Source organism: Oribacterium sp. P6A1 (assembly GCF_000702885.1).
Lineage (GTDB): Bacteria > Bacillota > Clostridia > Lachnospirales > Lachnospiraceae > Oribacterium.
This window is the reverse complement of the sequence record NZ_JNKO01000003.1, coordinates 57672-173014: the sequence shown is the minus strand read 5'-3', so window position 1 is coordinate 173014 and position 115343 is coordinate 57672. Positions and strand designations below refer to the sequence as shown.

Below are 115343 nucleotides of genomic sequence, written 5' to 3'. Positions count from 1 at the left end.
TGACACCATCGCAAGAAAGATAATGTTTAACTATGACAGTATCCACTATGTGGATATGATAGAGCATACCGGTGCCATCATCGCCAGCAATATCCCGACGGAAAAGGTGGGGGATGTTATAGAGGATACCGGCTCCTACTACTCAGAGCACGTTATGCAGTACATTCATCCGAATGAGCATGAAAGATGGAAAGAGTTCGTTTCTATCGGAAATATACGAAACCTTTTAAAGAACAACCGCCGGGGCAATTTCTCGGCACTGTTCCGGATGCGGCAGATAGACGGAAGCTTTGAGTGGACAGAATTTACAGTCACCTCCTTCCGCGGAACAAATTCCCATAAGCTTCTTGTCAGCAGCAAACCTGCCATAATAAATGACCCTTCGGTTTTGAAGGTAATAGAGAACCTTGTAGGAAACAATCCCGGAAATACAGAACCCCATCATGTGGTAACAGAGAACATCTGGGATGTTCTCATTAACAAGAGCGACGTCAAGTTCTTCTGGAAGGACCGTAATCTCCGTTTCCTCGGAGCAAGTAAGGCATTTTACGAATACTACGGTCTTACTGCCGAACAGGTAGTCGGCAAAACAAGCGAAGAGCTGGGATGGCACATAGATAATTCCATCTCCAGAAAAACCGATGAAGCCATAATCAACAAGGGTGAAACTGTTCAGGAAGCCTTAAGACAAAATATAGTAAATGGTGTGTCCCATCGTATAGCCGTAACCAAGTATCCACTGTATAATAAAGGTAAGATACAAGGTCTCATGGGATTCTTTGTGGATACCGAGCAGAACTCTGCTGATTCAGGTGTCTTTAACTTCACGGATCCTGTCACAGGACTTATGAACGGGCGCGGTCTTATGGTGGCTTCCCTTGAGCTTCATGATAACTATCATAAGAATCGTGAAAATTACATACATGTGGTACTGGATATTCCTGAGTACACAGACATCCAGGAGGATTATGGTGATACTGCATCTCAGGAACTTCTCTGTAAGGTTGCAGACATACTGAGAAGCATTTTCAAAACGAGCTTCATACTCGCGAGAGCCAGCGGTGCACAGTTCTCAATCTGTAAAGCAACCACCGGCTTTAATGACCTGATGGATCTCGTACAAAAAGCCCAGACGGAAATCCATAAAATCCATTCACTGAACGGTTTCAACTGTACTGTGCATGCTGATTACGGCATAGCCAGAGCTTCGGAAGCGAACACCGTTCAGGAAGTAGTGAGCCTTGCATTTTCAAGAATGAGAAAGAGTAGAGAACAGAATTTTTAGGCTCAATGCAGCGGAATGGAGATTATTATGAGAAAACGCATTTCGGCTGCCATGATAGCCATGGCAGCTCTTGCTGTGTCCGGATGTTCAGGCAATAAGACGGCTGCAGCACCTGAAACCACAACTGTAAGTCCTGAAACAACAGCTCCCGTAAAGGAGAGTGAAGCTGAAAAGAAAGAAGCACCGGAGGAAAAGACAGAAGAAACCAAAGCTTCCGTTGCTCCCATAAAGCTTCCTGATTTCAATTACACCAAAGAAAACTTCCCACGTATGGATGGTTCAACAGCTACCGTACCTTTGGGAAAGGCTATCGCAAGCACCTTCCTTAACACTACTCCCGAGGATGTGGAGGATCTTTGTCACTTCAACAGAACCACCCAGTCCTTCCGAAACCTCCTTGCGGGAGATGCAGACATCCTTATAGTGGGAGAACCTAATGCAAAGGTCTTCTCCGAAATGGAAGAAGCGGGCTTCAAGTACAGAATCGAGAATTTTGCAACAGATGCCCTTATTTTCGTTGTCAATGAAGACAATCCTGTGGATTCCCTGACCACCGATCAGATCAGAGACATTTACTCGGGAAAGATAACAAACTGGAAGGAAGTTGGAGGAAACGATGCCGAGATCGTTCCTTTCCAGCGTAATGAAGGTGCCGGTTCACAGGCCCTGATTCTCAAGCACGTCATGAAGGATACCCCTATGATGGAAGCTCCGAAGGGGCTTGTTGCCACGGAAATGGGCGAACTCATGACTGCGGTAAAATCCTATGATAACTCTGCCAATGCCATCGGCTATTCGGTTTACTACTACGCCAACGATATGAAAATGGCAAATGGCCTGAAGATCATCGCCGTTGACGGAGTTTCACCGAATCCGAAAACTATCCGAAACGAGGAGTATCCTCATCGTAACGCATACTACAGTGTCATCCCGGAGGATGCGGATGTGACGGATGAACGTGTAAAGGGTGCACGAGTGCTCTATGACTGGCTGGTTTCCGAAGACGGTCAGCGCCTTGTATCCTCAATGGGATATGTATCTGTAATGGATGTTTCCTCCTTTGGGGATGAAGCTTCAGGCAAAGGACATAAACATCAGGACAATTTCATCCGCCTTGATAATGGCACCCTTACAGAAGTTTCCCCGCGTGATGATTACGGCCTGTTGATGCCCTATGACGGAGCATCCCTTTACGTAAGCTACGGATACAACGCAACCGGAGAAGATGAGGATGGCTACTCCTACCTTGCAGGATATATGAACGGATTCCTCGATACAAAAGGCCGGCTCGTTACAGACCCTGTTTACAATTCAATCAATGTCATCGATTACTACGATTCTCTGGAACGAAATGAAATCAGTCTTCCTTTCTACAGAGCGGTAAAATATGATCTGCCCTATGATTCGGCAGCATTTAACAATGAGGATGTGACACTGCCGAACGAAAACATTCACCAGAGGTTCATATCAAAGGACGGAAGCTTCGTCTCTCCGGAATACGGATATATCTCCGGAATGAGAGATCATGTGATGTGTAAGGCTTCTGATGAAACAAATGATTTCGTTATCTATGACCTTGATACCAATGTTGTAATGACCTACGACGAGCTTGACAAGGCAAACGATGGAATCGTTTCTCAAAAACTAAATCAGGGGGACTATCTCTATGACGTAAACTATAGTGACGGCTACTTTGTTTTCGATTTTAATGACGGCTACTATTATGTTGATGAAAACTCAAAAAAGATAGTTCTCGGACCTTACAGCTATGCCGAGCCTTTTAAGTACGGACGTGCCTTTGTACGTGACGGAAACTATGCCTCTGTTATCGATGAAACCGGAAAAGAGTACATAGGAAGCGGATATGAAATGGCGGAGATCCTTAATAACGGATATGTCGTTGCAAAAAATGATGCAGGAACCGACATTTACGACAAAACCGGAAAACTGATCCATACTCTTCCTGTCTGCAGCAGCATCGGAGTATACGACTGGGGATTCTACCTTAGCTTCTATTCAGATTCCGGCTGGTACTATACATACTATGACAACGAAGGCAATGAGCTTCTCAATGATGAAGAGAACATCTGGAACTTCGGAGATAAGATACCTATCGCCTATGCAAACGGTACAAAGGCCAGCCCGAAAAACGTCAGCCAGAATGAAAGTGAAGGCGTATGGCTCATGAACATCATAACCGGCAAGAGCATATTCATCGATGGCGCATCCTATGCTTATCCTTTCTATACCATAGAGGGAACTGCCGATGTTCCTTACATAAAGGTCAGCACTTACACGGATGAAAACACGGATACAAGGGAATGTGTATATGATGAAGATCTCAAGGAAGTCTTCCATGCAGATAACGGCTACATCAATATATCATCCGATAAATTGACCAACGAATGGCTTTTCGTCTGTGATGACTCTAAGGGAGATCATTACCAACTGTTTGATAAGAACTTCAAACTTCTGGTTGAGACTGAGAGTTATCCTGAAGTCTATGATCACTATATCGTGTATACCTGTGACAATGCTTCCATCGGACTTGATCCTCAGGGTAAAGAAATCTTCTGCTATGAGATGAAGGGCTCATACGGGAACGAGTAAATAAATCAAGTGATCGAATCGAAACTGCAACGGGATCGCACCGGCCCACTCGATTGAAAGTACATCCTGTTTGTCCTGTTCGTACCGGATGCACTCAGGTGCATCCGGAAACGTACAGTCCTGCACAGTCTGTTCTTTCAACTCGCAAGCCTTGGTGCATATCCCGATGCAGTTTCTGTTATTACATGATATAAGTGAGAGCGCAAAGTGCGAAACGATTCGATATCGAATTTTGACACTCACGTCATTGTATTAATAAAAAAACGGTTCCGGCATAAAGCCGGAACCGTTTTTCTTTATGATTTCAGTACTCTGAGAACATTGTCTACTGATGAAACCGAACCGTTTGTAAGAAGAACCTGCAGGGCAGTGGTGAGGATGCTCTTATCAACATCGTACACTATGAAAATCATAGGAACTGTTCCTCCTGAGTTGTCACCTGCACGCTGCATCATGGTCTTGATGCCGATGCCGTATACACCGAGAGTGGATGCGATCTGACCAAGAACACCGGGATGATCAACAGCATGGCAATGGATGTAATAGTGATGAGCTCCTTCACCGGCAAATTCAAGATCTGCATCATATCGAAGATGTGGAAGAAGGTCATAGGCTGCTCCCTTTTCGATCTTACGGGCAACACTGACAACATCTCCTATAACCGCGCTACCTGTGGGAAGAGGCCCTGCACCACGTCCGTAAAACATGAGATTGTCCACTGCGTTTCCTGTGATGTAGACTGCATTGAACTCGTTGTTGACATTGGCAAGAGGATGGTTCTCCGATACAAGGGAGGGCTCAACATTGCAGGTTACCTTACCGTTCTCGTTATGAGCTGTTGCAAGAAGCTTTATCTTGTAGCCGAATTCCTTGGCAAAGGCAATGTCTTCGCTGGTAACTGTTGTGATTCCCTTGGTGGGGATATCACCGGGCTTAATGCCTATACCGAAAAGAAGAGAGATGAGGATGGACAGCTTGTTCGCTGCATCGATTCCCTCAACATCGGCAGTGGGGTCAGCCTCGGCAAAGCCCTTCGCCTGAGCATCCTTGAGCACCTCTTCATAAGGTGTACCGTTCTCTGTCATCTTGGTAAGGATATAGTTGGTGGTTCCGTTAAGGATTCCCTGAACCTGACTGAACTCATTGGAGATAAGGGCACTGGAGATAGCATTGAGAATAGGGATACCTCCGGCTACACTTGCTTCAAAGCGGAGCATAAGCTGGTTTTTGTAAGCAAGCTCCTGAAGCATCTGTCCGTTTGCGGCAATAGCGGCCTTGTTGGCAGTAACCACATGCTTGCCTGCCTTCAGGGCATCTGCCATAAAGGTTGTGGCAGGCTCTATACCTCCGATAAGTTCCACAACTATATCTATATCAGGATCGTTAATGATGTCATAGGCATCGGTCACATATTTCTCTTTTGGTATGTCGATTCCTCTGTCGATCTCAGGATGACGATTAAGGATCTTCACGATTTCCAGGGACATACCTGTAGACTGCTCTATCTTTGAACGGCTCATCTCAAGGGTCTGATAGGTTCCCTTACCGATATTTCCTATGCCAAGCATACCAATGTTTATCTTTTTCATGATTTCTCCGATTTCAGATTATTTAAAGCCGATGTTACTACAAATGATTTATCGGCAGATTTTGGAAAAATATCCATCTTGTTATTTTAGCATATTTTATGAGGGCCGGACAATTTCGTTTAGGAATATCAATGATTACTATGGATGATTTATTTTGTTTAATACAGAAAATGCAAGGGCGGGTGCCGGCTCACTCAATTGATTTCACATCCCGCTTGCAGTGTTCGCCCCGTTCGCACTTACGTGCGCCCGGATACGAACACTTCTACGCGGTATGTGCTCTCAATTCGCAAGCCTTGGCACCCATCCCTTGCATTTTCTTCCGCTACTATACGAGTATAGTGTTATGACATTTCTATACCCGGTTAATTCGTTTCTACTCAATATCCAAGCAATCAAGAATTTTATGTCTATTTCATTAACATATGACGACTTTATAAAGATTTCACAACTTTAGCCTTATATATATATATATATTGACGAAATTTTAAACATAGTTGAGCGTGATGCTGTGGGGTGAGTATGAGAAAAAATATGCTACATAGTGCATAAAAGAAACACGTTTTTCTCAAGCATACCATATACAGCAATTTTAAATTCCGGCACTGACTAAATTCAAAACCAAGAGGGATCTGTTTTATTGGTTATGTGCCTCACAATCAGAAAGGTTAAAGGTATGAAAAGAAACTTTAAGAAGACAGTTACTATGCTTACAGCCCTGACAATCACTGTAGGACAGTGTCAGGTACCGGCTATGGCGGCAACAGGAAGTATAACAATTGATGATTCTGAGGGTGGTTATGTTACAGTAACACATGGCGAATCTGGCGAATCAGGTAATGTAAACAGCTCAGGAACTACAGTTTATGTTGAATCAAAGGGAAAAGCCAATACCGAGTATGGCGGTGATATAAAGACTAACCGAGGAGAAGTAGACCATAACGGCGATAACAGTAAAAATACTACTTCAAATCCTGATAATGATTACATTGAAACTATCAACTCTAACAGTGGACATGTAGGTACCAACAACACCGATGGTACTATAGTTACCAACGAAAAAACAGGTACCGTCGATACCAACCTGGGAACTATTCAGACCAACAATGGTACAGTTAAAAATAACGATAGTCCTAAGAATGAAGAAGGCGAAATTAATGTAGGTACAATTGAAGGAGGCGCAATTGTAGGTACAATTGATGAGGCAAGCTGGGGAGAAGCACCTAGTCTGATTGAAACCAACTACGGAACTGTTGTTAATAACAATGAAAACGGTACTATTGTGGAAAACAACGGTAAAATCGGCACCAACTATGGTAAAGTAAATGATAACCTCTCCGGTGGAACCATTGAAACAAACCTTGGTGCTGTTGGTGTTAATATTGGCACCATTGGTGCCAATAAGGGTACTGTTGGTTCCAATAAAGGTACCATTGATACCAATAAGGGTACTGTTGGTTTAGATGAAAAAAATAATACTCATAATTCAGGAACTATCAATTATAATGAGGCTAATCTTGATTATAATGGTGGTAAAGAGTATCCTAACGCTACCATTAATTACAATGGCTCTACTGTTGGCACTAACTATGGCATAATCAACCAGAACAGCAATGAAAAAGGCACGAAGGGCACTGTAAAAAACAATGAAGGCACCATCTATGATAATACAGGCACAGTAACCACGAATAATAAATATATTGATGAAAATAATAATAAAGTCGGAACAAACAATGGTTCAATCAATATAAACGATGGTACCGTTCAGGATAACGAATTGACTATCACAACTAACAATGGAACCGTGGGAGAGAATAACGGTACTATAACCACTAATAATGGGACTATTGAATACAACTATGACACAGTCAACAATAACCTGAATACCATCGACTGGAATAAAGCAGATGGATATGTTGAAACAAACTATAGTCAGATTAATAATAATTATGGCAAAATTTATCAGAATGGAGTAAGTTCAGACGAAGTCGAAGTTGAGAATACCGAGACCGCTGCTGTCGTTACGACAAATAACAGCATTATCACTATAAATAATGCTGTTATTGAGACCAATACACAGTCGGGAAAAGTTGACAAGAACAACGGCTTCCTTACTACTAACGAAGGAACAGTTTATCAAAACAATGGTCTGGTAACTGATAACAATTTCATTGTTGAAGTAAATGCCGGTGACGTTGTTAATAACGAAAATATCATCAAGGATAACCAGGGTGTCGTTTGGCAGAATAAGGGTGTAGTAAATAAGAACACCGGTGAAGTTTATAATTATGGTGGTACCGTAAAGGACAAGTCTACCGGTACTGAGTACTTCACAATCGCTATATCTCAGGGTCAGTATCTGTCAACAAGTGGTCTTGATGGTACAACTGCATACGATGATAAGACATGGTTAGGACAGCAGGGTACTGAGACTTCTTATACAACTATGCTCATCACACCTAACGATAATTATTACATCTCATCAATTGATGTTCCTGCCGGTGTTACAGCTACAAGGAATACTGATGGAACATGGACACTTACCATCGCATCCGGAACTCATATCGAACTTACCATTCCTGACGCAAAGTACATTGGTTCATCCGGAAGCTCAGGATCCGGTTCAGATAGTGATTCAGGTTCAGGCGGCGGATCAGGAACATCCGGTGGCTCAGGTAATACAGTTTCGGTCAATATGACACCTACAGCTACATTAACATTTAACTCAAGAACACCTGATATCCTCCAGTCTCAGGGTTCAGTTGTTCCTATGGTTATGGACGCTTCTTTCAATTTAGTGCCTGTTGATCTTTCAAGAGTAGTTGGTTACACAGATGATATGACAACCATCGCCAACACATTTACAGCAACCAATGGCACTGTAGCTCCTCAGAATACATTTGGTGCAGGATTCATTAACCCTGCTGATCTGTTCTTATCTTCAGCAGCAACAGGATTCTATGTTCCTGTTACTGCCAATGTTCAGCATGGTGTAACATACACAGTTGTTTACAGTAATGGAGAAACTTATACCGTTACATGTAATACAGACGGAACTTTGGATCTTCCTGTATTCAGGGGCACAGATGGAAATGCATTTACATTCGTAATCATAGCTAACCAGGCAGGACCCGGTTCTCTGACTGTATGATAGTTTAAACTCCAGAACCAAATTAAAATATGGTTGAAAAAAGCCGGTCGCAAATCATCTGCGATCGGCTTTTATTTACTTTTATGTTGATCAAATAATAATCGTTTTTAATGAGCCGTTTAGATTGACATCAGTGTATCAGATATAAACGACCAAAAACATACATTTATAGATGAGGGTTTAACTTACATAAATTACTCTACAGTCTGAATAAGAGCAAGTATCTCTTCCTTCAGGCGTTTATTGACGGAAAGTGCCTTTTCTCTTGAGTCCTGAACGGAGTAGATGTAGAACTTGATCTTTGGCTCGGTACCGCTTGGTCTGATGGCAAACCAGGAACCGTTTTCAAGGAAGAACTTGATGGCGTTCTGTGCGGGAATATCCTCGTAGCCGTCCTTGTAGTCGATGACCTTTACTACCTTTGAACCTGCAAGTTCTGTGGGATGGTTCTCACGGATCCAGCTCATCATACGCTTGATGCGCTGTGCTCCCGGTATTCCTTCCAGAACGAGGTTTGGCTCATCCTCTGCGAAGTATCCGTACTTTGCGTAAATCTCCTGAAGAACATCCCAAAGGGTCTTTCCCTGTTTTCTGTAGTAGGCAGCGGCTTCAGCTACAAGCATTCCTGCTGAGATACCGTCCTTGTCGCGGATTTCCTCGCATGCTGCGTAACCAACCGACTCCTCATAACCAAAGAGGTAAGTGTAGCCGTTCTCATGGAGATAAGGTATCTTTCCGCAGATGTTCTTGAAACCTGTAAGGGTCTCAAACATCTCAACGCCGTAAGCCTTCGCGATGATATCCGAGAGAGTGGAAGTTACGATGGACTTGATCATAGCTCCCTTCTTAGGAAGAGTGCCTGCTGTCTTATGTCCCTCAAGGATGTAATTTACAAGAAGATATCCTGTCTGGTTTCCGTTAAGAGGAATGTAGTTGCCCTCTGCATCACGAATCTCGATAGCAAATCTGTCTGAATCAGGGTCTGTTGCCATGAGAAGCTCGGCACCGAATTCACGGCCGTACTGTTCACTGAGTTTAAATGCCTTTGGATCTTCAGGATTCGGATATCCCACAGTCTTGAAGTCAGGATCCGGCATTTCCTGCTCGGGAACTATTTTCCAGTTCTTAAATCCGCGCTTCTTGAGCATCTCTCTGAAAGGTATGGAACCGCAGCCGTTAAGAGGTGTATATACGAATGGAATGTCCAGATCGATCTCATCACCGTCATGAATCTTCAAACTCAGAACCTTATCAAGGTACTCTTTGTCATACTCTTCACCGAGAACGGTTATGGCTCCTGTCTTTACGCCTTCCTCATAGTCTGATTTCTTAATGCCGTTCCAGATATCAACAGCCTGTATCTTCTCAAGCATGCCGTCGGCAACTTCGCTTGATACCTGACAGCCATCCTCCCAGTATGCCTTATATCCGTTATATTCCTTAGGATTGTGGGATGCTGTGATATTGATACCTGCTATGGTCCCGAGACGTCTTACCATGAAGGCAAGCTCCGGAGTAGGACGGAGAGAAGGAAAGGTGTATGCCTTTATTCCGTTGGCAGCAAGTATGCCTGCCGTAAGCTCCGAAAATTCTCTGGAAAAATGTCTCGGATCATGGGCTATAACAACGCCCTTTTCCATGGCCTCCTTACCGTGAGCCACTATATAGTCTGCAATGCCCTGGGTAGCCTTACCTACAGTATAGAAGTTCATGCGGTTTGTGCCGGCACCGACCTTGCCTCTGAGACCGGCAGTGCCAAAAGAAAGATCCTGATAGAAACGATCCTCCTTTTCTGTTTCATCATCCTTTATGGAAAGAAGATCCTGCTTTAAAGGATCTGTATCATCAAGCCTATCAAGCCATTCATTGTATCTGTTACGATAATCCATGTTTTCCTCCTGTAATATCCAAATATTCCTTTTGATTATAACTGATATACAGTCATCTAGCCACAGGGAAACGCTTTAATCAGTGTTTCCCTATATTATTCTTGATTCTGATAATAGCTATTTAATTCTTTTATATTTTTTCGTTAAAACGCCGACAAAATAGAATGGAGTGGTGGGAATATAAGAGAGATGGATCATGAAAAAGTACAATTATCATTCTGAAGAGTTGAACTTAATCGAAAAAAGCAGTGTGCCGGTAGCAGTTTATCAATTCATAAATAAGCGTGTAGTGACCATAGCCTTATCAGACGGGTTCCGTGAAATGATAGGATTGGATTCTTTAGAAGAAGCCTATCATCTTATGGATAACAACATGTACAGAGATGTTCACCCGGATGATATAGCTGAAATCGCTGATGCCGCTGTACACTTTGCAACAGAGAACGACGAGTACAATGTTATATACCGTTCCAAAGTTCAGGAAGAGTACATTATCATTCATGCCATAGGAAAACATATATATAAAGAAAACGGTATCAGGCTTGCAGTCATAAACTATGTAAACGAGGGCATATATGAGGCTGACCACAGCACTTCAGCCCCCGGCTTTAAAACCGGTCACAACAGGTATTTTCATAATAAAAAAGCCGGCTCAAATCTGAACTATGACCACCTTACAGGTCTTCCCAATATGAATTATTTTTTTGAACTGGCAGACGCATATCATACGGAAGCCATAAATGAAGGCCGAAAACTGGTGATGTTATTTCTTAATCTCAGTGGCATGAAAGCTTACAATCAGCGATACGGTTACTCTGAGGGTGATCTGCTTATAAAAGAAACCGCAAGACTTCTGGCAAAAACATTCGGAAATTATAATTGCTGCAGAACCACTGCCGACCATTTCGCAGTCTATACCGATAAAGAAGGAATTGAAGAGAAGCTTAACATCCTTATCAGGGATTTTATGCTTATTAACGGTGGCAAAAATCTCCCTGTAAGGATAGGTATCTATGACACCGAGCATGGTGAAGTGGACCCGGCAACCGCTACCGACAGAGCCAAGATCGCCTGCGACAGTTGCGGTACTATTCTTGAGTCCAAAGCTGTTCACTTTGACAATCAGATGCTGAAGGACTTTGAATACAGACGATATATTTTTGAAAATCTGGATACCGCTATGAAAGAAGGCTGGTTAAAGGTGCATTACCAGCCTATAGTCCGTACTTCCAACGGTAAGGTCTGTAATGAAGAAGCTCTTGTAAGATGGGACGATCCACAAAAAGGACTTATGTATCCAAGTGTGTTTATCCCCATTCTCGAAGATGCGAAAATAGCCTACAGACTGGATCTCTTTGTCACAGAGCAGGTCATAGAAAAACTAAAAAAACAGGCCGATGCAGGTATCAGTATCGTACCCAATTCCATCAATCTTTCCCGGACAGATTTTTATTCCTGCGACATAGTTGAAGAGATCAGAAAACGTGTCGATGATGCCGGAATTGACAGAAGTATGATCATAATCGAACTAACGGAAAGTATTATTATTTCTGACACGGATTTTATGATGACTCAGGTTAAACGCTTCAGAGACCTGGGGTTTAAAATATGGCTGGATGATTTCGGAAGAGGTTACTCTACTCCTGATCTCTTACAAAAAATTCATTTTGATGTGATAAAGCTGGATAAATCATATATCGATCAGCTTGAAACAAACGAGGATAGCAGGATCATAGTTTCTGAACTGGTCAGACTTGCCAATGGTCTGGGCAGTGAAACTGTTGCGGAGGGTATCGAGAATGCCAATTCAATCGACTTCCTGAGTGAAATCGGATGTACAAAGCTTCAGGGATTCTATTACAGCAAAGCGCTTCCGTTTTCCGCGCTCCTCGACAGATATGATGCAGGAACACAAATCGGCTTTGAAAATCCGAATGAGGCTGATTATTACTCTACCATAGGAAATATGAATCTCTACGATATTTCTTTTTCTTCCGATGAAGAAATGGACAGATTGAATGATTATTTCGATACCATGCCCATGTTTATCGTTGAGGTTAAGGGCAACGAAATACGACATATAAAAGGTAATGTTTCATATAAAAAGTTCATGAAAAAACATTATCCTTCTTTTGTTGCCATAAATAACAGCTATGCAAGCAGTTCACATGACACTAATTTCTTTACTGCCATTTTACAATGTAAAGAAAACGGCAAGCCTGTTCTCACTGATATGAAAGGTCCTCATAATGAGTTATTTCACCTTCTGATCAGAAAACTTGCAACGAATTCCGAAAGCGGTGCTGTGGCGCTGTCAATTGTTATCCTTGGTTATCTTGACAATGATGCAGAGTTAAGACACAAAGAAGAGCTGAAAAGAATAAGGCAGGAAAGACAGATCTACTCAAGAATAACTTCTCTCACCGGTGATTTTATTACTTTATACACCGTTGACCTGAACAGCGATCATTTTATCCGCTATGTCCTGGCAGATAATTACAAATATCTGGGACTTTCCAATGAAGGTGAAGACTTCTACGGTAAATTCAGGAAAAAGGCTCTGAAAAATGTTTATGCAGATGATATTGACCAGTTTCTTTCCATATTCACAAAGGATAATATCATTAATGCGATCCGTGACAATGGAGTATTTTCCATCAATATCCGGTTAATGTATGAGGGTAAACCGAGATATTCCTGTATAAAAGCCACTATTCTTGAAGAGGAGCCCGGTCCTCATGTTGTCATCGGTATTATCGATACAGATTCGCAAGTCAGAAAAGAACAGAACTACTATAATACCATGGCAGAAATGAACAAAATTGCAAATAATGACCCTCTTACAGGAGTCAAAAATAAACATGCTTATATCGATGCGGAAGCAAAACTGAACAATCTGATCCAGGAAAACAGAGCACCTGCTTTCGCTATAATAGTGTTTGATCTGAATGGACTGAAAATAATAAATGATACCTTGGGTCATCAGGCAGGAGATCAATTTATAAAAGACGGATGCTCACTCATTTGTGATCGCTTCCACCACAGCCCCGTATATCGCATAGGCGGTGATGAGTTTGTTGTTATCGCTCAGAATCGTGATTACCTGCAGCTTGATGAAATACTGAATTCCTTCAGACATACTATCCTTGAAAACCTGCATGCCGGAAAGATAGTGATAGCATCCGGGTCCGCAGTTTATAACGGTGACAAAAATGTGGCTGCAGTTTTTGACAGAGCAGATAAAGAAATGTATGAAGATAAGAGTCAGTTGAAAAAGTCAACCCCTGTGATGGTATAATGTTTACTGCGTGTCAACCTTTTGAATCCAAAAGGTTGACATTTCCTTTTCAGAAGTTTATATTTAGTCTCGTTCGAAAAATCATAATTCAAAGGGGATACATCATGAGAAGCACAAAAACATTGGACCTCTGCCTCATAGCACTTTTTACGGCAGTGATAGCAGTAGTAAGTCAGTTCAACATTCCACTCCCGGGTGGAGTACCGATGACACTGCAGACCTTTATCATACCGGTAGCGGGAATCGTTCTCGGCAGTAAACGCGGACTCACATCCACACTCATCTATGTGATACTGGGAGCAATAGGCATTCCTGTTTTTACAGGACTCACCGGAGGACTCGGGAAAATCATCGGTGTCACCGGAGGTTTCATTATTTCCTTCCCTTTCATTGCACTTTCCGCAGGACTCTTTGATGAACTTGGACTGAGAGTTTCAGGAAGCCAGGATGGTACTAAGAAAAATATAAGCTATTATGCTTTAGTGCTTACAGGAGTACTCATCGGAAATCTTTTCAACTACGGTATCGGAACACTCTGGTACGTTGCCATGACACACAATACAATTGCCGCAGCTCTTTCAAGCTGTGTTATCCCGTTCATACCTACAACAATTCTGAAGGACATACTTATCGTTGTTCTGGGACCGGCACTTAAGCACACTTTGTATCAGGCGCGGCTCATGAGAACAGCCAATGCAGTCTGATAGCTGATAACAGTATAGAATAGTATAAAACCCCCGGTGTATGTGAGATGCATGCACCGGGATTTTTATATTAATGACAGATATGATGATAACCTCGGGGAAACATACAATCAAAAAGGTCATCAAAGATTAACCTTTGAAATGTAAAATATTTTTTTACATTGTGTTGGATTATCAATCTAGCCGGATTATAATAGAGATACAAAATGAAGGGAGGTCATCACAATGCGTTTTGATGAATTGTTTGAACAAAGAAGTCTGGTGGCTTCTAAACTTAAGAACTGTATCAGAGACAAGGGTTATACTAAGATTTCTTTTGCTTGTAAAGCTGATATATCTCGTCCAACTTTAGATAAACTGCTGGAAGGTGCTGTTGACAGCAAAACTACTTTTGACCGTCATATGCAGAAAGTGCTTAATGTGCTTGGTATGACACCGGATGAATTGGTACTGTATCGTCCTACATCATCTAAAATGGTAACAGCGGTTTATTCAGAAAATGCACCATCAGGGCATGAGATGAGTGATCTTGCCAAGAAACAGTACAGCCTGCTTATGGATGTGGTTGATCTATGTGCAATTTACTATTGATGGAGGCTGGAAATGAGTGAACTGATAACTGCTTCTAACATAGAAAAAGTTGTAAAAATAAACGGCGAAATATCAGAAGAAGTATCCGCTCAGGTCAATCAGTTATTACAAAATGATTCCCTGATGAAAGTTGCCTCAATACCCCAGCTTGCTTTGCAGATCCTCAGAGGTTATGGGCTTATTCAGATGCCAATAGATGATAAGTATTTAAGCGGAGCCATTTATGTAAAGAATGGGAAGATTGTTCCTGTTTTAAATACAGCTTTGCCACGAGCTAACCAGTATTTTGCCGCGTGGCATGAGATATATCATCTTATGTTTGACAGGGTTTCATTCGATCATTTTATTGAGACGGACAATACTCTTGAAGAAAGAAAAGCGGAATATTTTGCTGCATCTATGCTTCTGAATGGAGTAGACAGATTTTTTACGAATCTCTCGGAAATGGATTTTCTTTCAAAGGTATTCTGCTGTATGGCGGCGTTCCAGTCACCATATAAAGCGGTACTCGTTTCTTTATACGAATATGCTGCCAGATTCGGTGATGATAAATTGAAAAAACAGATTATGAATGTGTTTGATCTACAGATTAATGATATGCCTGAAAGATTCAGATCACTGGGACTTGATGACAGCCTTGTGATGCCCTCAAATGTGATCAACACATCTTTTCTTCATGAAAGAATAGAGGAAAGTAAAGATGCTAATCCGGAACTGGATTATCATGAAGACAATGCAGAATTTTTAAAAAATGTCTTACTAGAGACAGAAATGATTTCCAGGAAAGGCGAATAATGAATATTACCCCAGTTACAGAAATAGATAATGAGCATATTGCCATTTTGGATACTTCATCAATCTCTTTCATGCAGGGGCTGAGTGACAAGGGAATATCAATGGATACGATTCTAAAAGATTATGACCTGATACTCATACCGGGATGGGTGATAACAGAGGTTGTCGATTCAAAAGGCAGAGCAGCTTTTCTTCAAGAACTCATTGATAAAGGATAGTGATGTATTCGAATTTCAGCGTAATGCCGAAAATATTCTAAGAGATGTTTTAGCCAGAAAGACTCCTGTACCCGTGTCATACAAAAGCAACGATGCCATCATATGTCAGTTATTCCGTTCAGGAATGATCAAGTCAGACGAGATAAGCCATTATAGAAAAGATGAGCGAAAGATAAAATATATCAGAGAGCAGAGCGATCACTCAGTTGTTTTAGTCACAGAGCGCGTTGCTAATGAAGATTTCATTAATCTTATTAAAGATAACACCGTACATATAATTTTCTGACATAATAGTTTATTTCAAGGGTAGGTCTTTTTATTTTTTCCTAAAATACGCCGATATATGACTTAGTTGAACAGGGGTAGTGTGCGCTTTTATATGACAGATTTTAAAACAATTTTAGAGATGGCCGGAACATTTGCACCATAAAATATCTATAGTGGGCATGCCGAAGGAACGGCAGGAAAGGAGCTTAGGATGAGCTTAAATGTTTCTTTTTTTACGGGTTACGGTAAGATAGGAGACTATGCCAAAACCCAGACAATGAAACAAAAGTGGAAGAACAGAAAAGCCACCAATGATTTCAGTTCAAAGGAAGACAAGACCGTAAAATACGACACCAGAAGTACCTCTGATATAGTGCGTGATAAGATTCAGGACGAAGCAAACAAAATAAAGGAAAGCTATGATGAGCTGCTTAAAAAGGATGATGACTCCGGAAGCAGAATGACGGAAATCCGAAACAAGTACATGGCCGGAGGAAAGCTTTCTGCAGACGAAATGGAATACGTCAGCAAGAAAGATCCTAAATTCTATCAGGAGATCAAAGCCGAAGAGCGGGAATTAAAGAGCTTCGAAAAAGAACTTCGCTCTGCAAAGACAAAGGAAGAAGCCCAGCGTGTAATTCAGGAAGAAGCAAATTCTGCCCTAAGCAGAGTTAATTCCGTAATCAACAATCCTCACATTTCCGAAGGGGATAAGATGGCTGTCTGCGTGGCGGAATACAGAAAGCTTGTAAAAAAGCAGGAGATATTTGCGAAGTTCGCAGAAAAGGGAGAGTATAACAAGCTTCCAACGGAGGCCGAGAAACAAAAAGCCGAGGAGGAAATCAGGGAGGCCAGGGAAGAAGAACTCCGACAGGCAGGCAGAAAAGAAAACGATATCGAAGGAGAGGAAAAATCATCAGGAAACAGGATTGAGCCTTCAACTTCAGAAAGAGAAGATATTTCATCAAAGGAAACGGCAGGGGATAACTCCGGTCAGGGAAATGATGAGGGAAAGGCAGAGACATTGGCAGGAAAAGACGTATTTAAGAAGCCTTTTTATGAGACTTCTCGTCGTTCCGGAGACGCCGGCATCTCAGGAGAAAAAACTGTATCGGCGGATGGAACCAAAAAGGTCTATAAGAGCAGTGTTCAGGCTGAAAACACACCTGAGGCCCTCAAAGTGAAACGCTCCAGGCACAATTCAGGCCGCAGCAGGCTGTACCATCAGGATGAAGAAAGTTCAGGTGTAGGTTCACATGTTTGGAATGCATGAAAGCGATAAAAAAGTCATAGTCACAAAAAACGGAACCATAACACCCACCCGGAATCTTTCACGGATTCCGGGTTTTTCTGTGTTAATGTATAGCTCAGGGTTCTGTGACACTATTGTGATATATATATATATATATACTAGCCGCATGTGAAGGAGCACAGGGTAGAATCCCGAAGATGCTCAAAAGTCGTGAAAATTTAGACATAGGATATGTCGGAAAGTGAGATGTTATGAGAAAACGATTTTTGAAGACAGCGGCAGCCATGATGGCGATAGGTTTAGCGGTTAGTACATGCAGTGTGACGGCGTTGGCGGATGGTTCAGATTCCGTTGGCTCTGATGTGTTTAATGTAGGTAATGGACTCGCTAGTTTAGAAATCATTGGAAGCTCTAATACAAATAACTTGCCTGATAATGATCAGGAAAAAACGAAAAATGACGATAACTATAACAAAAATACCGCCGATATTACAACCAACAACGGAAACATCAATGATAATAGCGGTCATATAGGGACCAACAATGGAGAAATCAAAGAAAATAACTCTTATATAGGGACCAACAACGGAGAAATCAAAGAAAACAACAAAGAGGTAGGAAACAACAATGGCAAAATCGGAGATAACAGTGGTACTGTATCAAATAACTATGGTGACATCAAAGATAATAAAGCAGCTGATCCCAATGAATATAGTAAAGGCGGTTATGTAGAGTATAATGCCGGTAACATAGAAAAAAATGAAGGTAACGTATCCACAAATGCCAAAGATGGAACTATAGGTACAAATGAAGGTAACGTCTGGACTAATTCCGAAAATGGAACTATAACGAAAAATTCCGGAGATGGATATGTATGGAAAAACAATGGTACCATAAAAGAGAATTCAGCAAATGACGACACCGGCGACCAGCAGCATAGTGCTAAGAATGTTGGTGTTCAGAATAATAACGGCACCATAGAAGATAACAGCGGTTTTGTTGCGAATAATAACGGCACCATAGAAGATAACAGCGGTTTTGTTGAAAAAAATGGTGTGACTGACAGTTACAAAGATTCTGTATCAGATTCAGATTCAGATATCGGAAACCTGCTTTCGAACAATTCTGTTACTGAGCCTATTGCCACCATCGGAAACAATACCGGTACAGTTCAATATAATGGGGCCCCAAATTATAGTGAGGACCCCGGAGCCTTCGATGAAAATGCTCTTGTTATAAACATGGATGGCGGACTTGTTTATATGAATAACGGTATCGTCGAAAATCACACCGGAGGAGAAGTTACCTTTAACAACGGTGTAGTATATAATTACGGCGGCGAAGTTACCGGAATGAAGTCTAGTATTCCAGACTCAGACTCCATGGAATATGGTATAGGAACCGAGTATTTCTCCGTTTCTGTAAGTACTAAAAACGGTTCACAGGTTTACGGACAGGGCTTTAAAGACTATGATGAAAAGAAATGGCTGGGACAGAGTTATAACGAAAAAGATTCCACCTGGACTACTTCTTCCTCGGAAGTCACCATAACTCCTACCTCAGGTTATGAGATTGCTTCGCTTAATATCCCTGATAAATACAGTGAGTATGTCAGCGCCACAAAGAACAGTGACGGTACATGGACCCTCAGTGTCAAATCAGGATACAATATAAGTCTTACACCTACAGCTACACTTATAGCTACTTCAACTTTAGATAATTCTGGAAACTCAGGAATTCCCGGAACATCAGGAAATCAGGGAACCACAGCAGTTTCTGTTGAAGTATCCGTATCTTCAGACAGCGACAGTGGCAGCAATGATTCTGGAAACAAACCTGCACAGAATAGTAACAATGATTTCCAGGTTTCTCCTCCGGGCAGCATGATGAATCAGATGATGATTAATTCTGTTGACTTCATAGGTCAGGGACTTTCCGCTCCGTTATCAGAAGTACTTCAGAAGATCGATAACATCACAGCTATAAATAATTTCCAGGCAATGGGAAGAGTTATTCCTTCAAACGAGAACATCATGGCCTGCGGCGTTGTTGACTTTAAGAATGCTTTCGTTAATGCTGCAACCGGTAATGTAGATGTTCCGGTAGAAGCTACTGTAATAGCAGGAAATACATACACCGTAGCTCTCAGCGACGGAACTATAATCGAGGTTCAGTGCACAACAAACGGAATCCTCAATATTCCATTTGCAGCGAATGCGCAAAACCTTACATTCATAATTTACGGCGTTCAGTCTAATCCGTTTACAGCTTCACTGGAATGATAGTACGCTCCTGAAGCCGCAGGATATATATCTTACATTTAAATCTTCATAATATAATCACATATTAAGGTTTTCCCGGTTGGTCAACTCCAGCCGGGATTTTTTTTCATTACTTTTGATTCAAAAAAATCCGGGATTATTCTCCTTACCGAAAATCATTGCAGAAACGAGAAAATTACTTTTTATTACTTATAATAGGTGATAAAATTTTATCAAGTATGAACAAATAGTATAAATCTCCATTGTGAAAATATGTGCTCATAAATCAGGGTTTTTATCTCACATATTCTCCGGGTGAAGGATTTATACGCTTAAATTTTAGGAGGAAGTATGAGAAAAACAGGAAAGATGCTGGCTTGTGCATTGCCCATCTGCATGCTTGTGGCATGTTCTCAGACCACAGATGTGCCACCTGCAGAAACAACTGCACAGGCAACAGAAGCAGCCACCGAAGCTGCCGCAACCGAGTCAGCAACAGAAGCCGCAACTGAAGCGGCAAAGGAATCCGCTGATGGCTATAAGGCGGGAACTTACAGCGCGACAAACAGCGGATTCGGCGGTGATGTTACAGTCACCATGACATTTGACGACTCTAAGATCACCGAGGTAAAGATCACAGGCGACAAGGAAACAGACGGAGTAGGAAGCAAGGCTATAGAAAGCCTTCCCGATGCCATCCTTGCAGCACAGAGTGCGGAGGTTGACGGAGTTTCCGGCGCAACCTTCACAAGTAAGGCCATCCTTCTGTCCGTTCAGGACTGTATCAATCAGGCGAAGGGTGTTTCAAACGAAGTTACCGTAAGCATGAAGCCGGGCGAATATGAAGGACAGGGTATAGGCTTCAGAATCAGTGAGCCGGTTTCAGTAAAGGTTAAGGTATCAGAGGATAAGATCGAGTCCATAACCGTAGATCAGGAAAATATTTCCGATACAAAGGCTATGGTACAGACAGTTGTGGATACTCTTATTCCACGTATGCTTGAGTATCAGTCCGTATCCATCGACGGAGTATCAGGTGCAACCACCACAAGTAACGCTGTAAAGCAGGCTGTGGAAAAGGCTGTTACAGAGGCTATCAAGGCAGGCGGCGGAGATGAAAAGGACATAAAGGCCTTTTATAAGTCAATCCCGAAGAGCACCGAAACAGAGGAGATCGACACTGATGTTCTGGTAGTCGGTATGGGTGGCTCAGGTATGGCAGCAGCTCTCAGCTCTGCAGAAGAAGGACTTCAGGTTCTCGCCATCGATAAGGCAGCCAAGTGGGGCGGAAACGCAGTTCTCACCAGCGGTCCTATGGCTATCAATGTTCCAAGCCAGGTTGAAGCCGAGATTCCAGAGTGGAATGATCCTATCAAGAAGGAGAAGGTTACCAAGAAGGCAGGTGAGGATCTCATAGATAAGGATGCTCTCTATAAGGCATGGCTTGAGTACACAGAAAACGACAAGGGCGAGCAGCAGGCAAAGCCTGAGATGGTAAAGCTCTTCCTTGACGAAAGCGGCTACACAGATGACTGGCTCACACAGTACGGATTCCAGTTTGACCCGGCTCAGGGCTTCGTTGGAAATCAGTGGGCAGCATACACACCTATCTCCGGCGGCAAGAAGCTGACAGAAGACTTCTTCGCTCATACTGTTGAGAACTTCGAAAAGAAGGGCGGCAAGTATATGCTTGAGACCGAAGCCTATGAGCTCACCGTTGAAGACGGAAAGATCACCGGAGCCAAGGCCCGCAGCATGGTTGACGGCAAGGAATATGTAATTCATGCCAAGGCTGTAGTCCTTGCAACAGGCGGATATGCAGGAAGCGGTAAGATGGAAGAGAAGTATCTCAGTGATGAATACTTCCCTCTGAAGGGTGAATGGAAGCTCTTCGGACAGCATCAGAATGATGGTAAGATGATCGAGTCTGCCATAGAGAACGGTGCAGGCACCTACAACATCGGCGTTGCTCCTATGGTTCATGTAGGTGGTGTTGATGGTTTCCTTCCGGGATTCGAAACAGTTCCTATCGAAGGAAAGATGGGCGTTGCCACAGGCCGTCCTGCAGTATGGTCACAGGGTGATATCCCTCTCAATATGGCCATCTCTTCAGATACCCTTGCAGTTGGAAAGGATGCAAAGCGTTTCACTTCAGAGACAGCTCTTTCTATGTTTAATCCATGGATCTCAGGTCCTCACTTCTACAGCATTTACGGCAGAGATCAGGTAGAAAAGCTTATAAAGGAAGGCTTCGATGAAGAGCCTGCAGGACCTTCAACAAGCTACCTTGGTTACGGCTCCAGCATCCCGGCGGGCGTTCCTATGGATAAGACCGATGAGGTTCTCAAGGCTGCAATAGATGCAGGTTATGTTTTTGAGGCTGATTCCATCGAGGAGCTTGCAGACAAGATGGGGCTTGATGCGAAGACTCTTGCAGCAACAGTAGAAACTTACAATGCTGACTGTGAGAAGGGTGAGGATTCCGAATTCGGAAAGGATCCTAAGTACTTAAAGCCGGTTACCGGTGACAAATACTACGGAATCATCGGTTCCTCATGGTGCTACTCAACCTGCGGCGGTCTCAACGTAAATGAGAAATTCCAGGTTCTCAGTGCAAAGGATGAGAAACCTATGGAAGGTCTCTATGCAGTCGGTACAGACAGTATGGGTGTTCTCTTCTCAGAGACAAAGGCATACGTAACCTACGGCGGAGCAGCCATGGGATATGCCTTCACCAGCGGACGTCTTGTAGGTGCTGATATTGCTGAAGCTTTAAAAAAATGACCTGAGTGTCAAAAGTATTTGCCACTCACAGACAGCGCCACCGCACATATTCGTGTGCAATGTGCCGTATGAAATAAAAGCGAGTCAATTAAGGTGTATGAATGAGACATTAGAGACGAAAAGTGCTGTTAAAAACGGTGTAAGCAGGATGGTGTTTGCCATCATTTCCATACTTATAGAGGTCGGGATCATCATTCTGCTGAACTATTATCTATTCGAAAAATGGCTGCTGTTTTCTGCCGTCTTCAGAATCATCGGTGTGATGTCTGTGCTCTATTTGTACGGTCGTAATTACTCCTCTTCGCTGAAGATGCCCTGGATGATGCTCATAATGGCTGTTCCGGTGGCAGGTCTAGTGTTCTATCTTTTGGCCGGACTCAACAGCAGTACTCACAAAATGAGAAAACGCTACGAGGATATAGACAAACTACTGCTTCCTAAGCTTCCTGAGGGAAATGATGCTCAGAACAAGCTTCAGGAAGCAAATCCTTACATAGCCAATATCACACATTATCTGAAAAAATACTCCGGGTATCCGGTATATCACGGAAGCAAGATCACGTACTACGATGATGCATTGAAAGGATTAAAGGCACAAAAGGAGGCATTAAAATCCGCTAAGCATTTTATCTTCATGGAGTATCATGCCATAGAGGACGGAACCGCATGGAATGAACTGGAGACTATTCTTGAAATGAAGGTAAAGGAAGGTCTCGATGTAAGGGTATTCTATGACGATATGGGGAGTATAGGCTTTATCAATACAGACTTTGTGAAGAAGCTGGAGAATAAAGGTATAGCCTGCAGGGTATTTAACCCCTTCGCTCCGGGGCTTAATCTGTTCCTTAATAACAGAGATCACCGAAAGATCACGGTAATTGACGGTGATGTCGGATTCACCGGAGGCTACAATCTTGCAGATGAGTATTTTCATCTCAGAGAGCCCTTCGGATTCTGGAAGGATACGGGAATAAAAATAGAAGGTGAAGCTGTGAAAAATCTTACAGTCACCTTCCTTGAAATGTGGAATGCTGTCAATGAAAATGATACGGACGATAGGGATTATGACAGATTCCTGAATTGTGAGTTCAAAAGCTTTTCCGATGAGGACTTTGCAGTTCCTTATGCCGACAGTCCTATGGATGACGAGCAGGTGGGAGAGGAAGTGTATATATCCATAGCGGAAGGTGCAAAAGACTACGCATGGTTCGTTACACCTTATCTCATCATCACAGACGAAATGATACATACCTTATCACTGGCTGCCAAAAGGGGAGTGGATGTACGGATCATAACTCCGGGAATACCGGACAAAAAGATCGTCTACAGTGTCACAAGATCCTATTACAGTGCCCTGGTCAAAAACGGTGTCAGGATCTTTGAATATACTCCGGGCTTTTGTCATTGCAAGATGTCGGTAAGTGACGATGTGATAGCAACCTGCGGAACCATAAACATGGATTACAGAAGCTTTTATCATCATTTTGAAAACGGATGTCTGTATGCCGACTGTAAAGCCGTAATTGATACCAAAAAAGACTTTGAAGAGATGTTTAAGGTCAGCACCGAGGTGACAGAGTACTACCGGACGGGACAGGGGGCCTTCCTGAAATTCGGTCAGCTGATCCTCAGATTGTTCGCACCTCTCATGTAAATATAAAAGAAAAAGTACGCTCATATTTCACGATTCTTCATCTGTTAAGCAGTCCTGATAAACAGGTCTCCAACGCAAATTGTTTAAAACTGAAACAAAAATGAATTTAGTTAAATTGAATTTTGAAATTGCTTAAAAGATAATTATCTACAGTAGTTCAAAAATGAAAGGGTATCACCCTGCAGCTTAAATTCAGGCTTAATAATCAAAATGATATCCACGTAAGGAGGTTTTAAACATGTCGTTGGAAAAGTATAGTCTTAAATTGCCGAAAGCAGTTTACTCGGGAAAAAATTCCCTGGAGAACATTCAGGACATCCTCAAATCCCGAGGGGCCGCAAAGGTTGCAGCCTTTACGGATAAGGGAATACGGAAGCTGGGACTTTTTGATCTGGTTGAAGAAGAGCTGAAAAAAGCAAATATAGAATATGACATCTATGATGATTTTCCTGTGGAGCCCGGCTATCAGGAAGTGCAGCATGTCATTGATCAGTTTAAGGGCAAAGGCTATGATTTTGTAGTTGCATGCGGCGGCGGATCTGTTCTTGATACAGCTAAACTTGCATCTGTACTTGTTACTGATGAGTATGGGGTAAAGGAATTGCTGGATGATCCGAAACGCGCAAAAAAGTGCCTTGAGATACTGTCCATCCCTACAACAGCCGGTACCGGTGCCGAGTGTACACCAAACGCTATAGTAGGTGTACCGGAGAAAGAGGTCAAAATAGGCATCGTCAATGATAATATGATGTCTGATTATGTAATACTTGATGCAAGACTTATTGAGAATCTGCCGAGAGCGATTGCCGCAACCACAGGTGTTGATGCCATGTGTCATTGTATCGAGTGCTATACCTCCAACAAAGCCAATGCTTTTTCCGATACTTTTGCACTTCGCGGATTTGATATAATAATGAACAATATCGAAAAGGCATGTAATGATAAGGATGCCCTTACCGAAAAAAATAATATGCAGATTGCTGCTTTTTACGGCGGTGTCGCAATCACCGCCTCCGGAACCACCGCAGTACATGCTCTCAGCTATCCCCTGGGAGGCAAATATCATATACCTCACGGTACAGCCAATGCCATGCTGCTTATTTCAGTAATGAAGTTTAATGCAGGAGATGCGGATTTTCGCAGAAGACTGGCTGAGGCCTGGGACACCGCATACCATGGAGAAAGAAGATTAGAGACTATTGATGAAAAGTCAGCTGCACTTATAAGCTGGATGGAAGAAATAGTAAAGAATCTGAATATACCTTCTGATCTTAAGGAGTTCGGTGTCAGAGCAGAGGACCTTGAGGGGCTTGTTGCATCAGGCTTACAGCAGAAAAGACTTTTGGTTAATAATATGCGGGAAGTAACAGCAGAGGATGCACGCAGAATATACCTTGAAGTTATTTAAATAATGGTGTTTACAATTTATACACGTCTCAAAGAGCTGTTTCTTTGAGACGTTTTTTATTTCGAAAATAATGCAGATTGTTTCAGAACTGAACGATATATGAAGTCTGAGAATATTTAACAGCTATTTTGCCTCTGATATCATAATTATGACGAGTTCATTAAATGTTAATTTAAACGGCCTGAAATTAATAATTCAATTAACATGATGATGTATTGTTACTTTGAGGAGGAAGCTATGGCTGACATTAGACCAATCGTAGGTATTTCCATGGGAGATCCATTCGGAAACGGTCCTGAAATTACTGTTAAAGCGCTTAAAGATAAAACCCTTTATGACCGCTGCAGGCCCCTTATAGTCGGAGACAGGACATCAATGGAGTATGCCCTGAAAGTATCGGAAAAGATTGATGGAATAAAGCTTGAACTTAATGTTGTAAGAGACCCGCTGGAAGGTAAATATGAGTACGGAACCATAGATCTGATAGATTTAGGTATAGTTCCTGCGGATAAAATCCCTGACACACTGGATGATATAAACGGACCTCAGCCTTTTAAAATCGGAGCCTGTGCACTTGGGGGTGAAGCAGCTTTTCAGTATGTTGTCCATGTTATACAGCTTGCAATGGCAGACAAAGTTGACGCTACGGTCACAAATGCTCTGTCAAAGGAAGCTATAAATATGGCAGGGCATCACTATTCAGGCCACACCGAGATATACGCAGATTATACAGGAACCAAAAAGTATGCGATGATGCTTGCTCACGAGGATTTAAGAGTAGTGCATGTGTCAACCCATGTGTCTCTGAGGGAGGCTTGTAACCGGGTAAAGAAGGACAGGGTGCTGGACTGCATACATATGGCAAACGAGGCATGCAAAGCACTGGGCATCCGCAATCCAAAAATCGGAGTTGCAGGTCTTAATCCCCATTGCGGAGAGGAGGGTATGTTTGGCCGGGAGGAAATCGAGGAAATACAGCCGGCAATAAATGCGGCACTGGCAGAAGGCATAAATATCCCCGAGAAGAAACCCACACCGCCGGATACGGTTTTCTCAAAAGCACTGGGAGGAATCTATGACATTGTTGTGGTCATGTACCACGATCAGGGACATATCCCTCTTAAGGTAAAGGGATTTGTTTATAATAAGCGTGAACAGCACTGGGAGGCAGTTGCCGGCATTAACATGACATTGGGTCTTCCCATAATCCGTGTTTCCGTAGATCACGGAACCGGCTTTGGTCATGCAGGTAACGGAAGAGCAAACGAGTTGTCACTGGTTAATGCTATCGACGCGGCACTTATGATGGCTTCCTACAGAAACAATAAGGAAATAAGATTGCAGGCTGTTTAACCGATTGAAGGCTGTACAGCTGCTTGCAGACCGTATAGCCGGTTACAGGCTGTAAAGTCATGCACTCAGTCTTATCTTAAAGGAGCATGAATACTCCCGGAGCGATCAGTATTTAAGGAACAGAACTATGATTATCGATGATTTTAAGAATATAGAATTATATACATCCATGCTGCCGAATTTAAAGCAGGGCCTTGCTGCCATTAAAGAAACCCAGGAAAAGGGCAGCTTAGAGGAAGGCACTTATACTTTTCAAGGCGGTTTTTTCAAGGTGCAAAAGGGGGTTACAAAAGCCTTTACCGAAGGAACCTTCGAAGCTCACAGAAAGTATATAGATGTGCAGATACTTCTGGATGGCTCTGAAGAAATAGCCTGGAAGGAGCTTTCGGATCTGACTGAAGCCATACCTTATGATGAGGAAAAGGATGCCGCAAGATACAGGGGAACTTTTGAACACAGCATGATGATAAATAAAGGTATGTTCTGGGCTGCCTTTCCACATGACGGTCATAAGGCCATATCTCACTTTGTGACGCAGCATGATTTCACCAAAATCATCCTGAAACTTCCTGCAGAAAGCAGTTAAAAAATCACCAAACCTCCATTAAATCCAAGCAGTACGTTCTTTTTGAACGTGCTGCTTTTTTTCGTCATAATCCCGGTCAGGTTTTTGCGTATCTCCATACAGTTGTACGTGAGATGCCCAGCCGTTTTGAAGCAAGGGTCTGATTTCCGTCACATTCCTTCAGTACTCTCAGTACGATCTCGGCATTCATCTCATCCAGAGTGCGGTTCATATCAAAAACCTCCGGACCGTTGATGCCGGGAGCTGTTGTAGGTGTCAGCTTTTCTCTGGCAAGGACCTTTTCTACATCCTGAGCCCTGATGAGCGGCTGATCTGTTATGCTTACAAGCTCCTCCATTATACGCCGGAATTGAGCGTAGTTGTGGGGCCAGGAAAATTCCTGCATCATTCCTATGCCTTCTGTTTCCATTCCCAAAATCTCAGCATCACTGAATTGCATAGACTGACTGAGATAGAGATTTATCAGTTTAGGAATCTGATTCCTGATGGAGTTAAGTGATGATAGAGTCAGCACGGTACATCCGAGTTTGTTGGTGAAGGTCTCTGCAACCTTTGAAACAGCTCCGCCTTCCACCGGAAATGATAATATTACATGATTTCTGGAGCATACCTCCATATCCATGATCACAGACAACAGCTCCAGCGGGTCATATTTTATATGACTGAGTCCGGATATATAAATGGTATTTCCCGAGTCGGCAAAAGGAGAGTGGTGGTTGCTCTGCAGAAAATCAATTGATTTATCATTTAACAGTTCACAGGTGATCACTATAAAGGGATGGTTGCCGTTGGAACTTTTGTTATAGATCATGTTTGCAGCAGATTCTTTGCCGGTTCCCTCTTCACCGAATATCATTACCGGCCGTTTAAATTTTGAAGCCCGTTCCAGATCTTCAGCATTGCCCAGAATATCACTAATGTTTACAAAGAAGCTGTTGTAGAAGGCTTCATGTGCCTCTGACTGGGTATAGTATTTTAAGCCTGATTGTCCGCTCAGGAAGGGGGCACGGCTGCGTTCAATGTAAAACACAGTGTAAAGATGGCCGTCAGAATCAAGCTTCAGGGCCTTTATATGATACAGGTTACGGTTCAGATATTTAATGATACGGCTTGATTTATTGGCAGGAACATTGGGAATCTCTTTCTTGAGAATGTTTTGCAGTTCCTCCCGCTTATCAAAAGTCATATTCGAAAATATAATGTTATCATTTTCGTCGAATATGACGGTATCGTTAGCCTGTCTGTCAATGATCTGCCGCAGAAATGCATTTTCTGATTTGAGGACCCTCATTGAGTCAACCAGATCTATGGCATTTGTAAATGCTTTTCGTATACCGTTCTGTCCTGAAGTCAGAAGTACGCAATTTAAACCATGTCTTTTTGCAGTTGCCGCAGATGCTGCATCACAAAGCACAATTTCATATCCCTGTTCATGAACATGGCTCATGGTCTGATCAAGCTGTCCCGCACTGTCTATGGTGAAAACCTGTAATTTTTTCTTGATAAGCTTAGATATGCTTTGTATAGGCTCTGTAATGTTGGAAAATCCTACGACAGCTATATCGCTTGATATGTTATCCGCAAGTCTTAGAGCGCGGAGTATATCATAATCCGTAAGTTCGATCTCCACAACAGGCACAGGGACCTGGGTCCTTAGCATTCGCGCCGTACCGCCTCTTGATACTATAACATCAAAATCACCATGAAAGTTATTGCGCGCAGCCAAAACACCTTCCTGCAGATCACCATCCAGAACCTCTATATCCAGTTCTCCTTTAAAATCTTCTGCCACCTTCAGCATAAGTGTTTTCATACCGGCATACGGAGCAATGCCGAGAACACGTATCTTATTGTTCATTACTCCCTCCACTAAAGTAAAACTGCACAAATCCCATTCGGCTTCCGATGTATCTATATGCACTAAGCCGGAATGTGATTGCTGTTTTAACAAAACACATTGTGACGCAGCACAATGTGCATACCCTATGTTTAATATTTAAACAGCATTTTGCTTAAAATGCAATTGAATGAAGCTTTTTTTATAGGTAATATCAACATATAAATATTTGAATCATGAATTTATTAAACAGTATGCAACTTGATTCAAACAGGTCGTTTAAATTTTAAACATTATTTAAATTGGAGGAAGTAATAATGAGAAAAAGATTATTCTCGAAATTGATGGCAAGTGCATTGGCATTTTCTATGGCAGCGGGACTTGCAGGATGCGGCAGTTCCGGATCATCTGCACCGACAGCAACCACCACAGCAGCTCAGGATAAGGCTGCAGCTGCAGAAACAACAGCTGCCCCTGAAATAGAAGGCACAAAGACAGAGGGTATCGCCGATATGAGCGGTACAACGCTTAACTTCTGGTCAGATAAGGTTGGTTCCGGTTCTTATAATATGATCGTGGCCATGTCCAAGGTTCTTGAGGAAGATGCCGGATTCCAGGCAGTAAATGTTGATCCCTCATATCCCGGTGGCATGGGCGCACCATATATTTTCAAAGAGAATGGTGTGGATCTTTCATTTGTAAACGGTGCTCCGGCAAAGTGGGCTATGGAAACAGGTACTCTCGAGCGTGAACCGACAAGTGGATATGCAGCAGTTATCGGCGGACTGACCCAGGTTGCATATATTAACTGTATTTCCAACAAGTTCCTTGAAGAAAACCATGTCTCAACTATTGAAGAAGTATTTGAAAAGAAGCTTCCCCTCAGAATCGGCTGTTCATCCAAGGGATCAATGGATGCTGAGGGAGCATATCTTCTCCTTGAGTACTTTGGAGTTACGGAAGATGAGCTGAACAGCTGGGGCGGCGGAATCACCAATCAGGGTGGTGACCAGAATGCAGAAGCATTGGCAGACGGACAGATAGATTTCTATATCGACCATACATCCTCAGCATCATCAACCATGGCACAGATCGCTACAACCTGTGATGTCACTTTCCTTCAGTGGGGTGATGATCTCGTTAACTGGTTTGTAAATGAAAAAGGCTATGACAAGATAACCATTCCCGCAAATTCCTTCAAGGGTCAGGATACCGAGCTTGTTCTTCCCGGTTCTCCGGATTGCCTTTTTGCAAATGAGAATCTCTCAGAGGATGTTGTTTATGCGATCACCAAGTGTCTCTCAGAAAACAGAGATGCACTTGTAAAGGAATATGCATCACTTTCCGGATGGGATCCTGCTACTGCATGGGAGTCTCAGAAGATCGGTGGATGCCCGCTTCATCCGGGTGCCGAGAAGTACTACAGGGAAATGGGATACATCAAGTGATAAAACCTATCTCAGTTCTTAAAGTTCTTTAACAGGATTGTTTTGAGATAGCTCCGGAGCCGGGATCCTTTTCGGGAGGAGTCCGGTTCCGGATATTTTTAACCATAACATCTGGTTTATCGTGTTCGGACGAATCATAAAGTCACAAATCAATGTTCAAACGCATGATTTGATACTTTTAACCATTACATCCTGACATTTCAGATCGTTTGATTTCATTGTGGAGTATGGAGGATACAACAATGAGTGAAAATATAAAAGCAGAAGCCGTTCAGGACCAGGCGGTAAAGCCCAAGCTTTCCAAAGCTGATGAATTGGGAAGAAAGCTGGCAAAGGAAGATGGTGATGAAACGAAGATCGCCAAAATAATGAAGGCCGCTCCTGCATGGCGTAAAGCAGTTATCATAGGACTTTCGGTTTTCTGGGTAAGCTTCCAGCTATATATCAAACTGGTTAAGCCTTTGGATCCATGGCTTCAGCTGCCTTTACATATGTGCCTTGCTCTTGTAATGGTATGGCTCATGAATCCTATGCAGGAAAAGTCAAAGAACCACAGTAAGCTCTGGTGGATATATGATGCATTGCTTCTTGCCGGAGCCTGTTATGTATTTTTCTATTATGCATCACATGCAAAAACTCTTGATTACAGACTTTACTCTGTGGACAAAATGAATTTTGATGATGTACTGGCCGGTACTATCCTGATCATCGAATGCATGGAAGCCGTAAGAAGAGTGGTTTCATTATCTCTTTTCTGGGTTATTGCCTTCTTTATGGCATATGCATGGTTTGGACAGTTTATACCGGGTATTTTCCATTATGATGGAATCAGCTATCCGAGATTTATCGAAACTCTTTCCCTTGGCGAAAACGGAATATTCGGATCACCTCTCGGAACTTCACTCAATACCCTGTTCTACTTCCTCATGTTTGGCTGCTTTTTTGCAAATTGCGGAGGCGGATCGGTACTTACGGATGCAGGTCTTTCACTGTCGGATAAGACTGTAGGCGGTCCTGCCAAGGCAGCAGTCATATCCTCAGGACTTATGGGTATGATTTCAGGTTCTGCAGTTGCCAATGTTACAGGCACAGGTGTTTTCACCATACCTTTGATGAAAAAAACCGGATATTCTTCGGAAGAAGCCGGTGCCGTTGAATCTGTTGCTTCAACAGGCGGACAGATCATGCCTCCCATTATGGGTGCCGGAGCCTTTGTCATGGCAGAGATCATCGGTATCCAGTACGTAAAGATCGCTGCGGCAGCTATAATTCCTGCAATAGCATATTTCGTAGCGGCACTCATGGTAGTACATCTTATCGCCCGTAAGAGGCATATCGGCAAGAATCCCAACGTGCACTATACAGGCAATCCTATCCTTCCAAGAGTTTACAGACTTCTTCCCATCATAGTTCTGGTATTTATGATCGTAAGAGGCATGTCACTTCCAAGAGCAGGTATCATCTGTACGGTGCTTGCCATAATCATAAGCTTTATTTCTCAGGATACACGAATGTCTCCGAAGAAGTTCCTTTATACAGTTCTTGACGGTATACGCCAGGCAGCAAATATCGCTATACCAACCGCCTCCTGCGGTATCATGATCGGTATCGTGGTACGTTCGGGTATAGCAGTTAAGATCGCAAAGATAATAGACAAGACAGGTAATAACTCCTTATTCCTGGCGCTGGTAGTAGCATCCCTGGGATGTATCATACTGGGCATGGCCCTTCCGACAGTAGCGGCTTATCTGATTGCCAACACTCTTTTTATTTCAGCAATTCAGGGACTTGGAATTTCAGCTCTTACAGCCAACATGTTCATATTCTACTTTGGCGTAGTAGCACAGATAACACCACCTGTATGTCTTGCTTCCTTTACAGCCGCAGGCATTGCCGGCGGATCCGCATGGAAAACGGGCTGGAAGGCCTTCTCCTTTGCTATAACAGGATTTATCGTTCCGTTTATGTTTGTTTACAGACCGGCACTTCTCCTGGACGGAACAGCACTTGAGATCATCCAGTCAGGTCTCATGCTTGCATTTGCCACCTTCTGTCTTGCAGGCTGTGTATCAAGCTACATGTTTGGAGACCTGAAGACCTGGGAAAGGATAGTGTTTGCTGTTATAGCATTTATGTTCATACTTCCGTCAGGTATGTCTGATGTTATAGGTCTTTTGGCAGGTGCTGTATTTATGGGCTATAGAGTGTTAAGAGGAAAAAAAGAAGGCGCTCTAAGCCATACTGATACTAAGGCTGCCGTAAATGTATAAAAATAAAAAAGATAGGGTGACTGCGCTATGGTAAAACTTTTGATCATTGCTGATGACTTTACAGGCGCGTTGGATACAAGCATTCAGTTTGCCAAACGAGGGGCACTCACTGTAGTGCGTACAAAAAGAAATGTAGATTATGGGGCACTGGAACCGGATATCAGTGTTGTAGTAGTTGATTCTGAAACCAGACATGTAACGGCGGAGGAAGCCTACAAGGTTGTTTCGGAAATCGTGGATAGTGCTGTTAAAGCCAAAGTACCTTACATATATAAGAAAACCGATTCTGTCCTGAGAGGGAATGTCGGCGCAGAGCTTGCTGCTCTTTGTGACAGGGGCTTGGGAATGGTACATTTCGCTCCTGCCTTTCCCGACATGGGAAGAACAACCTGCAATGGAATACAGTATGTGGACGGACTTCCGATAGCAAAAAGTGTATTCGGAAATGATCCTTTTGAGCCGGTCATGACATCAAGTATTCCTGAGCTGATTAAGGCTGAGACGGATACCCCTGTGCATCTTATCTCAAAGGGAGAGGAGGTAAATATATCCGGAAAGGGCATATATCTTTATGATGCGGAAAAAGCTTCTGATCTATGGTCTATAGCCACTAACCTGAAGAAAAACCATCAGCTTATGACACTGGCCGGATGTGCCGGTTTTGCAGACTCTCTGGCAGGTGTAATGCATATTTCAGACAGGCCGGATAAGACATTAAACATTCCAAAAGGCTTATGTATCGTATGCGGAAGTGTCAATCCGGTAACAGTCAGGCAAATGGACATTGCAGAAAAAATAGGTATTTCAAGGGTTCATATTGATAGAACTATGTGCCTTAATGACAGCTGGATCAATTCAGGAGAAGCCGTAAATCTGGTTCACACATGGATAAGTACTGTTGATAACGAAGGCGCTGTATTACTTGATGTCAATTCCGGATCTGATGTACCTTTGAGTGATATGAAAATCAATCCTGATGACAGAGGAAAGGTGTCTGAAAATCTGGGAAAAATCGTCAAATGTATGATAGACGGCGGCCTTAATGCGACTTTGTTCCTTACCGGCGGAGATACGCTTTTAGGAGCCATGAATGCACTTAATGTATATGCATTGACACCCATCACAGAAGTGATGCCGGGTGTTGTGGTATCGTCATTTAACTATGGAGAAAAGGATATATACTGCATTTCAAAATCCGGCGGCTTCGGAGGAGAAAATCTGATACCGGAGCTTTGCGAAATTCTCGGATCGGATGTTGAAATAAATAAGGGCATACCGGTATAAAAAGGTATAAAGAAGATCTAAAGAGGATATAGTTTGAAAGTGAACCTTCAAACTTAAATTAAAGGGTCATATACGGATCCGGGTCAACCCGATTCGTGCATGACCCATGGAGGTAATAATGAAACAGGCAGATATAAAGGGCATCATAGTCCCTATAATCACACCCATGTATGAAGATGAGTCCATCAACACTGATGTGCTGAAGGAACAATGCGACAGAATGATCGAGGCGGGAATACATGCCATTTTCTGTTTTGGTACAAACGGTGAAGGATACATACTTAACGGCAAGGAAAAGGAGCTCGTGCTTTCGACAGTTGTAAAACATGTAAACGGCAGAGTTCCGGTTTACGCAGGAACCGGCTGTATATCAACAAAAGAGACCATTGAACAGTCGAAGATGGCAGAAGCCTGCGGCGCAGACGTACTGTCCATAATTACACCATCCTTTGCAGCAGCATCACAGGATGAGATACAGAGACATTATGAGACAGTGGCAGCCTCGGTGCCCGAGATGCCCATCGTTCTTTATAACATACCTGCGCGCACCGGAAACAAAATAGATCCAAAGACTGTGGGTAAGCTCGCTCAGGTGGATAATATCGTGGGAGCCAAGGATTCAGGCGGAGATTTCAAAAACATACTTGCTTATATCGAGGCCGGCAAATCCAAGAAAAACGGAAAATTCGCTGTACTGTCGGGCAATGACCAGCTTATACTCTGGACCCTTCAGGCAGGCGGAACCGGAGGGATCTCAGGCTGTGCCAATGCTTATCCCCACAACATGGCCATGATATACAACGAATTCGCAGCCGGACACTGGGATGAAGCAAAGAAGTACCAGGATGCCATAGGACCCTTCAGAGAGAATTTTGCGGGAGCAAATCCCAACACCGTTGTGAAAACAGCAGTAAGACTTATGGGCTATGATGTAGGACTTTGCCGCGCACCGTTCAACATGATACCGGAAGCAAAAATCGAAGCAATCAAGAAAAATCTCGCCGAAAATAAAGCAAAAAATATGACATAAGTTTCATAAAACTATCCTCCGATTGTGCCTGCACAAAAGTGGCTTATAGTTTTCATGACAGATGGAAGATTCTCTAAAACCTCTTAAGCTTTTTAGCCTGAGAGGTTTTTTATGTTACTAAATGTTGCACCCGCAACGCCTTTCTTTCATTTTTCATATATGCTTTATCGTGTTCACAAAACCGATAAACATAAGGCACTGCCAATCAATTTCATCAAAGGAGTCATACTATGAGCGCATTTTTAGGTCCCATACATCAGCTGATGTATCAAAAAATCCTGACCAGAGAAAAACTCATAAAACGAATAATCAAAACCGCAGAAGAGAATCATTGGGAGCCCGTAATTAACGGAAAGCCTATTGACAGTTTCCAAAAAGAAACATTTCCACCCATTGAGGAGGTCATAGATCTCTCAAATATTCACTCTTCACTTTCAAATCTGGTCTCAAGTGCAGAGGACCGATTTGCTGAATTGATCATTGGCCTGATACATAAAGATGAAAAACGCCTTGATATCATCACCCAAACCGTTCGGGAGTTCGGACAGGATAACAGCATTCCGGCCGGATCTACTGTTCAGGAGGCATTCCGGGGGCTCCATGATACTCTTCTGGATGGTATGCCCTGTGACCGCGCCCTGAACATCACCGGGAATTCCGATGACAAAATAAGCTTTGAGCAGACCCTTGATCTTCATTCAGAATACTGGAAGAAGCACCGGGGAGACGGGGATGATTTTTACGTGCTTCGGAATGCTCTTATTTCAGGTATGCTGGAGGGCTCAGGACACCGCCTGGTCACTGTAGGCGACCGGATGTATGAACTTTACTGACGTTTTTCATCACTATAAAGCAGTACTGCTTCACTGAACCGGCACAATACCACAGATACAAGGAAAACGCTGTAGTATATCCTTTTGCAGAAAGGCAGCTTTCCTCCGAAGTCATAGAGATAGTCGACAAAAAAGTTTCTGATTATGAAACAGAGACCGCATTGGCACTACGGCAGGTCTGGGCTTTTGTACGGGCGCAACACACGTGCCAGCCTTATCGTGAAAAATAAAGCGCTCATTGACCGTTATGATCAATGGGCGCTTTAGCTTATATAAAAATATCTTCAACTATTCTGTTTTCCACCCGAATCTTTTCAGATCCACTTTTCCCTCATTTACCTCCACACCTTCCGCTTCAAGAAGTTTTGCCTGTTCTCCGGCACCGCCGAAAGCAAATTCTCCTGCCAGTTCACCCTTTGAGTTTACTACACGGAAACAGGGGATATTCCCGGGATCCGGATTTCTGTGGAGAGCATTGCCGACTGCTCTTGCCATCTTTCTGTCACCGGCAGCCTCGGCAACCTGAGCATAGGTCGCAACACAACCATAAGGAATCTTTTTTACAGCTTCGTAGATTCTTTTTGCGGGACTGTCAGATATAAGAAGATAGCTCTCGTTTATCATCTGCTTTATCTCATCCTCAGGGATACTTCCATCAAGAATGATGGTGCTCCAATGCTTCTTGTCCTGATGATACCCCGGTATCACCGACTCATACATATCCCTCCAGAAAAAAGCCTTTTCCGGATCCATCTTTACGTTCAGATTTATGTATCCGTTCCGTTCGTAGGTCCATAGAAATGCTTTATCATTACCCTTGTATCTAACAAGCTGCCAATTTGGATCATGAAAGGGGGCATCCTGAAAGGTATCAGGAAAAGACAGCCCGAATGCCAATGCTTCTTCTCTCGATTTCATCACAGCTGACTCCTGTCCGAAAAAAATGAATGATACAGAAAAAATTTAACTCAACTTTTGATGCTGAAATCATACCACAAAATGATATAAGTGTCATAAATCTTCTCTCACTTGTACCTGCACTAAAGCCGAAGATAGATTTCATTACACCCAGATAACAGTTTTCGACACCAGCCTCAGGATATTTTCCAATCCGGAGCAGAATGTTGCACCCGCAACATTCAATTTTCGTTTTTCGTATATTCTTTAGCATGTCCATAAAATGATGAAACATAAAGTCCAGCTAAACAATTACACAAAGGAGTCACACAAAGAAAAGGAGAAAAAACTATGATCACAAAAGATATGATTATGAGCGAAATCGTAAATACTTATGAAGGAGCATCAGCTGCTCTTATGAATCTTGGTATGGGATGCATTTCCTGCCCTGCAGCACTCAGTGAGTCTCTTGACAATGCAGCCCTGGTTCATGGCATGAACGGCGATGAAGTTGCCGATTACCTTAACAAGCAGCTTGATTTAAAGTGATTTACAGGAGAACACTATGTATTGTACAGATATAATGATCAAAGAGCACGACAACATCCTTCAGTTCCTTAAAGTTGTCCGAAGCATGTGCTGCACCGTTCTGGAGGGCGGAGAACTTGTTTCCTCAGATTTCAGAAACATCGTAGATTTCGCAAGAAACTATTCAGATCTCCATCACCACGGAAAGGAAGAGAAGTTCCTTTTCAATGAAATGGAAAGCCGTCTCGGTCCGATAGGTGAAAACCTCATCCGCCATGGAATGCTGGTTGAACACGAAATGTGCCGCGCCCATATTCTGGACCTGGAAAACGCACTTAACCTTTGGGAAAAGAAGCAGGAGCCAATATATAAAATGGACATCCTTGAAGGCGCCATGGGATATGCAACTCTTTTGACCAGACACATCACAAAGGAAAATGCTGTAGTATATCCATTTGCCGAAAGACAGCTGTCTTCTGATGTAGTGGAAACAGTTGACAAAAAGGTTTCTGATTTTGAGGCGGAAACTGAGGCACGCGGCGTACAGAAGCATTATCTCGACATGATAGCTTCCATGCGTGAGAAGTACGGTGAAGTAGAAGACCAGCACGACATCTTACAGTGATTGAGTTCCGAAAAGCCTAAAATTCCCTTAAAAAACTCTGAACACTCATGGTTTTTATTATTTTAGTAGTATGATATGAATTGTACCGCGTGTAACGTTCCTAAATCGACATTTGACTCTAAAACCATTTTATGAGTGAGGGACAGAGTATGGAAAAATTATTATATCTAAATGCAGTTTTACCTTATGTCTATTTGATATCCTTTTATGTGTGCAGCAAAATCTCAGATACTCTGGGGCCCCTTTATCTTCCCTACGAGACAGCGATGCTGATACAGATAGTGGGAACATTGATCATATCTCTGAATTCCCATGACAAGAAAAAGCTTGCAGATATTAATCTGAAGGTTAAGCTGATACAGATACCATATTACATAGCCTTCTTTATCTTTGCGGTACTTTCTTTCATGGTACTGATGGGACTAATGGGTATAGGTATTTTCTTCCTGCCCATATTTATAGCCATAGATGCAGTTATATTCGCAACAACAGTTATTCCTGCTGAAATATGTGCCATAAAGCTTAAACGCTTAAACAAGATTTCCTTCGGAAGGCTGCTTTTATATCTCATTTTCAATACATGGTATGTCATCGACATATTTATTGCTTTCATGATAAAAAAGGATTTCAAAACACCGGAGCAGTTCCCATTAACAGAGGGTAATATAACCTCACAGATTGGCTGATATAGTCCAGCAGTTATAGTGCTTTAAAGTGTTGAAGATTTCCGTTGACATTATCTTAAAGCGATTTTACAATACTGATTAATTTAATAAATAAACCGTTGAAGCGGAGATAAAACGAAATATGATCTCACAGAGAGCCGGCGATGGTGTGAATCCGGCAGAAATACAGTTTCGCAAATGGACCGCCAAGGGCACAATGAAAGGCAATGACATTTTCCCTGTCAGAGTACTTATGAGTGGATGTTTGATTTGTAACGATTCCGGTCGTGCAGATTCCATTAAAACACTCATAGTCTGTCATCTAAAATAAAGCCGTCTTGCCAAGTATCCTGTGACGTGAGGCTTACGTTAGTAGTCGGAGATATGTTGGTATCTCGCAAAGCGCACATAATATGTGAAACAGGGTGGCACCGCGATGATTATTCGTCCCTGGCAGAATCAAAATGATTCTGCCGGGGACTTTTTTAGTGTATAAGTCCAGTATCAGGCGACAATGTATATAGCAAGCTTGCTTGCGAATATACATTGGCATCTGATGCCCCCCATTTTAAGCGCAGCGGGATCTTTGAAAGGAGATTTCTCACATGACCATTCCATCTTTTGAAACAGTGAAGCAGTACCAGAATGATACACATTACAAGTATATCCCAATTGCCAAAGAGATACTGTCGGATTTCCTCACACCTATTTCAGCTCTCAGGATCCTTAAAAATGTGTCCGACCATGTTTTCATGCTTGAGTCCGTCGAGGACAGAGAGAAGTGGGGCAGATACACCTTTATCGGTTTCAATCCAAAGATGGAGATAACCTGCATGAACGGGGAGTTCAAAGCAGGCGGACTAAGGCTGCAGACTGATCGTCCTTTTGACTATATAAGACAGATTCTTGATGAATACAGAATGCCGGGGATACCGGGGCTTCCATCCTTTACCGGAGGCCTCGTTGGATACTTTTCCTATGATTATCTCAAATATTATGAGCCGACACTCAATCTCGATGCAGAGGATACAGAGCATTTCAAAGACATTGACCTGATGCTCTTTGACAAGGTCATAGCTTTTGATAATCTGAAGCAGAAGATCATCGTCATAGTGGATATGGAGCTTTCCGGCGGAGAAAGTGCATATAGAAACGCAGAGATGGAGATAGAGAACCTCATAAAGCTTTTAAAAACCGGAGCTCCGAAGAAGGAAGAACCTGGAAAGGTACTCAGTGAAGTGAGACCGTTTTTCGATAAAGAACATTTCTGCGATATGGTTGAAAAGGCAAAGCATTACATTCATGAAGGAGACATTTTCCAGATAGTCCTTTCAAACAGACTGGAGGCAGATTATCAGGGTTCTCTGTTAAATATGTACAGGATCCTGAGAACACTAAATCCATCCCCCTATATGTTCTACTTTTCAAGTGCTGATCTGGAGGTAGCCGGGGCTTCGCCGGAAACTCTGGTTAAACTTCAGGACGGAGTGCTCCATACCTTCCCTCTGGCAGGCACAAGACCCAGAGGAAAAACCCCTGAGGAGGATAAGCGGCTTGAAGAGGAGCTTCTTCAGGATGAGAAGGAACTTAGTGAGCATAATATGCTGGTGGATCTCGGTAGAAATGATATAGGCCGCATCAGTAAATTCGGTTCTGTTAAGGTTGAAAAGTATCATGAAATCGAACGCTACAGTCATGTAATGCATATTGGTTCAACTGTCCGAGGCGAAATACGAGATGACTGCGATGCTCTTGACGCAGTTGGTTCCATCCTTCCGGCTGGAACTCTGTCGGGTGCCCCCAAGATCCGGGCCTGCCAGCTCATAAATGATCTTGAAAACAACAAGCGCGGAATCTACGGCGGTGGAATCGGATATATCGACTTCACAGGAAATCTTGATCTCTGCATCGCAATCAGAATCGCTTACAAGAAGAACGGAAAAGTATTTGTACGAAGCGGAGCGGGAATCGTAGCTGATTCGGTTCCGGAAAAAGAATATCAGGAGTGTATAAATAAAGCGGCAGCTGTGATGACGGCCCTTAAACAGTCGGAAGAACCGGAATGAAAATGTCATATTTTCCAAAGCTGAATTTTCGAAATCTTGAGCCGATAATATGGGCATCTGTATGTCAGAAATAAAGGCTAAAATCTTGCATTTATAGAGGAGGTACAAATTCATGATCTTATTGCTCGACAACTATGACAGCTTTACATACAACTTATTTCAGATGGTTGGCAGCATCGAACCTGACCTTAAGGTGGTTCGAAACGATGCACTGACTGTTGATGAAATCAGGAATCTGAGCCCTGAAGGAATCATTATCTCGCCGGGCCCCGGGCGTTCCGAGGATGCAGGAATCTGCCCTGATGTGATCCGGGAGTTACGGGGAGAATTTCCGATTCTCGGTGTCTGCCTCGGCGAGCAGGCTATCTGCATGGTCTACGGTGCTACCGTAAGCTATGCAAAACAGCTTATGCACGGAAAACAGTCCGACACAAAAATCGACACCACATGCCCTCTTTTTAAAGGACTTCCCGATGTTATCAAGGTGGCGAGGTATCATTCACTTGCAGTGGTGGAAGAGACATTGAAGGACACCGAACTGAAAGTCTCCGGAGTCACTACTGACGGAGAAGTCATGGCCGTAGAGGACAGTAAAAATAATGTCTACGGCCTGCAGTTCCACCCAGAGTCCATCATGACACCGGAGGGAGAAAAGATACTGAGGAATTTCATTGAGCTGACGAAAAACTGCAGATAATTAACCTGAATTATTCAGGTGATAATGGTAGATTTGACAGATTTCAGTTCTGACAGGGTATTGAGATAGAAAAAAGCTATGTAGAACCTATTGAAATAACATATGACTTGATTTACTATAAAGACATAAGAAGTGCTTGCCGTAGACGGTTAGCCCTGAAACTTATTTAGTTAAATAACCGTTCAGTTGTCGAGGCTGGGGCGGTTATTTTTTTCGCGATAAAGTCGGCATGCGGACGAGACGCTTGTGTCATCGGACATATGCCGACCAACGCGAAATCGAGCAGGGATTTTTCCCTGCTCGATTTCATCTTATAAACAAGACCGATGATAGCTACTATCAAAATTCCAAACTGGAATAAATCAGAATACGTTACCATAGGACCCTCCTTTCTGGAGGGCTATACACAAATCCCTCCGTATAGAAGGGCTAACCGCCTACCGCAAGGGCAAGCACCGTTGTAAGTGTAACATGCTAAATCTAATTATACTATTGTCTATTTTCAGACTATATATAAAGCTATTGTCTTATTTAGAAATCTTCTCATATTCTCTCATGACTTGACGAATAAGTTAGATGACCTATCCATTTATAAATCTTCCTTGGTACACCGGTAATAAGTTTTTCTTAACACCTGTATAAAAAAGCTATTTTTTTGTATCTTGTGAGCACCCGGTATTTCTATTATAATTTGTGTGTAGCAATGGGAGTATTTAGGAGGAAATCATGAAAAAGATTTTATCATCCATGCTTGCCTGCGCACTTGCAGTGTCTGTTTCTGCTTGTGGAACCACATCCACACCTGAAGCTACAACTGCAGCACAGACTGAAGCAGCAGAAGAAACCACCAAAGCTGCCGCAGAAGGTGCAAAGTACACAGCAGGTACTTACACCGGAAAGTCTGCCGGAAAGAATGGTGACGTAACTGTAGAAGTAACCGTATCAGATGATGCCATCACAGACGTAAAAGTTACTGAGCATCAGGAGACGCCAGGAATTTCAGATCCTGCCATCTCTGAAATTCCCGAGGCTATCGTAAAGAATCAGTCTCTCGGTATCGATGCCGTATCCGGTGCAACCATCACAAGCGATGCAATTCTTGCCGCAGTTGAGGCTGCTCTTACAGAGGCCGGAGCAGACATTGACGCTCTTAAGAACGTAAAGGTTGAAGCAAAAGAAGCCGGTGAAGATATCGAAGAAACTGCCGATGTGGTAGTTGTAGGTGCCGGCGGAGCAGGTCTTGCCGCAGCTGCAGCAGCAGAGCAGGCAGGTGCATCTGTTATCGTACTTGAGAAGATGCCTACAATCGGCGGAAACAGTGCTCTTGGAGAGGGTACTTACAATGTTGCCGACCCTGAGATGCTTGCATCAACCGGTGCCAAGACAACACCTGATCTTGAGAAGGAGATCGAGGATGCTCTTAAAGAGACACCAAAGAATGATGATCACAAGGCTCTTATAGAAAAGGTTAAGAAGGATTACGAGGAGTGGAAAGCATCCGGAACAGAAACATTATTTGACTCCGCAAACTGGCACGCATTACAGACATACCTTGGAGGCGGTGAAATCGGAGATATCCCTCTTATAGAGACATACGCTACAGGCGCTGTTGATGCCTATAAGTGGCTGACAGAGGACATAGGCGTTCCTTTTAAAACTGATTATATCTTCATGGCAGTAGGCGGAAAGTGGCAGAGAGGTCATCAGATCGATCTCGAGAAGGCTGAAGGTAAGGAAGGCGATAACGGCGGACGTATCTACACCAATATGCTTCAGGAAACTGCAGAGAAGCTTGGCGCAAAGATCTACACAGACGCAGATGTTAAGGAAATCCTTACAGACGACTCAGGCCGCGCAGCAGGCGCTGTAGCCGAGAGAAGCGACGGTTCAAAGATTACAGTACACGCAACCAAGGGCGTGGTTCTTGCAACCGGAGGTTTCGCAGCAAACTCAGATCTCGTTAAGAAGTATTCCAACGGTGTTATCACAACAACAAGAACATCCTGTGCAGCAAGCTCCACAGGTGACGGTATCGCTCTTGCTGAGGCACTTGGCGCAAACTTCGTAGATCTCGATCAGATCCAGGTTCATCCTCTCGGAGATCCTGTTGACGGCTGCGTTGCAGAGTTCGTAGGAAACTGGCTCGGTGCTCAGTACTATGTATATGTAAACAAGGAAGGCAAGCGTTTCGTAAAGGAAGATGGTACACGTTACGAGATGTCCATGGCTGAGCTTCAGCAGACAGACGGAGAGATGTATCTCATCGTTGACAGCTCTCAGATCACTGATGACCGTCAGGAACAGATCAACAGCCTCATCGAGAAGGGCAGAACTGTCAAGGCAGATACCATCGAAGAGCTTGCTGAGAAGATCAACGTTGATCCTGCAGCTCTCAAGGAAACTATAGAGAAGTACAATGATGGCATGAAGAACGGTAAGGACGAGTTCGGCAAGGCTACAAGCGCTGAGTCAACTATCGAGAAGGCTCCTTTCTATGCTTCCATCCGTACAACAACCGTACATCACACAATGGGAGGCGTTCAGATCGACTCTGACGCACACGTACTTAACAAGGATGGAGACATTATCCCGGGTCTCTATGCGGCAGGTGAGTTCACCGGAGGTATCCATGGAAACAACCGTCTCGGCGGTAATGCTTACCCTGATATCATAACTTTCGGAAGAATCGCAGGAACAAATGTTGCAGCAGAATAAGTAATATCTCTTATCTGCCAGCGCTTCGTTCATAAATATTAAGGACTATATTTAAGGTTTTAAAACCAAAATTTTACTAAGTGTATATCGGTATCCCATTGTACATAAACTGTCACGTCACAGACGTGGCAGTTTTTTATTTGCTTGAGATATAGATACAGTCTATAAATGACTATAAAATGAAAGAATTATGTATAGCTGCCTTCTTCAGGCTATTATCGTTATATCAAAAAACAGAGAGACATTACTCAGAAACATGATGAGATGATATTGCAAATGTCTAATAACGGAGCCGATTAGATCTTGAGTTGTATGTCAGAGATAAACGGCAAAAACATGCGTTTATAGTAGGAGGTTACAGTTATGAGCAAGTACAGATTTGAGACACTTCAGTTACACGTAGGACAGGAGCAGCCGGATCCGGCTACAGATTCAAGAGCGGTACCTACCGGACCATGCACTTTATGAGAAGTATTTCCCTAACGGCGGAGCTTCAATCTTCACTTTTGAGATTAATGGTGGCAAAGAGGAGGCGTGGAAGTTCATCGATAACCTTGAGATCTTTTCACTTCTTGCTAATGTCGCCGACGTAAAGAGTCTGGTTATCCATCCTGCTACAACAACACATTCTCAGCTTTCTGACGCAGAGCTTCAGGATCAGGGAATCACCCAGAGCACCATCAGACTCTCAATCGGAACCGAGCATATCGATGATATAATTGCAGACCTGGAAAAGGGATTTGCAGCAGTATAAATTAGACAAAAGCCTCGACCACATGACTTCTGCACTATGTGGTCGGGGCTCTTTTTTTTTGAGGACAAGTCAGAGAATTAAAAATACCTGATACACCCGCATAGGTTTTAAGTTTCGTTTAAGGAAAATGTTGTAACATGTGCATCACGGAAAACAAAAACTGCTGCGTGATCAGCAGAATACAATATAAGATATGAGGAGAAATGAAATGTTCAAAAAACCTTTAACACTGTTACTTGCTTCATCCATGATCTGCACTTTGGCAGCTTGTGGAAACCAGACCACTGTTGACAAAGCGCCTTCCACCCAGTCAGCAGAAGAAAAGAATACAGAGGATCAGGAAACAGATAAGAAAGAAGAAACATCAGTTGCAGCGAAGGAATCACAGGCTGATGCTGAAAAGAGTGATATCACAGAAGCAGGACTTGGCGCAGTAGCGAACACCCTCGCTGAAGATGAGGAGAGTCTGGTATCGACTTACGCAGGTAAGTTCGAGCAGAAGACATTTACAGATGAGGAGACAGGACTTTCCATAACATATAATTTATATCTTCCTGAAGGATATGATGAAAATGCTTCATATCCTATGGTGGTTTTCATAGGTGACTCAACCTGCGCAGGTGACGATCCCACTTATTCATTAACACAGGGACGAGGTGCTCTTGTCTGGGCTACCGATGAATGGCAGAGTGTAAATCCTACCATAGTTGCTGTTCCTACATATCCGGAGACGATTCTTGATGATCATGATGGATACACCACTACAGAATATGTTGAACTTACAAAACGATACATTGACTATATGTGCGAGGAGTATGCAGTTGATGCTGAGAGGATCTACGGTACCGGTCAGTCAATGGGATGCATGACTACATTGATCCTGGCATCAGAATATCCGGATCTTTACGCAGCATGTATGTTTGTAGATGGACAGTGGGATGTAAATGCTCTTTCAGGACTTGAAGATCAGACATTTGTTTACTTTGCTGCAGAGGATGATACAAGTGCCTGGAGCGGAGCGCAGGAAGTGATGGAAATGTTTGATTCAGACAATGTTTCCTATGAGTATGTACAGTGGGATGGCACATGGTCTGTGGATGAACTCAGTTCTGCGGCAAATGATCTGTTTAGTGCAGACGAAAATCAGTACTTTATCTCATGGAAGACAGGTACAATCGATGCCGGCAGTTTTATGATGGGAGGATCAGAAGGCTCTGGTAACGGGCAGAAACCTGAGGGCAATCAGCCGCCAATGAATGGACAGGCCCCTGACGGCAATCAGCAACCTATGGATGGCCAGGCACCGGACAACAATCAGCCTTCAATGAGCGAACAGACATCAGCTGATGGTCAGGAGAAATCCGGAGAAGACGGGCAGCAGGGTGGCAACAGCCCTATGGGTGGCGCAGGATATCATATGGCATCCTTCGACTATGCCTATAATTGTGCAGCTGTTATGGAATGGTTGTTTACACAGAAGTGAGGAATATACTTACCTTACTGTGAGGCCAAAAAGAACGGTACTGAACTTCCTCAGCTTGCGCCGAAGTGGGTTCTGGATATGATGAAGTCATCTGTTTCATAGCCCTGAAGGATACTAAATCCTTTATTGACGGTTCTGTTGACTACTTTACAAAAGCAGTCAACAGAACCGTCTGCAGATTTGTTATTTCACAACCGATTGCTTTTTCTGTATTCGGTAGGTGTCATACCGGTTTCTTTCCGGAACAGTTTCACAAAGTAATTGCTGTCCGGGATACCAACATCTTCACTTATCTCCATGATATTTTTGCCTGTACCCGAAAGAAGGGTGCAGGCTTTTTTTATCCTGATGGACCGGAGATAGTTCATGGGACTTGTACCGGTTTCTTCCTTGAAAACAGACATGAAATGACTTTTGGATACAGCGAGTTCCCGGGTGAGGTCATCTATACTCAGGTTTTCTTTGAAATTACTGTTCAGGAAGAAAATGGCATTTGTAACCACAGCACTGTGAGCCTCAGAATGGTGCTCCTTTATCGCATTGCAGAAATTCACGACCATTTTTTCTTTGCTCGCAAGTATTTTCTCCAGGTGCCGTTCCCGGAAAACTTCTCTTGTGTTTTGCCCTGATATTTTATCGATGATATAAGCCGGGAGGCCTGTCTTCATGGCGGTTATTCTGAGAGTGGTTCTGGTGATGGCGCAGCCTATGCGCTCATTTTCGATGGTAGAACCGAGTTCCTTCATGTATCTTACATCGCTCTGCATCCTGTCGAGATATCTGAGAGCAGAGCTGCTGTCACCATTTTCCACACTTCTGATAAACTCTTTTTCATTGGCATATCGAAGCTGCAGAAGATCGATCCCGGTCTTTTGTTCTTCCGCACGATCTTCGTATACCTTTTCCATGGCAAATGTTTCCGGATCCCTCAGAGTGTAGTTTTCTTCATGCCCGTATACGGTGTCCAGAAAACATCTCACTATGTGTTCAGCCCGTTCCTTACTTATGTTAGGAAAATGCTCACGATATCTGAGATAATCTTCAGTCTGCAGGTTCTTGATTCCATGTGTATTTATGATATGTACCGCATGTTTCTTTGTATGGATAAGTGATGTGAAAGGTCCGAAAAGCATGAAGTTGTCTTCCAGCATAAAGACTATGATCGAAATCTGAAAAAGATCCGTCAGAAGATAAAGGGTATGAGATTCCGCACCGGAACGCATCGTCATGAGTGCATCCGGTGATAGAATAAGCTGTAAGTCACTAAGCAAATTTTCGCAGCTGAATGCTTCTGCCTCAGAGAAATCATTAATAGTATAGAATCTGACCTGAAAAAGTTTTTGTATGAGTTTCATACACGTTTCCATAGAAGCAGTTTGGGGTGAAGTTATCTCAGTTGAAGATGCCTCAGATGAAGCTATTGCTGATGAAGTTGTTTTAATTGTATGTGAATTATTTGTCATATTTTTCATAAAAAGTAATATCGTTCTAAAATAAGGACTATAGTTCTATATTCATTATACGACTGATGGTATTATGATGCCAACATTGAAAATGTTGAACTTCAAATGATAAAGAAGTGAGCAATATACAGAGATAGAGTGGGAAAATGATCAATAATCATAAGCAGGAATAAAGTTGGTTCATTTTTTCCTCCCATCACTGTAGACCTCATCATCATTCAGTAAATTCAGGAGGGTCTATGGAAGCGGCAATGCGGAAAGAATCGGAGATTGGCATGAAGGAAGGGGCTGTAGAGACTATGTCACAGGACAAGTACCAAAAATATATAAAGGAAAATGGCATTCACAACGTTCCTGTATGGAGAATCGTTGGTTTTTCCGGAGCAAACATGGCAGTAAATCTGTACATGGGACTAACTATGATCATGTCATTTTACCTAAACGGTTATGTAGGTATGGCAGTTATACTTGCATCAAGTTTTTCAACCATAACAAGACTTTGGGACGGAGTTACCGACCCTATCGTAGGATTTTTTGTAGACAGATTCAAAGAAAAGGAAAACTTCGGAAAGACAAGACTGTGTCTCACCATGGGAGGTCTGCTCCTTTTCATTAACAGCTTTCTCATGTTTAATGTGACCGACAGACTTCCGGAAGGAGCATTGAGACCGGCTTTCTTTATATTTTTTACAGCGATTTACTATATAGGATACACATTCTTAAACATCTCAAACCATGTTGGTAATATCTGCCTCACCAATGACCCGGCACAGAGACCTATACTCTCCATCGTTGGTACAGTTCTTGTTCGTGTCATGAGAGCTGTGATGCAGATGGTAGTTGCAGGACTTGCAGTAAAGTATGGCTCCATGAAGAGTGCTGAGCTTTTTCATGAGTACTGGCTGATAGTTGCAATCATCGCCACAATCGGAATCGTTGCTGCGTATATTTCCATCGCACCAAAGGATGTACCTGCTTTTTCTGAGACCAATTCTTCCGGAAAGAAAAATATCAGGTTTTCAGATTATTTTGATGTTCTCAAAAACAACAAACCACTTCAGATGCTTATCGTTGCAAGAGCCACAGATCAGTTCTCCAACACCTGTAAGACAAGTGCCATATTGCTTGTACTTTACGGTATTGTAGTCGGTAACTATGAGCTTTCAGGAGGCTGGACCCTCTACACAACCATCGTAGGACTTCTGATGATGGCACTTGGTATAGGTGCAATCGGCTCAAAGCTTGGTCTCAAGAAAGCCATGCAGATAGGTTCCTGGGGCGTAATCTTTTTCGATTCGATCGCCATACTTATATGGATGGTTATGGATCCGAAAACCCTCAGTCTTCCGGGATTTGTCAATGGCTATGGCGAAGCATTCAGCGGCTTCACAGCATTTACTGTGGCACTTTTCCTCGTAACAGTAATAGGCGGAGGATTCCAGATGATCACAAGCTCTATCATTCCTCCGATGATAGCGGATGTTAATGATTACGAGGCATCAAGAACAGGAAAGTATATACCGGGCATGGTGGGAACTGTTTTCTCATTTATGGATAAACTGATCTCATCCTTCGGTCCGACATTTGTAGGTATCGGTTTTGCGATAATTGGATTTAAGGAAGCATTTCCTGATCTTAATACACCATATAGCCGCAGCCTTCTGCTGATCGCTATCGTTTTCTACTATGGACTCGAGCTTTTAGGTGCTGTGTTTAATGTCATAGCCATGAAATATTATGATCTCACACCGGAGAAGATGAGAGCGGTAGAAGCCAGAATTGATGAAATGAGGAAAGAGAATGCATAAGATAAATATTAATGAAGGCTGGCAGTTCAAGAAGATCCCTGATGGAAACATCAGGGATTTAGCTGGTTTGACAGGGCCTTCCCTTAAAGGTGCTGACAGGGATGCCGCTTCGGCTGATAGTGCTGACATGAATGATTCAGAGGTAATTGACTCAGGTAAAAATGCCGGTATCGGGGAAAGAGAAAACGAAGCATTAGCGGACATCAACGGAGCAGAGAGCTTTGTAACGGTGGCGCTTCCTCACACATGGTACAGGGATGATGACCCTTACAGGGGACTTGTGCTGTATCAAAAGACTATACAGTCTGATCCTGACTGGAAACATGTATTTCTGGACATTCCGGGGGCAGATCAGCATGCGGTTGTTCTGGCAGACGACCGTAAGATAGGAGAGCACAGAGGTGCTTATGGAGCATTTCACTGCGAGATACCTGAGGAGCTGCTCAGTCATGGAGAAGTAGAATTAAAGATATTTCTGACAAATGTTTTTGACGATAGTATCTCACCTTTGACCGGAGACTTTACTGTATTTGGAGGACTCTACAGAGGCGTTAACCTTTTAGTGACAGAATACGAAAGTTTTTTTGATCCGACCTATTATGGCACAAGTGGTGTGATATTAAGGACCGGCATCGATGGAAATACAGGCGTTTTGAGGGCTGAAATCCATGCACATATGGAGCCGGGTGTGGAGATTAAGGCAGAAATCACAGATCCCCTGGGGAGATTGACAAATGCATTGATTTCTGAAGAACAATATGAAAAAACTGATATATCCGGAATCCATTATGATAAAGCAAAAATGTCTTGTGAGACAGTGGCATCTGTTAAAGTAAATACGGATTTTGAAGAGCTTGTTTCCGAAAAAGATGTTTCTGAAAAAAAAGGTACGGCTGCCATTACAAAAACTATGATTTGTCGTGTACCTGAGGTGGTTCTCTGGAACGGAAAAGCTGCCCCAAATCTATACAAGGTAAAGCTGAAGCTTGTGCGTGAGGGAGAAACGATAGATGAGGTGGAGCTTGAGACCGGATTCAGAGATATTAATATGACTGCGGACAGGGGATTGTTCCTGAACGGTGAGCATATAAAGATAAACGGTGTCGCAAAGCATCAGGATTTTAAAGGTTGTTTTAATGCTGTAAGCCGGGAGAATATACAGAAGGATTTCGAGCTTATAGACGAAATAGGTGCAAACTCTGTAAGACTGTCACATTATCAGCATCCACAATATACCTATGAGCTTGCTGACAAAAAGGGATATCTCGTATGGGCAGAGATTCCTATGCTCAAAATGACGGACAGTGAGGAACTTAAAACCAATGCTGAGGAACAGCTCAGAGAACTGATACTTCAGAACATCCATCATCCCTCCATCTACTGCTGGGGGATACAAAATGAAATCGGTATGTTTAAAGACACGGATTTCATGCATGAGGAGCTTAGGAAAATGGAGCAGCTTTCCCATGAACTGGATCCGTCAAGACTTGTTACGGCTGCAAATCTTTATACAGTAAAGTTCAGAAGTAAGCTTAATTCCGTCACAGATATGATCGGTTACAATATTTACTTCGGATGGTACTATGGGGAAATGCAGGATTATCGGGACTATCTCGACAGATTCCATAGTGAGCGGCCAGAAATGCCTCTCGGTGTAAGTGAGTATGGTGTTGATGCAAACATCAGGCTGCACAGCGAGGTGCCGATGGTCAGAGATTACTCAGAGGAGTATCAGGCACTCTATCATGAGACCGTTTATCCTATTTTCGAGAGCCGGGATTACCTGTACGGAAGTTACGTCTGGAATATGTTTGACTTCCACAGCGGACTCAGAAAAGAAGGCGGGCAGGAAAATATCAATGCCAAGGGGCTTGTGAGCTACGATAGAAATATCAGAAAGGATGCTTTCTACTACTATAAGGCGAAGTGGTCTCAGGAAAAGTTTATCCATATATGTTCCGGGAGATTTGTGAACAGGGTAAAAGAGAGGATTGATATAAAGGTCTATACCAATCTTATGGATGCTGAACTTTTTGTAGATGGCATAAATTTCGGACATGGCAGAAATGACGGTAACGGCCGGATCATATTTTCTGATGTACCGCTTCACGAAGGAGAAAACCGGATAAAGGCTTCAGCTCAAGGGCTGGAGGATGAATGTGTTTTTGTACGTACGGATTCAGAGGATGAAAGCTATCGTTTGCCGGACAGTAATGCCGGACAGGCTGTTAAAAACTGGTTCCTCTCAGATGATGATGTGGTAAGGGAAGGTTATTTTTCCATAAAAGATACTGCCAATGATATCCTTGAAAATCCTGATGCGCGGGCAGTACTTGAAAAATATCGACCTAAACTTGTGAAGTTTATGGTTGAGAAGGATTTGATTCCATTAGGACTTTCTATGGAGAGAATACTGGAAAGAAATGCTCCCAACAGTCCTGATATAAAGGAACTGAACAGAGAGCTGAATCAGATAAAAAATGAGTTTTAATTGAGCCGGTTAGATGTGCAGAAGAGGCTTATGATATCCTCATCAAGCACGGATTTACAAATACCCGTGGAGACAAGACCCTGGATACCAAGAGTTCAACTGTCGCTACCATGGTTTCACCATCAGGCTTCCGTATCGCTCTGGTACAGCATATTAAAAAGTAAGATATCAACTTTTACACTCGCATCATAGTATGTAAGACGACCACCTATTCTGAAAGGTGGTCGTTTTTTACGCAACTTAATTCATGATCTTCTCATGATTGAATTTACGATGGAATTTGATTAATCTATCCCTATAGAATTATTGACAGGAAGGGAAGTATCATCAAATGAAAATCTGGATAGCGAGACACGGACAGACAAGGTACAACAAAAGGCGGCTTATGCAGGGACGTACAGACGAACCTCTTAATGAGACAGGAATTGCACAGGCAAAGGCAGCACGGAAAAAGATAGGGGATATCAAATTTGATGCAGTTTACGCAAGCCCACTTAAACGAGCTGTAGTGACAGGTTCCATCATCGGTAATGTCGATAAATCGGAAATCATCATCGATGACAGACTTATAGAAGCTGATTTCGGGAAGTATGAGCTTAAGAACTATTACCTTTTAGGTCCTGCCATGATGCTTTACTGGTATTTACCGGAGTTCTTTCCTGCACCAAAATCCGTAGAGAAGCTGTCAGAAATGATCGAACGGAGCCATTCTTTTCTGAAAGAACTGGAGCAGAAGAACTATGAAAATGTCCTCATCGCCTGTCACGGCGGCATCATGCGCCCGCTTTCCGGATACCTAATGGACAGACCAAACGGCATTTACTGGAGACCGAAGCCAAAAAACTGTGAAATAAGAGTTTTTGAATCGCTTGACGGAAAACATAGAATGATAGATGATATTCTTTAATAAAGAAGCAGCAGTGCAGCTGTCAGAGAAGTTTTCTCCGGCATCTGCACTTATTATTTTTTTACAGACTGTAGAGTTCCATGATATTGACGGATGATTCTGCCTTGTAATGATGAGAAGAAACTAATGCGGAACAACGTATCAAGCATCTCAAATATGCATAAATCTACACTCAAAAACCAGTTTTATGCATCGTGATTTGCATATTATTCACATTTTTCATGTTTTATGAATAATAATACTTGATTTATTCCGGATAAGGTATATAATCTAAAAACATAGTAAGCAAGGTGAAGTTATACAACATTTTTTCACCATAACCATATCGAATGAATCTCGATTTGAGGAGGATATTATGAAGAAGACTTTCAGCGTACTTATGGCAACAGTACTTGCCGCAGCTACACTTGCAGCATGCGGTTCATCAAAGGCTCCTGAGACAGCAGCTGCTACAACAGCCCAGGGAGCAGAAGCTACAACTGAGGCAGCTTCAGAAGCTGCCAAGGACACAACTGAAGCTGCTACAGAGGCAGCAGCAGAGTTCACAACCATCACACCGGGTAAGCTCACCATCGGAACATCACCTGATTTCGCACCTTATGAGTTCTATCACATCAACAACGGAAATCCTGAACTCGTTGGTTTCGATATCGCACTTGCTCAGAAGATCGCTGATGAGATGGGTCTTGAGCTTCAGGTTGTTCCTATCGACTTCGACGGTATCCTCATGGAGCTTCAGAACGGAAACATTGACCTCGGTATCTCAGGTTTCTCACCAAGCCCTGAGCGTGCACAGACCTTTGATTTCTCTGACATCTACTATTCAGGCGGACAGGCTTTCGTTATCCGTAAGGCAGATAGCGACAAGTACAAGGATTATTCAGCATTTGACAAGCTTCCTGTAGGTGCACAGACAGGTTCCATCCAGATGGGTCTTGCAGAGAAGAACACTCCTAATGCAAACATCATCGGTCTTGCCAAGGTTACAGATATCATCTCAGAGATGGTTTCAGGAAAGCTTGAAGGCGCATTCATCGAGAAGGCAGTAGCAGAGCAGTACATCAAGAACTACCCTGAGCTCCAGATCGCATGGGATGTAGAGTACGACACAGAAGGTTCAGCTATCGCTCTTAAGAAGGGAAGCGACCTTGCACCTGTTGTAAACAAAGTTATCAGTGAAGTTCTTGCAGATGGAACCATGGATGAGTACATCGCTACAGCTCAGGAGCTTGCATCTGATTCTGAGAATGTTTACGAGGGCCAGCTTGATGCAAACGGTCAGGTAGCTTCAAACTGACATTAACACGAAAGTGTGTTATTATTTCTCCGGGATATGGTCCCGGAGATTTTTGAGTTTTTTTTGAAAGGCAGGAATATTTTTTATGACCATCAGTTGGGGTAATATTGAAAAGATACTCACCTATGGCAACATGTTCCAGCAGGGCCTTATAGTTACTGTCCTGTTGGCGCTTTGCACAGTTTTCTTCGGTTTCTTCTTGGCTTTCGGACTTGCACTTATGCTTCTGTCCGATGTGAGACCTTTCAGATATCTTGAGAAGGTAAAGACCGATGACATTAAAAAGAAAAAGAGAAACGACTTTATCGCGAAGTTCAACCCGGTTAAGCTCATCGCAAACTGCTACGTGCAGTTCGTAAGATGTACGCCTATGCTGGTTCAGATATTCCTTGTCTACTATATAGTATTCGGATTTATCACTCTTCCCAAGTTTACTTTCCTTGGATTTATCCAGTTTGAGAGATTTTTCCCGGCAGCAGTTGCCCTTGCACTTAATTCCGGTGGATATATGAGTGCGGTTATCAGAGGCGGTATCGAAGGTGTAGACAACGGACAGACCGAGGCTGCAAGATCCCTTGGCATGAGCAAGGCTCAGACCATGTATCACATCATCCTTCCTCAGGCCATCAAGAACATCCTTCCTGCAGTTGCCAACGAGTTCGTTACCATCATCAAGGAGTCTTCAATCTGCTATACCATCGGTGTACAGGACATCATGTTCAATGTTAAGAGCGTCCAGTCAGCGACCTTCATCATCGCAGAACCTCTTCTCATGGCAACATTCCTTTACTTCTGCCTGTGCTTCCCGACATCAAAGATCATCGAGTATGTAGAGAGGAGGATGCGTCAAAGTGACAACAGATAATACAGCACTCATCAAGGTCAGAGACCTTAAGAAACATTATAATTACGGGGCCATCAAGGCTCTGGACGGTGTAAATATCGACATCAACAAGGGAGACGTAATGGTGGTCATCGGACCATCAGGCTCCGGTAAGTCAACCTTCCTCCGCAGTCTTAACCTTTTGGAAGAGCCTACAGACGGAAGCATCATCTTCGATGGCAAGGACATCGTAAATGAAAAAATAAATCTGGATGAGTTCCGTGAGAGAATGGGCATGGTGTTCCAGCACTTCAACCTGTTCCCTCATAAGACCATACTTGAGAACCTGACTCTTGCCCCACAGATCGTAAAGGGTAAGAGCAAAGAAGAAGCCGAGAAGAAAGCTCTTGAGCTTTTGGACAGAGTAGGTCTCAAGGACAGGGCCCAGGCTTATCCCGTTCAGCTTTCCGGAGGACAGAAGCAGAGAGTCGCCATCGTAAGAGCTCTTTGCATGGATCCTGAGGTTATGCTTTTCGATGAGCCTACATCAGCTCTTGACCCTGAGATGGTTGGAGAAGTTCTTGAAGTTATGAAGGAGCTTGCAAAGGAAGGCATGACAATGGTATGCGTAACCCACGAAATGGGCTTCGCAAGGGAAGTGGGAAACCGTGTTGTATTCATGGCTGACGGAAACATCATCGAAGAGGGTACACCGGAACAGATCTTTGATCATCCCGAAAGCCCGAGACTTAAAGATTTCCTGGGCAAGGTACTTGAAGCATAAATAGACAAAGAGGCCAGGGCCTCTGTAAACCCGAGATGCATAAACATGTATCTCGGGTTTTGTTAAAAACAGCACCAGCCATTCACGTAGAAACTTTCAATGGGCTGACGTTCAACGCAGTGCAAAACGCCCAGCATTTCTGTATCGGCTTTTGACGCTGACATCACTATATTAAATTGGTCTGACTACGGCCGGAAAGAAGGACATCATGACTGAACTTAAGAAACAGACAGTAAACTTCATTGAGCATAACAAGGAGATCTTTACAAAATTATCGGATGAGATCTGGGCGAATCCCGAACTCAGTCTCAAGGAATATAAATCAGCAGCTCTTTATGAAAAGGTGCTGGAAGAGAACGGCTTCAGGGTAGAGAAGAATTTCGACAACATTGAGACAGCTTTTACAGGCACCTTCGGTTCCGGACACCCTGTTATCGGAATCCTCGGAGAGTTCGATGCTCTTTCCGGTCTTAGCCAGGAACGAAACGCTCTTTCACATACACCACTGGTAGAGGGCGGTGCAGGTCATGGCTGCGGTCACAACATGCTGGGCACCGGAGCTCTCGCAGCTGCCTTCGGTATCAAGCATTATCTGGAAACAAGCGGTCATGAAGGAACCGTTATCTTCTACGGCTGCCCGGGGGAAGAGGGTGGCGCCGCAAAGGCCTTTATGGCAAGAGACGGTGTCTGGAAGGATCTTGACGCAGCTCTAACCTGGCATCCTGAGGATGTTAATGAAGTAAAGACCGGAACCAACAACTCCACTATTCAGATACTTTATGATTTCCACGGAGTTTCAGCCCATGCCGCAGGTGACCCTGAGCACGGAAGGTCGGCTCTCGACGCAGTGGAACTCATGAATACCGGTGTTCAATACCTGAGGGAGCACATGACATCTGACTGCCGTGTGCATTATGCCATAACAAATGCAGGAGGTGTTTCACCCAATGTAGTACAGGACCATGCCTCTGTTCTTTATATGGTACGTGCAGGAAAAGTAAAAAATTGTGTTGAACTTTTAAAACGCGTCGATAAAATAGCTGAGGGTGCTTCCCTCATGACCGAGACAAGCTTCGACAGAACCTTCATCGACGGAACTGCAGACCTTGTCCCAAATTTCACATTGGAAAAGGTGCTTTACGAGAACTTCAGGGAACTTGGAGTTCCCACATACACAGAAGAGGAATTTGAGTTCGCAAGAAAACTCAGTGCCACCTGCCCGGAGAATCCTGCTCCCGGCTTCGCATCAAAGCATGATGACGAAATCAGGGAATACACAGAAAAACAGAGTCAGCACGGAACGACAGGAATCAACAACTTCCTGATTCCTCTCTATCACAGCACTGCTTTTCAGGCAGGCTCAACTGATGTTGGCGACGTTTCCTGGGAGACCCCTACCGGTCAGATTCATGTTGCAGGTTTTGTAAACGGAGCACCGGGTCACAGCTGGCAGAATGTTTCCTGCGGAGGCTCAAGCATAGGTCACAAAGCTCTTATCCATGCCGGAAAGGTGCTGGCTTGTGCTGCATTGGACCTCTACGAGAAGCCTGATATACTGAAGGAAGCAAGAGAAGAATTTGAAAAACGAACAGCTTCAGGCTATGTTTGTCCTATAGAGAAGGACGCAAAGCCCATAGCTTTGTAAAATGAATTGAGGATTATATGAGAAATGCCTATTAAACAGGCTCCTCGCCGTCCGGGCAATATCCTCAATTCTAAAGAATTGAGGATTATATGTACGAAGGTTTTTTACCCATAAATAAAGAAGATATGCTGGAGAGAGGCTGGACACAGCCTGACTTTGTCTACGTTTCCGGAGACGCATACGTGGATCATTCAAGTTTCGGTCCCGCCATCATTTCGAGAGTGCTGGAGGCTCATGGTTACAAGGTAGCCATGCTGCCGCAGCCTGACTGGAACAACCCGGAATCGGTTACGGAATTCGGTGAACCGAGACTTGGTTTCCTTGTTTCTTCAGGCAACATGGACTCCATGGTGAATCACTATACCGTTGCAAAAAAGCATCGTAAGACAGATGCCTATACTCCGGGAGGCGTTATGGGTAAGCGTCCCGACAGAGCAACAACGGTATACTGCAACTTAATCCGTAAAACCTATAAGCATACCCCCATAATCATCGGCGGCATCGAAGCCAGTCTCAGACGACTTTCTCACTATGATTACTGGTCCGACAGCATTCGCCGATCTGTGCTTCTTGACAGCGGTGCGGATCTCATTTCCTATGGAATGGGAGAACACAGTATCGTAGAGATAGCAGATGCCCTTAACTCAGGTCTCGCAGTGAAGGATATCACCTGGATTCCGGGCACTGTTTATAAGACCCGTTCCGAGGATGATATCTATGATGCGGTAAGACTTCCGGATTTTCTGGAGATAAAGGAAAGTAAGAAAAAATACGCCGAAAGCTTCGCCATCCAGTACAGAAACACCGATCCCATAAGCGCAAAGAGAGTATATGAATGTTATGACGGCGCCATGTTCGTGGTACAGAACCCGCCTTCACTCCCTCTTACAGAGATGGAAATGGATGATGTTTATGCCCTGCCTTTCATGAGAGCATGGCATCCGATCTACGATAAGGATGGTGGAATTCCGGCCTTTGGGGAGATCAAGGAAAGTATCACACAGGCAAGAGGCTGCTTCGGAGAATGCAATTTCTGCGCCATAACCATGCATCAGGGGCGTATAGTTCAGGCCCGTTCCCATGAAAGCGTCCTTAAGGAAGCAAAGGATATCACTTCGGATCCTGAGTTCAAGGGATACATCTTTGACATCGGTGGACCTACTGCAGAATTCAGAGGCCCTGCCTGCGGAAAACAGCTTAGTAAGGGTGCCTGCGTCAATAAAAAATGTCTCTGGCCGGAGCCCTGCAAGAACCTGAAGGTGGACCACTCCGATTATGTCAAGATGCTTCGTGAAGTGCGCTCACTTCCTGGAGTGAAAAAGGTATTTGTACGTTCCGGTTTCCGTTTTGATTATCTCATGGCAGACCCAAATAAGGAATTCCTGAGAGAAATCTGCAAGTACCATGTTTCCGGACAGATGCGCGTTGCCCCGGAGCATGTTTCAGACAATGTCCTGAAGGAAATGGGTAAGCCGGGAGTTTCGGTTTACAACTCCTTTGTTAAGGAATTTGAGAAGATAAACAAGGAACTTGGTCTTAATCAGTATATAGTTCCTTACCTTATGTCCAGTCATCCCGGCTCCAGGCTTAAGGATGCCATCACTCTTGCGGAGTATATAAGGGATATGGGTTACATTCCCGAGCAGGTGCAGGATTTCTACCCGACCCCCGGAACAGTATCCACTGCCATGTACTACACAGGTTTGAATCCTCTCACCATGGAAGAGGTATATGTTCCGAAAAATCCTCATGAGAAGGCCATGCAGCGTGCCCTCATACAATATAGAAAACCCGAAAACTATGAGCTGGTAAAAGAGGCACTGCTGAAAGAACATCGTGAAGACCTTATAGGATTCGGACCGGAATGCCTCATACGACCAAGGAAACCTCAGGAGGATGCATCAGGCGGAAGACGCCCTGAAAAAAAGCACGAGGTAACAGGCAGGAAAGGACAGGGAAGATCCGATGTCCGCCATGACTCCCATCGTTCAGGGAATCTTAATTCAGAAAGAGCTGATACCCGTAAGACCTCACGGGGCGGAAACAAGAAAAAAATCATAAGATGACGTGAGTGTCAAAAAGAGCACGACAACCTCGTGCTCTTTTTTTCGTGATAAGTTTTTCAAGCGGACGCTGTGCCTGCACGTGCGGACATTTGAAAACCAACGCGAAATCCGGCAGGACGCTTTTTCCTGCCCGGGATGGTGATAATTTTTCAAGCGGACGCCTGACCGATTTTGACCTTCAAATCGAAATGATTTGTTAAGGTATGAAGTGCCATTAACATGCTAAAATGTAGACACTTATGATGGGATGAATCCGGGGTTCAAAAATATAAAAACAGAATTCTTTTCATCAACATACTTTTAAAGAGAGGATATAAGCCGATACCGGCCCGGATGCCGGTATGACGCTTTATTGGATTATGAAAAACTATAACAAATTTATCAAACGTGCCGCTGCTGAAATTCTCATAGCGGTTATAGCCACTGTCAATGTCTCCACCGTTACTCTGGCGGACACAAAATCCATAACCGTGGAAATTTCAGATAACGGTCCTGTAGGAGCTTCCGAAAGCACCGCCGACAGCAGTTCACAGCTTACTCCCGAAACCACCGCTCCAGCTGTTACGGAAAACTCCGGTGCAGGAAGTTCGAAATCTGCTGCAGGTACAACCCAGTCAACTGCAGTTACTGAATCATCACCTTCGGTACCAACAGGGACATCTGCTTCAGAAACCGTAACATCTGCCGTAACAGAAACATCTGCCGCTGCAGAAACTTCAACTGCTGAATCATCAGGCTCAGCAGCTACAGCCGCTGCTGCATCAGGAGTTAAAAATTTCCTTAAAACAGACCTCACGGAAACACCTGAAGTTAATGCCAACTTTATGATCCTTGTAGATTCCGATTCAAACCTTATTGTTGCGGACAAAAACGGAGAAACCAGAATGAATCCGGCATCCATGACCAAGGTCATGACACTTCTTGTTGCCTGCGAGCATCTTTCTGATCTCTCTGAAAAGGTGGAGATAACACAGGATATCGTCGATTATGTCCAGAAAGAAGGAGCTTCCAACTGCGGATTTAAAGCAGGTGAAAAGGTGACTGTTCAGGATCTTCTTTACGGTCTCATTCTTCCTTCCGGCGCTGACGCGGCTCTTGCACTTGTACGCTATATCGCGGGTTCTGAAGAACAATTTGTAAATCTTATGAACCAGAAGGCTCAGGAGCTTGGTATTTCCGCGACAACACATTATACTAATTGTACGGGACTTTATGGTTCTGATCATTATACCACTGCCAAAGATATGGCACTCGTCATGAAATACGCTGCAGCTGATCCATACGCAAGTGCAGTTCTTTCCACAAGAAGCTACACAACCAAGGCCAGCAACAAACACAGCAAGGGATTAACATTTTCAAATCTCTTTTTGAAGCGAATTGATGGACAGGAGACCGGCGGTGAAGCTATGATGGCAAAGACAGGTTATGTGTCAAAGGCCGGCAACTGTGCGGTATCCTATTTTACAGCTGCCAGCGGAAAACATTATATCTGTGTAACAGGAAAAACTTCGGGTGCATGGAATGTAGTCTATGCGCATACCGATCTTTATAAAAAATACGGAAAATAAGTGAACACCGGCATAAAAGCGCTGCAGGTCATACGTAAACCTTCATGCTCTTTAACAATACAGGCCGATGTTTCCACTTATGGAGGAAAAGATGGCTGGAATTTTGGGCGAGCTGATGGGACCTGCAAAACTGGTGGCTATCACTATCGGGGAGATTCCCGAACAGTTCAAAGTTGATGGTGAACTGAAAATCGGCCGGCGGCGTTTCTTTAAATTTAAGAATGAAACCAAAATATATCTGGAATATCCTCTCCTTTCAAAGGATCAGGGAAGGCTGATCCACCTGTTGGGAGAGTGGCACTATATAAACCTTACTGACGAGAACACAACCACCATAGATGATGAGGAACTCCCTCTGAAGGGCGACAGGATCCTGAAAAACGGAGATATCATAAGGATAAAAAGAGGCGGAGACATGCTGATTTTTGTATTTCTTATGAAGTTCTCCGGAGAACTTGAGTGGAAGCGTGTCTTTCTGGACAGGGAACAGCAGGTCTATCACATCTACAGTCATGTGAGCGAATTCAATAAGGATACGGAAAACTCCGATACCCCGGATACAGAGCCATCAGAAGACTCTGTCGCTCCATCCGCACCGGAAGAAAATACCGGAACTTCCAATCCCGAATCTCATCATGCCATACTGAGATACACAGACGGATACTGGAGGGTTGAAGACGTAAACACTAAACGAGGGGTCTACGTCAATCAGAACAGGATAGAGGGTTATAAGCTTCTGAATCTTTATGACATCATAAACATCGGAAACACACACTTCGTATTCTACGGAGATTACATAGCATATAATCTGGAGACCTTCAGGGACAATGATCTGGAGATACACATCAAGGAAAGATCCGTAAGGGGATTTTTCAAGAGGCAGGTACTTCTTAAGGATATAAACCTCAGGATAGAACCGGGAAATATGGTGCTCATCCTGGGTGGTTCCGGCGCCGGAAAGACAACCTTTATCAATGCAGTTACCGGCTATGAAAAGGCCAAGGCCGCCATCCGTCAGGGTGATGTGGATGTTTATGATGATTATGAAAAAATGAAATACAGAATAGGCATGGTTCCGCAGCAGGATCTTTTAAGAGGTGATGACACTGTCATCATGACCCTTAGAAACGCTGCGGAAATGCGTATGCCTGCCACCACGGAAGCCTCTGAACGAAAAGAAAGAGTAAACGAACTGCTCCGGCTATTCGGTCTTGAAAATGTCAGAGGAGAACTGGTGGACAAGCTTTCCGGCGGTCAGCGTAAACGTCTGTCCATAGCCACAGAGTTCGTTGCAAATCCCAGCATCTTTATTCTGGATGAGCCGGATTCCGGTCTCGACGGAGTTATGGCAAGAGATCTGATGAAGCAGCTTCGTGACATAGCTGACCAGGATAAGATAGTCATGGTCATCACGCATACTCCGGACAGAGTCATTGACCTTTTCGACAAGGTCATAGTCCTTGCAAAGGACAGCAACCAGACAGGACAGCTGGCTTTCTACGGTACTGTGGATGAGGCAAGAAAGTTTTTCAACAGAACCACCATGGAAGACATCATACTGACAGTCAACAGCGAAGGCGAGGGCGGTGAAGGCCAGGCTGACATATACATCAGAAAATTTGCCCGTCTCAGGGAGGAAGTTCCTTTTACTCCACCGGATATCATGGAGAATGGGGTGGGAGTCATGACCTCTGAGGGGACCGTCCTTGAAGCTGAAACCATAAAGGAAGATCCGATATTCGCAGAGAATGACGAAAAGCCAAGCTCCGAAGACATAAAGAATGGCGATCTTCTTTCCAATGAGACTGTAGAGGTAGCTCTGAACGACTGAATTCAGAGAGACCGTCAGGCAGTAAAATCATTTTAGCAGCAATCATCCTCCGGTAATACACGGGAAGCAGTGAGGAAGCATTATCATGGGAGACATACGTAGTAATCTTTATACAGGACGATGGACCCAGTCCAGGATCTATTTCGGCAAGCTCTGGCGTATATTTATGAATGAGCGGGACTGGAAGGGACTTCCTTTGTCTGCAGCCATCGCTTTGCTTGTGGCATTTGTCATGGGCAAGAGCCTCTTTACCAATATGGAAAGACTCAAGGCCGGTTCATTTGCCATGGTATGCGTATGTATATGGAACGGTTTCTTTAATTCCATCCAGATGGTGTGCCGGGAACGGGCCATAATAAAGAGAGAGCACCGTGCGGGACTTCATATAACCGCTTATATCGGGGCTCACATGATGTATCAGTCCATAATATGTCTTCTGCAGGTAGTCATTTCCATAGCCATATACAAATGGTACGGAATCACATTTCCTTCCGAAAGCATCGTCACAGGAAACTTTGTTTTGGATTTCGGAATAACACTCTGGGTTATCACCTATGCTGCGGATATGATGGCTTTGATGATTTCATGTATCGTAAAGACCACAACAGCCGCCATGACAGTGATGCCTTTCATGCTCATAATTCAGCTTATATTTGCGGGAATCATTTTCTCCTTCTCGGAAGGTCCCGCAGTGATCCTTGAAAAGATCACCATAAGTCACTGGGGAACGGTAGCCATATGTTCCATAGCTGATTACAACGATCTCACATCCCATGCGCTGTTCTCTGCCATATATCAGTTCAGAAGTGTCCCTGAAATACAGTCCATAGTTGACTATATACAGCGGACAGACATCCGCTACAAAATGGATGTACTGGCAGCAAGGTCCATGCAGAACTCTCTGTATGCAGGAACCATATCAAATGTACTGCAATGCTGGGGAGTTATACTCCTGATAGGCGCCGTAAGTGTCATAATCGGAATCCTTTTCCTTGAAATGATCGATCTTGACAAGCGCTGATGGGGTGTCTATACCGGACCACTTCACACTATTTTCTAAACAAAACCCGGAAACAATTCTCAAACGCAGAATTGTTTCCGGGTTTTTAAGCGTTTTCTTAAGTTTTTCTTGTCTCTTTTCCTGTTATATGATATAAAATTGCCCCGATAAATATTATAAAGAAAACGACAGGTCATCCTCGTGTACCTTTTATGGGTGGTATCAAAGCCATGGGGATAACATTAACGAATGGATCATATATGAATAATTTAATAAAAAAACTGAAAACCTTTGATCATTACGGTTACGAACAGGAATCCTATGATCAGTGCCGTCACCAGATGCTGGAACAGGTATATAAAAAGAGCGTGAATTTTACCGCTATTTTCCACACTCTCATGGGCATATTTGCTGTGCTTAGCATCATTGGTATCAATAGACCCGAGATGCTTACGGAATATCTCGGCTTCTTCACTATAACTTCCATACTGAGGGTTTATTATTATTTCAGCAAAAAAACATCAACCTTATACTATTCCTCAATCTGCCGGATATCCATCATACTCCTGCTGTTTTTTGGTATCACTGAGTCCATATCGGATCTTAATGTGGTGGCTACAGCTATACTTGCCCTTTTGATCGTCACCGCTACCATGTTCGCGGACTCAATGATCATATATATGTTGATCTGCATTATAAATGTCAGCATACTCATATTTACATCCTTCATGTTTAAATCAGCACCTATTGCCATGGGGGACCTGGTAAACTGTGTAACCTTTGCTGTGGTATCCATAGCTATTCATTTCATCCTGCAGAGAGAACGTATAGAACATTATGTGACCTCCGACAAGCTTCATAAACTGCAGGAAGAGAAGATACAGCGGGAACTGTCAGACATGCAGGCTGCCAACGATGCCAAATCCATGTTCCTTTCAAAAATGTCCCATGAGATACGCACACCTATCAATGCCATCCTTGGCATGAATGAGTTGATCATACGGGAATATGATGATTTCAAGCTTAACGAGTATACCGCCAATATCCAGAGCGCCGGAGAAGCACTTCTTGCAATCATCAATGACATACTGGATTTTTCAAAGATAGAAGCACATAAAATGACTATAAATCCGGTAAACTATGAGCTGAGTATCCTTATAAACGACATCGTCAACATGGTAAAAACAAGGATCAAGGATAAACCGGTTGAATTCAAGGTCAATGTTTCTCCCGACATCCCTAACTTTCTTTACGGTGATGATATCCGTATAAAGCAATGTGCCCTAAACATCCTCACCAATGCCGTTAAGTACACGGAAAGCGGCACCGTGACCCTGAGCATAAGCTGCAGAAGGGCATCGGACAATGAAATATACCTCCGTTTCAGATCCGTGGATACAGGAATAGGCATAAAAGAGGCTGATCTCAATAAGCTGTTTTCTCCTTTTGAGCGTATAGAGGAAAACAGAAACCGGTCTATCGAAGGTACCGGTCTCGGTATGAACATCGTAAAACACCTCCTTGCCCTTATGGATACCAAGCTTGAAGTGAGCAGTGTCTACGGGGAGGGCAGTGATTTTTCCTTTGAAATCAGACAGCGGCTGGTAAAGGATGTTCCCATAGGTGATTTCTCGGAAACATACAAAGACTATCTGAGAAACAGAAAAGTCAGACATTCCTGTTTTTCCGCGCCACAGTGCCGAATACTTGTTATCGATGACAATTCCATGAATCTTACTGTCATAACCGGCCTTCTTAAAGAAACCCGTATTCAGATAGACACAGTAAAAAGCGGACAGGACGGAATAAAGAAGGTCTGTGAAGAAAAGTATGACTGTATATTTATCGATCATCTCATGCCGAATATGGACGGAGTGGAAACTCTCACCAGGATGCGTGAAAGAGATGATAACAAAAACAAGGTCACACCATACATTGCTCTTACTGCCAATGCCTTAAACGGAGCAAGAGAGCATTACCTGGGGCTCGGCTTCGACGATTATATCTCAAAGCCTGTAAACATTGAATTGCTGGAAAAACTGCTGATCAGGTATCTTCCCAAAGATAAAGTCATCCTGTCGGATGCCGGAAGATTTAATGAAAATCCGTACAATCCTAAAGAACTCCGAAATCAAAGCATCGAATCCGGAGAGGATGATATATCTGACCTGTCTGATATCCCCGAGGGCCTTGATAAGCTCAGGGGAATCCATCTCCCTACGGCACTCCGCAATACCGGAAGCTCTCAGCTTCTTCGCAGGGTTGTCATTGAATACAGAAAACATATACCTGAAAATGCAGACCGTATAGAGCTTAATTACAATCAGAAAAACTGGGATGACTATACCATTTCCGTGCACGCACTGAAAAGCACCTCAAAAGTCATAGGTGCCACAGAGCTTTCAGGGCTCTGTCAAATGCTTGAAACTGCCGGAAAGAATCAGGACACAGAGACCCTTGATTCTCTTACAGCGCCCATGCTGGCTCTGTACAGAAGCTATCTTGCAAATCTCGACCTTCCGGGTGATACAGACATACAGGAGGATACAGAAAAAAAGACAAAGGATCTTGACAGTGTGCTCACAAGACTGAAAATTTCTTTGAATGATTATGATTTTGATTCGGCAGAAAAGGCTCTGAATGAGCTTGACGACTCGGAGCTCCCGCAGGATATAAAAAACAGGCTGCAGCGCCTTTACGATGCAATATCAAATCTTGATGATGAAATAGCCATGGAAATCATAGATTCCATAACGGTTTAAAAAAAATGATCAGAAATTTCAGAACATACAAAATGCCGTGAGTGTCAAAAGCCGGCATCTAATCCTTCCGCACTTCCGGATCACAAAATAAAAAATGCCGGGGAAATGTACACCGGATTATCCGGTTGAAAGTACATCTTTTCCTCGGCATTTATATTTTTTTAAAACACTACTGATGCGGCAGATTGAACTCTGTCCGTAAAAACAGTCATATATAGCAAAATCTTCAAAAACCCTACAAAGTGGATTCAGACCAGTTCACTGAACACTTCAGGGTCTGATGGATCTTTTCCTCGTTGGTCTCCTCAATCTGATCTATAAGTATTTCAGCTGCTTTTTGTCCCTCTTCGTAGGCAGGCTGAACGATGGTGGTTATCTTTGGGGAGGAGAACTCTGCCCATTCAACATTGTCAAAACCGATGATACCAAGTTTTTCGGGTATTTTATCCTTAAGAGGCTGCAAAGCTCTGTAAACCTCCGGAAGGGCCCAACAGTTCGGTACGTAAACAAGTGTGGGACGATCCGTATCCATATTGTTCCTTACAAACTTTTCAACTTCTTCTTTGTCTATGGCACCGTCTCTTATCTCGAGACTCCTGTATCCAAGCCCGTTATTTTCCATGCAGTCGGTAAACCCGGAAGAACGTTCAATTCGGGTGCTCAGCCTGGATGGATCTGCGCCAACCATAAGGAAATTCCCGTATCCCTTTTTAATCAAAGTATCTATAGCTCTGTAGGTAGCAGTATAGTTATCTGTTTTTACCCAATACGCATCATCCTCATAGACCTTACTGTCAAAATAAACGAAAGGCTTGTTCTCAGACTTTATGATCTGTGAAGTCTCATGAAATCCAGGCGTAGGCTGTATGATGAACCCGTCTGCTCCGAGAGTGATCATACGGTTCACATAGCTGGATTCCATCTCCGTATCGTAAGCTGAATTTCCTATCAATATCTGATATCCGCGTTTTCTGGCGGTATCTTCAATTCCCTTAACGATCTTATTGGAAAATGTATTGGTGATATCACCTATGATAACTCCTATAAGATTTGTCTTCTTCTGGTTAAGTGTACGGGCAGCGATATTGGGACGATAATTAGTTTTCTGAATTATCTCCCGGATTTTTGATCTTGTGTCAGGAGACATCTTATCAGTCTTTCCGTTCAGGAAGAAGGATACTGTTGTCTTGGACACCCCCGCCATCTCCGCTATATCTTTAATAGTGAACTTTCCGTCACGTCCCATAAAATTCTCCGAAATGTAAATTTGGCACTCTCTAATGTTGCACAGCACCCGCACATACGTGTGCAGCGTCCCCGGAACCGGCCGTTCATTAACCGGTTAACCCGTTGATTTTACTGGTTGTGATAATTTTAGTTTTCCTGCAGGTTATTGTCAAGAATACCGTCATTATGGCATATGGAATAAACCTTGCGATTTATATATAATCTATCCTACGTACAAATGTCAGCAGGCAAGCTGCTTTATAGGCTGCCTTTTGAAAGGATTCTTCATGAATATAGACCGTTTTATTCTGGCTTCCGGCTCTCCGAGAAGAAAGGAACTTCTTGAACAGATCGGTATAAAGCCCGAGATCATCCCAAGCAGTATAGAAGAGATCGTAACTTCAACAGTTCCATCCGAGGTGGTCAAGTCCCTCTCTAAGCAGAAGGCTTTGGATATCGCCTCAAAGACAGTGGCGGAAGAGGGCCGGGCTGCACTGGTACTTGGAGCGGACACTGTGGTATCAATAGACGGAAGGATACTCGGAAAGCCCCATACACATGAAGAAGCGGCAGAAATGATCAGAAATCTTCAAGGGCGCGATCATCAGGTCTACACAGGAGTAACCGTCATAGTTGTCTCACCGGACACATCCGCCAAAGGGACTCTCCATTCAAATGACAATGCAGGTTCCCAGCAGACTGTCATTGAGAATTTTTCAGTCCGGACGGATGTTCATGTTTATCCCATGACTGAAGAGGAAATTCTGTCTTATGCAGACTCTGAAGAACCCATGGATAAGGCAGGGGCCTACGGCATTCAGGGAAAATTCGCAAAATATGTAAAGGGAATAGATGGAGACTACAACAATGTTGTGGGACTCCCGGTAGCCGAAGTATTTCAGCGTATCAAGCATTTACTCTGACCCATCAGATGGGACAGTAAAAGATGGCGCATAAAAAGCAGTATCAGCATGCGGTAAACAGCCATGCCGAATCGTCACAAAAAAGTACAATTCACAAAGGAAGGGCACTAATGCCCCAGACAACAAGGAGAATAACCGGTGTATCACTATCTTTTTCGATTAAACCGTTTATATGACAAAGCCAAAATAAAATGGAATGATCTTGAGTTTTCGGATCTTGACCTGAAAAAACTCCTCATCCCCCTCATGATTGAGAACCTCCTTACCGCATTTATGGGCATGGCGGATTCCATGATGGTTACAAGAGTTGGCAGTGAGGCCATATCAGCGGTTTCCCTGACGGATTCCATTAACACTCTGGTCATCCAGATGTTCTCTGCCATCGCGGCGGGGGGAACCATTATCTGTTCCCAGTATATCGGCTCCGGCAACGAAAAGAAGGCCAACAATGCGGCTCAGCAGATCATTCTTTCTGTCATAACCATCTCTCTTTCGGTAATGCTTATCTCGGAGATCTTCAACACAGACATACTTCGTCTTGTGTTCGGACAGGTGGCAGACGGAGTTATGGAGAACTCCAGAATATATTTCAAATACACTGCCGCTTCCTTCCCCTTCATAGCGCTTTATCAGGTGGGAGCAGCCTTTTACAGAGCCGGCGGCAACAGTAAATTTCCCATGAAAGTTTCCGTCATTTCAAACATACTTAACATAATAGGAAATTTCGTATTTATCTTTATTTTCAACTGGAGTGTTTTCGGAGCCGCACTGTCGACACTCTTATCCCGTATGTTCTCAGCCATCGTACTTCTGATAGCGCTGAGGCGTCCGGCACAGCCCATAGTTCTCAGACATTATTTTATAAAGCCGGATTTCGACATGATAAGACGTATACTCTTCATCGGTATTCCTTCGGGTATCGAGAACAGTATGTTCCAGTTCGGAAAGCTTGCAATCCAGTCTTCGGTATCAACGCTTGGAACTACTGCCATAGCCGCCCAGGCCATGACCATTATTTTCGAGAATCTGAACGGTATCGCAGCCATAGCAGTAGGTACCGGTCTCATGACAGTAACAGGTCAGACCCTCGGTGCAGGCAAGAGAGAAGAGGCCAAGTACTACATAGTAAAGCACGTGAGAATCGGAGATTATGTCATAGTAGCTTCCTGCCTCCTGACATTTGCACTCTGTAAGCCTGTAATGTGGCTTGCGGGCATGGAGCCTGTCAGTGCCGACATGTGCTTCCATATGATGATATATGTCACTATCCTCAAATGTATACTTTGGGTGCCAAGCTTCATTATACCTTACGGTTTGAGAGCCGCAGGAGACGTAAGCTACACCATGGTGGTCTCATCCATGTCCATGTGGTGTACAAGAGTGGCACTTACTACATTCCTTATCCGCGTCATGGGCTTCGGTCCCATTGCAGTATGGTACGGTATGTCTCTGGACTGGCTGGTACGCGGTCTTTTCTACATTCACCGTTTCAAAGGAAAGAAGTGGCTGAGACATCAGCTCATCTAATAAAAGAAAGAACCGGCAAAGGAGTTCATGACTCCGATGCCGGTTCTTTCTTTTATGCCATCGGCAACTCAACCCTGAAGGTATTGATGCCGTTTTTTGATTCCGCCCATATACGTCCTTTATGATCATTGACTATATTCTGTGCGATGGAAAGCCCGAGACCGTAGGAATGATTCATAGCTCTTGCCTCATCTATACGGTAAAAACGTTTGAAAATATTCTTCAGATCCTCATCGGAAATCTGATCTCCGGGATCCGAAATACTCAGTAAACATTTATGTGTGCCCGATTTCTCCAGGGATACCTTTACAGTTCCGTTGGGTGCGCTGTACTTTTGAGCATTATCAAGAAGTATCTCTATGACCTGCTTGATATACTGTGACGCCCCCTTTATGCTGATACCTTCCTGAACCTCCTCGGTAAGCATCAGCCCCTTTTCAAAGAACATAACTTCAAAAGTCATGATTTCATTTGAAACCATCTTTGAGAGGTCAATGATCTGCTCCGGTGCTTTTTGTATGGCTCCGTTATCCACCCTTGCAAGCTGCAGGAGACTTTCCACAAGTCCTCTCATCTGATGGGCCATAGTCAGGATATTGTCCGCAAACTGCTTTTTCTTTGCTTCGTCAAAATCCTTTGATTTAAGCATTTCCGCATCCGTCAGTATGACAGAAAGAGGTGTCTTCAATTCATGGGAGGCATCCGAAACGAACTGTCTCTGCTGAATCCACGCATCCTCAACAGGCTTTACCGCCCATGTGGCAAAGAACATTGCGATTACCAGGAAAACCACGAAACTCAGAAGCCCTATGAAAAAGCTGTTGCGTATAAGGTTCCTCATGGTGGCAACCTCAGAGGATATATCAGCAAAAACTATGATTCTGTTGCTTTTTCCGTCCCAGTTCTCATTCTCGATGTTAAAAGGATCAAAATCATCCTTTCCGCCCTGGTTCATATCTTTTGTGTCACTCTGTAAGTTTTCGGCTTTCTTCGGGCCTTCTTCTCCATTTCCGGTATCCATGTCCCGGGGAGGTTCAATTCCTGTTTCCGGATTCATCTCAGTCCTTTTTTCGGGATCAATGCCCGGAATCTCAGGTCCCGGAGCTTTACTGTCATTTCTCGATGCCGAAACTGCCCGAAAGAATCTCAAATTGTAATCAGAGAGATCTCCGAGTCTTTCTTTTTTTGAAAGAACTTCACTGACCAGAGAATTGAGTGTTTCCTCATCTGTAAGATCATAGAAATCCCCGTCCGTGGCCACTATATTGCCCTCTGCATCCACCTCAACCCTGAAAAACGGAAGCTGTACATCTGTTTTTTCATTTTGTCTCCGTCTTTCCGGACGGCGGTTCTGATTCATGCCCATGGGCATACCGGATACTCCCTGGATCATCCTCACATTATCCGAAAAAATACGGCGATGAGTAAGTCCCAGCACCAGTCCGAAGATTACAAACAACATGACGGTCACTATAACCATTGTTATGATAACGAAGCGGAGCCTCAGTTTTTTAATCATCTCCATAAGAAATCACTCCTCCAGTTCAAGATGATACCCGAGACGCCTTGCAGCAACGATATTGACATCAGAACCTATGGATTTCAGTTTCTTTCTGAGAAAACCCACATACACTTCCACATGATTTTCTACAGCATCGGAGTCATATCCCCAAACCTTACTGAGAATAGCTTCCTTGGAGAGATTCTTATCCTTTGACTGCATGAGCATCCTCATGACTTCAAATTCCTTGGCGCTTAATCGAAGTTCATTTTCATTACAGATAAGACTTCCCGAACCAAGCTCCAGCGAAGTATTTCCGAATTTAAGCTCATCAACCTCTGAGCCCTGCCGTCTCAGAAGAGCCGACACACAGGCAAGAAGCTCAAGGCTGTCAAAAGGCTTGGTGAGATAGTAGTCTGCACCTGAATTAAGTCCCTCAACACGGTCCATAAGGTCAGACTTCGCAGTAAGCATAAGTATCGGAGTGCTCAGGTGTATCTGCCTGAGCTTTTTTGCCACCTGATAACCGTTCAGCTTCGGCATCATCACATCAAGTATCAAAAGGTCATAAACTCCTGTCTCCGCATAGTCAACTCCGGACTCACCGTCATAAACCGCATCTGCCTCATATCCTTTATCCTCAAGAAGAGTCTTTATGGAATCCGCCAAAAGCTTTTCATCCTCAACAATTAAAATCTTCATCTTTTACCTCAATAAAACAAAAATTTCTCTCATATAATTATATCTGAAACTCGCTGAAAATAATAACTCCAAAAGTTGAAAACATGCTGAAAGAGCGTCTTAATGTGACATATGTGCCATGACTCGTGGCAGGTCCACAGGACCTGGCATATAGCCCCAGCCTTCGCGTAGCGAATTTCCATGGCTGGGGTTCCCAGCGTAGCGAATTTCCATGGCTGGGGTTCCCAGCAACGCTCGACTCGTGGCAGATTCGATGTCGACTTTTAAAATACGCCCTCTACTCTGTGAACATTTTGTGAAAAATCGTTTCCTGAAAGTTTCCTGAAAGTTTTTTCAGCTTCGTTTCAGCTTTCACGGGTAGAATCCCACTAGTCTACGATGAATATGCACGGATTTTCAAGCTTCGCAAAGATCCTGGCGAAAAAATCCGAACTTTCATTTTTATGTACAGAGTTTAAACATGCATATGATTCAACTCTAAAAAGGAGATAATATGAACAGAAGATTTATGTACGGCACACTGGCCGCAGCAACCGGCATAGTGAGCATCGTTTCATATACACCGCTGACAGCATTTGCTTCTACTTCATTGACCCAGAGAAAAAATGCTTTGGTAAGTGCAAAGATCATAGAAAACTTTGATGTAACTCTGAACGAACAGCCTGTTTCAAGGGCGGAATTCGCAAAGATGGTAGTCATGGCCTCCACATACCACACCATGGTATCTTCAGAGTCCAATGTCTCTGTTTTCTCAGATGTTCTTTCAACTTCACAGTACGCTTCATATATACGAATAGCGGCAGAACAGGGATGGCTCACAGCTTACCTTGGAGGTCTTTTTAAGCCGGATCAGGGCATAAAGATGGCAGAAGCGGAAAAGGCATGTCTTACGCTGCTTGGATATTCAAATACCGATTTTACGGGAAATCTGGTAAACAACAGGCATGCCAAGTCAACAGCCATAGGACTTATTGAAAACGTCAACAGAGGTGTAAATGAGTTCCTTACCTATGAGGATTGTGTAAATATTCTCTACAACCTTATGAAGACCAACACCTATGCCAATGAATCTGCAACAAAGACGAACAACACCATCTACGGAAAGATATTCGGCTTTGAGCTTACAGACAACGACGATCTCAATCTTCTCAGCACACTGGAAGCAAATCTCAAAGGTCCTTACCTTCTTAAGGTTGACAAGAGCATTTCAAGTATCATCCCCTTCAGCAAGAGCTCCGGAAGCTACACTCTTAACGGTGAATCTTCTACTGCTGACGCTATCGAGGATGCTGCATCCAGCGGAGATCCGGTAGTTGTTTACTACAACTCTGCAACAAAGTCCGTATATGCTTATTCATCTTCGGGTACAGATATGGGAACGATCACCGGTACGATCGATGCCATCTACTACAGCTCTACAAATCTTATGACACCTACTTCAGTTTCTATCGGCGGTGTAGAATACGATATCGGAAATGATGATGTTGCTTATGCATTCTCCGTATACGGAAGTCTCGATAAGGATGATAAGGTTACTGTTGTATGGTCTCTCAATTCCGATGGATCACAGGAGATCATAGCTGTAGCGAACTAATATTAAACCAGGATTTTGGAGCATAATATGAAACTTAAATTACCCTCAAAAAAGCTGGTTATCGGGGCACTGGTCCTGATAGCAGCTGCCGGAGGAGCTTTCTTTTATCTGAACAGACAAAAGGCCACAGCTTCTTCAGATTCAAACGTTAAAACAGGAACTGTCTCCAGACAGACCATTCAGTCCTCATTGTCCAGCTCCGGTACTATTTCTCCGAAGGACAGCTATAAGATTACTTCCATGGTAGACGGAACCATCATTTCCGCAGATTTCCAGGAAGGTGATGTGGTGGAAGAGGGACAGATCCTTTACCAGATAGATTCCTCCTCCATGAATTCGAAGCTCAGTTCCGCCAACAGCACTCTGGAGCGTTCAGAAAACAGTTATTCAAGAGCTGTGAACAATTATGATAAGGCTTCATCTGATTTCAGCGGCAATACCGTAAAGTCCAAGTACACCGGTCATATCAAATCCATCAATATCTCCATCGGTGATCAGGTAAGTTCAAATACCGAAATCGCTGAGATATACGATGATTCCACCATGAAGCTGGATGTTCCTTTCCTTTCGGTGGAAGCTGCCATGATTCCTGTAGGAACAGCAGCAACAGTGGTTATCGAAGATACCCTTGAGGAGATCATAGGAATCGTTACTTCCGTAGATTCCATGGAATCCACCCTCACCGGCGGTCAGCTTGTAAGATACGTAACCATCGAGGTCTCAAACCCGGGAGGTCTCACCACGGAAATGTCCGCCACAGCCAGCATTAACGGAATGAACTCATCCGGTGACGGAACCTTCCAGGCAGCAAGAGACTTCTCCATAAAAGCAGACAATCTCACTTCCTCAGTCACTGTGGAACAGCTTCTGGTAAATGAGGGAGATTATGTTGTGGCAGGACAGGCCCTTTTCCTTGCGGATGCAGATGACATCGACGATATCCTTTATTCCTACAAGGACAAAGTTGACAGTGCGAAGTCCTCTGTGGAAAGCGCCCAGTCAAGTCTTGATTCCACCACCGATACCTTTGACAACTATACAATCACAGCACCGATTTCAGGTACTGTTGTAACCAAGAGCGTAAATGTGGGAGAAAACGTTCAGAACGGATCCTCTGCAACTTCTCTGGCAGTTATCTACGACCTTACAGAAGTCACTTTCGATATGAATATCGACGAGCTGGATATCTCCAATGTCAAAGTCGGACAGGATGTTGAGGTAACGGCAGATGCCTTTGAAAATGAGACTTTCAAGGGAAAAGTCACCAAGATATCCATGGAGGGAACCTCATCAAACGGCGTAACCTATTATCCGGTAACCGTAACCATGACCGACTTCGGAGGACTTCTTCCCGGTATGAATGTTGAGGGCGTGATCATTCTTGACGAATCGGAGAATGCTCTTGCCATACCTGTGGATGCTCTTCAGAGAGGAAACAAGGTTTATGTCAAGAACAAGGCAGGAGAGACTTATACCGATGAGTCAAAAGACGCTTCCAAAGACGGATCCGAAGCATCCCACTCAGGCTCAAACGTACCTGATGGATTCCATTCCGTTTCGGTAGAAACAGGCCTTACTTCAGACTCTTATGTTGAAATCATTTCCGGCGATCTTGAAGAAGGTGATGAGGTTTACATTAACCAGTCTACAGTAAGTTCCGACGAAGGCTTCGGAATGATGATGGGCGGTGGCCCCGGCGGATCAGGCGGTCCGGGAGGATCGGGCGGCCCTAGCGGCGGCGGTCCCGGCGGATCAGGCGGCGGTGGCCGAAGCGGCGGATCAGGCGGTCCTCCAATGTAAGCACAAAATCCTAATCTTCTGACGTAAGGGAACCCCTGTGGGTTCCCTGATTTTTAAAAAGGATAACAGATGGCAATAAAAGATATAATGAAAAAACAAACGGCTGAGCAGCCGGAACCTGTAAGTCCGGGGGAACCAAACCCGAAGGATGCCGGGGAAAATATCTCTTCAACACCGGCCAATGCCTTTTCAGAACCGGATACCGAAGAAGCAGAGCCTGATGAATACGCGGAAAATCATGAAGAGATAGCGAAACTGAAGGCTGCACAGGAAGCTGCACAGAGCTCCGACAGCAAAGGGCAGATCCTGTATATCCCAAAAGAACATATAGGTGAGCTTCCTCTTTTGGAGCTTCATGACATATACAAAATCTACAAGATGGGTTCCGAAGAAGTACATGCAAACGATGGAATATCCATAAACATCTATGACGGCGAGTTCGTTGCCATAGTAGGTAAATCGGGTTCGGGTAAATCCACCCTCATGAACATCATAGGCGCTTTGGATGTCCCCACCAGCGGAAGATATCTCATCAACGGTCAGGATACATCCTCCATGTCAGATGATGAACTTGCTGCAATCAGAAACAAGAAAATCGGTTTTATATTCCAGCAGTACAATCTTTTACCCAAGGACAATCTTCTGGATAATGTCTGCCTGCCCCTTCTCTATGCCGGAGTCCCGAAGCAGGAGCAGAAGGAACGTGCCATGAAACAGCTGGAAAGAGTAGGTCTTGCAGATAAATGGATGCAGAAGCCTGCCCAGCTTTCCGGAGGTCAGCAGCAGAGAGTCTCCATCGCGAGAGCCCTTGCGGGAGATCCGGAGCTTATCCTTGCGGATGAGCCTACCGGAGCTCTGGATTCAAAGACTTCAAGGCAGGTACTTGGTTTCCTGAAAGACATTAACCGGGACGGCAATACCGTTGTCATGATTACACACGATAACTCCATAGCTCTTGAGGCAAACAGAATCGTGCGTATATCCGACGGTAAAGTAGTTTATGACGGAACAGCGGAGGATTATGCTAAACTCATTTAATCTTGCTCTAAAGAGCATTTGGTCAAACAAAATGCGTTCGTTCCTGACGATGCTGGGAATCATCATCGGTGTGGCGGCAGTTATCATTCTGGTGGGAATCGTCAATGGTGAAATGTCCTACATGACATCAAGCTTTGCATCCATGGGTACGAACCGTATCACTGTAAATGTGACAAATTTAAGTTCACGTTCCGTTTCCGTAGATCAGATGTATGACTTCTATGAAGAGAACGGACAATATTTCTCACATCTGTCTCCAACAGTCTCTGTCAGCGCAACCGTCAAGGTAGGAAATGAAAACTCTGATGAAACCTCGGTAACAGGTGTTTCCGAAGACTATCTTGATATCATGGACTATGACCTGGAGAAAGGACGTTTCATACAGTACGCGGATATAGCGGCGAGACAGAAGGTTGCCGTTATCGGTCTTTATGTGGCCCAGACCTACTATGAAACTGCCGAAAAAGCCATAGGACAGAGAATAAGCGTAAACGGAACAAAGTACCAGATAGAAGGTGTAGTTGAACGCCAGACTTCAGAAAGCGATGAAATGAGCGAGGGCGGAAGCGACGACTTCGTCTATATTCCGTATACAGCAGCTGTAAAACTATCACGTAACGGAACCATAAACAACTATACCTTCACACTTCGTGATGATTATGTTGAAGAGGCATCCACAGTTACAACAGTTATAGAAGACTTTCTCTACACCATATTTAAAAACGATGATCTCTACAGAGTAACGGCTATGAGTGAACTTCTCGACTCCATGAATGAAATGATAGCCCAGATGTCACTTATGCTGGGTGGAATAGCCGGAATTTCCCTTCTGGTTGCCGGTGTAGGTGTCATGAACATCATGCTTGTTTCAGTAACCGAAAGAACCAGAGAGATCGGTATCAGAAAAGCCCTCGGAGCAAAGAAATCAACCATACTTCTGCAGTTCGTTATCGAAGCCGCGGTTACCAGTTCCATGGGCGGCATCATCGGCATCGTTATAGGATGTATAGGCACCACTGTGGCCGGTAAGATCATGGCCATAGATGCCCAGCCTTCCATCGGCTGGATCATAGCATCCTTCACCATCTCCATGAGCATAGGTCTCATCTTCGGATACATGCCTGCAAGAAGCGCAGCCACACTGAATCCAATCGATGCACTGAGATCGGATTGATCCTGTTCAGCTCTGATCCAGCCCCTAAAAAGGCTGGATTTTTTGTTTTATATATTGCACAAAAAGCTTGTCAAATATGTTAAAATCTACTCATGATTTTTTGTGAATTTTCTGTTTGCATATTTTAATAGGCAGTGTTATCATTCCATATGTTTTTTTGTGTCAGGAATATGAGAGGTGACAAAGGCGTCACAGGGACAATCGAAAGTGTCCCTAAGCCTTTGTCACCTCTTTTTTTAGTGCATAAGTCCCTGTCAGGCGGCTATGCAGACTGCAAGTTTACTTGCAAGGATGCATAGACATCTGACAGGACAACAGAAATCGAGAAGCAGCGCATCGCGCGGATTCGAGATTTTTGTAGGATTGCGAGAGTGCGAAGCACGGAGCAATCCGCAGCTTATGCACGTATGCATATTGTAAGTCCATATCAGGCTCAGCAACAGAAAGGGGAGTATATGATCAAGTACGTATTTGTAACAGGTGGAGTTGTTTCCGGTCTCGGAAAAGGAATCACAGCCGCATCTCTTGGAAGACTTCTTAAGGCAAGAGGCTACAAGGTAACCATGCAGAAATTCGATCCATACATAAACATTGACCCGGGTACCATGAACCCTATTCAGCATGGTGAGGTATTTGTTACAGATGACGGAACAGAAACCGACCTTGACCTCGGACACTATGAGCGTTTCATCGACGAATCCCTTGACCGCCGCTCCAATGTTACATCAGGAAAGGTGTACTGGTCAGTACTGAACAAGGAGCGTCACGGCGAGTATGAAGGCCACACTGTTCAGGTTATCCCTCACATCACAAATGAGATCAAGTCTGATTTCTACCGTTCGGATGACCCTGACGAGGACCGCATCGCCATCATCGAGGTAGGCGGAACCGTAGGCGATATCGAATCACAGCCTTTCCTTGAGGCCATCCGTCAGTTCCAGCATGATGTAGGTCATGAAAATGCCATCATGATCCATGTAACTCTCATCCCTTACCTTCATGCATCAGAGGAGCTTAAGACAAAGCCAACTCAGATGAGCGTAAGAGAGCTTCAGCGTCTTGGGCTTCAGACAGATATACTTGTCTGCCGTACAGAACATCCTATTCCTCAGGAAATCAAGGACAAGATCGCTATGTTCTGTAATCTGCCTGCAAACCATGTTCTTCAGAACACAAATGCCGAGTTTATTTACGAAGTTCCCCTTCTTATGGAGCACGAGCATCTCGCACAGTCTGTATGCGAATGTCTCCACCTTCCATGCCCTGAACCGGACCTTACCGAGTGGAAGTCCATGGTAGAAAATCTCCGCCATCCTGAAAAGGAAGTTGTCATTGCACTGGTAGGAAAGTACACACAGCTTCATGATGCATATTTAAGCGTGGCAGAGTCCTTAAAGCATGGCGGCGTTGCAAATCACGCAAAGGTAAACATTCGCTGGGTTGACTCTGAAGAGGTTGAAAAGGTAGGTGCTGCAACACTTCTTCAGGGAGTGGACGGTATTCTGGTTCCGGGAGGCTTCGGTCAGCGCGGCATCGAGGGCATGATCATGGCCGCACAGTATGCAAGAGAGAACAAACTTCCATACCTCGGCATCTGTCTCGGCATGCAGATCTCCATCATTGAGTTCGCAAGAAATGTTCTGGGCTGGAAGGATGCAAATTCAACAGAGTTCAATCCTAACACCACACATCCTGTCATCGACCTTATGCCTGAACAGAAAACTGTAACGGATCTCGGCGGAACCATGCGTCTCGGAGCTTACCCATGTGAGCTTCGTGAAGGCTCAAAGGCCAACAAGGTTTACGGAAAAACTTCCATCTCCGAGCGTCACAGACACAGATATGAGGTGAACAACGACTTCCGAAAAGAGCTTGAAGATGCCGGCATGGAACTAGTAGGACAGTCACCTGACGGTCATATCGTTGAAATAGTAGAGCTCAGGGATCACCCTTACTTCCTTGCAACTCAGGCACATCCCGAGTTCAAGTCAAGACCAAACAGCGCTCATCCGCTTTTCAAGGGTCTCATAGAAGCTGCTCTTAAAAAATAATGCTTCAGCATCAAAGTACCGGCTGCTTTCGAAACATCTCTGATGGAAGATATATCAGCCGTATCTCCGGATACTTGAATACATGTTCATGTGATTATGCACGTGTTGACAGGTATGATATTCTATAAAACGACTCATGAAAAATGAGAAGGGGTTCTTTCAGAACCTCTTCTTTTTTCTTTCAAATTGACTTACATTGATATGATAAAGCATGCCGTACATAAAAGTGCCGGTGCTGCCAATCATTAGTGAGTCGGCACACTTTTTGCCATTCACATCATAAATAAAGGAGGACTTCACTCATGGAGATGATAACAGACGCATTTATGGATGCTCTGATTGATACCGCGAAACTCATACCGTTTCTGCTTGTAACCTACATGGCCATGGAATATCTGGAGCATAAGACAGAAAAGAACACAACTGCCATGCTTGAAAAAGCCGGCCGCTTCGGGCCCGTTATCGGAGGCGCAGCGGGAATGCTCCCACAATGTGGTTTTTCAGCCGCCGCTTCCAGTCTTTTTGCCGGAGGAATCATTTCTGTAGGAACTCTCATAGCTGTATTCCTTTCAACTTCTGATGAGATGCTTCCCATATTCATATCCGAGCAGGTGGCTCCCGGAACCATCATCTCCATCATGGCAACAAAGATGGTGCTTGGAATCATAAGCGGTTTTGCCCTTGACATTTTTATGCATCATGGAAAACACACTCCGGCACCTGAAAAACACATTCACGATCTCTGTGAACACGATCACTGTTCATGTGATGATGAAGAGGAAGAAGAGGACGATCACCATGAAGATCATGTCCTCCCCCACACAGAAGAACACAGGGAATCTCCGGCCGAAGTTCATGAAGCCCATGCAGAAGAAGCCGTAGAAGTTCATGAAGCGCATTCACATGACAGCGGACACGAACATACACATGACCATTCCCATAACTTGGAACACGGACATGGTCACGATCATGGCCATCATCACCACAAGGGCGGCATCGCCGGAATTCTTCAGCCGGCTTTCCACCATACCTTCCAGATAACTGTGTTTATTTTCCTCATCACCTTTGTTATAACACTGCTTGTTGAGGGAATGGGAAAAGATGCCATCGGGGCATTCCTTTCCGGTAAACCCATGGTTGGTGTTTTCCTTTCGGGAATCATCGGACTCATACCTAACTGTGCGGCTTCCGTGAGCATCACAGAGCTTTATCTCATGGGGATACTTGATGCCGGACAGATGATGGCAGGTCTCATGGTTGGCGCAGGAGTCGGACTTCTTGTTCTTTTCCGTACAAACTATCATCCGAATGAAAACCTCAGGATCGCAGTGATACTTTATTCCATCGGTGTTTTCTGGGGCCTGGTGATTCAGTTCCTTGGAATAACATTCTGACATATCTCTTCAACCCCGGGTCTGTGAACCTGGAATTAAATGACGTGAGTGTCAAAAGCCGATATCGGACCGCTTCGCGCTATGCGCTCACTGGGAACGTCAGCCCATTTGAATTCGCTTCGCGAAGGGCTGACGCTATATGCCAGATTCCTACGGAATCTGCCACGAGTCTCTGGGAACACCAGCCCATTTGAAAATCGCTTCGCGAGGGCTGGTGCTATATGCCAGATTCCTACGGAATCTGCCACGAGTCTCTGGGAACACCAGCCCATTGAAAATCGCTTCGCGAGGGCTGGTGCTATATGCCAGATTCCTACGGAATCTGCCACGAGTCATGACACTTATATCATTTAGTTAGAATTATGCTTAAATTTTTTTGATTTTTGTTTACTTTTCACCTGATAGCGACTAAGATTAAACTACAATGATGTCTTAAGGTCGTGACAATCACAGAATTCCAGTCGTCACGTTACATCAGTCTTTTGCAAAACAAAATATAAAGGGACTGAAGTTCCCAAGGGCAAGGGGTAAAAAATGAGTGAGAGTGAAAATCGTATAGAGGTCCGTATGCTGGGAGGCTTTTCCATTACCGTTAATGGACAGTACATGGGTCTCGGTCAGAACAACAAAGCAAATTTTCTTAAGCTGATCCAGATCATCCTTTTGAATCACAAAAAAGGAATTTCAAAGAGAGAGCTGATCGATGGTGTATTCGGTTACAAGGATCTTCTCGATGAAAACAACAGTTTGAACAACCTTCTTCATCAGGCAAGAACTCAGCTGAAGAAAAGCGGAGTACCGGGAAAGCGTTATATCGAAGGTAAAAAAGGCATTTATTTTCCGGAGAAACCTGAGGGCTATGAATTAAGTCTTGACGTAAAGACTTATATGGATGACTGCCGTAAAGCAGGTGAGACAGAAGATGCCGCTGCAAAGGCGGCTCTGTATGAGCATGCATTTGAGCTTTACCGCGGTGAACTGCTTCCTGAGTTTTCTACCGACAACTGGGTTATCGTAGAATCCGTAAAACTCAAGCATCTGTTCGACGAGCTTGTCATGTTCCTTGGTGAGTATTACAGAGAAAAAGGAGAGTATGACAATCTCTATAAGCTGTACAATCGTGCCAGCCAGATCTATCCTGATGCCGGATGGCAGATAAATGTCATCGATGCCCTTATACTTCGCAAAGAATATAAGGAAGCCTATGAGCTTTACAACAAGACTGCACGTTACTATCTTGATGATCTGGAGGTTCCTCTTCCCGATGATCTCATCAGATGCTATGAGCGTATCTATGATGACATCAAGGTAGTGTCCGATGATATCGAAGAGATCCAGGCAGGCATACTGGAAAGAGATGCAGCTTTAAAGAACAACAAGGGTGACAGCAGAAGCCTCGGCTCATACTACTGTGCATTCTCCAGCTTCATAGATGTATATAATGTTCTCCGCAGAAACCTTGTACGACGCGGCAACTCCATCTTCATGATGCTCTGTACACTTGTGGATTATGAAGGAAAGCCTATACAGAATCAGGAAAAGCTGTCGGCACGTTCGGAAGCCTTAAAGAATGCTCTTTATGCAGAGCTTCGTCAGGGCGACGTTTACACCAAGTACAGCTCCAGCCAGTATCTGCTTCTTCTTATCGGAACAAAGAAGGAAGACTGCGGAATCATTTATCACAGAATTTCAAAGAAACTGAAGGAGCTTGCCGGTTCCCGTGCAGAACTCAAGTACCGTATAGTATCTCTTGCAGAGATTCCTTCCATTCTTGAAAATGGCGACAATAATCAGAAATCAGAATAAAATCATTTAAGAGCTTGCAGAAATCTGCAAGCTCTTTTATCATTGGATGGACTGCATCAGTGCAAAGTGCTAAACAGTCAAAACCTGATAATTCACTAAAGGAGTCTTATGAGTAACAAACGTGAAAGCTTTAAGTCAAGAATAGGATTTATTCTTGTAAGCGCAGGCTGCGCTATAGGTATAGGAAACGTATGGAAGTTCCCTTACCTGGTAGGTCAGAACGGCGGAGGAATCTTTGTATTGTTCTACCTCATCTTTCTCATCATAATGGGAGTTCCCGTTCTCACCATGGAACTTGCGGTAGGCCGTGCCACACGAAAGAGTGCGGTGCTTGCATATAAAAAACTGGAGCCAAAGGGCAGTAAATGGCACATACACGGCTGGTTCGCCGTAGCCGGCGCATACCTTCTCATGATGTACTACACCACCGTCTCCGGCTGGATGCTTTCTTACTTTTTCAAATTTGCCTCCGGCACCTTTGATAAGGTATCCATGGATAATGCAGATTCCGTTTTCTTTGATATGCTCGGAAATCCGGCAGAGATGATGCTCTGCATGGCAGTCACTGTTATTGTGGGATTCCTTGTCTGTTCTTTCGGCATACAGCGTGGACTTGAAAAGGTAACCACTACCATGATGAGCGCACTTCTGGTTCTCATCGTCATACTTGCAATCCGCAGTGTATCTCTTCCAAATGCAAAAGAGGGTGTTGAGTTCTATCTGATCCCGAGTATTGACAGAGTATACGAAGCCGGCAACGGCAGTCTCATGAAAGGCTTCGGTTCGGTTATATCCGCAGCCATGAATCAGGCTTTCTTCACATTGAGCCTCGGTGTTGCCTGCATGGAGATCTTCGGTTCCTACATGTCTGAAAATTTCTCACTTGTGGGAGAGTCGGTCAGAATATGCGCTCTTGATACATTTGTTGCCATCATATCGGGTCTTATCATTTTTCCTGCATGTTTCAGTTTCAATGTTCAGCCCGATTCAGGCCCGAGTCTGATATTCATGACTCTTCCCAAGGTATTTATGAGCATGCCCGGCGGAAGACTTTGGGGAACACTTTTCTTCATGTTCATGTCCTTTGCAAGCTTCAGTACGGTAATTACAGTTTTTGAGAACCTTCTTGCCACATCCATCGACAATTTCGGAGTCACAAGACACAAAGCCGTAATAGTGAACTGTATATACATTCTCATCGCCAGTATCCCATGTGTTCTCGGTTACAATATCTGGTCACATGTACACTTGATCGGCGCAAGAGATATCCTTGATTCAGAGGACTTCATAGTTTCGAATATACTTCTTCCGGGGGGTTCCCTTATCTACCTTCTGTTCTGTGTTACAAAATGGGGCTGGGGATTCGATAATTATATGAAGGAATGCAACAAGGGCCAGGGCTTGAAGCTTAGCCCTATGGTGAAGCCGTATCTCAGATATATACTTCCCATACTTATTTTCATCATACTGGTACAGGGATTGGTATAAAACAGCCCTGTAGGGCAGGAATCAGGACAGCATTACCCGGCAAAACTCAAAAAAGTCTTGATTTAACTATATTCCTATGTTATTCTAAATCAGTATTTATTGACTAGTTGAAAGGAGCAGGCGAAAAGCCCGCTCCTTTTGCTTAGGTTTAGAGGAAATTTTTATGCAGGCAAATGGCTATACCGAAAGAGTAAAAAAATATCTCGACGAGATATGTCCGCAGGACGGATATGAAGTAGACAGTGTGACTTTCACACAGGAAAACAACGAATGGTACTTAAGAGCATTCATATATCGGGCAGATGGTGTCGATATGACTGTAGATGACTGTGCAAAGGTTTCCCGAAAGCTGTCTAAATGGCTTGACAAGGAAGATTTCATTCCAGAGCAATATATGTTGGAGGTATGTTCACTCGGCTTTAAGGATCATCCCGGAAACGCCGATGTGGAGCCTGAAGATGTGGATGCAGAGACATTGGAAGAAGAGTCCACAGAAAACGAATCAGAAGATATTATCACCGGGAGGGGTAAAAACAAATGAATACAGAACTTAGCGAAGCACTCGATCTACTGGAGAAGGAAAAAGGAATTTCAAAGCAGTCTTTGATCGAAGCTATCGAGCTTTCACTTCAGACTGCCTGCAAGAATCACTTTGGTTCTTCTGACAACATCAGAGTAAGTGTTGATCCGATGACCTGTGAGTTCTCTGTTATCGCTGACAAAACAGTAGTTGATGAAGTACTTGATAAGAACACCGAGATCTCTCTTGCTGATGCAAGAATGATCGATCCGGGATATACCCTGGGTTCAATCGTACCTGTAAAGGTAGATTCCAAGTCCTTCGGACGTATAGCAACACAGAACGCGAAGGGCGTTATAGTACAGCGTATCCGTGAAGAAGAGCGTAAGGTTCTTTACAACGAGTACTACTCCATGGAGAAGGAAGTCGTTACAGGAACCATCGACAGAAATACAGGCAGATCCATCATCGTTAATCTCGGCAAGGTAGACGGCTACCTTTCAGAAAACGAGCAGATCAAGGATGAGAAGCTTGAGACAAACGACAGAGTCAAGGTTTATGTTGTTGAAGTAAGAGATACTCCGCGCGGACCGCGTGTCATGGTATCAAGAACACATCCTGAGCTTGTAAAGCGTCTTTTCGAAGAAGAGGTTTCCGAAGTAAGAGACGGCATAGTAGAGATCAAGGCTATCTCACGTGAAGCGGGCTCAAGAACAAAGATGGCAGTTATGTCAAATGATCCTAACGTTGATCCTGTAGGTGCATGTGTAGGTCTCAACGGTTCCCGTGTAAACACTGTAGTTGAGGAACTTCGCGGAGAAAAGATCGATATCATCAATTATGATGAGAATCCTGCATACCTTATCGAGAATGCACTTTCACCTGCAAAGGTAATCGCAGTTATCGCAGATCAGGATAATAAGGAAGCCATGGTCATCGTACCTGATGCGCAGCTCAGTCTTGCCATCGGTAAGGAAGGTCAGAACGCACGTCTTGCTGCAAAGCTTACAAGCTACAAGATCGATATCAAGTCCGAGTCACAGGCTCAGGAGCAGGGCATCTTCGATGAGATGGGTATCGACTACCAGGGTGAAGAGTCAGAGGATATGGATGACTCAGAGCTTATGGAAACAGCAGAGGACATTGAAGATACAACCGGTGAGACATTTGCAGAAGCAGATGACGAAAACGGAGAGATGTGAACGGTATGAAAAAAATACCGGAGAGAACGTGCATCGGCTGCGGTCAGAAAAAGGAAAAACCAAACCTGATACGTATCGTTCATGCACTTGACGATACCTTCAGCATAGATCCAACCGGACGCAAAAACGGTCGGGGCGCTTATATTTGCAATGACATTTCCTGCCTTGACAAAGCCATAAAGCGAAAGGCTCTGGATCGGGCTTTCAAGGTTTCCGTTTCTGAAGAGACCGCACAGGCACTCAGAGAGGAACTGATACAGCTTGGTAGATGAAAGAATATACGGTCTGCTCGGATTATGTCAGAGAGCAGGCAAACTTAAAAGCGGCGAGTTCGCAGTAGAGAAATCTCTCAAGGGTCATAAATCATATCTTGTGATAGTACCCGAGGACGCGTCCGATAATACAAAGAAGAAATTCAGAAATATGACTACATTCCGCAATGTTCCGTATTTCGAATTGGGTACAAAAGAAAAGCTGGGAATGCAGCTCGGCAAGTCCGAGCGGTCATCACTCAGTGTAGAAGATGAAGGATTCGCTCAGGCGATGATCAAATATATTGACGGAGGTAATGTGAATGTCAGATGAGAACCAGAAAGAAAATGGATTAAACAGCAAGGATGAAAAGAAGGGTGAAGCTCCTAAGAAAAAGAAGCTTGCTGTAGTTTTCCATTCGCAGAACTCCGCAAACCATAAAAATCATCCTCTTGGAGGAAAGCTCTCCACTGCCAAGGAGCAGGGTGCAAGAAAGACACAGCAGTCTTCCGAGCAGAAGGCTCAGAGTGAAAAGCCAAAGAAGACAAGTCCTAACGGAAGACCTCTTCCACCGGGAACAGCCCGTGTAACTCCACTCCGTGAGCTTAATGAACTCCAGAAGCGTCAGGCCGAGGAGGAAGCCAAGAGAGAGGCTGAGCGTAAGGCTCAGGAGGAAGAGGCAAAGAGAAAGGCTGCCGAAGAAGCCAGGAGAGAGGCTGAGCGCAAGGCTCAGGAGGAAGAAGCAAAGAGAAAGGCTGCTGAAGCAGCAAAGTCTGCACCGGCAGCTTCCGAGAGAAGCTCTGACCGTCCTCAGAGAACAGCTGATAAGCCTCGCTTTGAAAGAAGCGGTGACAGAAACGACCGCGGCGATCATCAGGCAAGACCTGCTTTCGGACAGAGAAACGACCGTAACGGAGACCGTCCTCAGGGTGGATTCCGTAAGGATGGTCCGCGTCCTGCAGCAGGCACAGGCCGTCCTGCTGACAGAAACGGTACTCAGAGACCGGGGCAGAGACCTGCAGGTTTCGGAGGACAGAGACGTCCTCAGGAAGCTTCCGCAGTTGCTGTAGACATCTCTTCAAAGCCGACAGCCGGAAGAAATGCCCACAAGCCAGGTGACAAGAATTTCGGAAACAAGAATTTCGACAACGAGAGGGCAGAGGCAGCAAAGAGAAATCGTAACAATCGTAAGCAGAACAAGTACACTGCTGAGCAGTCTTACGAGAGAGACGATGAGATGGCAGCACGCAAGAAGAAGACCGGCAAGGGTGCATTTATCAAGCCTGAGGTGGTTAAGCCGGTTGAAGAGGAGATCAAGTCCATCACCATTCCTGAGGTTATCACCATCAAGGAGCTGGCTGATAAGATGAAGCAGAAGCCTGCAGATATCATCAAGAAGCTCTTCATGAAGGGTCAGATGGTAACACTTAACACTGAGCTTTCATATGAGGAAGCAGAGAACATTGCTGTAGATTACGATATCCTCTGTGAGCAGGAAGAGAAGATCGACGTTATCGCAGAACTTGTTAAGGATGACATCGAAGATACAGATGCAGACATGGTTTCAAGACCTCCTGTTGTCTGCGTAATGGGTCACGTTGACCACGGTAAAACTTCCATCCTTGATGCTATCAGAAACACAAACGTAACTGCAAAGGAAGCCGGCGGTATCACCCAGTCAATCGGTGCTTACCAGGTATCTGTAAAGGTAAATGACGAAGACCGCGTCATCACCTTCCTTGATACACCGGGACACGAGGCATTCACAGCCATGCGTATGCGTGGTGCACAGTCAACGGATATCGCAGTTCTTGTAGTTGCTGCAGACGACGGTGTCATGCCTCAGACAGTTGAGGCCATCAACCACGCCAAGGCTGCAAACACTCCTATCATCGTAGCCATCAACAAGATTGATAAGGAAGGTGCTAACCCTGACCGTGTTAAGCAGGAGCTCATGAAATATGATCTCGTTCCTGAGGACTACGGCGGAGACACAATCTGTGTACCTGTATCTGCAAAGAAGAACATCGGTATCGAAGATCTTCTTGAGAACGTGGTTCTTGAGGCTGACGTTATGGAGCTTAAGGCTAACCAGAACCGTTCAGCTTACGGTGTAGTTATCGAGGCAGAGCTTGATAAGGGACGCGGTTCCGTAGCAAGACTTCTTGTTCAGAAGGGAACTCTTCATCAGGGCGATGTAGTTGCTGTAGGCTCAGCTTACGGTAAGGTACGTGCCATGACTGACGATAAGGGCAGACGTATCAAGAAGGCCGGTCCTTCACAGCCATGTGAGATCCTTGGTCTCAATGCCGTTCCTAACGCAGGTGAGATATTCCAGGTTAAGGACAGCGAGAAGGAAGCAAAGGCTTACGCTGCAGCTTTCGTAACAGAGAGCAAGCAGAAGAAGGTAGAGGAGTCCAAGAAGAAGGTTTCTCTCGATGCTCTCTTTGATCAGATCAAGGCCGGCGAGATCAAGGAACTTCCTATCGTTATCAAGGCTGACGTACAGGGTTCAGTTGAGGCCGTTAAGGATTCTCTTGAGAAGATCAAGAACGAGGAGGTTGCCGTTAAGGTAATCCACTCCGGCGTTGGTGCTATTAATGAGTCTGACATTAATCTTGCAAGTGCTTCCAATGCTATCGTCATCGGCTTCGATGTTAAGCCTGATGCAACCGCAAAGGAAATCGCTGAACGTGAGAATGTTGACGTAAGACTTTACAATATTATCTACAAGGCTATCGAGGATATCGAAGATGCCATGAAGGGCATGCTGGCTCCTGTATATGAGGAGAAGGTTATCGGTCATGCAGAAATCCGTCAGATCTTCAAGGCATCAGGTGTCGGAAATATCGCCGGATGTATGGTTAAGGACGGTCTAGTACAGAGAGGTGCCAAGGCACGTATCATGCGCGGACCAAAGCAGGATCAGGTTTTCGAAGGCGAGATTGCTTCTGTAAAGCGTTTCAAGGACGATGTAAAGGAAGTAAAGGCAGGCTACGAGTGTGGTCTTGTATTTGACGGCTTCAACGAAATCGAGATCGATGATTATGTTGAAGTATATGTAATGGAAGAGGTTAAGCGTTGAAAAAAAATTCCGTAAAAAACACCAGGATAAATGCTGAGGTCATGCGTGAGCTTTCGGTGGCTATCCGTGACCTCAAGGATCCTCGCATTTCACCTATGGTATCTGTTACAGGTGCGGAGGTAACTCCGGACCTTCAGTACTGCAAGGTATATATATCAGTTCTTGGAAGCGAGGAATCTCTCGCAAAGACTATGGCGGGACTTAAGGCAGCCAGCGGCTTTTTAAGAAGAGAGCTGGCACAGACCGTAAATCTTCGTCACACACCTGAGCTTCAGTTTGTTGAGGATCATTCCATCGAGTATGGTGCCCGTATGGATGCCCTCATCAACAAGGTGGCAAAGGAAGATGCTGAAAAGCATGTAGACACCGAGGATGATTCTCAGGAAGAGAATGACTCCAATGAGGAAAATTAAGGAATACTGATTAAATCAGCTTTTCCCCGGATAGTTTCATTTACAGGCAGAGATGCATTTTGCGTCTTCTGCCTGTAATGTGTATAGAGAAAGGATTTTTCATGAACGAATTTCACCAGTTGATCGAAGCAGCAGACAGCATCTGTATAGTTGGACATACCAATCCGGACGGAGACTGTCTCGGCTCGACACTCGGCACTAAAAATTACATAAAGAACCGTTACCCGGATAAAAAGGTTAATGTTTATCTCCAGACGGCCAATGAAAAATTCCGTTTTATGCCCGGATTTTCAGACATCATCAATGTTCCTTCAGACAGGAAATATGACATGTGCATCATGTGCGACTGTAACGGTTTCGACAGACTTGGAGATTACAAGACATTGGCAGAAAATGCTTCTGTCCTTTATGTTTCGGATCATCATATTCCCGGAAACCAGAAATTCGAGCACGGAACCATCATTCCCGAGGCTTCCAGTGCCTGTGAAGTGATTTTTGATCTGCTTGACAAAGACTATATAACAAAAGAAGTGGCTGAATGTCTCTATCTCGGAATCGTTCATGATACAGGGGTCTTCAAGTACAACTGTACTTCACCGCACACCATGGAGATAGCCGGATTCCTTATGTCAAAAGGCATTGATTTCAGTCACATAATAGACGATACTTTCTTCACAAAGACATATCCCCAGCAGCAGGTTCTGGGACGTGTCCTCATGGAAAGTCTCATGGTCATGGACCGCCGCTGTCTTGCAGGATGGCTTACCTGCAAGGAAATGAAGTTCTACAATGTAACTTCAAAGGACATCGACGGAGTAGTCAGTGTCATGAGAGAGACCAGAGGTATCGACTGTGCAGTCTTCATATATGAAATGACCAACCAGAACTTCAAGGTCAGTCTCCGAAGCAACAACCATATGCTTGATGTGGCACAGGTTGCTGCACATTTCGGCGGCGGCGGTCATAAGATGGCAGCAGGCTGTACATTACAGGGATCATATCATGATGTCATAAACAACATCACAAAGGAGCTGGCACTCCAGATGGATGCGCCTGACTTCATATCGAACAGGGGATAAAAGTATATGCGTCAGCCCTTCGGGTCACGAAATCAAACAGGCTGGCGTTCTCTTTATAGGGGATAAATGGACGGAATTATAGTTGTTAGAAAAGAGAAGGACTGGACCAGCTTTGATGTAACAAAAAAGCTTCGCTCAATTCTTCACGAGAAAAAAATAGGACATACCGGAACTCTCGATCCTATGGCCGAAGGGGTTCTGGTAGTCTGTGCCGGAATTGCCACAAAACTTGTGGATGCCATCGCCGGAACAGTAAAGGTATATGAAGCCGAAATGAAGCTGGGCATCACCACCGACACAGAGGATACAACAGGAACCATCCTTTCGGAGAATACTGTGGAAGTATCCGAAGAGGAAGTAAGAAATGTCATTGAAAGCTTTATAGGCACTTACGATCAGATACCTCCCATGTACAGTGCGAAAAAGATCAACGGCAAAAAGCTCTACGATCTGGCGCGACAGGGAAAGACCGTAGAACGTAAGCCAAACCGTATAACCATACACAATATAAAGATAAATGAAATAAAGCTTCCCTATGTAAAGATGGAGGTGACCTGCTCAAAGGGTACCTATATAAGAACTCTTTGCAAGGACATCGGAGAAAAGCTTGGTACAGGGGCAGCCATGTCAGCCCTCCTTCGCACAAGAGTCGGACAGTACGGCATAGAAGAGAGCTACACTCTCGGTGAAATATCGGAAAAGGCCGAAAAAGGAGAACTTTTCTCCATTATGAAGCCTCCTATCTTTATTCCGGAGCCCACGGTGGTTTCCTTCGGAAAGTTTGACGGAAGCCACAAAGGACATCAGCTGATTTTTGAGAATATGTTCAGAATTGCAGAGGAAAAACATCTGAAAACTGCAGTGCTGACTTTCTCACAGAATCCTGAGACACTATTCACCGGAATCCAGAAAACAGCCATTTCATCAGGTGACGAACACCTCACCAGACTCAGAAACCTCGGATTTGACTATATTTTCTCATACCCAGTAAACAGTGATACCATGAAGGTTCCTGCAGAGAATTTCCTCAGGGACGTACTCATCGAAGGCATGCATGCCGAAGATATCGTTGTGGGTACCGACTGCAGCTTCGGTCATAAGGCTCAGGGTAATGCCGATATGCTTAAATCACTTCAGGAACAATACGGCTACACAGCCCATATCATCAAAAAACGTGAAGTTCTTGATGAAAACGGAAATCCCCGTGAGATCTCAAGTACTTATATCCGGGAAGAAATCCAAAAGGGCAATGTAAAGCTCGCAGCGGAACTTTTGGGAAGACACGTTTCTTTAAGCGGAACAGTAGTCTACGGAAAGCAGATAGGTTCAACCATTCTGGGATTCCCTACAGCAAATCTCATTCCCAAGGAAGGAAAGACCATACCAAAGGCCGGAGTTTACGTAAGCCGGGTCCTTGTTGGTCAGGAACTCTATAAAGGCATGACCAATGTAGGTACAAATCCCACCGTATCCGATGGCAACCCCGTTGATGTCGAGACTTTTATCATAGGTTTCAGAGGTGATATCTACGGAAAGAAGATAAGAGTGGAATTTATCGACAGACTCAGGGATCAGGAAAAATTTCCGTCACTTGATGATCTGAAAAAACAGCTTGAAAAAGATGTTGAGAAAGCTTCTCATTACCCTATGGAGCTTTGAAAGTCGGAGTCGTGAGACATCTCACCTTCACCCTGTCAAAGTTAATCAAATTTTTATCCTTACACATTGACAAGGATATGGGTTTTTGTTAAATTACATGAGTATGCGCGTTGGCGTGGTTTTACGGAACTCCTTCCGGAAACTCGGTCAGCGTAAGTTTATCGCGATTATCGCGACAGTTTTTTAGGAGGAATTAACATGATTTCAAAAGAGAAGAAGGCAGAGCTCATTGCACAGTACGGACGTAAGCCTGGTGACACAGGTTCACCTGAGGTTCAGGTTGCTATCCTTACAACAAGAATCAACGAGCTTACAGAGCACCTTAAGAAGAACCCTAAGGATCACCACTCAAGAAGAGGACTTCTTATGATGGTTGGTCAGAGAAGAGGACTTCTTCAGTACCTTGCTAAGACAGACCTTGAGGGATACAGATCACTCATCGAGAAGCTCGGCATCAGAAAGTAATTTTGATAGAAAAGGGCGGAGATTTATTCTCTGCCCTTTTGTTGTGTTTGTCGTGTCTTTTGATTAAAAAGTTGTCGACCACACTTAAAGAATTTGTTAAAATATAGAGTTGAGTAGTATGTGTTATCAGTATGCAGCATACTACATATCACTATATGATATAAACGACAGGAGAGTCATCCGAGATCACTGATGAGATCCGGACTTTGAGTATATAAGCATTGCGGAAACATGCAGCCTGTTCCTAAAGGCAACCGGCATATGACGAGAAGAGCGATGCACAGATTTTATGCACTTAGAGTTCTGATACGGCCATAGTGTTTAAGGTTTTCGAGTCTCATCAGTGTTTTTGGACCTCCCTGTCGCTTATGTACCGGCAGCTCACTGAGTGCCGGACATAAACATTTGCCTGCATATCAGGCAGATGTTTCATACAACAGGAGGTTTTATGTATAAGAGTTATTCTATGGAACTCGCCGGCAGAACACTTACCGTTGATATCGGTCGTGTTTGTGCCCAGGCAAACGGTGCAGCACTTATGCACTATGGCGATACAACTGTTCTTTCAACATGTACCGCATCAGCCGCTCCCAGGGACGGCATCGACTTCTTCCCGCTTCAGATCGAGTATGAGGAGAAGATGTACGCCGTTGGTAAATTCCCGGGGGGATTCAAGAAGAGAGAGGGACGTGCAGGCGATAATGCCATCTTAACATCACGTGTTATCGATCGTCCTATGAGACCTCTTTTCCCTAAGGACTTCCGTAACGACTGCCTCGTAGACAACCTGGTTATGTCAGTAGATCAGGATTGTTCACCTGAGCTTCTTGCCATGCTCGGTTCATCCCTTGCAACAGCTATTTCTGATGTACCATGGGATGGTCCTTGTGCATCAACACAGGTAGGTATGATCGACGGAGAGCTGATCATCAACCCTACAAACGCAGAGAAGGCTGTTTCAGACCTTGCTCTTACTGTTGCTTCAACCCGTGATAAGGTTATCATGATCGAGGCAGGCGCAAACTGCATTTCCGATGAGAAGATGATCGAAGCCATCTACAAGGCTGACGAAGTAAACAAGCAGATCATCGGTTTCTTCGATTCCATCATCGCAGAGTGCGGAAAGCAGAAGATGGAGTACGTAAGTGCTGCAGTTCCTGAGGAGCTTTTCGAAAGAATCAAGTCCATCGTTCCTCCTGAGGAGATGGAGACAGCTGTATTTACAGATGACAAGCAGCAGAGAGATGCAAACATCGCTGAAGTTACAAAGAAGCTTGAAGAGGCATTTGCAGAGGATGAGGAAGCCCTTGCAATCCTTCCTGATGCTGTATATCAGTACGAGAAGAAGACTGTTCGTAAGATGATCCTCAAGGATCACAAGAGACCTGACGGACGTAAGATCGACGAGATCAGACCTCTTGAGGCTGAAGTAGATCTCATTCCGAGAGTACACGGTTCAGCTATGTTCAAGCGTGGACAGACTCAGATCCTCGATATCGTAACGCTTGCACCTCTTTCAGAGGTGCAGAAGGTAGAGGAACTCAACGAGTTTATTACAGAGAAGAGATATCTTCACCAGTACAATTTCCCGGGCTACTCAGTAGGTGAGGCCAAGGCAAGCCGCGGACCGGGACGTCGTGAGATCGGTCACGGTGCACTTGCAGAGAGAGCACTTCTTCCTGTACTTCCTTCAGTTGAGGATTTCCCATACGCTATCCGTGCCGTATCAGAGACTATGGAGTCCAACGGATCAACATCCATGGGTTCAACATGTGCATCATGTCTTTCACTTATGGCAGCCGGCGTTCCTATCAAGGAGCCTGTAGCAGGTATCAGCTGTGGTCTCGTAACAGGTGACACAGACGATGATTACCTCGTTCTTACAGATATCCAGGGTCTCGAGGATTTCTTCGGAGATATGGACTTCAAGGTAACAGGTACTCACGAGGGTATCACTGCTATCCAGATGGATATCAAGATCCACGGTCTCACAAAGGAAATCGTAACCGAGGCTATCAAGAGAGCTCACGAAGCACGTCTCTTCATCATGGACGGCGTTATGAAGGATGCCATCGCAGAGCCTCGTAAGGAGCTTTCACCATACGCTCCTAAGATCATCACCATCCAGATCGATCCTGAGAAGATCGGTGATGTTATCGGTAAGCAGGGTAAGACCATCAACGGAATCATTGACGAGACAGGCGCAAAGATCGACATCGACGATAACGGTATGGTATCTATCTCCGGCATCGACCTTGCAGCACTTGAGAAGGCAAAGAAGATCATCGAGTCTATCGTTAATGACATCGAGCCGGGCCAGATCCTCACAGGTAAGGTTGTACGCATCATGAACTTCGGTGCATTCGTACAGTTAAGCCCTAACAAGGACGGTATGGTACACATCTCAAAGCTTGCTGACGGCAGAGTAGAGAAGGTTGAAGATGTTGTAAACATCGGCGATGAGGTTACCGTAAAGGTACAGGAAATCGACAAGATGGGCAGAATCAACCTTACTATGAGACCTCAGGACCTCAAGGATTGAGATAGTTTCAAAACATCAGCATCGGTAATTTCATGATAATGTCATTCCCGATGCATTAATAAATCTAAGAGCGGGGACTGGCAACAGTCCCTTCTTTACATTTAGGAGAACAAAATGAAGATCAGAACACGATACGCTCCGTCACCAACCGGAAGAATGCATGTTGGTAACTTAAGAACTGCACTGTATGCCTACCTTATTTCGAAGCATGAGGACGGCGATTTCCTTTTAAGAATCGAGGATACAGATCAGGAGCGTCTTGTTGAAGGTGCGGTAGACCTCATCAACAGAACTCTTGATGATACAGGTCTCATTCCCGATGAATCTCCTGATAAACCGGGCAACTGCGGACCATATGTTCAGTCAGAGCGTGTAAGCTCCGGTGTTTATATGCAGTACGCAAAGCAACTCGTAGACGAGGGTAAGGCTTATTACTGCTTCTGTACAAAGGAGCGCCTCGAGTCTCTCAAGACAACTGTGAACGGCGAAGAGATCATGCACTATGATAAGCATTGTCTCAGCCTTTCAAAGGAAGAGATAGAAGAGAACTTAAAAGCAGGCAAGCCATACGTTATCCGTCAGAACAATCCCACAGAGGGAACCACAACTTTCCATGACGAGCTTTACGGAGATGTTACTGTAGATAACTCAGAGCTTGACGACATGGTACTTATCAAGTCTGACGGATTCCCTACATACAATTTTGCCAATGTTATCGACGATCATCTTATGGGCATCACCCACGTTGTCCGCGGAAACGAGTATCTGAGCTCCAGCCCCAAGTACAACCGTCTCTATGACGCTTACGGATGGGAGATTCCGAAGTACATTCACTGTCCGCTCATCACAGATGAGAACCACAAGAAGCTTTCAAAGCGTTCAGGACATTCATCATTTGAGGATCTCATCGATCAGGGATTCGTTGCTGAAGCTGTTGTAAACTTCGTAGCTCTTCTCGGCTGGTCACCTGATGACAATGAAGAGATCATGTCCCTTCAGGATCTCATCCGTAAATTTGATTACACACGTATATCAAAGAGCCCTGCGGTTTTTGATATGGGCAAGCTTCGCTGGATGAACGGCGAGTACATCAAGGCTATGGACTTTGACAAGTTCTATGAGAGAGCCCTTCCTTTCATCGAGAATACCATCAGGAAGCCTCTTGACTTCAAGCACATAGCAAACATGGTTAAGACACGTATTGAGATATTCCCGGATATCAACGATATGATCTCATTCTTTGAGGAAGTACCGGAGTATGACAACTCACTCTATGTAAACAAGAAGTCAAAGACAAACCTTGAGAACTCCCTTGAACTTCTTAAGGATGTTCTTCCTCTTCTCAAGGAGCAGGAGGACTACTCAAACGACGCTCTTTTCGCACTCCTTTCAGAGTACGGCACAAAGAAGGAGCTTAAGACAGGATTCGTAATGTGGCCTATCCGTATCGCACTTTCAGGTAAGCAGATGACACCTGCAGGCGCTACAGAGATCATGGAGGTTCTCGGCAAGGAAGAGTCCATCAAGAGACTTGAGGCCGGAATCGCAAAGCTTCAGGGCTGATAAATTCACTACAGATTTAAATAGTTATAAAGCAGTCAACTTCTGTACCACGCCCCAGAAAGTCAGACCAAATCAGTCTGACTCTTTGGGGTCACCTCATACAGCGGTTGACTGCTTTTCTTTGATTTACCGGCATTCCATATAAGTATCCCATGGCTCCCGGCAGACTCCCCGGGTATTGATACAGATTGCCAAGGTCACCCGCCAATATTTTACAATTATCTTGTGTTTAAATTACTGCTATTCTTAAACAAATTTAAGTATGCTATCATTAATTCAAATCATTTTTTTATCAGAGAAGGAGTAGTTAATGAGAAACAAAAAAGATACAAACGGTTCTCAGCCCGAGATGCCGCATTTTGAAATGCCGGATCCCGATAAGGCTAAAGCCGGTTTGGGAAAAGTCCTAAAATTCGTACTTGCGGGTGCAGTTCTTGTGGGGGGCTTAGTTGTTGTCAATTCCGGACTGTACAGAGTATCGGAGCAGGAACAGGCTGTTGTAACGAGACTCGGCAAGGTCCATGATGTCAAGACAGCCGGAATGTACTTTAAAATTCCCCTTATCGATACCGTTCAGAAGGTAAGAACCACCACCTACGGTATCCCTATCGGTTATATTACAAACGAGTCCTACGGAGAGAGCGGTTATGCAGAGAATATCCCTGAACAGTCCCTCATGATCACTTCGGATTTCAATTTCGTAAACACCGACTTTTACATCGAGTACAGAGTTTCCGATCCGGTAAGCTATCTCTATAATTCCAGAAATCCGGAAGACATCCTTGAGAATCTTGCCCAGGCAGCCATCCGTACGGTTGTTTCAAACTACAATGTTGATGATGTTATGACAACCAGCAAGAACAAGGTACAGTCAGATGTTCGTGATTCACTGGTAAGCGCCCTTACAAATGCGGATATAGGTCTTGAGGTTGTCAATGTCTCCATCCAGGACGTTGAACCTCCTACCAAGGAAGTCATGTCCGCATTTAAAGCAGTTGAAAATGCAAAGCAGGGATCAGAAACCTCTATCAACAACGCCAACAAGTACAAATCAGAGCAGCTTCCTGCAGCAGAAGCCAATGCCGATAAGATCGTAAAAGCGGCAGAGGCAAAGAAGGAAGCCCGTATAGCAGAGGCAGAGGGTCAGGTTGCCCGTTTCAATGCCATGTACGAGCAGTACAGACTTAACCCCCTTATCACTAAGCAGCGTATGTTCTATGAGGCAATGGAAGACATCCTTCCTGATCTCAAGGTCATCATAGATGACGGAGGCACACAGACCATGCTTCCTCTTGAAAGCTTCGTAAGCGAAACCTCAGGTTCATCAGCAGTGCTTCCAGGCACTTCCTCACACACTGAGACCGCGACCCCGGAGAACGAAACAACAGAGGAGGAATCAAACTCATGAAAAATAAATTCACATTGGTAAGGGTAATAGCTGTTGCAGTACTGGTATTTTTCCTGATGATCTCAAGTTCCTTCTTTTACACCGTAGCCCCCAACGAATACGGCGTAGTTATGCATCTCGGACGAATCACAAGAGTAAACAGTGAGGCAGGTTTTTACAGTAAGCTTCCGTTTTTTGAGACAGTGAGATTCATTCCGAAGGATCTTCAGATCTATGACATTCAGCCCTCGGACGTCATCACTAAGGACAAAAAGTCCATGATTGCCGATGACTTCATACTCTGGAAGGTCACTGATCCAGTCAAGTTCACCCAGACCCTTAATGCTTCCACCAGAAGCGCAGAGGACCGTGTGGGAGTTGCGGTTTACAATGCCACAAAGAACATCCTTTCATCCATGTCCCAGGACGAAGTTATCGCCGCAAGAGGCGAGCAGCTTACAAAGCTCATTACAGAGGATTCCAACTCTGATATCGGCGGATACGGAATCACCATTTATCAGGCCAAGATAAAGGCTCTGGACCTTCCGGATGATAACAAGGACGCCGTATATGAGCGTATGATTTCCGAAAGACAGAATATAGCGGCTTCCTACAAGGCTCAGGGTGACAGCCAGGCCCAGAAGATAAGGAACGACACCAACCGTCAGGTAACCATCATGGAGGCCGAGGCCGAAAAACAGGCAGCCATCACAGAGGCTGAAGGTGAGGCAGAGTACATGAAGACCCTTTCAGAAGCCTACAACACAACTGATAAGGCGGAATTCTACAACTACATCCGTTCCCTCGATGCCCTGAAGAATTCCATGAAGGGAAGAGGCGACAAGACCATCATTCTGGATAAGGATTCAGAAATCGCAAAGATACTGTATGGAACAGGACTGAACTGATAGTCCATATGGTCTGAATTCAGACTATATGAAGTTTTCAAAGCTCGTGGTACACTTGTGCCATGAGCTTTTCTAATGAACAAATTGCTGCGATTCAACATGTAAACGGTCCTGCACTGGTGCTGGCCGGACCTGGTTCCGGAAAAACCACCGTCATTACCCACAGGATAATGCATCTCCTGTCCCTAGGTGTCCCACCGGATAAAATTCTCGTCATAACATTTACAAAAGATGCCGCCACTGAAATGGAGGCAAGATTTAAAAAACTGCTTACGGAAAATCCCCGAAAAAGCCAAAAAAACACCTCCGGAGTTCCAATAATTTCAGCTGCAGGATCTCTTTCTGAAAGATCTGTGTCAGAAGAATCCGGAAGTCAGGTCACCTTCGGCACATTTCATTCCATCTTTTTCTACATACTGCGTCTTCGCTACAATCTTTCCTTCAAAAACATTATTACAGACAGGAACAAAACCCTGCTTCTACGTGAGCTTACATCAAGAGAGCAAATTGACAGTTCCTATGATACGGATTTCTTCCGGCTTTTTCTGTCTGAAATCTCAAAGTATAAATCAATGGGAGAGGAGAGCTCCTCTTTCCGGTCAAAGCTTATAGACAACGATAAATTTCTAAGGATTCTATCTTCATATCAGAGTGAACTAAAGGCCCAAAGACTGCTGGATTTCGATGATATGCTGTTGTTATGCCATAAACTGTTTGTAAATGAACCGGAGGAAAAAAAGCTTTGGCAAAGTAAATTCAGCTTTATACTGGTGGATGAATTTCAGGATATAAACCCCGTTCAGTACAGTATCATAAGAATGCTGGCTGAACCCGAAAACAACCTTTTCATAGTAGGGGATGATGACCAGTCCATATATCGATTCAGAGGAGCTGAGCCCTCCATCATGCTTGGCTTTGAAAAGGATTACCCAAAGGCAAGACGTATACTTCTCTCAAACAATTATCGCTCACAATCAGAGATAGTAAGCTTTGCGAGGAATGTGGTAAGTCACAATAAACAGCGTTTCCCAAAGGATATAAAAGCCGCAAAGGGGCCCGGGGCTGTGACACTGTACTACAGATCCGACACCACAGCTTCTGAGTACGCTCAGGTCCTAAGAAATATAAAAAAGGAACTTAACTCCGGAGTTCCCCTTAAGGAAATCGCCATACTTTTTCGTACAGAAACCATCATCCGGCCCCTTCTTTCAGAACTTAACCGCATGGAGATACCATTCGTCCTTAAAAACAAGGTCAAAAATATCTACGAAAGCAGTACAGCAGAAGACATCATATCCTACATCAGACTTTCTGAAAATATGGGTACCCGGGCTGATTTTCTCCGTATAATGAATAAGCCCCTGCGATACATATCAAGAACTGCAGTGTCCGAAAGAGACATGAGTTTTGAAAAGCTGAAAAAATACTACAGCCGGTCCTTAAAGATGCAAAACACTATAGATTTGTTTCTTCAAGATCTCCGGACCATCAGAAAACTCCCCACCTTTGCAGCCATGATTTACATCAGAAAAAGGATGGGATATGAAAGTTATCTTGAAGATTACAGTAAAGAAAATCATGTAAACATCAAAAAGCTGCATGATATAATGGATGAGATGGAAGAAAGCGCAAAATCATTCCCGGATAAAAAGGAGTGGCTGCATTACGTGGAATCCTATGGCGAAGATCTAAAAAACGATAAATCCGAAGCAGCCGACGGACTCCGGCTCATGACCTTCCACAGCAGCAAGGGGCTTGAATTCGACATAGTCCATCTTGTTGACATAAATGAGGGAATCGTCCCCTACAGTAAGGCGGTAACTCCCGAAGACCTGGAAGAAGAACGCAGAGCCTTTTATGTGGCTCTCACAAGAGCGAGAAAAGAATTTCACATTTACTTCACAGAACAAAGATATAGTAAGCATTGCAGTCCAAGCAGGTTCATACTGGAAGGGCTTAAAGAGAAATAAGAGGGACATTTATGGAACGATTAAAGGTACTGGTTGTTGATGACGAAGAACGTATGCGGAAGCTTATTTCCGATTTTTTAAAGCTGAAGGATTTTGATGTGATAGAAGCGGGTGACGGCGATGAGGCCGTTGACAGATTCTTCTCGGACAAAGACATTGCCCTTATCATCCTTGATGTGATGATGCCGAAAATGAACGGATGGGATGTGCTGAAGACCATAAGAGAACACAGCAAGGTTCCTGTCATCATGCTCACCGCCCGTTCCGAGGAGCAGGATGAGCTCAAGGGCTTTGAATACGGCGCGGACGAATATATCTCCAAGCCATTCTCCCCGAAGATTCTTGTGGCGAGAGTGGAAGCCATCCTTCGCCGCTCCGGCATGAATCAGGAAGATGTCATAAACATCGGCGGCATAGAGGTTGACAAGTCCGCCCATTCCGTAAAGATCGACGGAGCTGAAGTTGAGCTAAGCTTCAAGGAGTACGAGCTTCTCATATATTTCATCGAGAACAAGGGCATAGCTCTTTCCCGTGAGAAAATACTGAACAATGTCTGGAACTACGACTATTTCGGTGATGCCAGAACCATCGACACCCATGTGAAGAAGCTTCGCGCAAAGCTAGGCACAAAGGGAGATTACATAAAAACCGTCTGGGGAATGGGATACAAATTCGAAGCCTGAGGCTGTATAACATGTAATTTCAATACAGTTGAATATGCTCTTTTTACCGCTTCCTGAAAGGGAAGCGGTTTTTATGATAAGGCAGAAGTTATAAGAAAAACATTAAGGCTGCTGATGAATTCACAGAAAATCCCCAAAGTAAGAGTATGATAGAATAACATACGAAAGTCCGTTTATTGACTCTGACTGGAATTATAAATCTTGAAATCATCGAAGAAACCTCCTGATTTTACAGAGAAGTAAATACGGACAGAAGAGGATATAGAATCATGAAACAGCCTTCCATTCTTAAAAAAAGCATAAAATGGCGATATACCTGCATCTTTATCTGCATCATCGCAGCCATACTTGCAGCCATACTTCTGGTGAACACCTTCCTTTTGGAGCGTTATTACACGAAAGAAAAGATCACCACTCTGCAAAATGCCTATGAGACACTGGACCGCATGATCGATACGGTTACAAAGAACGATCAGACATTGTCATCCCTTTTCCCCCTGAACTATGACACCTCGGATCCAAGCACCGAAACTCAGGGCACCAGTTATCTGAAGACACTGTCTGAGACCTACAACATCAACGTACTGATCCTGGACACCAAAACCGACACCATTTTCTCCACCTTCGGAGACCTGAATTTCCAGTCCAGAAAGCTCAATCAGTATATCTTCGGAAACAGGGCATACTCCACTGCGGAAATTGTAAAAAGCTTTGAAAACTATTCCATAGAGAAGACCTCCGACAACATTTCCAAAAGCACTTATCTGGAGAGCTGGGGCTATTTTTCCGACAATACCACCTGCTTCATCATGTCCATGCCTGTATCAAGCCTCAAGGAATCCGTAGGGTTCTTTAACCGTTTCCTTCTTTTCATAGGTATCTTTGCCATGATGGGTGGCTCCATAATCGTTTATTTCATGAGCCGTGAGATAACGAAGCCCATAAACCAGCTGGCGCGGATCAGTGAGAAAATTTCCGCCCTTGATTTCAATGCAAGATACACCGGTGATTCCGTTGATGAGATAGGAGTCCTCGGCAACTCCATGAATACCCTGTCGGAGCGTCTCCGTAAGTCCATTGCAGATCTCAAGACCGCCAACAACGAGCTCCAGTCCGATATAGAAAACAAAACCAGATACGCAGAACGCCAGCAGGAGTTCGTTGCCAATGTCTCCCACGAGCTTAAAACACCCATAGCTCTCATTCAGGGTTATGCCGAGGGTCTCAATGAAGGTCTCGCCGACGATCCGGAATCCAGAGCCTACTACTGCGGAGTCATCGTGGACGAAGCCAAAAGAATGAACACCCTTGTACATGAGCTTATGAACCTGAGCTCTATAGAGCAGGGTAAGGATCTTCCTGACTTTGCTCTGTTTGACATATCAAAGGTAGTGAACGGTGTAATCACCAAATCGGATATACTCATAAAACAACAGGATGCCCACGTAGAGGTAGACATTCCCGAAGGCACCATGGTCTGGGCAGATGAATTCAAGGTGGAGCAGATAATCACAAACTACCTTAACAACGCTCTTCATCATCTTGAACAGCCTAACAATATAAGCATATACTCACAGCGTGAGCAAAATGACATTGTTTCCATCCATGTGACAAATACCGGAAAGCCCATACCGGAGGAGGACCTCAAAAAAATCTGGGAAAAATTCTTCAAGGTGGACAAGGCGCACACAAGAAGCTACGGCGGAAGCGGCCTCGGTCTCAGCATCGTAAAGGCAATAGTAGATGCCCACCATCAGAAATGCGGTGCAAAAAACACAAGAACCGGAGTTGATTTCTGGTTTACTCTTGAGCGGGAGAACAAACAGCGACCTTGAGAAGAATTTGATTTCAGCCCGTCCCCAGATGGGCTGTTTTTTTCACGATAAGGCTGTCACGCGTGCGTTGTGCTTGTACAAAAGCACATGTGACGGCCAACGTGGAATCGAGTAGGGCGTATTTTCCCTACTCGATTATTCACTTTTCACTTTCTAAATATGGCATTTTGGATTAATATAGTCTGATGCGAGGTCCGGTTGTCATATCCTGACATAAACAGAGATTATGACATCCTGAGACATTGCCCATATTGAGAGGGCAGAACATCAGCCCTCAACTTTTTTTGGAGGTAATTATGATCAATCCGGCAGAAATGCTCAAAATCGGAGGCATTATTAAAAAATTTCAGAGCAATCATCCTAAGGTAGTTGCTTTTTTGAATCATGAACTTTCATCAAGCGTTCCTGTAGGTTCTGTTATCGAAATGACGATCACAAAACCGGGTGAGTCCCCTGTAACAACCAATTTCAGGGTGCTTCAGGATGACTTGGAAATGGTTGAAACACTAAAGAAAATGCAGAAATAAGGCCCATGAATTTATCCAACTTATTAAAAGATCCCATCGACATCCCTTTGCTTCTTATCTATGTAATCGGTGTACTCATCATGGTTTACAGCGCCATGCAGTTCGTACATGGATTTTTGTACAAGCAGAAGCCCTATATACGTTCCGGAGTGAAAACTTTCATCATTGCAGTGATACTGTTGGCTCCGAGACTTATATACCAGCACATCCGCATAGACGGATCGGATTATAAAAAGGCTGTAAAAGCATCAGTAAAAGCAGTTTCAAGTGTCTATGACAGTGTGGGAACAGCAGACAGCGCCAATATAAAGGCCCAGCTTGAGGCACTTTCGGAACGGCTTTCAGATTCGGGTTACTCAGTTTCCCTGGCTTCTTCCGTAGAAAATGAGAATGAGGGAAACTTCACCGTAAGAACCTTCAGTGCCGTTAAAGCAGCATCCTCAGATGCCGATAGGGCTGATATCATACTTATCAGCACTGCACTTGACTCTGACGGTACCGAAGAAGGTTTTACCGATGACGCCGCGGAAATCTCCGTCATAGAGGCTGTGGCAAAGAAACTGGAGAAAACTGAGCTTGATACAGAACTCAGATTTCTGGTGTTTACAGACGGAAGAAACGGACAGGATGGAGCGTATTCCTATCTTCATTCTCTGACAGAGGATGAAAGAAACCGTATTACAGGTAATATTTCCTTTGATCTTTTGGGCCTTTCGGATTACACAGGCTTTGAGACCGTTACCGTAAACGGAAGGGAAAACCCTCTTTCAGGCATCATCAATTCTTCCGTGAAACGAATGACAGGACAGAAGCTGTCCATCATACAGGAAAAAGATTCTGAACTTGTTTCATTTCACATAAATGAAATTCCGGGAGTTCTTCTCAAACAGGCTTATGTAGAGAAAGCTTCCGCCGCAAAGTCTGTTGACATGTTAAATCAAGACGAAATAGCAGATGCGGCGGCCATAATCGGCGATGCAGTCATAAGAGAACTGAAATCCCGTGAGTCTGAGACCATCAAGGCACTTAAGACAGATGACAGGGAAGCATTTACTTCAGGTTCCTTCAGGAAGGATAAAGACAGCTTCAGCTGTGGTTCATCCTTGAAAGATATCTCTGAGAACTTTGGAACAGTCCTTACGGAAACCGGACTCACTGATGCTTCCGGAAACAAATTGTACGAAGGACGGCTTTACCTGCTTACTTTCGATTCACCTGTACCGGTGCTTTTTCATGTCAATGATTCAGGACTTCAAATAGTGGCTGCAGATACCGGTGCTGTTCCGGCTTCAAAGGATGAGCTTACCCGGATACTCAAAAATCTTTTTGGAGATCCTATCGCTGAAGCAGATGTACTTAGCTGGACAGACGAAAAAACAGGAGCGGTATATCATATTGCAGCCTCTGAAAGTGACTATACAGTAAGCAGCATGACATCCGGCGGATACAGCTTCTATATCACAGCATGAGCTGACATATATTAAAATAAGGCAAACTGTCATAGAATCAAAAATCCCATCATTCGGCATGAGACTTAACTCAGGCTGAATGATGGGATTTATTTTTCTCGATTATTCTTTATTATCTGTTCTTTTCCTCGTGGCAGAGTCACAAAGCCCGTGAGTGAATACTTCATTAGTCCTTCTTGCAACAGAATAACTGAAGTTATCACCCAGTGATGTCCTTCATGGTTCCGGTGGGAGAGGAGCCCAGCAATACGCAGAACCCAACCTCTGAAGCAGTTGCCTCCCGGGCAGATAAATCATCGGTACTACCTGTGGCAACTACAACCGGTACAGAGTCCTCATTAACAGGGGTTCCCGAGCTCACTGAAGACCCCCGGACTGTAGCTCCGCTGATATCAGATTCAGCTATGATGACAGGCACCGAAACAGTATTCACCGAATTCACAGATGCAGTTGAAGTACTGCCGGTCTTAATACAGGAGGAACCGGTATCTGCATCCGAAAGGCTTGATACCGCAGTTATAACCGGAGCAGTTACTGTATTCTGACTGTAATTTCCGGAAGCTGTAACATAATTGCCTGAAGTTTCCGCCTGAGAGCTTTTCGTCTGAGAGACAGAAGACGCCTCCTGAGCTGTCATGGAGGCCGTAACTGTGGAAACCGTATCGGTAATAACCCCGGAAGATGAATTTACAGCAGAGGCCCCGCCGGAAGCATTAACCGTATTCACACTTGAAGAATATGCCACTGATGTTCCGGGTAATGAAGAAACCTCAACAACATCCGCAAAAGAAGCAGTAGCCGAGGCTGCAGTTATCAATCCGCCTATTATGATGGTTTTAAATATATTAGAAATAGTTTTATTCATATACCGGTCCTTTACAATTCTTATTACAACACCATTATAGCTGAGATAATACCCGGAAAAATTACATTTACTCTACAATTTACGATATTCCCTGCAGCGTCAGTTTTTCACTAAGGAAATTCAAACAGACTGACGTTCCCTTCAGCCCTTGTCGCGAACGGATTCGATGTGGACCTTGCCCCTAAGGTCATGATATAAATATGACAAAAAAAGACCGCAGCACATGACTGCGATCTCTTTAATAAATTTAAATTTGATGGCATGAGTACAAAAAGCTTTCAATGATCATCCCGCCGAATGTCACTCATGTACCGCCTCAGCTGATAAAAATCAGTTCTGAGCAGCTAAAGCTGCATTTGCTGCTGCAGCTGCTGTTGCGGAATCAGTAAGCTGTGCTACAACAAGCTGTCCACCTGTCAGTAACTCTGAAGGAAGAACAACTGTGCCGTTTGCTGCTGCGGCTGCGGCTACTGAATCTGAAGCCTGTGCAATTACAAGCTGTCCGCCTGTAAGTACCTCCGGAGGAAGAACAACTGTGCCGTTTGCAATTGCGGCTGCTGTTGCAGAATCATAAAGATTTGCATGTACAACATCTGCAAATGCCGGAAGTGAAACAGATGCAGCGATGATTCCTGCCATAGCAACAGTCATAAGTCTCTTATAAGTTTTCATACCAAATACTCCTTATATAATATTTCATCACAGAAATGTGATTATCTTTATTATTTTTAATTATACACGTTATTCTTAACATTTCCATAATATTCTTTCTTTTTTTTGCAATTTCTTACGATATTTTTCGTGCCATAATCATTGACAGCATATATATCCCATGCTAGGCTAGTATCGTAAAAAGAAATAAGTTCTTCGGGGCAGGGTGCAATTCCCTACCGGCGGTATAGTCCGCGAGCCTTTGTGCATGAACCGGTGTGATTCCGGTACCGACAGTAAAGTCTGGATGAGAGAAGAAATGTTTATAACATTAAAATTCATCTCATTACCCGAAAAGGGTGATGAGATTTTTTTCGCTATAAGACTTTCATAAAAGCCCCATGCTGCCACCGGCGGGCAATGTAAAGTCAGAGCGGAATCGGGCCGGAGGAAATCCGCTGCCCGATACAATTTCTCAAAGAGCTTGTTTCCTCAAAAATCATTCAGGAATGTCTATGGATGACTACGAGATAGTCCGGTTCCGCCGACATTCCACATAAAAGGAGGACAACATCATGTCAAATAAGATCAATGTTCAGAAACTTGTTTATACAGGACTTCTTACAGCCCTTGCGGGAGTGCTCATGTCTTTTGAGTTCAGTATTCCTTTCTTCCCGCCCTTCTACAAGATAGACTTCAGCGATGTTCCCAGCGTCATAGCACTTTTTACCATGGGACCTTTATCAGGACTTTTCGTTGAGATAGCAAAGCTTGTTATCAAGCTTATTACTGTGGGAACAAACAGTATGTATGTCGGAGAGGTTTCAAATATTCTCGGTGCATTCCTTTTCATCTTTCCTTTATGGTTCCTCTATAAGAAAACCGGAAAGACAGATAAGGGTATCGCAGCATCACTCATTGCCAACATTTTCATCCGCACAGCCTGGATGTGTTTCTGCAATGCTTTCATCACACTCCCGATGTACGCAGCTGCAATGGGCTTAAGCATTAACGATGTAGTTGTTATGGTTTCCTCAGTAAATCCGATGATCAAGGATCTTCCTACATTCATCATCCTTGCAACTATTCCTTTCAACCTTATCAAATTAAGTCTTGTCTATGCTATTTCATTTGTTCTTTTCTCCAGACTCAGAGTTTCTGTTCCGGGGTTTCGAACAGTGAAGACAACTAACGCATAAGTCATGTTTATTAAGAGGCGAATGTTTCCATCAGCGGGACATTCGCCTTATTCAGGAGTTGATATGATTCAGAATTACAGAGATTTGACAAGAAAAGAAATGGAAGCTGTAGACAAGGAGAATACTATCGTTATGATCCCGCTCGGTGCCATTGAACAGCATGGTTCCCAGGCCCCTCTCGGCACGGATTCAATGATAGCAGAGGCCATGCCCCGGTATGTTCGTATTTGTCCTTGCTTCCGGTGCCTTTCTGGATCCCGAAGTTCAGGCAACCATAAGCCCTGAAAATCACTGGGACTTCCATGGCGGAGAGATGGAAACCTCCATGATTATGGCTATTCATCCGGAAACAGTTAAACTTGAGCTTTCCGAAACAGGGTTATTCATGCATAAATAAAGGAAAATTTCAAAAATAATGAAAAAAGCATTGCCAAGTGACAATTATTTTTGTATTATTACTTAGTCGCCTGATGAGGGCGACAAAAATTCCGGGGTGTGGCTCAGTTTGGCTAGAGCGCTTGGTTAGGGACCAAGAGATCGTGGGTTCAAATCCCGTCACTCCGATTGATACATAAGACGAGAGACCATGTTGATGGGATCTCGTCTTTTTTTCGATAAATCCGGCAAGATTATATTTTTTAAAATATATGTTGACAACAGTTGGGAATTTTTGTAATATACAACGGTCGCTTGAGACGGGCGACACAAAGCTCGGGGTGTGGCTCAGTTTGGCTAGAGCACCTGGTTTGGGACCAGGGGGTCGCAGGTTCGAATCCTGTCACCCCGACGATGTTAGAAGAGCGGGAATCCTTGTTTTCAAGGGTTCCCGCTCTTTTGGAATTCAAATTAAATTAAAAATCAAAAAAGTCCTTGACAAAAGCGGACATAGGATTATATAATGTCTAAGCTGTTTGAAACGGACAGCACAAAGCTCGGGGTGTGGCTCAGTTTGGCTAGAGCACCTGGTTTGGGACCAGGGGGTCGCAGGTTCGAATCCTGTCACCCCGATGATTTAAAAGAAGTTCGGACTTGTTCCGGACTTCTTTTTTCGTGAAAGGGCCATACTGTCAGGCGGCCACCCCTCGGTGTCTTAGCCTGAATTATTTTGAAAACACCACATCATAACATTAGTTTCAATAACTTTGGGAAACCCTACTAAACTTTGGAGATCCTTCAATAAAAGGCTGTACTGTTCCGGTAAACCATCCGGCAACAGTGCAGCCTTTTTATAAAAAACTCCCCCTATAAGCTTTTTTCTGATAGTTTAGTTATACCCGACACCTACCACAAATTCTCTTACCATTTCCATTTCCTCATTGGGAGACCTGCCGTAGAGAAGAGTATTGTCAACAGCGCACAAATGATGGTAATCGGTTCTTCCCGTCAGTTTGTAAATGGAAAAATTGTCCCCGGCAAGACTGGAATTAACACTGCTGACATAAGTATTATCCAAAGTTTTTTTAAATATATCGAACTCGGAATTAGCGGTATAGGTATCATCAAAAACATAAAACTGACAAACCATACTGCCGTCACTGCTGCTTGCCAAAAGAGCGCTGTTTAATCCTCTGACGTTGGCATACAACTCCGTTTCATCTTTTACAGAAAAGCCTGCAGCTTCTGCAGCCGCAATGAATTTCTGATTATCTATCACAGACTTTTTAAAATCGATATTGCTGATAACACCGCATCCAACTGCAATCAGAACGGTAATCAAATACAGACAGACAAAAGCTCCTCTAAATCTCATAACACCCTTTTCCTCCTTGAAAAAACCTACCTCCTATAGTTCTGCTCCGAAATCATAAGATGTGTAACTCCCCCCTGAGCATCATATTCAATGAATAGAGCTCAAACATTATAAGTAAACACTGTGATGATCACATCCGATTAGGGCATCTTTAGGTGTTGTATATTATGTCGGCACATTTTAAAAAATACTCTTCCTTTTTATGAAAATATGCCATTATTTTTTTCAAAATCACAAAGCATCCATTCTTTATAAAGTCTATACTTAATATAGACTTTTCTTTGTCACAAAAGTGTCACATATTTTTAATAAATTAGGAAAACCCATAATTTATTGTCCAAATTTATTTTGCCTCTCTTTTTAAATTGCGCTATAATAATTAACTAGAGGGGAATAGATATGGGCGTGGATTTTTATTCATTATCCCATATCAATACAGTCAGAAAGAGTGGGGAATAGTATGAATGTAATAAGCAACCGGGAGCTCCATCTCCGGAAATTCGAAAAAGGGCAAAAGCCCGGGATCGAGACAGGAACCTATCCAAAGCAAATCTTTGATACAGCAGTCATAGTGGATTTTCAGAAATTCACGAAAAAAAGAGGTCTTGATGTGAGGGTCGGGGCATTGTAAAAAAATTTCATAGTTAATTTAAGCCGACGGAGTTTCCCCCGTCGGCTTTTGATTTTGCCATAAGTTGGATACAGACTTCATGACATGCCTCCGATGTCAGCATTTGACACTCACTGATTCGCTCCAACACATAACTCACGTACTTTTAACCTTTGAATCGTCATATCATAAACTGTCATTACAGCCATCTCTGTCATTTCACTATGCTCACGCCGTCTGAGGCACCGATTCTGTCTGCGCCGGCGGCGATGAGCTCCTCAGCGAACTTCTTTGTATGGATACCTCCGCTTGCCTTAATCTTCAGACGGTCACCTACTGTCTGCTTCATAATCCTGATATCCTCTACCTTTGCGCCTGCCGTTGAGAATCCTGTGGAGGTCTTTACAAAAGCGGCTCCTGCCTCCTCAGCAAGCTCACATGCTTTTACCTTTTCTTCATCGGTAAGAAGACAGGTCTCTATGATGACCTTAACTATAGCCGGTTTTGATGCTTCAACCACTGCTTTGATATCATCTCTGACAAACTCATAATTCCCATCCTTGATACCTCCGACATTGATGACCATATCAACTTCACCGGCACCTCTTTTTACGGCCTCAGCCGCCTCAAATGCCTTTGCGGATGTTATCATAGCGCCAAGAGGAAAACCCACCACAACACAAGGGGTCACATCAGTTCCTTTAAGTTCCGAAACCACAGTATCGATATGACAGCTGTTGACACAAACAGAATGAAAACCATATTCCCTGGCCTCAGAGCAAAGACGTTTTACCTGTTCCGTTGTAGCATCAGCCTTTAAAACAGTGTGATCTATCATTTTCGCTAAATTCATCATTATCCTCCAAAATCAAATCAATCTGTAAACAAATGTAATGTTCATTTACACTGACGTCCTGTATAATTGTATTTGATATTTTATGTTCGTTCAATCTAATCATGAAAGGAGATCAAAATGAGATATTCTATCGAAGGCGAACCTTTTCCTGTGGTAATCTGTGAGCTTGATGCAGGAGAGGAGATGATCACTGAATCCGGTGCCATGGCATGGATGAGCAACAACATGAATATGGCAACTCAGGGCGGAGGCCTCGGAAAGATGTTTGGCCGTATGGTATCCGGAGAGACCATTTTCCTGAACCGTTATACTGCAATGGGCGGTCCCGGAATGATTTCTTTTGCCTCCAGTTTTCCGGGTTCCATAAGAGCCTACGAGATAGGAAACGGCAATGAGATCATAGCTCAGAAGCGTGCTTTCCTTGCCGCAACAAGCGGTGTGGAGCTTTCCGTGGCTTTCCAGAAGAAGGTGGGCAGCGGATTCTTCGGCGGCGAAGGCTTCATCATGCAGAGAATTTCCGGTAACGGAATGGCGTTTCTTGAGTTCGACGGATATATCAAGGAGTATACACTTCAGGCCGGACAGCAGATGATCATAGATACCGGATATCTTGCCGCTATGGATAACACCTGCTCTATAGATATACAGATGATTAAGGGTGTTAAAAATATGCTCTTCGGCGGCGAAGGACTCTTCAATACCGTACTCACCGGTCCCGGCAGGATATGGATCCAGTCCATGCCTATTCCTCAGGTTGCATCCAGCCTGATTCCATACCTTCCTCTCGGCAAGAATAATTAAAATCCAGATAATTATTTTATACTGTTTTTTTGCTTTTATACTTATATTTTTAATTCTTTTGCCGATATTAGTTTCTGCAAGGAGGTGACTGAGATGGATATTATTTCAAGCATTTCCACAGTGGCGGCCAATTTTTCCATGCAGAAGGTGGCTACTGCCATAAGCACAGCCATTTTTTCAAAGGTATTGGGCCAGGCCGAAGCAGGAGGCGAGGACATGGTAAAGCTTCTTGAGCAGTCCGCCAACCCCGATTTAGGTGCCAATTTTGATGCCATTGCATAAAAAAGAGCCGTTCTGATCAGAGATTGAAGCAGGCATTCACAGGGACAGTGAATGTCTGTTTCTTTTTTTGTCAAAATATCCTTAATTTTGCCGATTTATGTGAATTTTTTTTCAAAAAGGTATTATTTTTATTTAATTCTGCCGATAGAACTATTGTGACTTAAAGTGACAATGTCGTTAATGTTCTCTGATCATCGTCAAATCCCGGGCGCTTATATTATAACGCCTGATGTGCATAACAAAGAGCAGTTCACACTATTGCTCGTTTTCAGGAGGTTTTTATGCAAAGTAAAGTAGGCTATAGTTCAAATCATGATGCCAGGTCCGCTGTTGATGAAGCAACTCGTGATATAACCAATCCTATCGGTCTTATCATCATGACTGATCATGATCGCCTTGCCGATATATCGACACTCCTTAAAAAGAAATATCCCAGAGCACAGTCCATCGGTGTCAGCGGAATAAACTATTACAATACGCAGTACTCCGATCACAATCTTATCGTAACAGCCATCACAGGGGATGCAGTGCTTGATGCAGGCGTAATGAGAAACCTGTCAACCTGCCCGGCCGCAGACATTGCCACACTTAAAGAAAGTATACGTGTTGTAAACGGAAACAGAGACAATACCCTCCTTCTTGAATACTGCACCAATGATGAAGAGCGTCTCACAACAACACTTAACATCGCACTGGGGGATACCGGAATTCATGTGGTTGGCGGTACAGAGTTCGGTTATGCCGCAAATGCCACACCGGCTGTCACTGTAAACGGACAGCTTTATCCCGATGCCTGTGCATATATGCTTATTAAAAATACAAACGGTGGAGTAAAGGTATATTCCGAGATCGCATACGGTGCCATGGATGGTCATCCCATGCACAAGGTCACCAAGGTCAATCTTAAGGATAAGCAGGTGTTTGAAGTTGATCATCGTCCCGTTGCCAATGTCTACAGCAACGAGATGCAGGTACCTGTGGACAAGGTTGTTGACAGCGTTCTCGAACATCCTTTCGGCCGTATAGTAGGGGATCAGGTGTTTATCGCATCGCAAAAGGAGTTAAAGGACGGAAACTCGCTGACCTTCTTTAAGAGACTTAATGTAAACGATGCAGTATCCATACTTCAGTTAAACGACTATGACGCCATTAACAAGGATACTGTAAGGGAGATTTTGTCGGAAGTAAACAGACCTTCCCTTCTCATATCCGTAAACTGCATATACAGATATCTGCTGTATACCGGTAATGGCTTTTTCGGAACACTTCTTCA

At 44.0% G+C, this 115343-nt stretch carries 86 protein-coding genes, 3 tRNA genes, 2 pseudogenes and 1 riboswitch (2 of these 92 cut by a window edge); of the genes and pseudogenes, 78 read left to right on the top strand and 13 right to left on the bottom strand.

Translation table 11 applies throughout. The annotated features are described in order from the left end of the window. Together T515_RS16355 and T515_RS16350 are read left to right on the top strand one after the other, a co-directional pair. Nucleotides 1-1285, top strand: the end of a protein-coding gene (locus tag T515_RS16355; RefSeq protein ID WP_051671385.1) for an EAL domain-containing protein. Its footprint begins 1727 nt before the window's first position; the window shows 1285 of its 3012 coding nt (coding positions 1728-3012); its start codon lies beyond the left edge, outside the window; the stop codon is at nt 1283-1285. Between the two features lie 27 nt (nt 1286-1312). Continuing rightward, nucleotides 1313-3895 carry a substrate-binding domain-containing protein gene (locus T515_RS16350; protein WP_051671384.1) on the top strand — a complete coding sequence of 861 codons (2583 nt, stop codon included), beginning with the start codon at nt 1313-1315 and terminating at the stop codon, nt 3893-3895. Nucleotides 3896-4191: 296 nt separating this feature from the next. On the opposite strand, the gene T515_RS03295 is transcribed toward T515_RS16350, so the two are convergent. Further along, entirely contained in the window at nt 4192-5484 is a 1293-nt protein-coding gene (locus tag T515_RS03295) for a homoserine dehydrogenase (RefSeq protein ID WP_036607534.1), read from the bottom strand. Between the two features lie 676 nt (nt 5485-6160). Between T515_RS03295 and T515_RS03290 the strand changes: the two genes are divergently transcribed. After that, nucleotides 6161-8635, top strand: a complete 2475-nt coding sequence (locus T515_RS03290; RefSeq protein ID WP_155988247.1) for a beta strand repeat-containing protein — start codon at nt 6161-6163, stop codon at nt 8633-8635. 194 nt (nt 8636-8829) lie between these two features. Here the strand turns inward: T515_RS03290 and T515_RS03285 are convergent, their stop codons facing one another. After that, entirely contained in the window at nt 8830-10524 is a 1695-nt protein-coding gene (locus T515_RS03285) for a phospho-sugar mutase (RefSeq protein WP_036607529.1), read from the bottom strand. A 196-nt stretch (nt 10525-10720) separates the two neighbouring features. On the opposite strand from T515_RS03285, the gene T515_RS03280 reads away from it, so the two are divergent. The 12 genes from T515_RS03280 to T515_RS03220 all read left to right on the top strand — a co-directional run bounded on the left by T515_RS03280 (nt 10721) and on the right by T515_RS03220 (nt 27695). Then, the gene (locus T515_RS03280; RefSeq protein ID WP_036607527.1) at nt 10721-13822 is read left to right on the top strand and encodes a sensor domain-containing diguanylate cyclase; all 3102 of its coding nucleotides are present in this window, start codon (nt 10721-10723) and stop codon (nt 13820-13822) included. A 104-nt stretch (nt 13823-13926) separates the two neighbouring features. Continuing rightward, complete coding sequence (locus tag T515_RS03275; protein ID WP_051671383.1) at nt 13927-14526, top strand: biotin transporter BioY; 600 nt, start codon at nt 13927-13929, stop codon at nt 14524-14526. A gap of 225 nt (nt 14527-14751) precedes the next feature. Continuing rightward, nucleotides 14752-15117, top strand: a complete 366-nt coding sequence (locus tag T515_RS03270; RefSeq protein ID WP_036607525.1) for a helix-turn-helix domain-containing protein — start codon at nt 14752-14754, stop codon at nt 15115-15117. Nucleotides 15118-15129: 12 nt separating this feature from the next. After that, nucleotides 15130-15912 carry an ImmA/IrrE family metallo-endopeptidase gene (locus T515_RS03265; protein WP_036607523.1) on the top strand — a complete coding sequence of 261 codons (783 nt, stop codon included), beginning with the start codon at nt 15130-15132 and terminating at the stop codon, nt 15910-15912. Continuing rightward, the gene (locus tag T515_RS17880) at nt 15912-16130 is read left to right on the top strand and encodes a hypothetical protein (protein ID WP_036607522.1); all 219 of its coding nucleotides are present in this window, start codon (nt 15912-15914) and stop codon (nt 16128-16130) included. The genes T515_RS03265 and T515_RS17880 overlap by 1 nt, the downstream gene beginning before the upstream one ends. A 478-nt stretch (nt 16131-16608) precedes the next feature. After that, entirely contained in the window at nt 16609-17670 is a 1062-nt protein-coding gene (locus T515_RS03250) for a hypothetical protein (protein ID WP_036607517.1), read from the top strand. A gap of 230 nt (nt 17671-17900) precedes the next feature. After that, nucleotides 17901-19931, top strand: a complete 2031-nt coding sequence (locus tag T515_RS03245; RefSeq protein ID WP_155988246.1) for a hypothetical protein — start codon at nt 17901-17903, stop codon at nt 19929-19931. Nucleotides 19932-20261: 330 nt separating this feature from the next. Further along, nucleotides 20262-22694 carry an FAD-binding protein gene (locus T515_RS03240; RefSeq protein ID WP_051671382.1) on the top strand — a complete coding sequence of 811 codons (2433 nt, stop codon included), beginning with the start codon at nt 20262-20264 and terminating at the stop codon, nt 22692-22694. 97 nt (nt 22695-22791) lie between these two features. Then, nucleotides 22792-24348: a cardiolipin synthase gene (gene cls / locus T515_RS03235; RefSeq protein WP_036607513.1), complete on the top strand. Its 1557-nt coding sequence runs from the start codon at nt 22792-22794 to the stop codon at nt 24346-24348. A 238-nt stretch (nt 24349-24586) separates the two neighbouring features. Beyond that, on the top strand, nt 24587-25756 hold the full coding sequence (locus T515_RS03230; protein WP_036607510.1) for an iron-containing alcohol dehydrogenase: 1170 nt from the start codon (nt 24587-24589) through the stop codon (nt 25754-25756). A 237-nt stretch (nt 25757-25993) separates the two neighbouring features. Beyond that, on the top strand, nt 25994-27109 hold the full coding sequence (locus tag T515_RS03225; protein WP_036607508.1) for a PdxA family dehydrogenase: 1116 nt from the start codon (nt 25994-25996) through the stop codon (nt 27107-27109). Nucleotides 27110-27236: 127 nt separating this feature from the next. Further along, nucleotides 27237-27695 (top strand): YhcH/YjgK/YiaL family protein, encoded by a 459-nt coding sequence (locus T515_RS03220; protein ID WP_036607506.1) that lies wholly within the window; start codon nt 27237-27239, stop codon nt 27693-27695. Nucleotides 27696-27771: 76 nt separating this feature from the next. On the opposite strand, the gene T515_RS03215 is transcribed toward T515_RS03220, so the two are convergent. Further along, complete coding sequence (locus tag T515_RS03215) at nt 27772-29553, bottom strand: PrpR N-terminal domain-containing protein (protein WP_036607504.1); 1782 nt, start codon at nt 29551-29553, stop codon at nt 27772-27774. Nucleotides 29554-29849: 296 nt separating this feature from the next. On the opposite strand from T515_RS03215, the gene T515_RS03210 reads away from it, so the two are divergent. The 5 genes from T515_RS03210 to T515_RS03190 all read left to right on the top strand — a co-directional run bounded on the left by T515_RS03210 (nt 29850) and on the right by T515_RS03190 (nt 36397). Next, nucleotides 29850-30980: a TAXI family TRAP transporter solute-binding subunit gene (locus T515_RS03210; protein ID WP_036607502.1), complete on the top strand. Its 1131-nt coding sequence runs from the start codon at nt 29850-29852 to the stop codon at nt 30978-30980. A gap of 242 nt (nt 30981-31222) precedes the next feature. Then, nucleotides 31223-33250: a TRAP transporter permease gene (locus T515_RS03205; RefSeq protein WP_242839315.1), complete on the top strand. Its 2028-nt coding sequence runs from the start codon at nt 31223-31225 to the stop codon at nt 33248-33250. Between the two features lie 27 nt (nt 33251-33277). Further along, complete coding sequence (locus T515_RS03200; RefSeq protein ID WP_036607499.1) at nt 33278-34534, top strand: four-carbon acid sugar kinase family protein; 1257 nt, start codon at nt 33278-33280, stop codon at nt 34532-34534. A 118-nt stretch (nt 34535-34652) separates the two neighbouring features. Next, nucleotides 34653-35564 (top strand): dihydrodipicolinate synthase family protein, encoded by a 912-nt coding sequence (locus T515_RS03195; RefSeq protein ID WP_036607497.1) that lies wholly within the window; start codon nt 34653-34655, stop codon nt 35562-35564. 230 nt (nt 35565-35794) lie between these two features. Further along, nucleotides 35795-36397, top strand: coding sequence for a hypothetical protein (locus tag T515_RS03190; protein ID WP_036607495.1), 603 nt, complete (start codon nt 35795-35797; stop codon nt 36395-36397). A 288-nt stretch (nt 36398-36685) separates the two neighbouring features. Here T515_RS03190 and T515_RS03185 read toward each other — a convergent pair whose 3' ends face one another. Then, on the bottom strand, nt 36686-37315 hold the full coding sequence (locus T515_RS03185; protein WP_036607493.1) for a methylated-DNA--[protein]-cysteine S-methyltransferase: 630 nt from the start codon (nt 37313-37315) through the stop codon (nt 36686-36688). Between the two features lie 330 nt (nt 37316-37645). Here T515_RS03185 and T515_RS03180 point away from each other — a divergent pair, with 330 nt between their 5' ends. From T515_RS03180 to T515_RS03155, 5 genes are all read left to right on the top strand, one after another. Next, nucleotides 37646-37843, top strand: a complete 198-nt coding sequence (locus tag T515_RS03180; protein WP_036607492.1) for a DUF1858 domain-containing protein — start codon at nt 37646-37648, stop codon at nt 37841-37843. A 16-nt stretch (nt 37844-37859) separates the two neighbouring features. Beyond that, nucleotides 37860-38447, top strand: a complete 588-nt coding sequence (locus T515_RS03175; RefSeq protein ID WP_036607490.1) for a hemerythrin domain-containing protein — start codon at nt 37860-37862, stop codon at nt 38445-38447. A 149-nt stretch (nt 38448-38596) separates the two neighbouring features. Then, a complete protein-coding gene (locus tag T515_RS03170; protein WP_036607488.1) occupies nt 38597-39133 on the top strand; it encodes a hypothetical protein in 537 nt (178 codons plus the stop codon). A 584-nt stretch (nt 39134-39717) separates the two neighbouring features. Beyond that, the gene (gene trpE / locus T515_RS03160; RefSeq protein ID WP_036607483.1) at nt 39718-41178 is read left to right on the top strand and encodes an anthranilate synthase component I; all 1461 of its coding nucleotides are present in this window, start codon (nt 39718-39720) and stop codon (nt 41176-41178) included. Between the two features lie 112 nt (nt 41179-41290). After that, nucleotides 41291-41875, top strand: coding sequence for an anthranilate synthase component II (locus T515_RS03155; protein WP_036607480.1), 585 nt, complete (start codon nt 41291-41293; stop codon nt 41873-41875). A gap of 166 nt (nt 41876-42041) precedes the next feature. Here the strand turns inward: T515_RS03155 and T515_RS03150 are convergent, their stop codons facing one another. After that, nucleotides 42042-42254 carry a putative holin-like toxin gene (locus T515_RS03150; RefSeq protein WP_036607478.1) on the bottom strand — a complete coding sequence of 71 codons (213 nt, stop codon included), beginning with the start codon at nt 42252-42254 and terminating at the stop codon, nt 42042-42044. A gap of 347 nt (nt 42255-42601) precedes the next feature. On the opposite strand from T515_RS03150, the gene T515_RS03145 reads away from it, so the two are divergent. From T515_RS03145 to T515_RS16345, 3 genes and pseudogenes are all read left to right on the top strand, one after another. After that, a complete protein-coding gene (locus tag T515_RS03145; RefSeq protein ID WP_036607475.1) occupies nt 42602-44590 on the top strand; it encodes a flavocytochrome c in 1989 nt (662 codons plus the stop codon). Nucleotides 44591-45038: 448 nt separating this feature from the next. Beyond that, a pseudogene (locus T515_RS18410) lies at nt 45039-45344 on the top strand (PLP-dependent transferase); the annotation flags it as partial. A 208-nt stretch (nt 45345-45552) separates the two neighbouring features. Continuing rightward, a complete protein-coding gene (locus T515_RS16345; RefSeq protein ID WP_051671381.1) occupies nt 45553-46827 on the top strand; it encodes an alpha/beta hydrolase-fold protein in 1275 nt (424 codons plus the stop codon). A 188-nt stretch (nt 46828-47015) separates the two neighbouring features. On the opposite strand, the gene T515_RS03135 is transcribed toward T515_RS16345, so the two are convergent. Beyond that, complete coding sequence (locus T515_RS03135; protein ID WP_036607472.1) at nt 47016-48182, bottom strand: helix-turn-helix transcriptional regulator; 1167 nt, start codon at nt 48180-48182, stop codon at nt 47016-47018. Here T515_RS03135 and T515_RS17775 point away from each other — a divergent pair. The 13 genes from T515_RS17775 (at nt 48172) to T515_RS03075 (ending at nt 67272) form a co-directional block, all read left to right on the top strand. Next, on the top strand, nt 48172-48324 hold the full coding sequence (locus tag T515_RS17775) for a hypothetical protein (protein ID WP_207641129.1): 153 nt from the start codon (nt 48172-48174) through the stop codon (nt 48322-48324). The two genes, T515_RS03135 and T515_RS17775, sit on opposite strands and share 11 nt — an antisense overlap. Nucleotides 48325-48529: 205 nt before the next feature. Beyond that, the gene (locus tag T515_RS03130; RefSeq protein WP_051671380.1) at nt 48530-50098 is read left to right on the top strand and encodes an MFS transporter; all 1569 of its coding nucleotides are present in this window, start codon (nt 48530-48532) and stop codon (nt 50096-50098) included. Continuing rightward, entirely contained in the window at nt 50091-52589 is a 2499-nt protein-coding gene (locus T515_RS03125; protein WP_036607470.1) for a glycoside hydrolase family 2 protein, read from the top strand. Before T515_RS03130 ends, T515_RS03125 begins: the two co-directional genes overlap by 8 nt. 331 nt (nt 52590-52920) lie before the next feature. Further along, nucleotides 52921-53496, top strand: coding sequence for a histidine phosphatase family protein (locus T515_RS03120; RefSeq protein WP_036607467.1), 576 nt, complete (start codon nt 52921-52923; stop codon nt 53494-53496). Between the two features lie 355 nt (nt 53497-53851). Further along, a complete protein-coding gene (locus tag T515_RS03115; protein ID WP_051671379.1) occupies nt 53852-54793 on the top strand; it encodes a transporter substrate-binding domain-containing protein in 942 nt (313 codons plus the stop codon). Nucleotides 54794-54878: 85 nt separating this feature from the next. Continuing rightward, complete coding sequence (locus tag T515_RS03110) at nt 54879-55658, top strand: amino acid ABC transporter permease (protein WP_051671378.1); 780 nt, start codon at nt 54879-54881, stop codon at nt 55656-55658. Beyond that, nucleotides 55645-56400, top strand: a complete 756-nt coding sequence (locus T515_RS03105) for an amino acid ABC transporter ATP-binding protein (RefSeq protein WP_036607464.1) — start codon at nt 55645-55647, stop codon at nt 56398-56400. Before T515_RS03110 ends, T515_RS03105 begins: the two co-directional genes overlap by 14 nt. A 208-nt stretch (nt 56401-56608) precedes the next feature. Further along, complete coding sequence (locus tag T515_RS03100; RefSeq protein ID WP_036607461.1) at nt 56609-58045, top strand: M20 family metallopeptidase; 1437 nt, start codon at nt 56609-56611, stop codon at nt 58043-58045. A gap of 89 nt (nt 58046-58134) precedes the next feature. Beyond that, entirely contained in the window at nt 58135-60111 is a 1977-nt protein-coding gene (locus T515_RS03095) for a YgiQ family radical SAM protein (protein WP_036607457.1), read from the top strand. A 341-nt stretch (nt 60112-60452) separates the two neighbouring features. After that, nucleotides 60453-61679: a serine hydrolase gene (locus T515_RS03090; protein ID WP_051671377.1), complete on the top strand. Its 1227-nt coding sequence runs from the start codon at nt 60453-60455 to the stop codon at nt 61677-61679. Between the two features lie 91 nt (nt 61680-61770). Beyond that, entirely contained in the window at nt 61771-63510 is a 1740-nt protein-coding gene (locus tag T515_RS17875) for an ATP-binding cassette domain-containing protein (protein WP_051671376.1), read from the top strand. An 85-nt stretch (nt 63511-63595) separates the two neighbouring features. Continuing rightward, complete coding sequence (locus T515_RS03080; protein WP_036607454.1) at nt 63596-64531, top strand: ABC transporter permease; 936 nt, start codon at nt 63596-63598, stop codon at nt 64529-64531. 239 nt (nt 64532-64770) lie between these two features. Then, the gene (locus T515_RS03075) at nt 64771-67272 is read left to right on the top strand and encodes a response regulator (RefSeq protein WP_051671375.1); all 2502 of its coding nucleotides are present in this window, start codon (nt 64771-64773) and stop codon (nt 67270-67272) included. A 235-nt stretch (nt 67273-67507) separates the two neighbouring features. Here T515_RS03075 and T515_RS03070 read toward each other — a convergent pair whose 3' ends face one another. Next, a complete protein-coding gene (locus T515_RS03070; RefSeq protein ID WP_036607451.1) occupies nt 67508-68518 on the bottom strand; it encodes a LacI family DNA-binding transcriptional regulator in 1011 nt (336 codons plus the stop codon). 268 nt (nt 68519-68786) lie between these two features. On the opposite strand from T515_RS03070, the gene T515_RS03065 reads away from it, so the two are divergent. Further along, nucleotides 68787-69422 carry a Maf family protein gene (locus T515_RS03065; RefSeq protein WP_036607449.1) on the top strand — a complete coding sequence of 212 codons (636 nt, stop codon included), beginning with the start codon at nt 68787-68789 and terminating at the stop codon, nt 69420-69422. Nucleotides 69423-69560: 138 nt separating this feature from the next. Continuing rightward, on the top strand, nt 69561-70949 hold the full coding sequence (locus tag T515_RS03060) for an MATE family efflux transporter (protein WP_242839314.1): 1389 nt from the start codon (nt 69561-69563) through the stop codon (nt 70947-70949). 52 nt (nt 70950-71001) lie between these two features. Here T515_RS03060 and T515_RS16335 read toward each other — a convergent pair whose 3' ends face one another. Continuing rightward, nucleotides 71002-72474: a sensor histidine kinase gene (locus T515_RS16335; protein WP_051671374.1), complete on the bottom strand. Its 1473-nt coding sequence runs from the start codon at nt 72472-72474 to the stop codon at nt 71002-71004. A 6-nt stretch (nt 72475-72480) separates the two neighbouring features. Continuing rightward, nucleotides 72481-73152 carry a response regulator transcription factor gene (locus T515_RS03050; protein ID WP_036607447.1) on the bottom strand — a complete coding sequence of 224 codons (672 nt, stop codon included), beginning with the start codon at nt 73150-73152 and terminating at the stop codon, nt 72481-72483. 493 nt (nt 73153-73645) lie between these two features. Here T515_RS03050 and T515_RS03045 point away from each other — a divergent pair, with 493 nt between their 5' ends. The 26 genes from T515_RS03045 (at nt 73646) to T515_RS02920 (ending at nt 107056) form a co-directional block, all read left to right on the top strand. Further along, complete coding sequence (locus tag T515_RS03045; protein WP_051671373.1) at nt 73646-74746, top strand: S-layer homology domain-containing protein; 1101 nt, start codon at nt 73646-73648, stop codon at nt 74744-74746. A 27-nt stretch (nt 74747-74773) separates the two neighbouring features. Continuing rightward, on the top strand, nt 74774-76546 hold the full coding sequence (locus T515_RS03040; protein WP_036607445.1) for an efflux RND transporter periplasmic adaptor subunit: 1773 nt from the start codon (nt 74774-74776) through the stop codon (nt 76544-76546). Nucleotides 76547-76924: 378 nt separating this feature from the next. Beyond that, nucleotides 76925-77584, top strand: a complete 660-nt coding sequence (locus T515_RS03035) for an ABC transporter ATP-binding protein (protein WP_081832650.1) — start codon at nt 76925-76927, stop codon at nt 77582-77584. Further along, nucleotides 77568-78758, top strand: coding sequence for an ABC transporter permease (locus T515_RS03030; protein WP_036607443.1), 1191 nt, complete (start codon nt 77568-77570; stop codon nt 78756-78758). The genes T515_RS03035 and T515_RS03030 overlap by 17 nt, the downstream gene beginning before the upstream one ends. A gap of 455 nt (nt 78759-79213) precedes the next feature. After that, nucleotides 79214-80809, top strand: coding sequence for a CTP synthase (locus tag T515_RS03025; RefSeq protein WP_036607441.1), 1596 nt, complete (start codon nt 79214-79216; stop codon nt 80807-80809). A gap of 302 nt (nt 80810-81111) precedes the next feature. Then, nucleotides 81112-82203 (top strand): putative manganese transporter, encoded by a 1092-nt coding sequence (locus tag T515_RS17540; RefSeq protein ID WP_036607438.1) that lies wholly within the window; start codon nt 81112-81114, stop codon nt 82201-82203. 534 nt (nt 82204-82737) lie between these two features. Continuing rightward, complete coding sequence (locus T515_RS03015) at nt 82738-84009, top strand: bacterial transcriptional activator domain-containing protein (protein WP_036607436.1); 1272 nt, start codon at nt 82738-82740, stop codon at nt 84007-84009. Between the two features lie 108 nt (nt 84010-84117). Then, nucleotides 84118-85497 carry a sodium-dependent transporter gene (locus tag T515_RS03010; RefSeq protein WP_036607434.1) on the top strand — a complete coding sequence of 460 codons (1380 nt, stop codon included), beginning with the start codon at nt 84118-84120 and terminating at the stop codon, nt 85495-85497. 163 nt (nt 85498-85660) lie between these two features. Next, on the top strand, nt 85661-86038 hold the full coding sequence (rimP, locus tag T515_RS03005; protein ID WP_036607431.1) for a ribosome maturation factor RimP: 378 nt from the start codon (nt 85661-85663) through the stop codon (nt 86036-86038). Continuing rightward, nucleotides 86035-87219, top strand: coding sequence for a transcription termination factor NusA (gene nusA, locus T515_RS03000; protein WP_036607428.1), 1185 nt, complete (start codon nt 86035-86037; stop codon nt 87217-87219). The genes rimP and nusA overlap by 4 nt, the downstream gene beginning before the upstream one ends. A gap of 5 nt (nt 87220-87224) precedes the next feature. Continuing rightward, on the top strand, nt 87225-87491 hold the full coding sequence (rnpM, locus tag T515_RS02995; RefSeq protein ID WP_036607642.1) for an RNase P modulator RnpM: 267 nt from the start codon (nt 87225-87227) through the stop codon (nt 87489-87491). After that, complete coding sequence (locus tag T515_RS02990; protein ID WP_036607426.1) at nt 87481-87804, top strand: L7Ae/L30e/S12e/Gadd45 family ribosomal protein; 324 nt, start codon at nt 87481-87483, stop codon at nt 87802-87804. Before rnpM ends, T515_RS02990 begins: the two co-directional genes overlap by 11 nt. Next, nucleotides 87794-90556, top strand: coding sequence for a translation initiation factor IF-2 (gene infB / locus T515_RS02985; RefSeq protein ID WP_036607423.1), 2763 nt, complete (start codon nt 87794-87796; stop codon nt 90554-90556). Before T515_RS02990 ends, infB begins: the two co-directional genes overlap by 11 nt. After that, nucleotides 90553-90969, top strand: coding sequence for a 30S ribosome-binding factor RbfA (rbfA, locus tag T515_RS02980; protein WP_036607421.1), 417 nt, complete (start codon nt 90553-90555; stop codon nt 90967-90969). The genes infB and rbfA overlap by 4 nt, the downstream gene beginning before the upstream one ends. A 101-nt stretch (nt 90970-91070) precedes the next feature. Further along, nucleotides 91071-92048, top strand: a complete 978-nt coding sequence (locus tag T515_RS02975) for a DHH family phosphoesterase (RefSeq protein WP_036607640.1) — start codon at nt 91071-91073, stop codon at nt 92046-92048. Nucleotides 92049-92114: 66 nt separating this feature from the next. Continuing rightward, nucleotides 92115-93707, top strand: a complete 1593-nt coding sequence (locus tag T515_RS16330; protein ID WP_051671372.1) for a bifunctional riboflavin kinase/FAD synthetase — start codon at nt 92115-92117, stop codon at nt 93705-93707. A 198-nt stretch (nt 93708-93905) separates the two neighbouring features. Next, nucleotides 93906-94172 (top strand): 30S ribosomal protein S15, encoded by a 267-nt coding sequence (gene rpsO / locus T515_RS02965; RefSeq protein WP_031550722.1) that lies wholly within the window; start codon nt 93906-93908, stop codon nt 94170-94172. A gap of 448 nt (nt 94173-94620) precedes the next feature. Then, the gene (locus T515_RS02960; protein ID WP_036607411.1) at nt 94621-96714 is read left to right on the top strand and encodes a polyribonucleotide nucleotidyltransferase; all 2094 of its coding nucleotides are present in this window, start codon (nt 94621-94623) and stop codon (nt 96712-96714) included. A 114-nt stretch (nt 96715-96828) separates the two neighbouring features. Continuing rightward, nucleotides 96829-98277: a glutamate--tRNA ligase gene (gene gltX / locus T515_RS02955; RefSeq protein WP_036607409.1), complete on the top strand. Its 1449-nt coding sequence runs from the start codon at nt 96829-96831 to the stop codon at nt 98275-98277. A gap of 310 nt (nt 98278-98587) precedes the next feature. Next, nucleotides 98588-99685: an FtsH protease activity modulator HflK gene (gene hflK / locus T515_RS02950; RefSeq protein WP_242839313.1), complete on the top strand. Its 1098-nt coding sequence runs from the start codon at nt 98588-98590 to the stop codon at nt 99683-99685. Beyond that, nucleotides 99682-100572 carry a protease modulator HflC gene (gene hflC / locus T515_RS02945; RefSeq protein ID WP_036607407.1) on the top strand — a complete coding sequence of 297 codons (891 nt, stop codon included), beginning with the start codon at nt 99682-99684 and terminating at the stop codon, nt 100570-100572. The genes hflK and hflC overlap by 4 nt, the downstream gene beginning before the upstream one ends. A gap of 62 nt (nt 100573-100634) precedes the next feature. Then, nucleotides 100635-102542 carry an ATP-dependent helicase gene (locus tag T515_RS02940; RefSeq protein ID WP_036607405.1) on the top strand — a complete coding sequence of 636 codons (1908 nt, stop codon included), beginning with the start codon at nt 100635-100637 and terminating at the stop codon, nt 102540-102542. Between the two features lie 11 nt (nt 102543-102553). Further along, on the top strand, nt 102554-103225 hold the full coding sequence (locus T515_RS02935) for a response regulator transcription factor (RefSeq protein ID WP_036607403.1): 672 nt from the start codon (nt 102554-102556) through the stop codon (nt 103223-103225). Between the two features lie 269 nt (nt 103226-103494). Continuing rightward, nucleotides 103495-105060, top strand: coding sequence for a sensor histidine kinase (locus T515_RS02930; RefSeq protein WP_155988244.1), 1566 nt, complete (start codon nt 103495-103497; stop codon nt 105058-105060). 296 nt (nt 105061-105356) lie between these two features. Beyond that, complete coding sequence (locus T515_RS02925) at nt 105357-105587, top strand: hypothetical protein (RefSeq protein ID WP_051671371.1); 231 nt, start codon at nt 105357-105359, stop codon at nt 105585-105587. 5 nt (nt 105588-105592) lie between these two features. Further along, entirely contained in the window at nt 105593-107056 is a 1464-nt protein-coding gene (locus T515_RS02920; RefSeq protein WP_036607401.1) for a M28 family peptidase, read from the top strand. A gap of 199 nt (nt 107057-107255) precedes the next feature. Here T515_RS02920 and T515_RS02915 read toward each other — a convergent pair whose 3' ends face one another. Further along, nucleotides 107256-107921 (bottom strand): hypothetical protein, encoded by a 666-nt coding sequence (locus T515_RS02915; RefSeq protein WP_036607398.1) that lies wholly within the window; start codon nt 107919-107921, stop codon nt 107256-107258. A 330-nt stretch (nt 107922-108251) separates the two neighbouring features. Continuing rightward, on the bottom strand, nt 108252-108593 hold the full coding sequence (locus T515_RS02910; protein ID WP_036607395.1) for a hypothetical protein: 342 nt from the start codon (nt 108591-108593) through the stop codon (nt 108252-108254). A 187-nt stretch (nt 108594-108780) separates the two neighbouring features. Beyond that, nucleotides 108781-108895: riboswitch (FMN riboswitch) on the top strand. Nucleotides 108896-109147: 252 nt separating this feature from the next. On the opposite strand from T515_RS02910, the gene T515_RS02905 reads away from it, so the two are divergent. From T515_RS02905 to T515_RS02885, 5 genes and pseudogenes are all read left to right on the top strand, one after another. Then, nucleotides 109148-109771, top strand: coding sequence for an ECF transporter S component (locus tag T515_RS02905; protein ID WP_036607392.1), 624 nt, complete (start codon nt 109148-109150; stop codon nt 109769-109771). A 63-nt stretch (nt 109772-109834) separates the two neighbouring features. Beyond that, nucleotides 109835-110153 (top strand): annotated as a pseudogene (locus T515_RS18405) (creatininase family protein); the annotation flags it as partial. Nucleotides 110154-110260: 107 nt separating this feature from the next. Beyond that, a tRNA-Pro gene (locus T515_RS02895) sits at nt 110261-110335 on the top strand. Nucleotides 110336-110483: 148 nt separating this feature from the next. Beyond that, nucleotides 110484-110558, top strand: a tRNA-Pro gene (locus tag T515_RS02890). A gap of 146 nt (nt 110559-110704) precedes the next feature. After that, nucleotides 110705-110779: transfer RNA gene (locus T515_RS02885), tRNA-Pro, on the top strand. Between the two features lie 256 nt (nt 110780-111035). On the opposite strand, the gene T515_RS02880 is transcribed toward T515_RS02885, so the two are convergent. Further along, nucleotides 111036-111521, bottom strand: a complete 486-nt coding sequence (locus tag T515_RS02880) for a hypothetical protein (RefSeq protein ID WP_036607387.1) — start codon at nt 111519-111521, stop codon at nt 111036-111038. 460 nt (nt 111522-111981) lie between these two features. On the opposite strand from T515_RS02880, the gene T515_RS17320 reads away from it, so the two are divergent. Next, entirely contained in the window at nt 111982-112152 is a 171-nt protein-coding gene (locus T515_RS17320; protein WP_155988243.1) for a hypothetical protein, read from the top strand. Nucleotides 112153-112345: 193 nt separating this feature from the next. Here T515_RS17320 and deoC read toward each other — a convergent pair whose 3' ends face one another. After that, on the bottom strand, nt 112346-112984 hold the full coding sequence (deoC, locus tag T515_RS02875; RefSeq protein WP_036607385.1) for a deoxyribose-phosphate aldolase: 639 nt from the start codon (nt 112982-112984) through the stop codon (nt 112346-112348). A 120-nt stretch (nt 112985-113104) separates the two neighbouring features. Between deoC and T515_RS02870 the strand changes: the two genes are divergently transcribed. From T515_RS02870 to T515_RS02860, 3 genes are all read left to right on the top strand, one after another. Further along, nucleotides 113105-113788 (top strand): TIGR00266 family protein, encoded by a 684-nt coding sequence (locus T515_RS02870; RefSeq protein WP_036607383.1) that lies wholly within the window; start codon nt 113105-113107, stop codon nt 113786-113788. 93 nt (nt 113789-113881) lie between these two features. Further along, entirely contained in the window at nt 113882-114070 is a 189-nt protein-coding gene (locus T515_RS02865) for a putative motility protein (protein WP_036607381.1), read from the top strand. Nucleotides 114071-114351: 281 nt separating this feature from the next. After that, nucleotides 114352-115343, top strand: partial view of an FIST N-terminal domain-containing protein gene (locus T515_RS02860; RefSeq protein WP_036607379.1) — the 5' portion only. 103 nt of this gene lie beyond the right edge of the window; the window shows 992 of its 1095 coding nt (coding positions 1-992); it begins with the start codon at nt 114352-114354; its stop codon lies off the right edge, out of view.

What these genes read in the sequence shown, in the direction of transcription:
- T515_RS02940 (WP_036607405.1), top strand. Translation starts at nt 100,635, where the DNA reads ATGAGCTTTTCTAATGAACAAATTGCTGCGATTCAACATGTAAACGGT.
- trpE (WP_036607483.1), top strand. Translation starts at nt 39,718, where the DNA reads ATGACCATTCCATCTTTTGAAACAGTGAAGCAGTACCAGAATGATACA.
- T515_RS03200 (WP_036607499.1), top strand. Translation starts at nt 33,278, where the DNA reads ATGGTAAAACTTTTGATCATTGCTGATGACTTTACAGGCGCGTTGGAT.
- hflK (WP_242839313.1), top strand. Translation starts at nt 98,588, where the DNA reads ATGAGAAACAAAAAAGATACAAACGGTTCTCAGCCCGAGATGCCGCAT.
- T515_RS03215 (WP_036607504.1), bottom strand. Translation starts at nt 29,553, where the DNA reads ATGAACAATAAGATACGTGTTCTCGGCATTGCTCCGTATGCCGGTATG.
- T515_RS03195 (WP_036607497.1), top strand. Translation starts at nt 34,653, where the DNA reads ATGAAACAGGCAGATATAAAGGGCATCATAGTCCCTATAATCACACCC.
- T515_RS03290 (WP_155988247.1), top strand. Translation starts at nt 6,161, where the DNA reads ATGAAAAGAAACTTTAAGAAGACAGTTACTATGCTTACAGCCCTGACA.
- T515_RS03185 (WP_036607493.1), bottom strand. Translation starts at nt 37,315, where the DNA reads ATGAAATCGAGAGAAGAAGCATTGGCATTCGGGCTGTCTTTTCCTGAT.
- T515_RS03210 (WP_036607502.1), top strand. Translation starts at nt 29,850, where the DNA reads ATGAGAAAAAGATTATTCTCGAAATTGATGGCAAGTGCATTGGCATTT.
- T515_RS02925 (WP_051671371.1), top strand. Translation starts at nt 105,357, where the DNA reads ATGATCAATCCGGCAGAAATGCTCAAAATCGGAGGCATTATTAAAAAA.
- T515_RS03030 (WP_036607443.1), top strand. Translation starts at nt 77,568, where the DNA reads ATGCTAAACTCATTTAATCTTGCTCTAAAGAGCATTTGGTCAAACAAA.
- T515_RS03270 (WP_036607525.1), top strand. Translation starts at nt 14,752, where the DNA reads ATGCGTTTTGATGAATTGTTTGAACAAAGAAGTCTGGTGGCTTCTAAA.
- T515_RS03130 (WP_051671380.1), top strand. Translation starts at nt 48,530, where the DNA reads ATGGAAGCGGCAATGCGGAAAGAATCGGAGATTGGCATGAAGGAAGGG.
- T515_RS03295 (WP_036607534.1), bottom strand. Translation starts at nt 5,484, where the DNA reads ATGAAAAAGATAAACATTGGTATGCTTGGCATAGGAAATATCGGTAAG.
- T515_RS16350 (WP_051671384.1), top strand. Translation starts at nt 1,313, where the DNA reads ATGAGAAAACGCATTTCGGCTGCCATGATAGCCATGGCAGCTCTTGCT.
- T515_RS03115 (WP_051671379.1), top strand. Translation starts at nt 53,852, where the DNA reads ATGAAGAAGACTTTCAGCGTACTTATGGCAACAGTACTTGCCGCAGCT.
- T515_RS03285 (WP_036607529.1), bottom strand. Translation starts at nt 10,524, where the DNA reads ATGGATTATCGTAACAGATACAATGAATGGCTTGATAGGCTTGATGAT.
- infB (WP_036607423.1), top strand. Translation starts at nt 87,794, where the DNA reads ATGTCAGATGAGAACCAGAAAGAAAATGGATTAAACAGCAAGGATGAA.
- T515_RS02920 (WP_036607401.1), top strand. Translation starts at nt 105,593, where the DNA reads ATGAATTTATCCAACTTATTAAAAGATCCCATCGACATCCCTTTGCTT.
- T515_RS03095 (WP_036607457.1), top strand. Translation starts at nt 58,135, where the DNA reads ATGTACGAAGGTTTTTTACCCATAAATAAAGAAGATATGCTGGAGAGA.
- T515_RS16335 (WP_051671374.1), bottom strand. Translation starts at nt 72,474, where the DNA reads ATGGAGATGATTAAAAAACTGAGGCTCCGCTTCGTTATCATAACAATG.
- T515_RS03090 (WP_051671377.1), top strand. Translation starts at nt 60,453, where the DNA reads ATGACGCTTTATTGGATTATGAAAAACTATAACAAATTTATCAAACGT.
- T515_RS03225 (WP_036607508.1), top strand. Translation starts at nt 25,994, where the DNA reads ATGGCTGACATTAGACCAATCGTAGGTATTTCCATGGGAGATCCATTC.
- T515_RS03080 (WP_036607454.1), top strand. Translation starts at nt 63,596, where the DNA reads ATGGGAGACATACGTAGTAATCTTTATACAGGACGATGGACCCAGTCC.
- T515_RS03275 (WP_051671383.1), top strand. Translation starts at nt 13,927, where the DNA reads ATGAGAAGCACAAAAACATTGGACCTCTGCCTCATAGCACTTTTTACG.
- hflC (WP_036607407.1), top strand. Translation starts at nt 99,682, where the DNA reads ATGAAAAATAAATTCACATTGGTAAGGGTAATAGCTGTTGCAGTACTG.
- nusA (WP_036607428.1), top strand. Translation starts at nt 86,035, where the DNA reads ATGAATACAGAACTTAGCGAAGCACTCGATCTACTGGAGAAGGAAAAA.
- T515_RS03050 (WP_036607447.1), bottom strand. Translation starts at nt 73,152, where the DNA reads ATGAAGATTTTAATTGTTGAGGATGAAAAGCTTTTGGCGGATTCCATA.
- T515_RS17880 (WP_036607522.1), top strand. Translation starts at nt 15,912, where the DNA reads ATGAATATTACCCCAGTTACAGAAATAGATAATGAGCATATTGCCATT.
- T515_RS03230 (WP_036607510.1), top strand. Translation starts at nt 24,587, where the DNA reads ATGTCGTTGGAAAAGTATAGTCTTAAATTGCCGAAAGCAGTTTACTCG.
- rimP (WP_036607431.1), top strand. Translation starts at nt 85,661, where the DNA reads ATGCAGGCAAATGGCTATACCGAAAGAGTAAAAAAATATCTCGACGAG.
- T515_RS02960 (WP_036607411.1), top strand. Translation starts at nt 94,621, where the DNA reads ATGTATAAGAGTTATTCTATGGAACTCGCCGGCAGAACACTTACCGTT.
- T515_RS03205 (WP_242839315.1), top strand. Translation starts at nt 31,223, where the DNA reads ATGAGTGAAAATATAAAAGCAGAAGCCGTTCAGGACCAGGCGGTAAAG.
- rnpM (WP_036607642.1), top strand. Translation starts at nt 87,225, where the DNA reads ATGAAAAAAATACCGGAGAGAACGTGCATCGGCTGCGGTCAGAAAAAG.
- T515_RS03180 (WP_036607492.1), top strand. Translation starts at nt 37,646, where the DNA reads ATGATCACAAAAGATATGATTATGAGCGAAATCGTAAATACTTATGAA.
- T515_RS17540 (WP_036607438.1), top strand. Translation starts at nt 81,112, where the DNA reads ATGGAGATGATAACAGACGCATTTATGGATGCTCTGATTGATACCGCG.
- T515_RS03175 (WP_036607490.1), top strand. Translation starts at nt 37,860, where the DNA reads ATGTATTGTACAGATATAATGATCAAAGAGCACGACAACATCCTTCAG.
- T515_RS02905 (WP_036607392.1), top strand. Translation starts at nt 109,148, where the DNA reads ATGTCAAATAAGATCAATGTTCAGAAACTTGTTTATACAGGACTTCTT.
- T515_RS03220 (WP_036607506.1), top strand. Translation starts at nt 27,237, where the DNA reads ATGATTATCGATGATTTTAAGAATATAGAATTATATACATCCATGCTG.
- T515_RS17775 (WP_207641129.1), top strand. Translation starts at nt 48,172, where the DNA reads ATGAGTTTCATACACGTTTCCATAGAAGCAGTTTGGGGTGAAGTTATC.
- T515_RS03145 (WP_036607475.1), top strand. Translation starts at nt 42,602, where the DNA reads ATGAAAAAGATTTTATCATCCATGCTTGCCTGCGCACTTGCAGTGTCT.
- T515_RS02975 (WP_036607640.1), top strand. Translation starts at nt 91,071, where the DNA reads ATGAACGAATTTCACCAGTTGATCGAAGCAGCAGACAGCATCTGTATA.
- T515_RS02930 (WP_155988244.1), top strand. Translation starts at nt 103,495, where the DNA reads ATGAAACAGCCTTCCATTCTTAAAAAAAGCATAAAATGGCGATATACC.
- T515_RS03035 (WP_081832650.1), top strand. Translation starts at nt 76,925, where the DNA reads ATGGGTTCCGAAGAAGTACATGCAAACGATGGAATATCCATAAACATC.
- T515_RS03245 (WP_155988246.1), top strand. Translation starts at nt 17,901, where the DNA reads ATGAGAAAACGATTTTTGAAGACAGCGGCAGCCATGATGGCGATAGGT.
- T515_RS16330 (WP_051671372.1), top strand. Translation starts at nt 92,115, where the DNA reads ATGGACGGAATTATAGTTGTTAGAAAAGAGAAGGACTGGACCAGCTTT.
- T515_RS03070 (WP_036607451.1), bottom strand. Translation starts at nt 68,518, where the DNA reads ATGGGACGTGACGGAAAGTTCACTATTAAAGATATAGCGGAGATGGCG.
- gltX (WP_036607409.1), top strand. Translation starts at nt 96,829, where the DNA reads ATGAAGATCAGAACACGATACGCTCCGTCACCAACCGGAAGAATGCAT.
- T515_RS16345 (WP_051671381.1), top strand. Translation starts at nt 45,553, where the DNA reads ATGTTCAAAAAACCTTTAACACTGTTACTTGCTTCATCCATGATCTGC.
- T515_RS03250 (WP_036607517.1), top strand. Translation starts at nt 16,609, where the DNA reads ATGAGCTTAAATGTTTCTTTTTTTACGGGTTACGGTAAGATAGGAGAC.
- T515_RS03155 (WP_036607480.1), top strand. Translation starts at nt 41,291, where the DNA reads ATGATCTTATTGCTCGACAACTATGACAGCTTTACATACAACTTATTT.
- T515_RS02915 (WP_036607398.1), bottom strand. Translation starts at nt 107,921, where the DNA reads ATGAATAAAACTATTTCTAATATATTTAAAACCATCATAATAGGCGGA.
- T515_RS03150 (WP_036607478.1), bottom strand. Translation starts at nt 42,254, where the DNA reads ATGGTAACGTATTCTGATTTATTCCAGTTTGGAATTTTGATAGTAGCT.
- cls (WP_036607513.1), top strand. Translation starts at nt 22,792, where the DNA reads ATGAATGAGACATTAGAGACGAAAAGTGCTGTTAAAAACGGTGTAAGC.
- T515_RS03045 (WP_051671373.1), top strand. Translation starts at nt 73,646, where the DNA reads ATGAACAGAAGATTTATGTACGGCACACTGGCCGCAGCAACCGGCATA.
- T515_RS03170 (WP_036607488.1), top strand. Translation starts at nt 38,597, where the DNA reads ATGGAAAAATTATTATATCTAAATGCAGTTTTACCTTATGTCTATTTG.
- T515_RS03125 (WP_036607470.1), top strand. Translation starts at nt 50,091, where the DNA reads ATGCATAAGATAAATATTAATGAAGGCTGGCAGTTCAAGAAGATCCCT.
- rpsO (WP_031550722.1), top strand. Translation starts at nt 93,906, where the DNA reads ATGATTTCAAAAGAGAAGAAGGCAGAGCTCATTGCACAGTACGGACGT.
- T515_RS17875 (WP_051671376.1), top strand. Translation starts at nt 61,771, where the DNA reads ATGGCTGGAATTTTGGGCGAGCTGATGGGACCTGCAAAACTGGTGGCT.
- T515_RS02870 (WP_036607383.1), top strand. Translation starts at nt 113,105, where the DNA reads ATGAGATATTCTATCGAAGGCGAACCTTTTCCTGTGGTAATCTGTGAG.
- T515_RS03025 (WP_036607441.1), top strand. Translation starts at nt 79,214, where the DNA reads ATGATCAAGTACGTATTTGTAACAGGTGGAGTTGTTTCCGGTCTCGGA.
- T515_RS03010 (WP_036607434.1), top strand. Translation starts at nt 84,118, where the DNA reads ATGAGTAACAAACGTGAAAGCTTTAAGTCAAGAATAGGATTTATTCTT.
- T515_RS03240 (WP_051671382.1), top strand. Translation starts at nt 20,262, where the DNA reads ATGAGAAAAACAGGAAAGATGCTGGCTTGTGCATTGCCCATCTGCATG.
- T515_RS03120 (WP_036607467.1), top strand. Translation starts at nt 52,921, where the DNA reads ATGAAAATCTGGATAGCGAGACACGGACAGACAAGGTACAACAAAAGG.
- deoC (WP_036607385.1), bottom strand. Translation starts at nt 112,984, where the DNA reads ATGAATTTAGCGAAAATGATAGATCACACTGTTTTAAAGGCTGATGCT.
- T515_RS03135 (WP_036607472.1), bottom strand. Translation starts at nt 48,182, where the DNA reads ATGAAACTCATACAAAAACTTTTTCAGGTCAGATTCTATACTATTAAT.
- T515_RS02910 (WP_036607395.1), bottom strand. Translation starts at nt 108,593, where the DNA reads ATGAAAACTTATAAGAGACTTATGACTGTTGCTATGGCAGGAATCATC.
- T515_RS03110 (WP_051671378.1), top strand. Translation starts at nt 54,879, where the DNA reads ATGACCATCAGTTGGGGTAATATTGAAAAGATACTCACCTATGGCAAC.
- T515_RS02880 (WP_036607387.1), bottom strand. Translation starts at nt 111,521, where the DNA reads ATGAGATTTAGAGGAGCTTTTGTCTGTCTGTATTTGATTACCGTTCTG.
- T515_RS02865 (WP_036607381.1), top strand. Translation starts at nt 113,882, where the DNA reads ATGGATATTATTTCAAGCATTTCCACAGTGGCGGCCAATTTTTCCATG.
- T515_RS03040 (WP_036607445.1), top strand. Translation starts at nt 74,774, where the DNA reads ATGAAACTTAAATTACCCTCAAAAAAGCTGGTTATCGGGGCACTGGTC.
- T515_RS03190 (WP_036607495.1), top strand. Translation starts at nt 35,795, where the DNA reads ATGAGCGCATTTTTAGGTCCCATACATCAGCTGATGTATCAAAAAATC.
- T515_RS03265 (WP_036607523.1), top strand. Translation starts at nt 15,130, where the DNA reads ATGAGTGAACTGATAACTGCTTCTAACATAGAAAAAGTTGTAAAAATA.
- T515_RS03100 (WP_036607461.1), top strand. Translation starts at nt 56,609, where the DNA reads ATGACTGAACTTAAGAAACAGACAGTAAACTTCATTGAGCATAACAAG.
- T515_RS03075 (WP_051671375.1), top strand. Translation starts at nt 64,771, where the DNA reads ATGAATAATTTAATAAAAAAACTGAAAACCTTTGATCATTACGGTTAC.
- T515_RS17320 (WP_155988243.1), top strand. Translation starts at nt 111,982, where the DNA reads ATGAATGTAATAAGCAACCGGGAGCTCCATCTCCGGAAATTCGAAAAA.
- T515_RS03280 (WP_036607527.1), top strand. Translation starts at nt 10,721, where the DNA reads ATGAAAAAGTACAATTATCATTCTGAAGAGTTGAACTTAATCGAAAAA.
- T515_RS03065 (WP_036607449.1), top strand. Translation starts at nt 68,787, where the DNA reads ATGAATATAGACCGTTTTATTCTGGCTTCCGGCTCTCCGAGAAGAAAG.
- T515_RS03015 (WP_036607436.1), top strand. Translation starts at nt 82,738, where the DNA reads ATGAGTGAGAGTGAAAATCGTATAGAGGTCCGTATGCTGGGAGGCTTT.
- T515_RS02935 (WP_036607403.1), top strand. Translation starts at nt 102,554, where the DNA reads ATGGAACGATTAAAGGTACTGGTTGTTGATGACGAAGAACGTATGCGG.